A 115,343-nucleotide genomic window follows, 5' to 3' on the forward strand; every position below is an offset into this window, starting at 1 on the left:
CCTTGAAAAACAGGTACGCCGACCTGACCAAAGTAACAACGCAAAACTAAGTTGTCAGACCACTAGACCACCTCACTCACCCTACTTGCTGCGTAACATCAGTGATGTAAGACGATTGAATACAAAACCTTGAACGCAATTATCCCAACGCATTACCTCCCATTCAGCTTCCGGATAAGGTCCGTTTCATCGCGGCGGTAGGGGGTGCCGTCCGCGCGGAATACCTCGTGGAACCACTCAATGGGCTCGCTGCCATCGGCCAGCGGGGTATCCCAGGCGTACTTGGTGTTAGTCTTGCCTTCCACCAGGCCCCAGTTGATGGCCCCCACGTTTTCCCGCTTGAGCAGGGGCATGATGTTGGCGAAGCGGCTGTTGCGGGACCGGGCCATGTACTCGGTGCAAATCAGGGGGCGGCCGGTGGTTTTCAGCAGGTGTATCACGCGCAAGTGCCAGTTCTCGTCTTCGTAGTCGTGGTAGGTGATGATGTCGGAATTGCGAATCTGCAGGGCGTTGAGCTCGGCAAAGTCCCAGGCCCAGATGCCGGAGCTCAGTGGTTGCTCGGGGTTGATTTCGCGGGCCCAGGCGAAGACGTTGCGCACCAGCGGCAGGGAGGCGGTGCGCTTGCCGGAGTTGCCGGGCTCGTTGTACAGGTCCCAGAACAGAATGCGCTTGTCGCTGCGGAAGGCCGACAGCACGTCCTGCACATAAGGCTTTAGCTTGCTGAAGGTGGCCGAGTCGCGCGAGGCCGGGTCGCCCGGGTCCTGCATCCAGCCCGAGTTGTGGATGCCCGTTTTCGGCGCGGGCTGCAGGCCCGCTTTGGGCTCCTTGTTCCAGCAGTCGTCGAAAAACACAAAAATGGTCTGGATGTGGTGCTTATCGGAGATAGCCAGGTACTCATTCACCCTTTTTTTGAAGCCCGCCGGGTCCTGCTGCCACGCCAGGCTGTGCAAAAACACCCGCATGGTATTGAACCCGATGCCTTCGGCCCACCCCAGCTCCCGGTCGATGGTGGTGGGGTCGAAGGTGGCGGCCTGCCACATCTCCAGCTGGTTGATGGCCGTGCTGGGCGCGAAGTTGGCGCCGCTCATCCAGGGGTGCGCCCGGTACCAGGCCTGGGCTTTGGCTGCGGGCCAAACCGGTCCCGCCGCGGCAACGCCCGTGGACTTGGTTTTGATTTTCTGGGCAAAGCCACCCGTGGCCGCCAGCAGCAGCCAGCCGAGGAGAAGGAGTTTTTTCATGCGGGGATTTTGGGGAAAATGTTGAAGTGCTTATTAATTCGTCAAACGGTCATGCTTTTACTTCATCGGATAGGCAGAAAGCCCTTACAAGGACTTGGTAAAGTTGACCTTGATTTTGAGCTGAAAGTCGCCGATTACCTTAAATATCTCCTTGAGCGTCACCTGCTCCACTTGGGTCAGCGTGGTGGGGTCGAGGTAGTTAGTGGGGGCGGTGCGGTCGTTGATAATCTGGCGGGCCTGCTGCTGCAGGCGCATGCCCATGAGGTAATAATAGGCCTGCAGCAGCTCCTGGCATTCTTTTTCCTTGAACACGCCGTGCGCGCCCAATTGGGCCAGGCGCTCGCCGGTGTTGGTGGGCAGCAACTGGTGCTGCAGCGCGTACACCCGCACCAGGTCCACGATGGGCGTCATGGCCTTTTTCAAGTCAAACACCTGGTGGTCGCCCTGCGTGAAGGTGCGGATATTGCGCAGAATAGACGTCAGGGGCGGCTCGTACTGCAGCGCGTTCTTGGCCATGTAAAACAGGAAGCGGTCGAGGGGCTGGGCCAGCTCGCCGTGCAGGAACGTCTGCAGCTCGTCCATCAGGCTTTTCTCGCCGTAGAGGTAGCGGCAATCGAAAAACGTGGCAAACTGCATCACCGTTTCCGGGTTCGATTCGCTCATCCACTGCCGGTAGTAGCTTTTCCAGTACGAGAGCGAGTGCGTCCACTTAGGGTTTTTGGCCATGAAGCCGCCCGTGCAGAAGTGCAGCCCGATGTGGTCGAGCTGGTCGGACACGGCCGTGGCGAAGCGCAGGAAGTAGGCGCGCACCAGCTCCCGCTGCTCGTTGGCCTTGTCTTCGTAGATAATGGCGTTGTCCTGGTCCGTGAGCAGGGTTTGTTCCTTGCGGCCCTCGCTGCCGAGCACCATGAACACGAACCGGGCCGGGGCCGGCCCCAGCTCCGCCAGCACGTTCTCAATCACCTTCAGCGCCATGGTATCGGCCACGGTGGAGATGACCTGGTTCACGATGTCGGCCTTCACGCCGCGGCTCAGCAGCTGGTTCACGATGTCGGGCACCATTTCCCAGCGCCGCTTCAGCTCCTTGCTGCTCTGGGCCTGCTTCACGGCCTGAATGAACATGAACGGCGACTGGGCCAAATCGCTCAGCAGCTTGTTGCGGCTCAGAAACCCCACGTACTGCCCGCCGCGCTCCACCAGCAGGTAGCGCGTTTTGGTTTGAAACATGAGCAGGATGGCCTCGTGCACGTAGGCTTCGTCCGAAATCGACACCAGGGGCGTGGCCGCCACGTCCGCCACCGGGCGGGCGGCGTCCAGCCGTTGGGCAATCACCGAGTCGCGCAGGGTGATGTCGGTGCAGTAGCCCACGATGGCCCCCGTGGCGGCATCCGTCACAAACAGGCAACTCACCTTGGCTTCGGCCATGCGCCGGGCCGCCTCGTAAATGGGCTCCTCGCCGGAGCAGGTCACCAGCGCCCGCACTTCCAGGGTCAGGATGCGGCGCGAAAACAGCTGGTCGGCCACCAGAAAATTCTGTTCCGGCGGGCTGATGGGCTTCACAAAGTGCGCGTATTCCTCGTCCAGCATCCGCTCGCCGTAGCGGGCGGTGAAGTAGTGAAAGAAGGGCTCGTAGGCCTGGCACAGGGCCCGAAAATCGCGGCGGGGCAATTGCAGTACCCGCGTCCCGGCGCGGACGATGACGGTGCGCAGCGAACGTTTTTTGTTGAGCAGGATGGACATGCCTCCGTAGCAGGTGCCGGGGCCGTACACTTCCGGCAGGCGCTTGTGCTGCTCACTGTCGAAGAAAAACGTTTCGTAGCTGCCCGCGGCCACAATGTCCAGGCTGCGCAGCTTGGAGGTGTCCTGTTGGTAGAGCAGCACTTCCCGCCCGTGGTGTACTTCCTGCAACAGCCCCACCACGCCCTGGAGCACGTCCTCGGGCAGCAGGTCGAACGGTGCGACGGTACGGAGAAAATCGAGGCGGTTATCCATTGGTGAGCCGGTATAGGAGGTAGCAAAAAAGTACCGCGGCGGTGGCCAGCAGCGCCACCCGGCGCCAGGGCCGGGGCTGCGGCCGGGTCCCTGGCAGCGTCAAATGCGCTTGCCCGGCCAGCACGCTGCCGGGGAGGAGGCCGCGGCGTTGGAGCTCGAAAAAGCAGCGCGCCGTTGCCACCGCGTCGATGTGCGCGTCGTGCTCCCGCTCCAGGGGTTGCCCAAACAGCCGCTCGTGCAGCTGGTGCAGGCGCAGGGGGCGGCGCGGGGGGGCCGTCACGCCCTGCAGCGGCAAGCGCGTGAGTTGCATGGTGCAGAACTGCGGCAGGGCGGGCAGCGCATTGGCAAGTCCGGCTCGGGCAAAGGCGGCGCCCAACACGTGAAAGTCGAGCGGGAGAAAATGGCCCACCACGCGGGGCCGGTACGTGGCCAGGTCCTGGAGCAGGCGGCGCAGCACGGCCGCGGGCTCCTGCCCGTGCGCTTGCAGGAACTCCGGCGTGAGGCCGTGAACGGCGACGGCTGCGGCGGGCATGCGGCCGGCCGGAATTTGCAGGTAGTCCTGGTCGGCTTTCACCAGCTCCCCGGCGGCGGTGAAGACCACCCAGGCCACTTGCGCGATGCAGGGCCATTCCCATTCTTCGGCGTATGGGCGGTCCCAGCGGGCGGGGAGCCCAGTCGTTTCGGTGTCCACAAAGAGCAGGTATTCTGGCATGGTGCGCCGGCCTTACGCGTCCGCTGGGTCAGCGGATTCCACCGTTGGCGCCGCAACCGGACCAGCTCCCGCGTCAAGAAACCGGGTAGAGGAGCCGCGTACCACCAGTTCGGGCCGCAGCACCACTTGCCGGGGCGTGTAGGCAGAACCGTTCGTCTCAATTACCTCCAGCAGCAAGCGCACGGCCGCCTGGCCCATCTCCTCGCAGCGCTGGTCGATGGTGGTGATGGTAGGCTCGGTCACCACGGTGAAGGTTTCGTTGCTGAAGCCGCAGATGGCCACGTCTTCTGGCACCCGCAGGCCCTGGCGGCGCGCTTCCTGCATGGCCCCCAGGGCGCAGTAGTCGCCGGCGCCAAACACGCCGTCCGGCGGGTTGGCCGCAGCCAGCAGCTGGCGCATGCCCTCGGCGCCGCTTTGCTGGGCCATGTCGGTATAAACAATCAGGCTTTCGTCCTCCGGCAGGCCGGCCTCGCGCAGGGCGTCGAAGTAGCCCTGCCGCCGGTTTTTGTAGATGTTCAGGTGCTGCGGCCCGGCCAAGTGGGCAATGCGGCGGCAGCCCTGGCTCAGCAGGTGGCGCGTGGAAATGTAGCCGCCCTCCTGGTCGTCCAGCACCACGGCATTTACCTTGTCGCCCTCCAAAATCCGGTCAAAAAACACGAGGGGTAGGCCGCGGCTGCGCACTTTTTCGAAGTGCTGAAAGTCGTGGGTGGTGCGCGACAACGACACCAGAATGCCGGCCACCTGCGCGCTGAGCAGCGTGTCGAGGTTGCGCCGCTCCTGGGCCACGTCCTCATTCGACTGACAAATAATGACGTTGTAGCCGGCCTTGCGGGCGGCCGTTTCGATGCCGTGCACCACGGACGGAAAAAATCGGCCCTCGATGTACGGCACCACAATGCCGAGCAGCTGGCTCTTGCCCTTGCGCAGCGCCGAGGCCAGGCGGTTGGGTTGATAGTTGTATTTTTTGCTTAGCTTGAGCACTTTCTGCTTCATCGCCGGCCCGATGCTGTGGTGGTCGCTCAGGGCCCGCGAGATAGTCGTGAGGGACACCCCCAGTTCCCGGGCCAGGTCGGCCATGGAAACCGGGCTCGTGCCCTTGGGGTCTGGTTCGGGTTTTTTTCGAGGGGCCATACGGAAATACGCTACACAATGCTTTGCGTAAAGATAGGTTTATCTGGCATTGCAATCGTTCTGCTCCGGTACGCCTGGGTACGCCGCCAGCAAATCGGGAGTCCGGTAAGCTCGTAACGGAACGTATTTTTAGTTAGTTTAGGAAAAACAACCGACATACTGTGTTTTTCCTGTTACTTTACACAATCGATTGTGTCAAATTGGTAAAAGCACCTTAATTCGAACGGCCTCTTTTTGCCTAGTTCAGGTAGCTGAGCCGCTTTCGTTTACCCGTTGGCCGCCCCAATTAAGTGGCCTCGCCCTTTATTCTTCCCCTTCGCCTATGTCCACCTCAACCCCCACCCGATTTGCCCAGCTCGCGGCTGGTCTGGCGCTGCACAGTGCCCTCGGGCTGGCCCCCGCTTCGGCCCAAACCAAACCCTTAGCCGCCAATACCCTCACCGTGCGGGTAGATAAGCCGGGGGCTCCCATTGCCAAAACGATGTACGGCCTGTTTTTCGAGGACATCAACTTTGCCGCCGACGGCGGCCTATACCCGGAGCTGGTCAAGAACAAGTCGTTCGAAACCGCCGACCACCTCATCGGCTGGAAAGCCATTCGGGGGGGCGCTGCTCTATCTACGTATATCGTGTCCGGCCAGCAGCCCATCAGCGTCACCAATAACCACTTTCTGCGCCTCACCGCCGCCACGGCCAGCCCCGATGCGGGCTTCCTGAACGAAGGCTTCCGGGGCATGGGCGTGAAACAGGGCGCCGAGTACACGTTTTCGGTGTACCTGCGGCGCGGGCCGGGGGCCGTGGCGGGGCTGAACGTGACCCTGGAAGAAGCGGGCCGGGGCGGCCCGGGCCCCGAGATGCCGGCTTCAGGCCAAATGCTGGCCCAAGCCCGCATCAGCGGCCTCGGCAGCGAATGGAAAAAATACACCGTGGTGCTGAAGCCCACCGCCACGGCGGCCAAGGCCCGCCTGAAGCTGACCCTAGACGGTGCGGGCACGCTCGACCTCGACGTAGTGTCGCTGTTTCCGAAGGATACTTTTAATGGCCGCGAAAACGGCCTGCGGCCCGACCTGGTGCAGCTGCTCAAGGACATGCAGCCCGGTTTTCTGCGCTTTCCCGGCGGCTGCATTGTGGAGGGCCGTACCCTGGCCGAGCGCTACCAGTGGAAAGAAACCATCGGGGACGTGGCAACTCGCGTGCCGCTGATAAACCGCTGGAACACCGAATTCACGCATAAATTCACGCCCGACTACTACCAGTCGTTCGGACTGGGCTTCTTTGAATATTTCCAGCTCTCGGAAGACATCGGTGCCGAGCCCGTGCCGATTCTGAACGTGGGCATGGCCTGCCAGTTCAACTCGGCCGAGCTGGCCCCGGTGAGCAGCTCGCAAGGTCCCAACGCCGGCGAGGCCCATTCCCACGCCGACGACGACCCCACGCTGGAAGTGTTTATTCAGGACGCGCTGGATTTGATTGAGTTTGCCAACGGCCCCGCCAGCAGCCCCTGGGGTGCTAAGCGCGCCGCCATGGGCCACGCCGCGCCTTTCAACCTGAAGTTTATCGGCATCGGCAACGAGCAGTGGGGCCCGCAGTACCTGGAGCGCTACGAGCCGTTTGCCAAGGCGGTGAAGGCCAAGTACCCCGGCATCAACATCGTGTCGAGCACCGGCCCCGCGCCCGAGGGTGACCTGTTCGATAAAGCCACCAAGCGGCTGCGTGAATTGAAAGCCGAAGTCATCGACGAGCATTACTACGCCAAGCCGGAGTGGTTCCGCCAGAACGTGGGACGCTACGATAACTACCCCACCACCGGCACCAAGATTTTCGCCGGCGAATATGCCGCCCAGAGCGTGGCCATCGGTAGCCCCGACAACAAGAACAGCTGGGACTGCGCCATCTCGGAGGCGGCCTTCATGACGGGCTTGGAGCGCAATGCCGACAAGGTGGTGATGGCGTCCTACGCTCCGCTCTTCGCCCACGTCGATGCCTGGCAGTGGACGCCGGACTTGATTTGGTTCGACAACCTGCGCTCTTACGGCACGCCCAACTACTACGTGCAGAAGCTGTACGCCGCCAACCGCGGCACCACCATGCTGCCCATGCAGCGCGGCGACAACGCTAAAAACGGCCAGGACAACCTGTTCAGCAGCGCCGTGGCCGACGATGCGGCCGGCGAAATCGTGGTGAAGCTGGTAAACTACTCCGCCGAAGCGCGCCCCGTGACCATCAACCTACAGGGAGCGAAGAAGCTGGGCAAAGCCGGCAAGGCCCTGGTACTGGCCAGCAACGATTTGAACGCCGTGAACAGCCTCGACCAACCCCAGAACCTGGCGCCCAAGGAAGCGTCGTTCAAGGTGTCGTCGGCGAACGTGGCCTACACGCTGGCGCCGCACTCGTTCACGGTGCTGCGCATTCCAGGCAAGCGTTAAGCAATGGCAATCATGACGATACCCATCTTTCGGCCTGCTGCCCAGGCCTTGTTTGCGGGCCTGCTGCTCGCAGCGGTGGCTCCAGCTTTGCCCGGTCTGGCGCAGGCCCTGCCCGCGGCCGGCAACCCCATCATTCGGAACAAGTACACGGCCGACCCAGCGGCGCTGGTTCACAACGGCACGGTGTACCTGTACGCCGGCCACGACGAGGCCCCGGCCCCCGAGCAGCGCTACGTGATGCACGAGTGGCTGTGCTATTCCTCGCCGGATATGGTGACCTGGACCGAGCACCCGTCGCCGCTCAATGTGAAGGCCTTCGCCTGGGCCAAGGACGATGCCTGGGCCTCGCAGGTGATAGCGCGCAACGGCAAGTTTTACTGGTACGCGGCGGTGGAGCACGGCGCGGTACCGGGCAAAGCCATTGGCGTGGCCGTGTCCGACAGCCCCACCGGCCCGTTCAAGGATGCGCGGGGCACGGCATTGGTTACCAATGATATGACCACGGTCGCCAAAATATTCTGGGACGATATCGACCCCACGGTGATTATTGACAAAACCGGGCAGGCCTACCTGTTCTGGGGCAACTCGGCCTGCTACTACGCCAAGCTGAAACCGAACATGACCGAGCTGGACGGCCCCATCCAGACCATTAAGCTGCCGGCCTTTACGGAAGCGCCCTGGGTGCATCAGCACAACGGCTGGTACTACCTGAGCTACGCCACGGGCTTCCCGGAGAAAATCGCCTACGCCATGAGCCGCAGCCTGGAGGGGCCGTGGGTGTATAAAGGCATTTTGAACGAGCTGGCCGGTAACTCCAACACCAACCACCAGGCCATTATTGACTTCAAAGGCAAGTCGTATTTCGTTTACCACAACGGCGGCGTGAACACCGACGGCGGCAGCTTCCGTCGTTCGGTGTGCGTCGATAACCTGTTCTATAATAAGGACGGCACAATGAAGCGCGTGGTGATGACGAGTGAGGGCGTGCAGCCAGCCAAGTAAAAGAGTGCCCCTCGCAACCGCAGGCCAGAAATGCAAAACGTCAGGCTGCGCGCAGCCTGACGTTTTGCATTTCTGGCCTGCATTCATTGATTAACAAAATTTTACCTGCTCAACCCGTGCGCACACCCGTACTTAGCTGCTTGCTGTTTTTTAGTTTTCTGGCGGTGGCCGTGGCCCAGCCGGCGGCGCTGCCGGCCCCCATCATCGTTGAAACGCAGCACGTGAGCGTGGTGCTGACCGTGGGCGAAAACCAGAAGCTCTACCAAACTTATCTGGGCACCAAGCTGACTGATGCGGCCGACTACCTCCGGCTACCCAACCGGCACGAGGCCTACGTGACGGCCGGGACCGACAACCTGTTTGAGCCCGCCATCCGCCTACTGCACCCCGATGGCAACCCCTCGCTGGCCCTGGTTTTCGTGGATAAGCAAGTCAGCAAGAAAGACGATAACGTGACGGAAACCACCATCCGTCTGCGCGACCCGCAGTACCCGGTGGAGGTAGTGCTGCACTTCGCCGCCTTCTTTCGCGAGGACGTTATCAAGACCTGGACGGAAATCCGGCACCGCGAAAAAAAGCCGGTGGTGCTCACGAGCTACGCTTCGGCCATGCTGCACTTCGACGCGCGGGAGTACTGGCTGACCCAATTTCACGGCGACTGGGCCGAGGAAGCGCAGCAGCAGGAAAGCCGGCTCACCAGCGGCATCAAAGTCATTGACACCAAGCTGGGTACCCGCGCCAACTGGTACCAGACCCCTGCGTTCTTCCTGGGGCTCGACCAGGCCGCCACCGAAACCACCGGCGAGGTGCTAGCCGGCACCCTGGCCTGGACCGGCAACTTCCGCCTGGCCTTCGAGCTGGACAATCAGAACGCGCTGCGCGTGTCAGCCGGCATCAATCCGTATGCTTCGGAATACCACCTGCCGGCGAACCAGACTTTCACCACGCCCGAGTTCATTTTTACCTACAGCGGGCAGGGCAAGGGGCAGGCTTCGCGCAACCTGCACCGCTGGGCCCGCCGCTACGGCGTGCTCGACGGCACCCAGCCGCGCCTGACGCTGCTCAACAACTGGGAGTCGACGTTCTTCAACTTTAACGAGCAGAAGCTGGATACGATTATCGGCGACGCGGCCAAGCTGGGCGTGGACTTGTTCTTGCTCGACGACGGCTGGTTCAGCAATAAGTATCCGCGCAACAGCGACCAAGTAGGCCTCGGCGACTGGCAGGCCAGCAAGCTGAAGCTGCCCAACGGCATCGGCCACCTGGTGCAGACGGCCAGTAAAGAGGGCGTGAAGTTCGGCATCTGGGTGGAGCCCGAAATGGTGAACCCCAAAAGTGAGCTGTATGAAAAGCACCCCGACTGGGTGCTGAAGTTACCTAACCGCCCGGAGGATTACTACCGGGGCCAGCTGGTGCTGGATATGACGAATCCCAGGGTGCAGGACTTTGTGTTCAAGACCATCGATGAGCAGTTCAGCCAGGGCGTGGCTTACATCAAGTGGGACTGTAACCGCATGATGACCAATGCCTATTCGCCCCATCTTCGGAAAGACCAGACCCACCTCTACGTTGACTATGTGCGCGGCCTTTACCAGGTGCTAGACCGCGTGCGGCAGAAATACCCGCATGTGCCCATGATGCTGTGCTCCGGAGGGGGCAGCCGCACCGACTACGGCGGGCTGAAGTACTTCACCGAGTTCTGGCCCTCCGACAACACGGATGCGCTGGAGCGCATCTACATTCAGTGGGGCTACTCTAACTTCTTCCCGTCGAACACGCTGGCCAGCCACGTCACCAACTGGAACCGCCAGCACAGCCTCAAGTTCCGAACCGACGTGGCCATGATGGGCAAGCTGGGCTACGACCTGGAAGTAGCCCAGCTGACGCCCCCGGAGCTGCAGTTCAGCCAGCAGGCCGTGCGCGACTACAAGCGGCTGAGCCCCGTTATCTGGCAGGGCAACCTGTTCCGGCTGCGCTCGCCCTACGAAGGCAACCAGGCCGCGCTGGTGTACGTGGCCGAAAATCAGCGCCAGGCCGTGCTGTTCGGCTATAACCTGCATACCCGTTTCCTCGAAACCGTGTTGCCAGTGAAGCTCCAGGGCCTTGACCCGACCAAGCGCTACAAGCTCACCGAAATCAACCTCATGCCCGGCCAAAAATCCGAGCTGGCGGCCAATGGCCAGGTCTACTCCGGCGACTACCTGATGAAAGTGGGCGTGGTGCTGACGGACCGCGAAGCGAAGCCGCTCACTAGCCATGTGTTGGAGCTGACGGCGGAATAGCCCGGTCACGCCATTTGCCAGCGCCACCAGCTTCACGAATAAATGACCAGGCTACTGGCTAAAGCACCCATCGGTGCCTGACGACCCTTTAAGCAAAGCGCCCCTGCCCGATTGGGCAGGGGCGCTTTGCCTTTGCAGAAAAGAGAGGAGGGCTAGCCGGCGGGCTATTGCTGCACCACCTGGGTTTGCTGAACGAAGGCGCCCTGGTGCACACGCACCAGGTAGAGGCCGGGGGCCAGCGGAGCATTGGTCAGCGCCAGGGGGTTGCCACCCACCAGCAGCTCGGCGGTTTGGCTGTGCACCCGGCGGCCCGTCACGTCAAGTACTTCTACCTCGGCGGTGCCTTTGCGCTGAGCTTCCACCCGCAGGCTCAGGCCCTGGCCCGGCGCCAGCGGATTGGGGAAAGCCTGCAGCCAGAGCTGGGCATCGGCGGCGTTTTTGGTGGCGAGGACTACGCGGAGCATCTGCCAGCGCTGGGCGGGCTCGAAGCCGTTGTCGTCGTACAAGTTGACGCGGGCACCGGGAGCTGCGCTGGCGAAACCTACTTCCAGCACCTGGGAGATGTTCTGGGCGTTGGCCGAGTTTTTCAGCGTGAATTTGTAACGACCGTTGTTGTTCGGGTCGGTGATGAGCCAGCGCTGGGCGTCATCGTTGACTGTGACCAGTACGTTCTGCTCGATTCTCGTGCCTTGCGCCTTGTTCAGGGCCACGGGCTGCACGTACATCACCGTGCCTTTGTGCCGAAACTTGTACGAGCCATCGGCCTGCAGCTCGAAAATGAAGCGCTGGGCATCATTGCCGTTGTCGCCCCACTGGCCGATGCTGGTGCCCGCCGTCGCCAGGTTGTTGTCCACGTCCATGCACAGCGCCGTTCCAACGGGAACCCCGAACTGCACGGCTGAGCCGTCGGCTACTACCTCGTAATGGGTCAGCTTGTAGGTAGCGCCATTCACGATGGCACCCTGGGCCTGGGCCGAATGGGCAGCACCCAGCAGGCACACAGCTGCTAACGATGCGAAGAGTACATTTTTTTTCATGGGAATTCGAAAAATTTGAAGAATAAAGAAGAAAGAGGCAACGGAGACGGAACACTGCTGCTGCTGGGTGTTCGCCAGCGGCAGTGTGTAAAAAGATAACCAGACAAATATAACGTAAATGTTTACATTTGCACAAACGATTGTGTTAACTCTAAAATATTTTCTTCCTGTTTCCCGAATTAGTTCGTCCAGTGCTCTGGTCGCGCTCACGGTAAGCCATGCCACCCCGTTAGTTATACAATTGGTAAATAGCGTATTGATATTTTAAAATTACCTATTTAACAATGCCAAACGCTCCTGACCACATTGAAAATCAGGTCGCCTTAGCCAGGGTAATCTTTTTATCCAACGATAAGCAGGTGCGTCCAAATCGTTGCCAAAACCGCTCAATTCCATGCATATTTGCACAATCGTTCATGTTCCTTTAACAGCAATGAAGCGCTTACTCATCCTTTTCCTTTGGCTGCCTTCGCTGGCCTGTGCCCAAGCCCCCGCGCCCCCGCTGATACCAGCCCACGACCCCGTGATGATGCAGCAGGACGGCACCTACTACCTGTTCTGCACCGGCCCGGGCATCGCCGTGTGGTCATCGGCCGACCGCAAGCACTGGAAGCCAGAAAAGCCGGTGTTTGACAAAGCGCCGGCCTGGGCGACCCAAGCCGTGCCGGGTTTCCGAGGCAACCACATCTGGGCCCCCGATATTTCCCAGCACAACGGGGTTTATTACTTGTTCTACTCCGTTTCGGCTTTCGGTAAAAATACCTCCTGCATTGGATTGGCCACGAATAAAACGCTGAATACCAACGCGGCCAATTACAAGTGGGAAGACCAGGGCCGGGTCCTCCAGTCGGTGCCGGGCCGTGATTTGTGGAACGCCATCGACCCGAACCTGGTCCGCGACGAAGCCGGCACGCCCTGGCTGACGTTTGGCTCTTTCTGGGAAGGCATCAAGCTCGTTAAACTCCGCCCCGACCTGAGAGCCCCCGCGCAACCCGAGCAGTGGCGCACCCTGGCCCGGCGCCCACGCGACCCGCGGCTCAACGATTCATTGCCCGGAGACGGGGCCATTGAAGCACCCTTCATTTTTAGAAAAGGGGAGTATTACTACCTTTTTACATCGTTCGACTTCTGCTGCCGCGGCCCCCAGAGCACCTACAAGATTATGGTGGGCCGCGCGAAAGCCGTGACCGGGCCTTACCTGGACCGGGCCGGCGTGGCACTAGACCAAGGCGGGGGCACCCAGGTACTGGCCGGCGATAAAAACTGGTTTGGCCTGGGCCACAACGCCGTTTGCACGTTTGACCAGGTGGACTACCTCGTCTTTCACGGCTACGACGCCGCGGACAAAGGACACTCCAAGCTCCGCATTGAGCAACTGGGTTGGGACGCTGCCGGCTGGCCGGTAGTACAGCCCTGAACAGCGGCCCATCGGCACGGGTACGCCCCCGATGAGGTCACACCACCAGTGCCCAGAACCGCTCGCGGTCGGGCAAGGTCGTGATGGAATCCCAGCGCCCCGGAACTCCCCGCGCCCTGCCCTGCCCTGCCCTGCGCGCGAGCCAGCGGGCCGGAGCAATTAGCCGAACTTTACGGTCAGTATCCTGCCTTTTCTCAACTGAATGAAAGCTTTTATTTTCGACCTCAACGGCACCATGATTCACGACATGGACTACCACACCAGTGCCTGGCGCGACTTGCTAAACGAGGGATTGGGCGGCAGCTTCACCTGGAACGACGTGAAGCAGCAGATGTACGGCAAAAATCAGGAGGTGCTGGTGCGGATGTTCGGGGCGGAGCGGTTTACCGAAGCGGAAATGGTGCGCTTATCCGTCGAAAAGGAAAAACGCTACCAAACGGCCTTTTTCCCCCACCTGCGGCTACTGCCCGGCCTGGCGGAATTCCTCGAACAGGCCCACCAACGGGGTATTCCCATGGCCATTGGGTCGGCTGCCATCCCATTCAACATCGATTTCGTGTTGGACAACCTTAATATTCGGTCGTATTTCTCGGCCATTGTCAGCGCCGATGACGTGACGCTGAGCAAGCCCCACCCCGAAACCTTCCTCAAAGCCGCGGCGCTATTGCACGCGTCCCCCGCCGATTGCCTCGTGTTCGAAGATGTGCCCAAGGGCGCCGAAGCGGCCCGCAATGCGGGCATGGCGGCCGTGGTGCTCACCACCACGCACGCGGAGGCGGAGTTCGCTCACCTGCCCAACGTCCTGCACTTCGCGGCGGACTTTGAGGATAAATTCCTGCAAAATATTCTGTGAGTCACTTGCTTACGGTTGATTCCGGGGCTTTGCGCGAAATCAGGTCCACGTCGGTGAGCTGCTGCGGGAACCACACCGTCATTTCGCCCTTGCCCCGGTTGGCCCAGGCGTAATAAGGAATCGCCGTCATGGTCTGGCGGGTGGTGCTGACGGTGCTGTTGGCGGCATCCACCTGCACCACCGGCACCGTGGCGGTGAGCTGCATAATGCCGTTGAGCACGTTGGGCTGGTAGGCCGTGGCAAAGCGGGTGGCCGCGGGCACGATGATGTTGCTGGCCCGGCCGCCGTTGTCCTTCCATTCGGCGCAGTACATCACCGGGCCGCGCTGGAGGGCTACTTTGCCCAGGTTGTCCTGCACGTTGGCGTGGGCCACTACCTGGCGCACTTCCAGGGGCAAGGCCACTTCCACCACGTCGTTTTTGCGCCACTTGCGGGCCAGCACGGCGTAGCCGTTGCGGGTGGCGTAGGCCACGGACTGGCCGTTCACCCGAATGCTAATTTTCTGATTGGAGGGCGTGGCGAACTGGTACAAGCCCAGCGGCAGGGCCTCGTTGCGGGCCCAGCCGGGCAGGCGCACCAGCAGGTTGAAGTTGGTGGCCACTGCGGGGCTGACGGTGAATTTTAACTCGCCCTGCCAGGGGTAATTATGCTGCTGGGTGATGCGCACGGCTTTTTGGGCAACGGTCAGGTCGGTGGTGCCGCTAATGAACAGGTTGGCGTACACGTCGCGGTCCTTCTGGGCGTATACGTAGCCGGGCAACGCCGGCATCAGCCGCGCCAGGTTGGTGGGGCAGCAGGAGCAGTCGAACCAGCCGGCGCGCGCCGGCTCGGTCTGCGGAAAGCCGGCGCTGCTTTTGATTTGCATGGCGTTGCTGTAGAAGAAGGACTTGCCATCCAGTCCCACGCCCGAAATCAGGCCATTGTACAGTATTTTTTCGAGCACGTCCACGTACTTCGAATCGCCGTGCAGCAGGAACATGCGCTGGTTCCAGTACACGTTGGCCACCGAGGCGCAGGTTTCGTTGTAGGCCGTGGTGTTGGGCAGCTCGTAGTTGGCCCCAAACCGCTCGCCGCCCGGCACGGCCCCGGTGCCACCCTGCACGTACATTTTCTTGCCCACCATGTTGTGCCAGATGGTGTCCACGGCCGCCAGCATCCGCTGGTCGCCGGTCAGGGCCGCCACGTCGGCCATGGCCGAGTAGAGGTATTCGGCGCGTACGGCGTGGCCTTTGGCTTCGGTTTGGGCATACACGGGCTGGTCGTCCTGCCAATACGCGCCGTTTTTGAACACGTCGGGGCTCTTGGGGTCGTAGCCTTTGTACTGGCCGCGCTCCTCGATAAAGAACTTGGCGGTGCTGAGGTATTCCGGCTTGCCGGTCACGCGGTACAGCTTCACCAGGCCCATTTCCACAATTTCGTGGCCGGGCGCCACGTGCCGCTTGCCGGGGCCGAAGACCGCGCACACCAAATCGGCGTTTTTCAGGGCAATGGTGAGCAGGCTTTTCTGGCCGGTGGCCTCGTAGTGGGCCACGGCCGCTTCGTAGAGGTGGCCCGCGTTGTAGAGCTCGTGGCTCATCTCGCGCTCGTTCACCCAGCGCTCCGGTCCTGCCCACGGGTGCGGGTGGGCCGGGTCGATGGTGCGGGCCGTGTAGAGGTAGCCGTCGGGCTCCTGGGCCTTGCCCACCTTGGCTATCAGCGCGTCGATGTAGGCTGCGAGCTTCTCGTCGGGGTACAGCTGCAGTGAGTACGACGCGCCTTCGATGGTCTTGTAGATGTCGGTGTCGTCGAAAGGAAAGATGGTGGCAAACTTGCCGGTGCGGGCTGCGGCCATCTCGAAGTTCTTGACCCGCTGGGTGGCCTCGCAGCGCTGAAACGACGCCGGAATGGTCACGTCGTGGTTGGTTTTGAGCCGGGGCAGCCAGAAATTATCCGCCAGCTGCACCTTGGTAAACGATACGGCCTGAATGGGATAATCGTGGCGCATGACGGACTGCGCCCGGGCTGGAGCCACCAATGCCGCAGTGGCCAGCAACGTACAAATCAACGTTTTCATAAAGAATTGGTTAGAAGCGCGCCGTGGCGCAGGTGGTGGTCAAGCTATTGCCGGAAGCCCCGCGGCGCAATTGCCCGGTTGGGTCAGCGCGGCTACAGGGCGGGGTCAACGCCGAGGTTGGTCATCACCACTTTTTGCATGGTGCTGTCGGCGTTGTAGCGCAGGTAATCAATGCAGACCGACCGGCGAAAATCGCCCCCGGTGGGAATCAAGCCGTTGTGGTAAATGAAGTAGGACTTGCCCTTGAAGTCGATGATGGCCTGGTGGTTGGTGTTAGAATTGGCGGCCAGCTCATTCAAAATGCCCTTGTACGCCCACGGGCCTTCCGGGCTGCGGCTCATGGCGTAGGCAATTTTCTCCGGGAAGCCAGTGGCGTAGCTCAGGTAGTACCACGCGCCGCGCTGGTGCACCCAGGGTGCCTCTGTGAAGGCGGGCAGTGGAATGGTCTGGATGGGGCCGTCGAACTCGGTCATGTTGGGTTTCAGCTTGGCGTAGTAGCAGGCCGAGTTGCCCCAGTAGAGGAAGGCCTGCCCGGTTCTGTCGATGAACACCGTGGGGTCGATATCGTCGAAAAAGCTGTTGACAGCTGTGGTCATATTATTGGTAACCAATGCCGTGCCCCGGGCATCCACAAACGGGCCGGTGGGGCTGTTGGCGACGGCCACGCCAATGGATTTGCCCGGCACCGTGCGGTGGTCCACGGTGGCGTACCAGTAAAACTTGCCGTTGCGCTCAATCACCTGCGAGGCCCAGGCATCGGCCCGCGCCCAGGCGAAAGTGCTCACGCGCAGGGGCACGGGGTGCTCGGTCCAGTTCACCATGTCGGACGAGGAGTAGCACAGCCACTCGTTCATCACGTATTGGTTCTGGCCCGCGGCGGCCTCGTCGTGCCCCGCGTACACGTACACCCGGCCGTTGGACACCAGCGCCGCCGGGTCGGCCGTGAACTTGGCGCTCACAATCGGATTGCGGAACGTGGGGGCCACGTCTCCCGGCACAAAGGGCGCGGGCTTATCCTTCTGGCAAGCCGTGGCGAGCCCGAGAACTGTTACCAGGGCCGGAAAATACATTTTCATAGTAGTGAGGAGTTAAATTTATCTGAATTTGGAACAGATTGGAAAGGCGTCTTAAATACATCGGAACATCATGCTGAGCGAAGTCGAAGCATGACCATCTGACGAAGCTATAAATAGCGTCATTACTTAAGCACTGCGCTTTTTTCAGCTTTCGAAATACGATATAGTCGCGCGCCGTGCCGCCGCACATAAGGGGCAAATTCGCCCGATACGGTGGTGGCCTGGCCGGTCCATAAGTCGCGCACGGTGCAGGTGCCTGATACGCCCAGCTGTGCCAGCGCCACCGGAACCCGCACTGAGTCGGCCGGAGCCGGGCGTAGCGGGCTTTTGGTGAACACCAGGAACTGCAGCGTGCCGCCGGTATTCTGGGCCGCACCGGCGGCATCGAGGCCCGCCGTGGCCCGGAAGCGGGTGTAGCCGGCCGGCAGCTGGTATTCAATTAACGAGTTGGCGTGCGTGCCAATTCCTTGTTCGTAGGATTTGCCATTCACCATCAGCGGTGCGCCGGATACGCTTTTGTTCACCGTGGCCTGGCCCCAGCCGGCGGTGGCTTTTTGCCAAGGCAAGTCGGTCAGGCTGCGGGTTTCGGTGCCGTTGCTGAGCGTGGGGTTCAGCCAGTCGGCGTGGTCCCAGGCAATGCCGTCGCCACCATCGCGCACGTTGAGGTAAAGGGTGGTGGCGCTGGTGATGTCCACGTCTACGGCCTGGCTGTGGCCGGGCGTTTGGCGGGTGAGCAGCGGCCCGGCCCAGGCGGCTTCGGCGGCGGGGGCCAGCTCCTGGTCCTGGGCGTTGAAGAGGGCCAGGAATTTGTCGCCGGTGGCGGGGTCGTCGGCGGTCCAGGCCACCAGGTCGCCGCGGCGAAACAGCTGGCGGTTGCGGGTGCTGCGCCGGTGCATGGCCAGCACGTTTTTATTGGTGAGCAGGCCCAGCGTGAAGGCATCGGCGCTGGGCAGGTCGCCGCCGAACATCAGCGGCGAGCGGAAGATGCTCCACAGGGTCATCAGCGTGTACTGTTCGTCGCGGGTGAAGCGGCTTTGGCGGTCGTCGCCCCGCTCGGCCCGAATGCCCAGCCGGCCGAGTGGCAGCATGTCGGCATCGGGAAAAGCGCCGGGCCGAATGTGGGGCGCCCAGCGACTGCACACGGCAAAATGTTCCTTCAGTTGCTCCCAGCTGTCCCAGAAGTCGCCCACGGTACGCCACATGTTGGCGTGGGCCGCCACGTGCTGCGCTTCGGCAATTGGGGTTTCACCGGGCGAGGTGCTGAGCACGATTTTGCGCCCCGAGCGGTCGATGGCCCGCCGAATCATCTCCACTTCGGGCTTGTGGTAGGGCTCGGAGAGGTCGTCGACTTTCACGAAATCCACGCCCCAACCGGCGTATAGCTCGAACAGCGAGTCGTAATACTCCTGCGCGCCGGGCCCCGCTTTCACGGTGTACATATCGTGTAGCCAGCCCGCTTGGCCCTCTTTCGAGTAGATATCGGCCGCCGTCAGCTTGGTGCCGAGGATGGGTAAGCGGCGCTGCACGGCCACCACCGGCACCCCGCGCATGATGTGAATGCCGAATTTCAGCCCCTTGCCGTGCAGGTAATCGGCCAGCGGCCGAAAGCCCTGGCCCCCGGCCGCCGACGGAAACCGGTTGACGGCCGGCACAAAGCGGCCGTAGGCATCCAGGTTCCAGTCGGGGTCTTTCTCGTTGTAGCCGTGGGCCGTGTCGTTGCCCACGTACCAACGAATATCCACTACCACGTACTCCCAGCCGCTGCTGCGCAGGTTCTGGGCCATGTAGTCGGCGTTGGCGCGCACCTCGGCCTCGGTCACGGTGGGGCCGTAGCAGTCCCAGCTGTTCCAGCCCATGGGGGGCCTGGCAGCCCAGGTGTGAAAGTCGGCTTTAGGCGCGGCTTTTTGGGCCGCTGCCGGGCAGGCCAGCGCGCCGCCTAGCAGTGTTGTCCCGGCAAGCAGATGGGTGAGAAAGCGGATGGACATGGTTTATTGGTGACGGCTGGATTTAATTAAAAATTAAAAAAGAAGAATTAAAGATTTGATGTTCTGATTTTTAATTCTTCTTTTTTAATTCTGCTTTACCGGACCCGAAACCGCTCCAGGCTCTTCGTTTTTATTGCACAACGACCTTTTCGGTGTGACTGCGCCGTGCCCCGCTCACCCGCAATAGGTAGAGCCCGGCGCGCACGTCGGCCGCTACCGTTACCGCCGCCTGGCCCGCACTGCTCCGCGCGTACACCAGCCGGCCCTGCATGTCCGAAAGCGTAATGGTGACCGATTCGGCGGTCAGCTCTTCTCCCAGCGCCACCACGAAACGGCCCTGCGCTGCCGGGTTGGGTGCCACGCTGAAGGGTTTGGCCTGCGGGGCCTGGGTGGCCAGGGGCCGGGCGCTGGCACTAGCGCTCACGGTCCATTTCTGGCAGTTGTTGGCCAGGTAGTCGTACAGGGCCAGCTGAACGCCCGCGGTGGTGGAGCAACCGGGCACTTCCACCACCCGGTTGCCATTCGCCGAGGAAAAGACGTAGGCACCGGTGCTGGCGCGCTCGATTTTGAAGCGCTGCCCGGCAATGCCGCTGTAGGGGTACAGCTGGAGCTGGGCGCCGTTGGCGGGGCTGTTGTTCACCACGTCCACGGCCAGGCCCGCTCCCACGGCCGCGGTGATTTTGTACTCGCCGTTGCCCACAGGTGCGAAGTTCCACTGCTGGCACAGCGCGCCGGACCGGGTGCCCTGCGCCACGGCCTGGCCCTGCGCGCCGGTGCAACCCCAGGCGTCCCAGACCTTGCCACTGTTGGCGTTGGCCACTTCGTAGCGGCCTGCGGCCAGCCAGTCGCGGGTGATGAAGGGCCAGCTGGCGCCGTCCCAGCCCAGGTTGCCCACGCTCAACCGGGCGCGGCCGTTGTCGTTGGCGTCGTAGTAGTGGTGGGTGAAGTAGTTGGCCCCGTTTTCCACGAACAGGCCCGCGTGGCCCGGCCCCACGTAGCTGCCGTTGGTGGCAATGAGCGTGGTGCCGCCGTCCTTGTTCAGGTCGACGCCGTTCTTGTCCAGGTACGGGCCGGTGATGCTGGTGGCGCGGCCCACCTGAATGTAGTAGGTGCTGCTGGCACCCTTGCAGCATGCACCCTTGTTGAGGAACAAGTAGTAGTAGGAGCCGTTGCGCACAATGTAAGGGGCCTCGCTGCCGCTATTGTTGCGGGTGCCCGTGGCCGACACGTTGCCGGCCAGCCAGTAGAAGCTGGTGCCCGAGCGTTTGCCGGTGGTGCCGTCCAGCTTTATCAGGGCCAGGCCTTTGAAGAAGGAGCCGTACGTCATCCAAAGGCCGCCGCTGGCATCGGTCACCACGGCGGGGTCGATGGCGTTGCTGGCGCTGCTGCTGCTGGTCGACACCACTTCGCCCTGGTCCACCCAGTTGTAGTCGGGGCTGGCCGGGTCCAGCGTTACGTTGGTGGCCAGCCCGATGGCCGACACGTTGGAGCCGAACGTGGAGCAGGAGTAGTACAGGTAGTACTTGCCGTTGCGGAAAATGCACTCCGGGGCCCAAAAAGTGCCGGCAAAGCCCGGTACGCGGCCGTTAATCCAGGCCGGCCAGGTGCCGTTGGCGAACACCGGCCGCGGCCCCGATTCCCACTTTACCAAATCTGTCGAAAACATGGCGTAAATGCCGTCCCCGGTGGTAAACACCCAGTACTTGCTGCCGTCCTTCACGATGGAAGACGGGTCGTGGCTGTTGTCGTTGCCTTGCAGGGCCTGCGCGGGCCGGCTGCCAGCGCCCAGCAAAACAAGCAGCAGCATCGCCACCCGGCAAGCCCGAACCAGGTAGCCGGGCAGCGGCGACCAGCCAAGCAGCCAGCCGGTGGCAAAAGAAGAACGAGCATCAGCCAAGGGCTGATTGACGAAGGTAAAAATGCTTTTCATGGGAGTGGGAATTGGTGGTGAAAAGACAAATAGGAACCGGGCGAAAAGGCCCTTTTGTAGCGGGGGCACCGGGCAAGCTGTTGGGCAGATGCAGTAGCGGGTTTAAAGTGGTTGGCGATGGCTTGGCCATGGCATTTCAGTTTTGCCCCGCAGGAAGGGCAAAACCAGTACCATCGTGCCGTGGGAATCCGGGAAGATGAAGCGGGTATTTTGAACTGAGAAACATCGCGAATCAGATTCACAAACGATTGTGTAAATGAAGCAGAGAAAGCCCTGCATAGCAGGGCTTTCTTGTATTGAAGCATTCCGGACGCTACCAGAATTTGGCGTACAGTGCCGTGAGTATCAGCAGGGTGATAACGATGAGCGTCAGCGTCTGCCGGCCCACGCGGAACATGCCGGCATCGAGCTGAATGGCGCGGGGATTTACTGCCGGGCCGGCCAGGCTCACGGCCACCATCAGCAGCATGGTGATGACGAAGGACAGGCCCATGCAAATCAGGAAGGGGATTTCGTACACCCCGGCGCTGTTGCGGAAAGCCGTGTAGAGTAGCGTTTCCGGGCCCAGCACGGCCGGGGCGTAGTTGTTGAAAAACACCGACAAGGCAAAGCCCGCCAGAATGCCCACAATGCCGGCCGTGGCCGTGGTGCGCTTCCAGAACATGCCCAGCAGGAACACCGCCAGAATGCCGGGCGAGATGAAGCCCGTGTACTTCTGAATGAACTGGAAGCCGCCCTCGCCGCCAATGCCCAGCAGGTCTTTCCAGGTGAAGGCCACGCTCAGCACCACGGCCGCCAGAATGGTGAAGCGGCCCACCAGCACCTGCTTCCGCTCGGAAGCGTCCGGGTTGAGGTAGCGCTTGTAAATGTCGAGGGTGAAGATGGTCGAAATCGAATTCACCTTGCCTGCCAGCGAGGCCACGATAGCTGCCGTGAGCGCCGCCATGCTCAGGCCCTTCAACCCATTCGGCAGGAAGGTGAGGATGGCCGAATAAGCGTTGTCGGAGTTAAAAGCGCCCGTAGATGACATCTCGGCCTGTAGGCTGCCGTTGCGGTAGAGCACGTAGGCCGCGATGCCGGGCAGCATCACAATCACGGGCATCATCAGCTTGAGAATGCCGGCGAACAGGATGCCGGTGCGGGCCGTGTGCAAATCAGCGCCCAGCGCCCGCTGCGTGATGTACTGGTTGCAGCCCCAATAATTGAGGTTCACAATCCACTGGCCGGCCAGGTACATGGCAATGCCGGGCAGGGCCAGGTACTTGTCGACTTCCACCTGCGGCGTGGCCCCGGTGGGCTTGGCAAATATCATGTGGAAGTGGTCGGGGGCCTTCTCCATCAAGGCGTTGAAGCCCGAGATAGCGCCGCCGCCCAGGCCGAATTTGGTGCTCACCAGGGTGAGGGCGATGTAGGTGGTGACGAGCCCGCCCACCACCAGCACCACCACCTGCACCACGTCGGTGTAGCCCACCACCTTCATGCCGCCGATGGAAATGAGCAGCGCGAATAGCGCCAGCAGCACGATGATGACGTGAAAGGAGTCGCCGCCCACCAGGTTGCTGAGGGCCAGCGCCCCGAGGTAGAGGATGGACGTGAGGTTGACCAGCACGTACAGAAACAGCCAGAAAATGCTCATAATCAGGCTCAGCGTCGAGTTGTAGCGCTGCTCCAGAAACTGCGGCATGGTGAAGATTTTATTCTTCAGGTACACCGGCATGAAGAACACGGCCACGATGATGAGTACGATGGCCGCCACCCACTCGTAAGCCGCCACCGCCACGCCCACCTTAAAGCCCGAGCCCGACATGCCAATGAACTGCTCGGCCGAGATGTTGGAGGCAATCATCGATGCCCCAATGGCCCACCACGTGAGCGAGCCTTCGGCCAGAAAATAGTCTTTGGTGGTTTGCTCGGCCTTCTTTTTGCTCTGGTAGATGTAAAAGCCGTAGCCCGACACTCCGATTAGGTAGAAGAAAAAGACCAGCAGGTCCAGCGTGGTAAGGTTGTTCCGCATAGGGAATTTTGGAGGTGGGAAATTTTGAAAAAGAACTGGCGCGGGTTTAGCGCAGCGTAACTCGTGCCGGCCATATGGGGAGGCTGCGCCTCCCCTGCCGCGCCAGCGACGGCGTGGGATTATTTTTTGGGAGAGGCGCTATCTCATTTAGGTCGTCATGCTGAGCGTAGCCGAAGCATCTCGCGTGTGGTAGTAATTAATGCCGTTGAACGACTGGATTACTGCTTCGAGCGAGATGCTTCGACTACGCTCAGCATGACGGCCTCATTTTCATTGTTTCGTCGTCAACCGCTCTAGCGGCCGCCGAAAGCTACGTCGTTGTAGCGCAGCTCATTTTTGAATGTCCGCAGCTTGGTGTCGGCGTCAATAATTACGAACTCGATGCCGGCCATTTCGGCGAAGTCTTCCAGGTACTCGGCCGTCAGATTCTGGCTGTAGCCGGTGTGGTGGGCGCCGCCGGCCAGAATCCAGGCGGCCGCGCCGGTGCTCAGGTCGGGCAGTACCTTCCAGAGCACGCGGGCCACGGGCAGCTTGGGCAGGTCCTGGGCGGGCAGCACGGCCTCTACCTCGTTCACTATCATGCGGAAGCGGTGGCCCAGGTCCACGATGGTCGCGTTCAGGGCCGGGCCAGCCGGGCAGTTGAACACCAGGCGCGCCGGGTCGGCCTTGCCGCCGATGCCCAGCGGGTGCACTTCCACCTTCACCTTGCCTTCGGCAATGGTCGGGCAGATTTCGAGCATGTGCGAGCCCAGTACCTGCTCGTTGCCGGGCTCGAAGTGATAGGTGTAATCTTCCATGAAGGAATTACCGCCGGGCAGGCCAGCACCCATCACTTTCATGGCGCGCACCAGGGCCGACGTTTTCCAGTCGCCCTCGCCGCCGAAGCCGTAGCCCTCGGCCATGAGGCGCTGGGTGGCGATGCCGGGCAGTTGCGCCATGCCGTGCAGGTCCTCGAAGGTATCGGTGAAGCCGATGGCCTTGTTGTCCTGCAAGAACTTCCGCATCCCGACCTCGATTTTAGCGGCCTCACGCAGGCTTTCGCGCTGGGCGCCGCCGGTTTTCAGGTCGTCGGCCAGCTCATATTCCTGCTCGTAGGTGGCCAGCAGCGCGTCCACGTCGGCATCAGCCGAGGCGTTGATGACGGCCACCAAATCGCCGACGCTGTGGGTATTTACCGAGTAGCCAAACTTGAACTCGGCCTCCACTTTGTCACCTTCGGTCACGGCCACGTAGCGCATGTTGTCGCCGAAGCGCACGATGCGCGCACCCTGCCAGTCGGCCCAGGCGCAGGCCGCCCGCGCCCAGATGCTGAGGCGCTCGTGCACCGCCGCGCTCTGCCAGTGGCCCACCACCACCTTGCGCTTCAGCCGCATCCGGGCCCCAATGAAGCCAAACTCCCGGTCGCCGTGCGCCGACTGGTTGGTGTTCATGAAGTCCATGTCGATGTCGGCCCACGGGATATCGCGGTTGAATTGGGTGTGCAAATGGGCCAGTGGCTTCTGCAAAATCTTCAGGCCATTAATCCACATTTTGGCCGGCGAGAAGGTGTGCATCCAGGCAATCAGGCCCACGCAGTTGTCGGTGGTATTCGCCTCCTGCATCAGTTTGGTGATGCCTTCGGGCCCGGTCAGCACCGGCTTATACACAATCTTGATGGGCAGCACGCTACCTAGCGCCTGCGCAATTTGCTGCGAGTGCTGGGCTACCTGCTCCAGGGTTTCGGGGCCGTAGAGGTGTTGGCTGCCGGTGATGAACCAGGCTTCGTAGTGGGTGATATCAATCATGGAAAATTAAATTAAGAGGACGTCATGTCGAGCGCAGCCGAGACATCTCGCATGCGCAAGTAATTTTGAATACTGCTCCGAGCGAGATGTCTCGGCTGCGCTCGACATGACGTTCAGTAAGGAACAGTGCTACGACTGCCCGTAGTAGGAATTGGCGCCGTGCTTGCGCTCGTAGTGCTTTTTAATCAGGGCGTCTTTCAGTCGTTCCACGCCGGGGCGCAGCGTGCAGCTGAGGTAGGCCAGGCGCGCCAGCTCCTCGAGCACGGCGCTGTGGTACACGGCCTTCTCCACGGTTTTGCCCCAGGTAAAAGGCGCGTGGTTGCCCACGAGTATCATCTCGACTTCGCTGGGCGAGAGGCCACGCTTTGCGAATTCGTTGATGATTTGCCAGCCGGTCTGGTACTCGTAGTCGCCGGCAATGAGGTCGTCGCTCATGGGCGGGGCGCAGGGCACGTCCACCGTCAAATGGTCGGCGTGGGTGGTACCCAGAATGGGGATGTCGAGCTGCGCCTGGGCCCAGGCCGTGGCGTAGGTGCTATGCGTGTGTACAATGCCCCCGATTTCGGGCCACTGCTTGAAGAGCAGCGCGTGGGTTTTGGTATCCGACGACGGACGCTTGCTGCCCTCCACCGCATTGCCCTCGAAATCGACAATAACAATATCCTCGGGCGTGAGCGTGGCGTAGGGCACGCCGCTAGGCTTAATGGCAAACACGCTGCGCTCGCGGTCAACTACGCTGGCGTTGCCGAAGGTGAATAGCACCAGGCCCAGCTTGGGCAGCTGCATATTGGCCTCGTAGCAGACCTGTTTCAGGGCTTGATAATCACTCATTAGGCGTGCAGTAGGGAGGGTTCTGCTTCGTTCATGCGCGGACTCGCCGAGTCCACGCTACTCGTTTCCACGAACCGGCCGAAGGCCTGGTACTGGGCGTAGCGGGCTTGGTAGTCGGCTACGCGGGCGGGGTTGGGCGTGTAGGTTTCGGCGAAGCCGCTGCCCATTTTCTTCTGGGCCGTGAGCACGTCGGAGTACACCCCCGCGGCCACGGCCGCATACATGGCCGAGCCCAGCGCGGGCGCTTGTTCCGATACCGCAATTTTGATGGGCCGGTCGAGCACGTCGGCCAGGGTCTGCATCACGAATTGCGACTTCTTGGCCACGCCGCCGATGCCGATGACTTGCTTAATGGGAATGCCTTCGGCCTCAAATCGCTCCACAATCTGCTTCGAGCCGTAGCAAATGGCTTCGACCAGGGCGCGGAAAATCTGGGGGGCGTTGGTGCCCATGGTCAGGTTCATCAGTGCGCCTTTCAGGGCTTGGTTGGCGTCGGGCGTGCGGCGGCCGTTCACCCAGTCCAGCGCCAGCACCGCCGATTCCTCGGGGGCTACGGCGGCGGCGGCCTGGCTGAGCTGCACCAGCAGCGCGTCGCTCATTTCCTCGCGTAGCGCGGCTTGCAGCTCGGGCGTCAGCACCTTGGAATGGGGCAGCACATTATGCAGCGGCCATTCCACGATGTTGCGGAACCAGGCCAGCAAATCGCCGAAGGCCGACTGCCCGGCTTCGAGCCCCAGCATGCCGGGAATCACGGAGCCATCCACCTGCCCGCAGATGCCGGCCACGAGGTGACTGCCGACTTCGGCCGTGGGCGCCACCACGATGTCGCAGGTGCTGGTGCCCATCACCTTCACCATCGAATAGGCTTCGATTTCGCCCGCCACCGCGCCGGCGTGGGCATCAAACGAGCCCACCGCGACCACGGTGTTGGTGGTCAGCCCCAGGCGCTGGGCCCATTCCGGAGAAAGGTGGCCGGCTACTTCATCGGCGGTGTAGGTTTCGTTGAATAATCGATTGCGTAAACCGGCCAGCTTCGGTTCCAGGTAAGTCAGAAACTCCTCGGAAGGCAGCCCGCCCCAGCTCGCGTGCCACATGGCCTTGTGGCCGGCGGCGCAGCGGCTGCGCCGGAAGGTGGCCAGGTCGCCGCCGGTGAGCAGCAAGGTCATCCAGTCGCAGTGCTCCATCCAGGAGTGGGCGGCGTGGGCCACGGCCTCGTCCTCGCGCACCACGTGCGCAATCTTCGCCCAGAACCACTCCGAAGAGTAGATGCCGCCTTCGTACTTGGTGAAGTCCTCGCCGCCCCAGGTGCGGGCTTTGTGGTTGATTTCGGCCGCCTCGGCCAGGGCCGTGTGGTCTTTCCAGAGCACAAACAGGGCGTTGGGGTTGTCGGCAAACTCGGGCAGCAGGCCCAGGGCCACGCCCTGCGCGTTCACGGGGCCAGGCGTCGAGCCGGTGGTATCCACGGCCAGGCCCACGATTTGGGCAGCCGGCACCTGCTGGGCCACGCGGCGCACCACGGCTTCCAGGCCCTCGATGTAGTCGAGCGGGTGCTGGCGAAACTGGTTGTGGGCCGGGCGGCAGTATTGCAGGGTTTTCCAGCGGGCGTAATGGTGCACGGCCTGGGCGACTTCGGTGCCGGTGTGGGCATCCACGAGCAGGGCGCGTACCGAGTCGGTGCCGTAGTCGATGCCGATGACGTAGGCGGGAGTAGTGGCTATCTGTTCCACGGTTGATAAGGGATTCAGGAAGGGTGATTGGGTAAATGAAGAAATAGGGATGAAAAGCAAGGACAGAGTCCCACCGCTGGTTTCTTGCCTTTCATTCCCCATTCTTCGTTGTTCTTATTTCCGCACGCCAAACGTGTAGGTACTCGCCGAGTGCAGCGTTTCGCCGGGCTTCAGCACGGTGCTGGGAAACTTGGGCTGGTTGGGCGAATCGGGAAAGTGCTGGGTTTCGAGGCAGAAGCCGGCATTTTTGCCGTACACCGTGCCCCCTTTGCCCTTGAGCGTGCCGTCAAGGAAGTTGCCGGTGTAGAACTGAATACCGGGCTGGTCGGTCGTCACCGTCAGGGTGCGGCCCGAGGCGGGGTCGTACACGGTGGCGGCGGGGTGCTGGCCGGTGGCTGTGTTCAGCACCCAATTGTGGTCGTAGCCGCCGGGCACCTGCGCAATGCGCTCGCCGATGGCGTGGGGCGTGGTGAAGTCGAAGGGCGTACCCGCCACCGGGCGCAACTCGCCGGTCGGAATCAGGCCCGCGTCCACCACGTTGTAGCGGTCGGCGGGCAGGGTTACTTCGTGGGCCAGAATGTCCTTGCTCGTGCCGTGGCTGAGGTTGAAGTAGGCGTGGTTGGTGAGGTTGACCACCGTGGCCTTGTCGGTGGTGGCGGTGTAGTCAATCTTGAGCGCGTTGTCGTTGGTGAGGGTGTACACCACGGCCACGTTCAGGTTGCCGGGGTAGCCTTCCTCGCCGTCCTTGCTCAGGTAGGTCAGCTTTAGGCTCTGGCCCTCAGCCGAAGCGCCGGGCTCCGCAGTCCAGACAACCTGGTCGAAGCCCACTTTGCCGCCGTGCAGCGTGTTGGCGCCGTTGTTAGTGGCCAGGGTATAAGTCTTGCCATCGAGCGTGAATTTGCCCTTGGCAATGCGGTTGCCGTAGCGCCCAATCAGCGCGCCAAAGTAGGGGTTCGACTTGCGAAACTCGGGGCTCTGGTAGCCGCTCACGTTGTCGAAGCCCAGAATGACGTCGCCCAGCTTGCCGTCCTTGTCGGGCACTAGCAGGCTGGTGAGCGTGCCGCCGAAATTGGAGATGGTGGCCTTGGCACCGCTGGCATTGGTGAGCGTGAAAAGCTGCACCTCAGTGCCAGCAGTGGTTTTACCAAAGGCGGCGGAAGTGGGCATAGCGGCTGTTGTTTGGGTAGAATCGGCGGTGGCGGTGGCCGCCGCGTCAGTCGTGGTTTTGTCGGTAGCCGTATTGTTGGCCCCGCAGGCAGCCAGCGCGAGCAGGCCGGAGCAGGACAAGGCCAGACGCCCTAAACGGAAAGATGTAGTCATCATAAAAGCAGAATATCGTGTGGGGATTTGAAGTAAAACCGAGGAAAGTAAAACCGGGCAAGATGCGCTTACAGCACCGTCAGCTTCTGGGTGAGCTGACCCGCGCCGATGCGCACGCGCACCAGAAATAGGCCCGTGGGCAAGCCTGCATCCACCGACAGTTGCGCTGAGGGGTGCGCCACCGTCTGGCGGTACACCACGCGTCCCTGCAAGTCCAGCACTTCCACCGTCACGGCTTCCGAGGACTTTTGCCCGCCCATGTCCACCGTGAAATTGCCCATGGGCGCGGGGATGGGGAAAATGCTCACGCCCGGCAGGCCCTGGCCTGCGGCCGTGGCCGTGGGCCCGGCCGTGGGGGTCAGAAACCAGCGCTGGCAGGCGCAGCCGTTGTAATCGAACAGCGCCAGCTGCGTGCCGGGGCTGGCCGAGGCCGCGGGCACCTCCACCACGCGGTTGCCGTTCAGCGAGGCGAACACCAGGCTGCCGTCGTTGGCCCGGTCCAGGTGGTACTGCTGGCAGTCCTGGTCGGTGTAAGCGCCCAGCTGCAGCACCGCGCCGTTGGCGTCGGAACAGTTGGCCACGCTGGCGGCCAGGCCGCCGAGCGCGCTCGTGATTTTGTAGTCGCCGTTGCCCAGGGCCGTAAAGTCCCACTGCTGGCAGGTGCCGCCCGTGCGGGCGGCCTGGGTGATGGCTTGCCCACTGCCGCCGGTGCAGCCCTGCGACTGCCACACCAGGCTGGTGGTGGCCGGGCCGGTGGCCACGGTGTAGCGCACGGGGGCGCCGGCCACGGCGGGGGCGTTCAGCCAGTCGCGGCTCACCACAGGCCAGTCGGCAGCGTCCCAGGTCAGCTTGGCCAAGCCGAGCTTGGGGGCGCCGCCTTCGTACGAATCGTAGTAATGGTGCGAGAAATAGGCAGTGCCGTTTTCCTCAAAAATGCCGACGTGGCCCGGCCCACGGTAGCGGCCCAGGGCGCTGAGCAGCAGGGTGCCGCCGCCGTTGTTCAGGTTGGCTCCGGTTTTGTCGAGAAAAGGGCCGTTGGGCGAAGCCGAGCGGCCCACCAAAATGCGGTAGGTGCTGCTGGAGCCTTGGCAGCAGGTGCCCCGGTTGATGAACAGGTAATAAAAAGCGCCGCGTTGCTTCACGTAGGCCGCTTCCACGTCGCCGTTGGCCACGGCCGCCTGGGCGGCGCCGGCCAGCAGCTTGCCCGTGGCGGGGTCCATCTGCACAATGCGGATGCCGCCGAAAAACGAGCCGTACGTCATCCACAAATTGTTGCTGGCGTCGCGGTAAATGGCCGGGTCGATGGCGTTGACGGCGCTGCCGTTGTTGGTCGAAATCACCTCGCCTTCGTCCACCCAGTTGTAATTAGGGTTGGCCGGGTCCAGGGTCACGTTGGTGGCCAAGCCAATGGCCGACACCCTCGAGCCGAACGTGGAGCAGGAGTAGTAGAGGTAGTACTTGCCGTTTTGAAACACGCACTCCGGGGCCCAGAAAATGCCAGTGAAGCCGGGCACTTTGGTGTTTATCCAGGCCGGATAGGTATTGTTCTGGAATACGGCCCGGGGGCTCGGTGTCCACTTCACCAGGTCGGTGGAGTAGAGGCTGTAGATGCCCTGGCCGGTGGCAAAGGTCCAGTACGTGTTGCCGCTTTTGATGATGGTGGACGGGTCATGAATACCCGTCAGGCCTTGCAGGGCGCGCGCGGGAGCGGCCCAGCCCACGGCCACCAACACGAACAGGCTCGTCAGGCAGCGGCGCAGCAGTTGCTGCCACCGGAGAGTTTCAGGGGCAAAAAGACAGGTATTAGGCATAGCGGGTGGGCTTGGAAAGCGTACCGATGTAAGGCAGGCAACTATTCGCCCGAAGGCTTGATAATGTCGGTGTTGATGGGCACCGGCACGCCGAAGTTGGGCGAGCCGTCGGTGTTCCAGGTGAACTTCTGCATGCGCGGGTTGCGCCGGTCCACGCAGCCTTCGCCGGGGTTGGAGTTGGCGTGGTAGATAATCCAGTCTTCCTGTCCGTCTTTCGACTTGAAGAAGCCGTTGTGGCCCGTGGCGTAGGCCCGGCTGGCCGGGCGCTGCGAAAACACGGGCGTGGTCGATTTGGTCCAGGAGCTTGGCAGCATGGGGTCAGCCGTGCTGCTGGCCGTGAGCATGCCCAGAGCGTAGTCGTCGGTGCCGCAAAAGCTGGCCGAGTACACCATGAACGTTTTGTTGTTGTGCTTAAGAATTTCGGGGCCTTCGTTCACGTAGGGCGGGCCCACGTTTTCCCAGACGTACTGCGGGCGCGTCAGCTCCACGCGCGGCCCGGTCAGGGTCCAGGGGTTGCTCATCCGCGAGATGTAGATGCGCTGCACGCCGTCGATGCCGTTGTGGCCCGACCAGAGAAAATAGCGGTTACCGTTCTGCTCCAGCACCGTGCCGTCGATGGCCCAGTGGTCCTCGGTGGGGTTGAAGATGCGGCCTTTATCCGTCCACGTCCCAACGGTGGGGTTGGGGTTGTCGTTTTCGAGCACCCAGGTGCGCTGCAAGCCCAGGTTGGAGCCGTTGGGGCCGGCCGTGTAGTAGATGTACCACTTGCCGTCGAAGAAGAACATTTCCGGGGCCCAGAGGTTGCCCGAGGCGGCGCCGTTAGCCGGCGGCGTCCACACCACGGTGCTGGGCGCGGTGCCCAGACCCGACATGGCCGTGGTCCGCCAGATGGCCAAGCGGTTGCTCAGCGTGTGCAGGTAGTAGTAGTATCCGTCTTTTTGAGCCACGAACGGGTCGGGGCCGCTGGGCAGCAGCGGGTTTTGAAAGGTGGTGCTGGTAACCACGGTGGGCGGCGAGGCCACCGGCGGAACTGCCATCTTGGTTTGGCTGCACGCCAGGTTTCCCAGCAGCAACACGGTCAGCAGCAGCAAGTGGCTGGTAATAAGGCGGAGGTTGCGCATGCTTACATTCATAATGGCGGTACCTAAGTGCGGGCGCTAAAGCAGAAGAGCCGCCCCGGGTTGCAGCCCGGGACGGACATCTACTCACCACTCACCTCTTTTTAATAGCCAGGGTTCTGCTTGATGCCTGGGTCGATGTCAATATCGCGCTGCGGAATGGGAAGCAGCTTCGAGATGCCGAGGCGGAAGTTGGTAAAGTCCCCGTCGCGGGCCTTCAACTCGTCGATGCCGGCTTGGTTGTCCATCAGGCCCCAGCGCAGGATGTCGTACCAGCGGGTGCCTTCGCCGGCCAGTTCCTTGGCCCGCTCGCTGCGAATGAGCTGGCGCAGGGTGGCTTGGGTGAAGGTACCCGTGAGGGGCGCCAGATTCACGGACGGGCGTTGGCGCACCAGGTTCACGAGCGGCACGGCCGCGCTCATTTGGTTCATTTCCGTGAGGGCTTCGGCCTGCATAAGCAGCACGTCGGCGTAGCGGATTACGCGGTGGTTGATGCCCGAGGTGAAGTTTTCGTTCGTGCGGGTGCGGTCGTTCTGGTACTTGCGCCAGTACTGCTGGCTGGGGTTCCAGCCCCAGTCCGCAAACGTTTTGCCGTAGAACACCTCGGGGTTGCGGTTGCTGATGATGCACACGTCGCGGCGCGGGTCGATGCGGTGCTTGGTGGTGCTGCCGGGGGCAAAGGCCACCGTCGAGTCGCGGTACTCGTCCAGCAGCCAGCGGCGGGGCTGTACGTCGGCAAACGTGGGGCCGGGAGGGCCGAAGAAGTTGGGCCGGTCGTGGCTTTCCGACGACGCCGCGTTGTCCTGCCCCTGGGAGGGCTGCTGCTCCAGCACCAAATCCGTGAACTGTACCTCAAACACTGACTCCGAGTTGTTCTCGTTTGTGTCGGTGAAGTTGTCGAGGTAGCTGGGCACCAGCGCGTACTTGCCGGTGCTGATGATTTCGGCGAACAAGGCCGACGCTTGGGCGTATTTGCCCTGGTGCATGTATACCCGGGCCAGCAGGGCCTGGGCGGCACCTTTAGTTACCCGGCCTTTGTCGACGCCGCTGTACTCCAGGTCCAGGTTGGGAATGGCGGCCTGCAGGTCGGCGATAATCAGGGCCTCGGCTTCGGCCTGTGTGCTTTGCGGCACGCGGGTATTCACCTTCGATTCTACCGTAATCAACGGGAGGTTACCAAAAAAGTAGGCCAAGTCGAAGTACGACAGCGCCCGGATAAACCGGGTTTCGCTTAGCAGCCGATTTTTCAGCGTGGCGTTCATATCGATGCCGGGCACGTTGGCCAGCACCTGGTTGCAGCGGAAAATGGTGCGATAGTAGTCGTTCCAGGCAAACGACGAGATAAAGAAGTTGTTATCGGGCGTGAGGAAGCGCGTGAAGTTGGCCAGCTCCACAAAAGGGCTCTGGCTGAACGACTCGTCCGAACGGTGCGCCATGAAGTGCCAGCTGCGGTAGTACACCGCAAACTGCTGCAGGCCGGAGTAGCAGGCGAACACACCCTTCACGGCGTCGTCCGACGTTTTCCAGAAATCGGCCGTGGTAGGCGCGTTGGGGTTGGATTTATCGAGCAAATCCTTTTCGCAGCCGGTGGCGGTTAGGAAAAGGCCCCCGGCGCAGAGCAGCGTGAGGAACTTGTTAACTTTTTTCATAAGTCGAAAAAGTAAAATCGGGGTGGGAAGGCGCGGCCCGACCAGCGGGCCGCGGCCAAACGAGACTAGAAGTTGACTTGCACGCCGCCGATGACGGTGCGCACGTTGGGGTAAGAACCGTCGTCGACGCCGCGGCTGTAGAAGCCCGTGCCCGTCGTTTCTGGGTCGAAACCGGTGTACTTGGTGAAGGTCACCAGGTTGGTGCCCGTCACGTAGAACCGAACCGAACCCAGGCTCGGCACCTTGCTGCTCAGGCTCTTGGGGATAGTGTAGCCCAGCTGAATGTTCTTCATACGCAGGTAGTTACCGTTCTCAAGCCAGCGCGTGGTGTTGGCCAGCGAGTTTTGCCCGGCCGCGATGCCCAGGTTGCCAGCACCCCCGCCCTGCAGCAGGCGCGGCGTGGTGGTCGAAGGATTGTTCGGCGACCACGGCGTTACGTCGGCGTCGTAGTTGTTGGGGCCGTTATAGCTCTCCAACGCCCGCTTGGCCACGTTGAACACCTTATTGCCCGAGGCGGACTGCCAGAACAGCGACAAGTCGAAGTTCTTGTAGCCAGCGTTCATATTCAAACCCAGCTGCAGCGTGGGAATGGCGCTGCCTGAGAAAGCCCGGTCGGCGTTGTCAATCTTGCCATCGCCGTTGAGGTCCTTGTAGCGCACGTCGCCGGGCGAGGCATAGGGCTGAATAATGGTGCCGTTCGACGATTTGTGGTTTTTAACCTCCTCCTGCGTCTGAAAGATGCCGTCGAACTGAATGAGGTAAAACTCACCTACCGAATGGCCTAGCTGCGTGCGGGTAGGCCCGTCGCCGCCACCAATGACCCCTCCGATGACGGGTACCTGCGTCACTTCGTTTTTCACCGTGGTCAGCGCAAAGTCGGCACCGTAGGTGAAGGCCGCCTTGTTCTGATGGTAGCCCAGGGCTATTTCAACCCCTTTGTTCCGCAGGTTGCCGCCGTTCTGCACCGGGTCGCCGTCGAAATTGCCGAGGTAAGTAGGCACTTGTACATAGACCAGTGCTTTGCGGGTATCAGCCACGTAGTAGTCGGCCGATAAGTTCAGGCGGTTGTCCAGCATGGCCAGGTCGAAGCCTATGTTTTTGGTGGCGCGTTCCTCCCACTGCACATCAGGACTGTTGAGGCGAATCTGGGCCTGGCCGTTCACAATCTGTTGCGTCGTGCCAATCACGTAATTGACGTTCGTTCCCACTGCCGCGTAGGGCAGATAATTGTTGTTTACAGACTCGTTGCCAATCACGCCGTAGCTGGCCCGCAGCTTTAGGTTGTTAATCTGAGGTACCGCGCCCTTGAAGAAGTCTTCTTCGCTGATGCGCCAGCCCAGCGAAGCCGCGCCAAAGTCGGCTTTCTGGTTCTGCTTGGCAAAGCGCGACGAGGCATCGCGGCGGCCGCTCAACGAGAGCAGGTAGCGGTTCTTGAAATCGTAAGTGGCCTGGGTGAAATACGAGCGAATGCCGTACTGCGTTGAATTTCCCCGAATGGCACCTGGTTTGGAACCAGCATCGAGCTGAAAGTAGTATTGAGGCGATGCGCCAAAGCCCGTTGCCCCCGCCTGCACGTTGTGCTGGTTGTAGCTCTGCACCCCGTAGCCCACTAGGGCGTTGATGTGGTTTTCGCCCAGGGCCTTGGTGAAGTTCAGCGTGTTCTCGGCCATCAGGTAGGTGTCGTAGCCCAAAAACTCGTTCAGCAATGCCGAGGTGATTTCCGTGTTCTGCCGGATGATGCCGGTTTTCTGCGCGTCCACGTTGGCGTAGGTGTGCAGGTTGAGGCCCACGTTCAGGCGGTAGGTCAGGAAGTCGAAAATCGATACGTCGGCGCTCATGTTACCCGCCAAGCGGTTTTCTGCCTGTTTGCGGCTCAGCAGCGTCTGTGCGCCCACCGGGTTGGTGGCGAAGGTGTTGAGCCGGGAGGTGCCCACGCCAAACCCGCCCTTCAGGTTGGTGGGGTCATACACCGGAATGCTCGGAATCATCAGTAGCACGTCGATGAATGGGAAGCCGTTGAGCAGCGTCGCGTTGGCGCGGCTCAGCTGCAGGTTTTCCTGAAACCGGAAGCGGCCCCGGCTGATGCCCGAATTCAGGCGCAGGCTGAACCGTTCGAAGTCCGGGCCTTTCACGATGCCCTGCTGGTGGAAGTAATCGCCCGAAATCAGGAAGTTGCTGGAGCTTTTCTCGCCGGTGCTGCCGCCGCCAAAGGTCACGTTGTAGTTTTCGCGCCGGCCCACTCGCAGGAACGCATCCTGCCAGTCGGTGTTCACGCTGGGGTCTAAGGTGCCGCCCTGCGACACCGGCACCGCGCCCGACAAGCTGCTCTGCCCGTTGTTGAGCGGGTCGAGGCCCGCGTTGCGGTACGCCACTACGGCGCGCTGGGCCCATTCGCTGGCGTTGGTCAGGTTGTACTTCTTCCGCACCTGGTCGAAGCCCACGTAGCCGTTGGCGCTGATAGTAGGCGTGCCGGCCCGGCCTTTTTTGGTGGTAATTTGAATAACCCCGTTGGCGCCGCGGGAACCGTACACCGCCGTTGAGGAAGCGTCTTTGAGCACGGTCAGCGTTTCAATGTCGCTGGGGTTGAGGTTGCGCGCGTCGGTCGTCCACAGGCCATCAATCACATAAAGAGGGCTGGTGTCGGCCAGGCCCAGCGTGCCAATGCCCCGGATGGTCACCACCGGCGCGTCGCCGGGGCCGCCGCTACCGGCCACGCTCACGCCAGGCGTCCGGCCTTGCAGCTGCTGCCCTACCGTGGGCACGGGCGTTTTGTTGGCTTCTTTCACGTCCAGACTGCTCGTGGCGCTGCTCAGGTTCTGGCGGTCCTGGGTGAGGTAGCCTACCACCACCACGTTGCTCAGGGCGGTGTTGTCCAGCACCAGGGCCATGTCGATGGTGCCGCGACTACCAACTGCCACTTCCTGTGCGGCATAGCCTACAAAGGAAAATACCAACGTAGCGCCATCGGGAGCCTCGATGCGGTAGCGGCCGTCGGCATCGGTTTGGGTGCCGGTGCTGGTGCCCTTCACGATAACGTTGACGCCGGGTAGGCCCGCGCCCTTTTCGTCGGTGATGCGCCCGGTTACCGGGCCCGCAACGGCGGCGCTGGCAAGCAGCGTCCTGTTTTCAGCAGGAGCGCCGGCCAAAAGCGGCTGGATTGGGAGGCAGCAGATGACGGCGGGAAGCAACAGCCGTCGCAGATTCTTAGGTACTGGCTTTTTCATAAGCTAGGTGGGGATTTTGGTGGGACCAACACAATCGTTTGTGTAAAGATGCAAAAAAAAAGTTCAGTGGTTACCTATTACGGAAATTTAGTTAAAAATTTGCTTTGTGTGGGCTTTATTAAAACACAAACGATTGTGCTTACAAGCAAAAGAATGGGGTAAATGGCCTTCAACTAGGTTGACAACCCTTTTTGTAATGGTGACCAGAATGCTGGCTTGGCGATTTTAAGAACCGGCGGGTAAAGCTAATGAATGCATCACACACCATTAACTTTCTGTTCGGCCTTCTTATAGCCGTGGAGAATAAAATTAAGCAGAGCCCTGCGGCCAGCTATACTAGAGACCCAACGCGACCTGCAGGTACTTAGTAGCGCGTGATGCTGAAGCGGCTGATACCCCGGTTTTGGCCATAGATAAGCCTTTTTCGAGCGCTTTCCGGACTTTGGCGAGGTTCTCGACGTCCAAACCTTTGGGCCAACCGATGTGCTTTTGCGCAATGCGGGTTTCCGTGAGGCGTATTGGGCTCACCAAACTACTAATACCTTTCTGGCTAATCAAGCAAACAGGCACACTAACGGGCACACCAAAAAAAATCCCCTTGTAAACGCTTAGTTTACAAGGGGATTTTAATTTTTAGCGCTCCCTCCTGGGCTCGAACCAGGGACCCTCTGATTAACAGTCAGATGCTCTAACCGGCTGAGCTAAGGAAGCAATTGCTTACCCGAAACCCGGTTGTTGTTGTTTCGGACTGCAAACTTACGACCTTCTCTAAAAAGGTACAAGCCGAAACGAGTTTATTTTCCTAAAAAGTTACCTGATGGGTTAATTTGTGATGTTGAGCAACGTCCCCTGCAGGCTGGTGCTGTACTGCTTCAACGGGCGAGGACTGGGGCCACCGGTGATTTGCCCCCGCAAATCGAACTGCGAATTGCAGCAGGAATCGCGCAGAAACAGCCGCGAGTTGCGGTCCAGGCTCACCAAGGCGCACGCATCGTATGGGCGGTAGGGGCAATTGCGCTCAAAGGCCAAATAGACCCCCGCACGCTCTCGTACCACAACTACGCCCTTTACACCGCCATCGCCGGCGGGCCCTTGCACCGGCAGGGTTACGGCCCCGTTATCGGCGCGCAGGGCAGCGTACTGCTGGTTGGTGATGTTGATGCTAAGATTTACCGACGCGTAGGGTATCAGCGGCTGGTCATCGTTTTTCGACCCGCAGGCCGCGGTAATCAGGAGTGAGCAAATAGCGAGCAGGAAGGATAGGCGGCGCATAGTTGATGAATAGGCGATAGAGAGCAGCAGGCAGATGGTCCGTGGCACTTCGAGCGGCACCTGAGGCCGCAGCATTTCGTGGCTTAAGAATAATCGTAAAACCCGCGGCCGGTTTTGCGGCCGTGGTGGCCGGCGTCCACCTTTTGCTGCTGAATGCGGCTGGGCCGGAACTTGGCGTCTTGGTGGAAAGAGGCGAACATGGCGCTGGTCACCGCGAAATTGGTGTCGACCCCAATCAAATCCATCAACCGAAACGGGCCCATTTTGAATCCACTGGCCTGAAGCAGCTCATCAACGAGCTCAAACGACGCCACCTGCTCTTCCACAATTTTTAGGCTTTCCACGTAATAGTGCCGAGCCACGCGGTTCACGATGAATCCGGGCGCATCGGCGGCCCGCACCGGCGTTTTGCCCAGCCGGCGGGCCAGGGCTTCCACGGCATCGGTAACGGCGGGGGCAGTGGCCACGCCGCTGATTACCTCCACCAGGGCCATCAGGGGCGCGGGATTGAAGAAATGCAGGCCCACCACGCGCTCCGGGTGTGGCACTGGCGCCGCTAGCTGCGTAATGGGCAACGACGACGTGTTGGAGGCCAGAATAGTAGTGGGCCCGTTGAGCGCCGCCAGCTCCCGAAACAGCTGGTGCTTCACGTCGAGGCGCTCCACCACGGCTTCAATAATGAGGTCGGCCTGCACCACGGCCATATCCGTGGTGAGGGTGAGGCGGCTCAGCGCCGCGCTGCGGGCTTCGGCCGTGAGCTTGTTTTTCTCCACCAACTTACCCAAACCAGCGGTAATGGCCGCGTGGGCTTTCTCGAGTGCCGCGGGATTGAGGTCGAACAGAATCGTGGGCAGGCCGTGCTGAATGCCCAATTGGGCAATGCCCAAGCCCATGGTGCCCGCTCCGACGACGGCTAAAGTCTGGATTTCATTCATGGCACGAAGGTAAACGGCCCGTCCCGGCAAGCGTGGCTTGCTGGGACGGGCCGTCCTGTTTTTTGGCTTGATTTACGAAAACGCCTACTTTTTAAACAGCGAATTCACGAACGTGTGCCGGTCAAACAGCTGCAAATCGGTCATCTTCTCCCCCACCCCAATGTAGCGCACGGGAATGCTGAATTGGTCGGAAATGCCGATTACCACGCCGCCCCGGGCCGTGCCGTCGAGCTTAGTGATGGCCAGGGCCGTGACTTCGGTGGCTTTGGTGAACTCCTTGGCCTGCAGGAAGGCATTCTGGCCGGTGCTGCCGTCCAGCACCAACAGCACCTCGTGCGGGGCGTCGGGCAGCACCTTCTGCATCACGCGCTTGATTTTACTCAACTCGTTCATCAGGTTCACCTTGTTGTGCAGGCGGCCGGCCGTGTCGATGATGACCACGTCGGCTCCCATCTCCACGCCTTTCTGCACGGCATCGTAGGCCACAGAGGCGGGGTCGGTGTTCATGCCGTGGCTTACCACGGGCACGCCCACGCGCTGCCCCCAGATGATGAGTTGGTCAACCGCGGCGGCCCGGAATGTATCGGCCGCGCCCAGCACCACCTTCTTGCCCGCCGAGTGGAAGCGGTGGGCCAGCTTGCCGATGGTCGTGGTTTTGCCCACGCCATTCACGCCCACCACCATAATTACGTAGGGCTGCCCGGTAGTACCGGCGCGGTCCAGCACGGCGGTAGAGCCGGAATTGTTGTCTTCCAGCAAGGCCACAATTTCCTCGCGCAGGATGCGGTCCAGCTCGGAGGTGCTCACGTATTTGTCGCGGGCCACGCGGGCCTCAATGCGGTCAATGACCTTCACCGTGGTGTCGATGCCCACGTCGGCGTGCACCAGCAGCGTCTCCAAATCGTCGAGCATGGCCTCGTCCACGGTGCTTTTGCCCACCACGGCCTTACTCAGCTGCTCGAAGAAGTTGGTTTTGGTCTTTTCCAGGCCCGCGTCCAGCGAGGCTTGCTGCGCGGTACTTTCCTTGTCCTTTTTAAAAAAATCGAAGAGGCCCATGGGGGTTCTGTCATACTGAGCTTGCGAAGCACCTTGTCACGTCCGCAGGACTCTAATTGATAACTCTGTAAGAAGCAGCTTCAATGAAATGCTTCCTTGACTAATGCCGGCTTTCAGTTCGTCAGCATGACAAAAGTCAGCATGACAGACGGTATTACACGCAAAAAGTCCCACGAAGGTGGGACTTTTTAAACTTTTACGAAGCCGAAGCCGGCAGGCAACTTATTTGTTGCCGGTGGCCAGGTACTCCTGCACTTTGTCGAGGAGCACCATCTCCTCGCGGAAGGTGTAGGCACCGGTTTTCTCCGATTTAACGGCCCGAATTACCTTTGCCCAGTTCTTGGCGTTCTCTGTGGTTTTCAGAGTTGCAACTACTTTCTTAGCCATTGTTCAGGTTATTTAATTTCCTTGTGAACGGTCATTTTCCGCATAATCGGGTTGAATTTCTTCAGCTCGATGCGCTCAGGGGTGTTCTTGCGGTTCTTGGTGGTGATGTAGCGCGAGGTGCCGGGCAGCCCCGAGGTTTTATGCTCGGTGCATTCCATGATAACCTGCACCCGGTTTCCTTTCTTGGCCATCTCGACGGGGGTGTGTGTTTTTAAATTTAGGACTGCAAAGGTACATGTCTTTTTGGAAACGACAAAAGAATGTTGCGCAACTTTCAGTCGGATAAGCAGAAGTGAGGCAACGTGGCATCCCTTAGGTGAACAAGAAAGGTCCTGCTGAGCGCTGCCGAAGCATCTCCACTGTGGAAGTAACTAATTATTCACGAGGCAGCGAGGCTTCGGCGGCGCTCAACAGGACGTGCGGATTGGAATAGACCTCAAAGTCCCACGCTGCTACTTCAGTACCGGTAGCGTAAAGCCTTCCAGCGCACTGGGCTCGGTCATCAGCTTTTCAATATCGGCCACAGTGCGCGGGGCTTCGGCCGAGATATTCTCGTAGCCGGTGGCCGTAATCAGTGCGTCGTCTTCGATGCGCACGCCGATATTCCACCATTTGGGGTCGCAGGGCGAGCCGGCGGGAATGTAGATGCCGGGCTCAACGGTGATGACGTTGCCGGCCTGCAGCGGGCCGTAGGGGCCACGGTCATGCACGTCGAGGCCGAGGTAGTGACTGGCGCCATGCGGGTAGTAGCGCCGCATCTCTTCCTTTTTTTTGATGATGCCCAGCTTTTGCAGGCCCGCCGTTATCACATCCTGAGTGGCTTTGTTGGGGGCATCAAAGGCCACGCCGGGGAGGCAAGCGGCAAAACCGGCCTCCTGAGCGGCCAGCACCAGCTCGTAAATCTGCCGCTGCTCGGGGCTGAATTTGCCGGAGGGCGGCACGGTGCGCGTCACATCGGCGGAATAGCCGTGGTACTCGGCCCCGCAGTCCATCAGCACAAGGTCGTTGTCGAGGTGCAGGCGGTCGTCGGTTTCATAATGCAGAATGCAGGCGTTGGCCCCGCCGCCCACGATGCTGGGATAGCCCTGAAACTCGGCCCCGTAGCGGCGGTACACGTATTCGTGGAGGCCCTGCACTTCCATTTCGCCCATTTCGGGGCGTAGCAGCTTCATCACCTCGCGCTGGCCCTGGGCGCTGATGCGGGCGGCGCGGCGCAGCAAAGCCAGTTCCTCGGGAGCCTTCACGGCGCGTAGCTCATCCAGCCTTTCGCCCAGCGTGCTGTCGTCGAAACGGCCGGGCGGGTGGGCGGCAATGGCGGCCTCGCGGGCGGCGGCAGTAGTAGCCGCCAGGTAGTCTTTCACCAAGGGCACGCTGCCCAGCGCCGGATTTTCCTTCAGCTGGGTGGCGAGGTATTTGGATACAGCTTTATCGTTTCGGACACCGTAGCGGCGGATAACGCTCTCATGCTCGGTGAGCGCCGGATTATAGTCGGCCGGTAGACCGGCCTGCTGCCGAAAAGTGGCTACCAGGCCGTGTAGGTCAGCTGCGTTGGTCTGGTCATCGCGAATGTCGGTGGGGAGGCCGATGAACAGCAGGTGGTCGAAATCGGCCCACTTGATACCGGCAGTGGCAAACTCCCGGTTATCGGCGGTGAACTGCAGGGCCAGTTGGGTTTTGGCATCGGCGGCCCCGCGGCGGCGGCCGGTCCATTGCTCGCGGGCGGGGTCGCGGGGCTGCGTAAACAGGGCTTCCGTCACGCCGGCCTGCCCGGCCACGGTGCGCGGCTCCTTGAACAGCAGCAGCACGGCATCGGGCTCGTCGTAGCCGGTGAGGTAGTAGAAGTCGGGGTTTTGGTGGTAGACGTAGTTGACGTCATTAGCCCGGTTGCGGACCGGCGCGGCAAATACCACGGCCACTCCGTGCAGCGGCAGCCTGGCCCGCAACAATTCCCGCCGCTGCCGATGGAAGGCTGGCGTCAGAAAATCGGTGGGCCGGGCGGGCGGCGCGGCCGATGGCAGCGGCTCGGGTACGGAGGTGGGGGCCTGCGCGGCGGCGCTGAGCCCAGCCAGCAATAGCCAGCCGCCCGCTACGGCTGATGAAACGCGCGTCCAGCGACGCGACAAATACAGGTGGGAAAACGAGAACCGCATTGGGCGCAGGAATAGAAGTGTTGGCGAAAGGAACAAGCCGCTGGGCAAGATACCCGCCAACAGACAAAGCCAGCGCCGGTACGGTTGCCTGTGAGGCAGCTGTACCGGCGCTGGCTTTGTCTGATTGCAATACGTATCCAGTATCGGGTAATCAGCAGACGAATCTGGCTAATAACTTGATATACCGGCTACTTAGCACTCAAATCTAGTAAACAATGAAGCCCTGCTCCTTAGCCTTCTTCAATACCGACATGATGCCGTTCTTGTTGATGGTGCGGATGGTGGAGGTAGCTACTTTCAGCGTCACCCAAGCGTCCTGCTCGGGGATGTAGAAGCGCTTTTTCTGCAGGTTCGGATAGAACTTGCGCTTAGTCTTGTTGTTAGCGTGCGAAACGTTGTTACCAACGCGGGTACGCTTGCCGGTCAAATCACAAACACGGGCCATGATATCGGAGGATTAAAAAATTACAAAGCAGGGAAACGGGCCGCAAATATCGGCAAAAGTCTGGCATTCACCAAACACCCTGCCCTATTTCTGGTCAGATTGCCCCTCAGGGGCTGGTTTGGCCCGAAATTTCCAGGGACAGTGGCGGCAACCGCTCTGGCAGCAGCTGCCCCGCCGCCGGTGGTACTGCTCGGTGAAGACGAGGTAGCCTTCGGGCGTGTGGTAAAAATCACCGGGCTGAAGGGGCTGGGGAACGGGAGCGGGCATGGTGACTACAAAGCTACGGTCTCCGGCGGCTGGAACCATTCGCGGTAGTATCTTGCTATCGTTAATCTACAATCCTTTCCTATGAAAACACCTTTTGCACTCGGGCTGTTACTGGCGGCATCTTTCCTAGGACCGGTCGACTCAGCCTGGGGCCAGGCTCCGGTGGTGCTGACGACAGCCACGGCCCCGGCGGGCGTGCGGCCGGCGCTGGCCCGTGACGAGTCGGCGCTGGCCGACCCGGTGCGCGAGGCGCTGCGGACGCTGCCCCAGGCCAAGAAAAAGTTTCTGGCCGGACTGCCCAGCGGCGACCAATTCCTGCTCTCGGTGCGCGTAGTAGCCACCGATACCAGCTTCCGGCAGGTATCGGCACGGGTGCTGGGCTGGCAAGGCACCACGGTGCAGGCCCTGCTGCTGCCCGAGGTAGCCGACTCCGCCGAACCCCTACCCGTGAGCTTCCCCGAAACCGCCGTGGTGGACTGGACGCTGCTGCGAGCCAGCGGCCGCGAGGAGGGCAACTACGTGGGCCGCTACACCGATACGGCCCGCCAAATGGAAAGCCTGCCGCTGCGCTAACGAGCGGCGGCCGGCTGGGCGGCGGGTGGCAGGGCGGCCACGCACTCTATTTCCACCAACGCATCGAGCGGCAGCCGTGACACCTCGACGGTGGTGCGGGCCGGCCGGTGCAGGCCGAACACGGCGGCATACACAGCGTTCATGCGGCCAAAGTCGGCGAAATTCTTGAGGAAAACAGTAGTTTTCACCACATCGGCCAGGCTCAGGCCCCGGCTCGAAAGCACGGTGTTCAGGTTGGCCAGTACCTGGCGGGTCTGGTCCTCAATATTATCGGCCTCGATGCGCATGGAGGCCGGCACGAGCGGCGTTTGGCCCGAGCAGAAAACGAGGCCGGCCGCCACAATGGCTTGGGCGTAGGGCCCCACGGCCTGGGGGGCGTCGGGATGGTGCAGAATTTCCATTTTTTGAAAGTGATGGGGTGACAACGTTCGGGCAAGAACGACAGGAATGGCTCATTGCATATTTTCTGTAATCGGCAGCCCTGGCGCTTTGTTCGTAATTTTGGACACCTCATCGTGCTCATTACCCCGCCCAATCATGCAAATCGCCTCCCCGACCACCGCCACCAGCCGCGCCGAACAGCTGATGCAACTCGAAGACCAGTACGGTGCCCACAACTACCACCCCCTGCCCGTGGTGCTGAATCGGGGCGAGGGCGTAAACCTCTGGGACGTAGACGGCAAGCATTATTTCGACTTTCTCTCGGCTTACTCGGCCGTGAACCAGGGGCATTGCCACCCGCACATCATCGGGGCGCTCACCAAGCAGGCGCAGCAGCTCACGCTCACGTCGCGGGCGTTTTTTAATGACCAGCTGGGGGCCGCCGAGCAGCAGCTCTGCGAATTATTCGGCTACGACAAAGCCCTGATGATGAATTCCGGGGCCGAAGCCGTGGAAACCGCCCTGAAGCTGGCCCGCAAGTGGGGCTACCAGGAAAAAGGCATTGCCCCGAACATGGCCCAAATCATCGTGGCCGAGCACAACTTCCACGGCCGCACCACGGGCATCATTTCCTTCAGCACCGACGGCGACAGCACGGGCGGCTTCGGGCCGTTTGCGCCGGGCTACCAGGTGGTGCCCTACAACGATATTGCGGCGCTGGAAGTGGCTTTGCAGGACCCGCACGTGTGCGCCTTCATGGTCGAGCCCATTCAGGGCGAAGCGGGCGTGATGGTGCCATCGGTGGGCTATCTGGCCCAGGCGGCGGCACTTTGCAAGACGCATAATGTGCTGTTCATCGCCGATGAAATCCAGACCGGTTTGGGCCGCACCGGCCGCCTGCTCGCCTGCGACCACGAGGCGGTGCACGCCGATGTACTCATTCTGGGCAAGGCCCTGAGCGGGGGCGTGCTGCCGGTGTCGGCCGTGCTGGCCAATGACACCATTATGCTCACGATTCAGCCCGGCCAGCACGGCTCCACGTTTGGCGGCAATCCGCTGGCCTGCGCCGTGATGCGCGCCGCCCTGGATGTGCTGGTAGACGAAAAGCTGGCCGACAACGCCGCCCGGATGGGCGAAGTTTTCCGCGAGCGCATGCGCCAGGTGCAAGCCAAGCGCCCCGAAGTGGTGGACCTGGTGCGCGGCAAAGGCCTGCTCAACGCTGTCATCATCGTGCCCGCCGAGGACGGCCGCACGGCCTGGGACGTGTGCGTGACCCTGATGGAGCACGGCGTATTGGCCAAGCCCACGCACGGCGACATCATCCGTTTCGCCCCGCCGCTGGTGATTACGGAGGAGGAATTGCACAAAGCCTGCGACGTGATTGAGGAGGTTATTCTGGCCTTTTAATCTCCGCGCTGTTAGCCTCGTCTGTCATCCTGAGCATTCTGCTTTAATCGCAGAATGCTCAGGATGACATTTTTTCTTTAGTCATGCCAACCGCCAACCTTTCCTACTGGGAGCACCAGTCCTTTTTCGGCCCGGCCGACGTGGCCATTATCGGCGCGGGACTGGTGGGGCTTACGGCGGCGCTGTACCTGAAGCAGCGCCGGCCCACTTGGCGCGTGGTGGTGCTGGAGCGCGGGGCGTTGCCCAGCGGCGCATCGACAAAGAATGCGGGATTTGCCTGCTTCGGGTCGATATCGGAATTGATTGAGCAGGAAAAGCGCGGCGACCTGCAAGCCGTGGTAACGGCCCGTTGCGAAGGCCTGGCCCGGCTACGCGAACTGGTGGGCGATGCCGCGCTCGACTACCAGCCGGTGGGCGGCTATGAGCTGTTTCGGGACGAAGAAGCCGCATTGGCGGCGGAGTGCCGGGACAAAATCGACTACTTCAACCAGCTGCTGGCCCCGGTGGTGGGCCACGCCCGCACCTTCCGCGATGCCAGTGCCGAGACCAAGCGCTTCGGTTTCGGGGGCGTGAGCACGCTGCTGAAGAATGAGCACGAAGGCAGCCTCGATGCCGGGCGCATGATGCGCGCCCTGCTGGCCCGTACCTGGGCCGCCGACGTGCCGGTCCTCACCAATTGCGCGGTGGAAGCGGTAGAAACGGCGGCCACGAGCCAGCGGCTGCGGCTGGCCAACGGGGCCACTATCGAAGCCAGCCGGGTGCTGCTAGCCACCAACGCCTTCGCCACCGAGCTGCTGCCCGAACTGGCCGTGACGCCCGGCCGGGGCCAGATTTTGGTGACCGAGCCGCTACCTGATGTATCATTGTCGGGCACTTTTCACTACGACCACGGCTACGCCTACTTCCGCCAGCTTCCCGACCACCGGATACTGCTGGGCGGCGGCCGCAACCTGGATTTCGCGGCTGAGGCAACCGCTGCGCCGGGCCTCACTCCGTCCGTACAGACCTACTTGGAAAACCTGCTCCACACGGTAGTTTTGCCGGGCCGGCAGCCACGCATTGATTTCCGGTGGAGCGGGGTGATGGGCTTTGGGCCGGCGCTGGCTCCCATCATCGACTGGGTGCGGCCGGACGTGCTGGCCGCCGTGCGCTGCAACGGCATGGGCGTGGCCATGGGCGCGGGCACGGGTTGGCAGGCCGCCGGGATGCTTGCTCCCGCGTAGCGGAAACCGACGGATATTCGTACAGCACAGCTCAGACTTTATTTTCGGCTTCACTTATGCTTTTCGCTACGCTTCCCCGCTTTTCTCACACCTGCCTATTCGCGCTGTTCGTGGTTTTTGCGAGCCTGACCAGTGGCTGCCAGAGCAGCCGACCCAGCTTTTCGTTTCAGCCGGCTCCGGGACGAGTGCGGCCGGTGCCGTTGGCAGTAGCGCCCTCCAATTCGTTGGTGGCAATTACGACTCTGGCTCCGACGACATCAGTTCTTCCGGCCAGAAACCGGGCACCACGTCAGGCACGGACCCAAGTGCGGGAAGTGTCGATGGTGGCAGTGCCAACGGCAATAGCTAGCACTGACAAGCGCACGGTAGTACGTCCAATGCCAACGCGGCGGCGGGCGCTACTAGCCCGGCCGCACGCCACGGCGGAGGTGGGGCTCGGCACCACGGTGCTGGGCGTTTTGGGCTTAGTGGTGCTACCCATTGCTTTGATTGGGCTGCTGCTGAGCGGTGGCGGGCTGGTGTGGGGCATTGTGGCTGGGGCAGCGGCGCTGGCCGTGCTGGTGGCGTATCTGGACCCGTTTGGACGGTAGTCGAAGGTTCGGGGCGAACTTTGTGGCTTCGTCCTGCTTTTTAGTCCGCGCTGCCTTCCTACTTTTTTATACAGACCTCTCTCCTGCACCCAATGCTCCCCACCCACCGCCCCCGCCGCAACCGCAAGTCCGAAGTTATTCGTGACATGGTGCAGGAAACGCGCCTCACTACCCACGATTTCATTTTCCCGCTCTTCCTGATTGAGGGCCAGAACCAAGCCCTGGAAGTGAAATCCATGCCCGGCATCTACCGCTACTCGGCCGATAAAATCATTGAGGAGGTGGGCCAATGCGTGGAGTTGGGCATTAAAACCTTCGCGCCGTTTCCCAGCATCAACGACTCGCTGAAGGACCGGCTGGCCAAGGAATCAGCCAACCCCGAAGGCCTGTACCTGAAAACGGTGGCCGACATCAAGCGCCAGTTCCCCGAGGTGGTGCTGATGACCGACGTGGCCATGGACCCCTACAGCAGCGACGGCCACGACGGCGTGGTGGACGCCGACTCCGGCGAAATTCTCAACGATGCCACCCTGGAAGTGCTGGGCCAGATGGCCCTGGCCCAGGCCCGCGCCGGGGCCGACATCATCGGCCCGAGCGACATGATGGACGGCCGCGTGGCCTGGATTCGGCGGGTGCTGGACGAGAATGCGTTCAGCCACGTGAGCATCATGAGCTACACGGCTAAGTACGCCTCGGCTTTCTACGGTCCGTTCCGCGATGCCCTGGATTCGGCCCCCAAGAAAGGAGACAAAAAGAGCTATCAGATGAACCCCGCCAACAAGCGCGAGGCCCTGCGCGAGCTGGCCCTCGACGAGGCCGAAGGGGCCGACATGGTGATGATAAAGCCCGCCCTGAGCTACCTCGACGTGATTCATGCCGTGAAGGAGCGCACCCACCTGCCCGTGACGGCCTACAACGTATCGGGGGAGTACGCCATGGTGAAAGCCGCCGCCCAAAACGGCTGGCTCGACGGCGAAAAGACGATGATGGAAGTCCTGACCAGCATCAAGCGCGCCGGGGCCGACGCCATTCTGACCTACTTCGCGAAGGAAGCGGCCGCCGTGCTGCGGCGCGGGTAGAGTAGACGTCCGCGGTTGGCGAGTTGTCAGCATTGGGCAAGTCCGGTGGGTAATGCCGCTGGATTTGCCCAATTTTGTTGGCGGGCTTTCCGTTGTTGACTTGTTTGCCGCCGTGCGTATGCTTTTCTGCCGTTTTGTGGTGCTAGTGTTGGGGACGGGGCTGGCCTATCCGGCGACAGCCCAGCGCGCCAAGCCCCGTCCCGTCCCCCCGCCAGCACCTTATCAAGCCGTAGATGCCCGGATGCGGGCCGTGCCCGATTCGTCGGCGCGCACCATAAGCAGCTTGGCTCGCTTCATCACGGCTACATTTTCGGCGGAAAGTGACCGGGCCCGCGCGGCCTTTGTGTGGGTGGCCCGCAACATTCGCTACGACGTGGAGGACATGTATGTGCCGGACCTGCAGGGCGAACACCCCATTTCTGCGCAGCAAACGCTGGACCAGCGACGCGGGACGTGCGAGCACTACGCCGAATTGTTTAGTACGCTGGCCAACCAAGTGGGCGTACTGACTTACGTGGTAACCGGCTACACCAGCCTGCGCGCCCCGGTGGGTCATGCCTGGTGCGCCAGCCGCATAGCCAGCCAGTGGTGGCTGATGGACCCCACCTGGGCAGCAGGCTACCTGGAAAAGGAGAAGTTCACGTTTCGCTTGAATAACGATTTTTTCCGGGTGGCACCGGCCACGTTCATCGCTACCCACATGCCCTTCGACCCGCTGTGGCAGTTGCTACCAGCGCCGCGCACGCCCCAACAGTTTCAGCAAGGCACGCGCCCCACCCCGCCCAGCCTCCCCTTCGCCTTTGCCGACTCAGTAGCCGCCTACGCCTTGCAAAGCCCGGAGCAACGACTACGAGCCACGGCGCGCGGGGTGGAGCAGAACGGCGTGAAAAACGACTTGACGTATAGCTTTCTGCTCCACATTCGCCAGCAGAAGTCCAACCAATTTGTCGATGCGTACAACAGTGCCATCGATGCCTTCAACGTGGGCACCAAGGAGTTTAACGCGTTTATCGTTTTTTTCAATCATCAATTTCTGCCCCGCCGGACCGACCAAGAGCTGCAGCAGGTGCTGGTGCCTTTGGCCGCGCAGCTGGCCGAGGTGCGTCGCTTACTATCTACAGCCCAGCCGGTTGCCCCAGTCCAACAGGCTTCGCTGACGGAATTTCTTGTTTCGGTGCAGCTACTCGAAACCAAGCTCCACGATGGCCAGGCCTTCGTGGCGCGTTACCAACGCACCAACAAACTTTTGCGGCTCATGCTCTTTGCTAATCCGGCCGCTACGGGGTCACTGTCGCACTGAGCGGACCAAGCAGCAAGCAGCACTATTCTAGCAACCGCATCCCCGTTTCACTCATGCCCACTATCCGCCGCGCCACCGCTGCCGACCTACCCGCCATCCTCGCCCTCATCCAGCGGGCGGTGCCGCTTATGCACGCCAGCGGCAACTTCCAATGGTCAGCCGACTACCCCAACGAAGCCGTGTTCATCGCCGACATCGCGCAAAGTCACCTCTGGGTGGCCGAGCTGGCTGGCGCGGTGGCCGGCGTGGCCGCCCTCACCCAAGACCAGGATGCCGAATACGCCCAGGCCGATTGGGACGTGACCGAGCCCGCCCTGGTAACGCACCGCCTGGCCGTAGACCCCGCCGCCCAGGGCCGAGGCGTGGCGCTGGCCCTGATGGAACAAGCCGAAAGGCAGGCAGTGGCGCAGGGTTTGAAGTTTTTGCGCGTGGACACCAACTCGGAGAATGCCGCCACGCAACGGCTGTTTCCGAAGCTGGGCTACCGGTTTGCGGGCGAGATTACGCTGGGGTTTCGGCCGGGGCTGCGGTTTTTCTGCTACGAGAAGCGGCTGGACTAATTTGGAACAGCAAACGCCGCAAGCTCCGCTAACTCCTTGGCCAACTGATTTTGCCAATCTTCCTGCTTGTCGACGAAATGGCCGTACTTCGTTTCGTCGGCGTATTGGATTTGACGTTTGTTAGCCGCTTCGTAAGCGAGCCTGATTAGGTCATCCATACTGGGCTTGCCTACCCAAAGCATGCGTTTGGCACTGGCCCGTAGCTCCTGCCGGAGGCGACGAGCGGCGACTTCGTTGATGTCCCACAAGGTTTGCATGTAGCGAAGCTGCAATTCCGTGCCCAGGCGGTCGGTCGAATCGAGGTAGGAACCGGAGGTATCAAAGACGTTTTGCACAACCTGGTTGGCCCGCTTGCCGAACAAATCATAGACATTCCCGTCCACTTGCATCCCCAGGTTGCCCACGCTCTGGTTGAGATTGTTCCGTGGACGTATGCGAAGCTGGAAATCGCTGGCTTGTAAGTAGCGGGTAGGGCTCCATTGTAAGTAGCCAGCCGGCAATGGTTTTCCGGGCTGAGCACGGCTGGAATACCCAAGCAAAAGCATGCAGCAAACCAGTAGATAGCGGGTATTCATGCGATTATTCCTCGTAGGGCTGAACCGATTTGCTTTGATATGGCCAGCGGCCCAAGCTCCGGCTCCAGAGCAGAAACGCGCCCGTGCCCAGGGCCATCATGCCCAGCGCGGCCAGCTGGAAATACACCTTGAAGTGCATGCCAGCCCACGTCACTTCGACTGGCGCAATGCCCACGAACACGAACAGCCACACGATGATGGCCAGCACAACGGGCAGCGGGTAGAGCGGCATTTTGAACGGCAGTGAGGCCGTGCCGCGCCGGCGGCGCAGCAGCATCAGCCCCACGGCCTGGCCCACGAACTGCACCAGAATGCGCATGGCCAGAATGGCCGAAATCACCTCGCCCAGCCGGAACAGCAGGCTGAACACGAAGCCCACGCCGCCCAGCAGCAGCAGCGACACGTAGGGGAAGTTTTTGGTGGGGTGCAGCTTGCCGAAGATGGGCAGAAACTCGCCATCGGCCGCCGCCGCGTAGGGGATGCGCGAGTAGCCCAGCAGCACCGCAAACAACGACGCGAACGCCACCAGCAGCACCAGCGCCGTGGCGGCCTGCGCGGCGGCTGGCCCATACAGCCGCTCCATAAATACGCTGATGATGAACTGCGATTTGTCGCCGGCACTGGCCTGCCAGCCCTGCACCTCCTGCCACGGGATAACGGTGCCCACGCTCCAGTTCAGCAGTAGGTACAGCGCCGCGATGCCCAGAATGCTCAGGAAAATGCTGCGCGGAATCACCCGCTGCGGATTCACGATTTCGGCCCCCAGGTGGCACACGTTGTAGTAGCCGAGGTAGGAATAGATGGTTTTGACCGCCGCCTGGCCCATGGCCGCCGATATCAGCAGGCCCGGCAGCGCCGAGAAGCCGCCCACTGGGAAAATATCGACGTGGTGGTTGGGGTGCGTGAGGCCGCCAAAAATCAGCCAGCCCATCAACCCCAGCACGCCCACCCACAGCGCCACGCCCAGCTTGCCAATGTCCTCGATGCGGCGGTAGAGCAGCACCACCAGCAGCAGCACCACCGTGCCGGCCACGGCCTTGGGCTGCCACCATTCGGTCATCGGCACGAGGTAGCCGAAGTACTGAGCGAAGCCAATGGCTCCCGAGGCCAGTACCAGCGGCGACTGAATAAGCGTCTGCCACACGTAGAGAAACGACATGTAGCGGCCCCACTTGTGCTCGCCATACGCCAGCTTGAGAAAACGGTAGCTGCCACCGGCTTCGGGGTAGGCCGCGCCCAGCTCGCTCCAAATCAGGCCATCGACGGCGGCCAGCGCCGCGCCCACCAGCCAGGCCAGCAGGAAATTCGGCCCCATAAAGCCCATCACGAGCGGCAGGGTGACAAAGGGGCCAATGCCCACCATGTCAATCATATTGAGAGCAGTAGCTTGAACCAGGCCGAGACGGCGCTGCAGAGTGGGTGCGGACATGGGACGAAAGTAGCGCCCAAGTGCCATAGCATGGACTAAAAGCTGCTGCCAGGGCTTTCCAAACCCGCTGGCGGCAGTTGCGTAAGTCCGTCCGTTGCTTCTTACGTTTCTTCGCTTTTTTCTATGGCTGGCAGTTCTTCAAAAATAGTGGTGTACGGAGCCATCGGGGCCAATCTGGCCATTGCCGTTTCCAAGTTTGTGGCTGCCTTTTTCACCGGCAGCGCGGCCATGATGTCGGAAGGCATCCACTCGCTGGTCGACAGCGGCAACGGCGGGCTCATTTTGCTGGGCATGAGCCGCAGCGCCCGGCCCGCCGATGAGCGCCACCCGTTCGGCTACAGCAAGGAAATCTACTTCTGGACGGTTATCGTGGCGGTGCTGATTTTCGCCGTGGGTGGCGGCATGTCGCTCTACAAGGGCTACCAGTACCTGCGCCACCCCGCTCCCCTCACCGACCCCACCTGGAACTACTGGGTGCTGGGCCTGGCCATGGTATTTGAGGGTGTGGCCTGCACGTTGGCCTACCGCGAGTTCCGCAAGACCCAGGGCGAGCAAGGCTTCTGGCAGGCCCTGCGCACGAGCAAAGACCCGGCGGTGTTCGCCATTCTGCTCGAAGACCTGGCGGCGCTCGTGGGCCTGGTCATCGCGCTGGCCGGTATTTACCTTGGCCACCTGCTGAATAACCTGTACTTCGACGGAGGCGCTTCCATGGCCATCGGGGCGCTACTGGTGGGCATGGCGATGTTTATGCTGCGCGAAGCCAAGGGCCTGCTGTTGGGCGAAGGGGCCAGCCCGAACGTGCTGCGCGGCATTGAGGCCCTGGCCCGCCAAGATGCCGGCGTGGTGCGCCTGCGCCCCCCGCTCACTATGTACCTCGGCCCGGCCGATGCCATCCTGGCCCTCGACGTTGCCTTTCACGACCACCTCACGGCCGTGGAAGTAGAAGAAGCCGTGCAGCGCCTGCAAACCGCCATCAAAGCCCAGCACCCCGAGTTTCGGCAGATTTTTATTGAGGCCTCATCGCTCACCGGGCACCCGGCCACGGCCCGGCCCGCCCAGCCCACCGCCTAAGCGCAGCCCCAGGGCCTTACCCCACCGGGCGCGGCCAACGCCAGGCCCCGCTCTCACGTATGGCACGGCATGAGTTCAGCCGCTACCTCTTCCAAACTTGCCATCTACGGGGCCATTGGGGCCAACATTGCCATTGCCGCCAGTAAGTTTGTGGCGGCGGCGTTCACCGGGTCATCGGCCATGCTCTCGGAGGGCATTCACTCCCTCGTCGACAGCGGCAACGGCATTCTCATCCTCCACGGCGTGCGGCAGGCCGAGAAGCCCGCCGATGCCCGTCATCCCTTCGGCCGCAGCAAAGAGCTGTATTTCTGGGCCCTGATTGTGGCCATTCTGGTGTTTTCGGTGGGCGGCGGCATGTCGTTTTACGAGGGCGTGGAGCACATCAAGCACCCCGCCCCCATCACCGACCCCACCTGGAACTACTGGGTGCTGGGCTTTTCGCTGGTATTCGAAGGCGTTTCCTGCTTCCTCGCTTTTCGGGCTTTCAATGCCGACCGGGGCGATTTCGGCTTCTGGGCCGCGCTGCGCCGCAGCAAAGACCCGTCGGTATTTGCCATTCTGCTCGAAGACCTGGCCGCCCTGCTGGGCCTGATGATTGCACTGGCCGGGGTGTACTTCGGGCACCTGCTGAATAACCCGTACCTCGACGGGGCCGCCTCCATCGGCATCGGCGCGCTGCTGGTAGGCGTGGCCATTTTCCTCATTTATAAAACCAAGGGCTTGCTGGTGGGCATGGGCGTCGACGACGAAACCCTGGACAACATCGGAAAAATCGTGCGCGCTCAGCCCAACATCGACCAGGTGGGCCCGCCGCTCACCTCCTACCTCGGCCCCACCGACGTGGTGCTGGCCCTCGACGTAGAATTTGCCCACCACCTCACGGCCGAAGAGATAGAATTCGCCATCGACGACCTGCAAGATGCCATCCGGGTCCCTTACCCCGAGATGAAGCGCATTTTTGTGGAGGCCAAGTCCCTGTCGGCCCGCGCCTCGTCTCAGGCCCAGCCAACCAGCTAGACCGACCGGAACCCCGGCGGCCCTATTGGGGTAAAACAAGCGGCGGCCCGCCCCGGCATTGAGCTGGTGCGGGCCGCCGCTTGTTTCACGCAGCCCCTGGCCAATGGCTTTTCCCACTCCCGTAACCCCTCCGTTTCGCTCCTTTTGGTGGGGCGGCTACGAGTGCACCGACCAACTCAACGCCTTCGGCCACCGCGTCGATTTCCTGCCCCTCACCGGCCATTTGCAGTTGATTAATGAGGATTATGCGGCGCTAGCCCCGTTCAGTGTCCGCACCGTGCGCGAGGGCATTCGCTGGGCCCAGATTGAAAAGACGCCGTACCAATACGATTTCAGCACGGTGCAGCTCATGTTGGAAGCCGGCCAGCGTCACGGCATTCAGCAGGTGTGGGATTTGTGTCATTTCGGCTATCCCGACGACCTCACGCCGCTGCACCCGCTGTTTGCCCAGCGCTTCGCCGCGCTCTGCCGGGCCTTCGTGGCGTTCTACCGTTCGCAGCGGCCCGACGATGTGCTCGTCGTCACGCCCATCAACGAAGTCAGCTTTATTTCCTGGCTGGGTGGCGACGCCCGGGGCACCGCGCCCTACTGCAACCATCAGGGCTGGGAAGTGAAATACGGCCTGATGCGCGCCTATATCGAAGGGGCCCACGCCCTGCGCGAGGCTGACCCCAGTATTCGCATGCTCACCACTGAGCCGCTGGTGAACATTGTGCCACCGCTCAATGCCTCGGCCCGCGAGCGCAGCTGGGCCCGCGAAGCCCACCGCAACCAGTTTCAGGCCACCGACATGCTCAGCGGCCGAATGTGCCCCGAGCTGGGCGGCCACGAAGGCCTGCTCGACATTGTGGGCTTCAACTATTACTACGACAATCAGTGGCAGAACGGCACCCCCAACAAACTGGGCTGGCGCGACGATGTACCCGACCCGCGCTGGGTGCCGCTGCGCACGCTGCTGCGCGCCGCCCACCGCCGCTACAATCGCCCCTTTGCCCTCACCGAAACCAGCCATCCGGGCGTAGACCGCCCCGCCTGGCTGCGCATGATTGCCGAAGAATGTACCGCCGTGCTGCGCATGGGCCTACCACTGCAGGGCATCTGCCTGTACCCCATCATCGACCGGCCCGACTGGGACCACCTCGATCAGTGGCACCAGTCCGGCCTCTGGGATGCCGACCTGAGCCGGCCCGGCCCGGCCCGCGTGCTGCACCAGCCCAGCGCCGAGGCCCTGCGGCAGGCGCAGGCCCTGACAACCGCCGCCATGCCCGACGGGCGTGGGCAGCCAGCAGCCGGCAGCCTGGCGCTGGGCCGCGTGTCGTAAGCGGTTCCTATTTTTAGGCCATGATAACCACGGCTTACCTCGATTCGCCCTTGGGCTTGGTAGCTCTCACCGGCTCCGATGCGGGGCTAAGCGCGATAAGTTTTCACGGCACTGAGGGGCAGACGGCCATGGCTTTGTCCGCCGTGCCTGCCTGTTTGCAGGAAGTGCACCGCCAGCTGCAAGCATACTTCGGGCACGAGTTGCGCGAGTTCAGCCTGACCTATGCACCCGAAGCGGGCACCGAATTTCAGCGCCAAGTGTGGCAGGCGCTGAGCGGCATCGGCTACGGCCGCACGGCTTCGTACCTCGAGGTGGCCAAGCGGCTGAACAACCCCAAATCGGTACGGGCCGTGGGCGCGGCCAATGGCCAAAACCCGCTGGCTATTGTGTGGCCCTGCCACCGCGTCATCGGGGCCGATGGCAGCCTGACGGGCTACGCCGGCGGCCTGCACCGCAAAAAGTGGCTGCTGGAATTTGAGCAGCCCACGCGGCAGGGCGGGCTGTTTGGGTAATTGCAAAGGCCACTCGTGAACACGTGAACCCGTCATGTCGAGCGCAGCCGAGACATCTCGCGTGCAGCAGTAATCCAATCGTTCAACGATTCGAGCGAGATGTCTCGGCTGCGCTCGACATGACGAGCTTTCTAACCTACGCGCCCACCATCTTCAGCAGACCCTGATAGATAATATTATCCTTCCAATAAAGCTGCAACACCATGGGAATGTGGTGCCGGCCGGGAATAATGGTATAAGGCGCCGGCTGCCCAATGGCCTTGAGCCGGTCGCGGAATCGCCCCGAACTGCCGCTGATGCTGGGGTAGGTTTCGCCGCCGATGTAGAACAGAAACGGTGGGATGCCGGGCCGTATTTTGTAAATGGGCGACTGCTGCTTCCACACGGCGGGGTCGTTGCCGAAGGGCACGAGGTACTGCTGGTCGCCCTCGTACTTCATTTCTTTGAGGTAGCTGTACATATCCAGGCCGGCCGGGTCGTCCATGATGGCCCCGCGCACCGGATTTTGGGGCAGGCCGTGGGCGGCCAATAGGGCATCATCGATAGCGAGCAGGGCGGCCAACCCGCCGCCGGCCGAGTGGCCCATTACGAATACCCGGGCCGGGTCGCCGCCGTATTGCTTGATGTTTTGCACGGTCCAGGCCAGGGCGCGGGCGCAGTCGGCGGCCTGCTCGGGCACGTGCACGGGCGGCGCGAGGCGGTAGTTGATGAGCACGGCCACCACGCCCTGCTTGGCCAGCCGCCGGCCAATGAAGGTGTAGATGTTCTTACTGCCGCTGGTCCAGCTGCCGCCGTGAATGAACAGCACCACCGGGCAGCCCGCCGCCGTGGCGGCTTTCTTCTTGGGCGAATACACGTCCAGAATGTGCCGCTCTCGGTCAAAATCAGGAGCCGAAGCGGGCACGTAGGCCACGTCTTTGGCGCGGCGGCTGGGGCGGGCCACCACGTATTCGGTGGCCAATATGACTACGATAGCCGCTAGCAGCAGCGCTACGGGAGTCAGCAGAATAAAACGACGCATAAGACCAATAAACAGGAATAAAACCTCTGCCCATTGCCGGCAGAATGGCTCACCTACGCCCCCGGGCCGGCCACAGTTTGCGCGTTCGCGCAGAAGGAGAGCAGCGGTCCGTGCCGGGCTTGGCTTTATCTTTGTCAGCAACCGCGCCGAGCCCTTTTTTAGGTGGCTGGTGCTTTCTCATTATTTATTTATTCGTAGCCGTGCTCGTTTCCGTCACTTTCAAATCTGTTTCGCGGGCGCTGGCCGCCACGCTGCTACTGAGCCTGCTGGTAGCGCCGCGCGCCCAGGCCCAGCGCAAGGGCAAGCCCGTGAACGCCGACGGCAGCCTGGCGGCCCCAGCCCCAGCCCCAGCCCCAGCGCGCCCGGCCCGTCTGCAGCCGCTGTTTGGGGGTATCACACCCGCCCAAGCCACTCAGGTTATCGGCGAAGCCCGACTGAAAGCCATTGCCGCCAGCTTTGCTTCCGCTGCCGAGGCCAGCACGTTTTTCTCCACCAAGGGCTACGAATACCTCAGCGAGAACCAGCCCGATACGGCCGCTTACCGCTTCAATCTGGCCTGGTTGCTGAATCAGCAAAATGCCGATGCCTACCACGGGCTGGGCATTGTGGCCAGCGCCCAGCCCACGCCTGATGCGGCCATTGGCCTGCTCGCCAAGGGCTTGGCGCTGACACCAGCCAGTGCGCCCATGCTCAGCGACCTGGGCATCAGCTACCTCATTCGCTACGGCCTCACCAAGAAGAAAAAAGACCTGACCGCCGGCATGGACCTGCTGCAGCGCGCCACCACCCTCGACCCGGCCAACGCCGTGGCCTGGCAGCAGCAGGCCCGCGGCCTCTACTACCAGGAAAAGTACCCCGAAGCCTGGGCCGCCGTGCACAAAGGCCAGGCCCTGAACGTGAGCAGCCTCGATTTCAGCCTCATCAGCGACCTGCAAGCCAAGCTGCCCGACCCGCAGGGCATATTCAAATAAAACGGGTAGTATAAACGGATTTCGGCGGTTTGGGCGTTGAGAACCGTACAAGTAGTTTTTTATCTTATTTGGAAAGTATGCGGTTTCAAGCGTTGATTTTGGGAGTAATGGCCGCTGGCCTGTTTAGCAGCCAGGCCGCCCAGGCCCAGCACCAGCGCCAGGTGCGCCACTACAACAGCCAGGGACGAGCCTACTACCGTGGGCCGCTGCACGTCACGCTTGGCGGCGGCACGGCGCTTTACAATGGCGACCTGGGCAACAGCCCCGGCGATAATTTCCTGAGCCCGGCCCTGAGTGTGGGCGTGCGCTACCGTCTCACGCCCCACCTGCACTTGGGCAGCGAATTTTCTTACCTGAAGATGGGCGCGCGCGACAAGGCCAAGGAGCGGGGCCTGGCTTTCACCAGCACCAATGGGCTGGGCACGGTACTGCTCCGCTTCGACCTGCTGCCCGATGAGTCGGTGTTTGCCGCCTCCATGACCGAAGCGCCGATTTTCCAGCTCTACGTGCAGGGCGGCGCGGGACTTTTGCTTTATGACCCAAAGTCCTACGTAGGCACCGAGCGCGCCACCGGCGACACTTCTTTCCTGGCGCCGGAGCGCAACGACTACCCGGCCCTGGCCGGCGTGGCCCCGGTGGGGGCCGGCTTCACCGTCCGCGTCATCGATAAGCTCCGCGTCGGCCTCGAAGGAAACTACTACTTCACCACCACCGACCACCTCGACGACATCAACCTGCGCCTCGGCGGCGCATCGGCCAGCAACGACGGCTTTGGCACGGTGATGCTCAAGCTGGATTATTCGCTGGAATAAGTGCCGGCACTACCCAAAACCAGGCACAAAAAAGAGGCCCGTCAGCATTAGCTAACGGGCCTCTTTACTTAAGCTTAGCAGGAAGACTATTCCTTCACGAAGCGCTGGTGGAACACCTTCTGCCCGTCGCTCACGCTCAGGGTGTACATTCCTTTGGCCAGGCTGGATACGTTCAGCGTCCCGTTGCTGAACGTGGCACCAACCACGCGGGCACCGCGCACGTCCGTCAGCATTACGCTGGTGGCTTCGGCGTTGCCGGGCAGCACAATGCGCACGGCATCCGTGGCGGGGTTGGGGTATACTTCCAGCTGCTTGGCCAGTTCGTTGCCGATAGGAGTGACGGTGCCCGTGAGGCTGGTAAGACCCGCGACGCTGGCCGTGGCAGTTAGCAGGGCTGCGCCACCGGTGATAGTCACCGTGTAGTCTTCGGTTTCGCCGTAGCTGTAGCTATTGCAGCTGGTGGTGGCCGAGGCGTCGCTCATCACCAGGCGCATGCGGGTGTTGCCGGTTTTAGCCGTGCTAGGCACGGTAAAGGTAGCGCTGAGCGTGGCCGCGCTGGCGCTGCTGCCGCTTACAACCAGTTCGCCGGCGTCGGTGAATACGCCGTTCCCATTATAGTCGATGTAGACTTTCCAGTACTCGGTGTACGCCGTGCCCGCGTAGCCGGCCGAGAATTTCACGGTTTGCGACGTGCCAGCCCCGATGCTCGGCGCGGACAGGGCCGTGCCGTTGTAGTAGCCCGCGTCGGCGGCCGAGGTACGGGCCAACGTGCCCAGTTCCACGTAGTCAATCCACTCGTAGGCCACGCTGGTGCCCTTGCTGGCGCAGTAAGCCACGACAGAAGAGGCGGCGTATTTAGCACCCACGCCCACGGCAGACCAGGCGTTGGTCACTGCCTCCTCGGCGGCTGAGTTGGCTCCGTACAAGTCCTTAGCTGCTGCGATGGTAGCGGTGCGGGCGTTGGAGTAGGTCGAGGAAGACGTCAGGTACACGCTTTCGGCGCGGTAAGCAATTTTAGCGGCGTTGGTGATGCCCAGGCTGGCCACCGAGTAGGCCACGCCTTTCTCGTTGGTGCCGGTTTTGCCGGCCGAAATTAGGTAGAACCAGTAGTTAAGCACGCCCGAGTTGGTGTGCACGCCGCCGTTGTCGCCGGTACCGGTGTACCACTTCAGGCCCTTATAGTAAGCAGGCTGGTTCAGGGAGTTGGGGTCGCTCATGGAGCGCAACGCCACCTGCACCTTGTCGATTTCCTCGCCAATAAGCCAGGTCGACTTGGCTTTCACGCCGCTCGAAGCGGCACTCAGCGTATTCACAGCGTAAGACTCCACGGCGGCACCCCAGATGTCGGAGAAGCCTTCGTTCATGGCGCCCGACTCGTTCGAGTACACCAAACCGGCGGTTTTTTCGCACACGGCGTGGCCGATTTCGTGGGCCACCACGTCCATCGATGTCAACGGGCGGAAGCGGGTGTCGCCGTCGCCGTACGTCATCACGCTGCCGTTCCAGTAAGCGTTTTCGTAGCCCACGCCGTCGCCGGGGGTGTCGTCGAAGTGGATGTAGCTTTTGATTTTGGCACCGGCGTTGTCCCAGGAATTGCGGGCGTGTACGCCTTTCCAATAGTCGTAGGTGGCTTGGGCGCCGAAGTGGGCATCGCCGGCCACGTTGTCGAAGTTGGCGTTGTTGTACTCGGCGGACGTCCAGTTGTTGTCGGCGTCCACGAAATCAACGGCGGCGGTATAGCTGTTGCCCTTCTTGCAATTGTAGGTTTCGATGCCCAGGCCACGGGTCACTTCGCGCAGGTAGTAGCCGTTGGTGGTGGTGCCGTCGGCAACCGAGCGCGAGCCGCTGTAAGCGGTGGCGAAGGTGCCGGTGGCGGCGGCGTGCTTGATGATGTCGTCCCTGAGCACCACTTGGCCGCTACGGGCGTCAACGTAGATGTAGGCGCGGCTCACAGGCTGGGCGGCGTACACGTTAAATTTCCAGGCCAGCACGAGCGGGCCGGTTTCGCCATTGCGGGCGTCGCGCACAATTACCAGCTCGCCCTGGGGGCGGTACGAAGCCGCTTCGGCGTCGTTGGTTTGCCACATGTACTTGCGGGCTCCTACGCTAGCCAGTGCACGGTCCAGCGCGGCGCTTTCGTTCAGCGTGGGCGTGGTGTTCAGGCCCGTGATTTTCTCAAAGTCGCCGCTGATGCTTTCCGTCGTGCCGCCCTTGGCGTGCACCGAGTACGAGGCGTGCTCGACGCGCACACCCTGGTAGTACTGGGCAAATTTCTGGTGAGTGAAGCCCAACTGGTCGGTTTCAACGGTGCGTGAACGCAGCTGGTCGGCGGTGGTCAGGGCCAACAGCTGCCGCAGCACCTGCTCGGCTGGCATGCCGCGGTAGGCAGCTTTGCCTTCGGCATTAAACTGCACCAGCACGGGCTGATTGTCTTCGCCCAGTACCTTGGTTTGGATGCGCGAGGCATCCTGAGCTTGGGCCGAAGCCAAAGTGCCGAGCATGAGTAATGCAGCGACAGAGTATTGTTTCTTCATGAAAAGTTAAATACGATTGATGAAAATCGAAAACAAATTGTGTTGACGTTTTTTCATCTAACGGACCGCAATCTATGTATTTTCGTGATGAAACCTGCCAAACATTAACAATTTCATCACAATAACCGAAATTTTGTACGTTTGATGAGGGTTTGATGAAGACCTAATTGCATTAATACTAATTGAAATATTCCTTAATCAATAATGGCCGCTTAGTCAAAAATCTGCTAGCGTTTTGGCGCGTTCAGATAATCGGCCGCCAGGGTGGCCAGGGTTTTCACGCCTAGCGTCAAGCCGCTCTCATCAATGCGAAAGCCGGCCGTGTGGTGGTCGGCGGTGGTGGCCGGGTCTTGCCCCTTGGTCATGCCCCCCACGAAGAGAAACAGGCCCGGCACTTTTTCCTGGTAGAAGGAGAAATCCTCGGCCCCGGTCACGGCCTTGATTTCGCGCACGTGGGCCGCGCCGGCCGCCGCTTGCAGGGTGGGCAGCATCCGGGCCGTGAGGGCGGGGTCGTTGATGGTCACGGGCACGTAGGGGTCGATGGTGACCTCGGCAGTGGCCCCGGCGCTCTCGGCAATGTTGGTGGCAATGCGGCGGATGGAGGCCCAGATTTGCTTTTGCACCTCGGGGTTCAGCGCCCGGATGGTGCCCGTGAGCTCCACATCGGGCGGGATAACGTTGTAGCGCACGCCCCCGTTGATGGTGCCCACCGTGACCACGGCCGCGTCGTCAATCAGCTTCACCTGCCGGCTCACGATGGTTTGCAGGCCCATAATAATCTGGGCGGCCGTCACCACGGGGTCCACGCTGTTCCAGGGGTAGGCTCCGTGCGAGCCTTTGCCCTGCACCTTGATGGCGAACCGGTCGGAGGAAGCCATTTCGCCGCCGGAGCGGTAAGCCAGGTTGCCGACTTCGGTTTGGGCATTGATGTGCACGCCGAATATGGCATCGACCTTGGGCTTATCGAGCACGCCTTCCTTCACCATGAGCTTGGCCCCGCCTTCCACGCCGGGCAGCGAGCCTTCCTCGGCGGGTTGGAAAATGAACTTCACGGTGCCGGGCAGGTCGGCTTTCACCTGGGTCAATACCTCGGCCGCGCCCATGAGCATGGCCACGTGGGTGTCGTGGCCGCAGGCGTGCATCACGCCCACGGGCTGGCCCAGATAGGTCGTTTTTACTTTGGACGCGAAGGGTAGCTCGTTGGCTTCGGTGAGGGGCAGGCCGTCCATATCGGCGCGCAGGGCCACCACGGGGCCGGGCTTGCCACCGCGCAGCACGCCCACCACGCCGGTGCGGCCCACGCCGGTCTGCACTTCCAGGCCCAGCTTTTTGAGGTGCGCGGCGATGAGGGCGGCGGTGCGGGTTTCCTGGTTGCCCAGTTCGGGGTGTTCGTGCAGGTCGCGCCGCCAGGCAATTACCTTGGGCTCTTCCTGGGTGGCGAGTTGGGCGATGCGGGCGTTGAGGGCGGCATTTTGGGCGTGGGCGGCGGGGCCGGCCAGGGCCAGCAGCAAGCCCGCGGGCAAGGCAACAAGAAGAATGCGCATGAGGATAAGATGATTGGCGAGAGTAAGAAAGCCCGACAATAGGGCCGTTGGGCAGCAATGTTACGCCAAGGCTACCAACCAGCGCGCTACTGTTCAGTTGGTGGCGTATTTTTACACTTTGCTTTACCGCTCAAATATTGAAGCTGTTTAGAAAGTCAATTTTTTTGAGTGTTTGTCATCCTGAGCGCAGCGAAGGACCTTATCCCGGCTACAACACGCTTGAACGAGACCCTTCAGTTGTGATAAGGTCCTTCGCTGCGCTCAGGATGACAGACTTCTTGACTTTCTAAACAGCTTCATTACCCCCTATCGTTGTTGTGGCAACTTTGCTAAAATCCCTCGTCGCCCCCGCGTCCGCTGCGTCGCCACGCGCAGCATTCCCAAGAAAACCGTCGTGGCCCACGGCCTGGGCTCGGGCTGGCTTTCGGCTCCGACTGGGCTTGGTAACGATGTTGCTGCTGGGTTTGCTGCCGGTGGTTCCGGGCTTCTACCACTTTATTCAGGCGCGGCCCGGGTGGCTGCTGGCTGACCCGCTGCTAGACTTATTGCCGGTACGTGATGTATCGGTGCTCACCTTCACGCTGATTTACGGGGCCATCGTGGCTACGCTGGTTTACCTGCTGCCACGGCCTCAATTGCTACTACGGGCGCTGTGGGCCTACTATTTCCTGCAAGTGCTGCGCATGGCCACGCTGTGGCTGCTGCCGCTGGAGCCGCCCACCACCCTCCTTATGCTGCACGACCCGGTGATGGACCGCATCTTCGCGGTGACGACCCAGCCCATCGTGCGCGACCTGTTTTTCTCGGGCCACACCGCCACCATGGCGCTGCTGATGCTGGCCGGGCGGGGCCGCCGCTGGCGCTGGGCGCTGGGCCTGATGACCGTAGCCGTGGGCCTGCTGGTGCTGGTACAGCGCGTACATTATTCGTACGATGTGCTAGCCGCGCCGTTTTTCGCGTGGGGAGCCTACTGGCTGGCGGGACGGGTCACGAAGCAGTAACCGTCGTTGCGAGAAGGCAGTTGCCATTGCGAACGCAGCGAAGCAATGACGGGCTTTCCCTACAAATACTTCTCGTAAATCCCGGCCGCAATCTTCTCCACCAAGCCTTTGGGCACCAGGCTAGTGAGGCCCGCCGATACCTTATTGAGCACGCCGGGGATGATTTCGGCCTCGCCGGCCAGCAGACCCGTTACGGCGGCTTCGGCCACGGCCTCGGCGGTCATCGATACCTTATTGGCGGTGGCTTGCAGCTCGGCGCCCATGCCGGCGCGGTCGGCGAAACTGGTGGTGGTGGCGCCGGGGCTGATGCACGTGACTGACACGTTGCTAGTCTTCAACTCGTAGCGCAGGCCGCGGCTGAAACTCAGCAAAAACGCCTTGCTGGCCGCGTAGAGGGCCAGGGAGGGCACGGCCTGGTAGGCGGCGGTGCTGGCCACGTTCAGGATGTAGGCTTTGGGAACCTGATGCAAGGCGGGCAGCAGGGCGTGGGTGAGGGCCACGGGCAGGTGCATGTTCAGCTGCAGCATGTTCTGCTGCTCGGGCAGGCTGAGCTGCTCGAAGCGGCCCCAGAGGCCGTAGCCGGCGTTGTTGACGAGGATGGCCAACTGGTCAGTTTGTTGGGTCGTCCAGGCCGCTACGGCTTCGGCGGCGGCGGGGGCGGCCAGGTCGGTGGCCAGCACGTGCGCCTGACGCTTATACCGAGTGCCGATTTCCAGGGCCAGGGCCGCGAGCTGGTCCTCGGACCGCGCTACTAGGAGCAGGTCGTAGCCGCGCTGGGCCAGCTGGAGGGCGATGGCGCGGCCAATGCCGCGCGAAGCGCCGGTAACAAGAGCGTAGGCCATTGAGTGACTGAAAATGATAACAGATTTACTAACAGAATGTCATACTGAGCGGAGTCGAAGCGTCTTTACCGCGTGAGCAACTAAATACTTGCGCGATAAAGATGCTTCGACTCCGCTCAGCATGACGTTCTGGTTTTTTTCAGCTGAGCTACTTCACCAGGTGCAGAAAGCGCAGGTAGAACGGCGTGGGGCTGGCTTCGCTTTTGGGCTGGTACTTGCCCGCGATGATGGGCACGTACATCACGCGGCGGCGGCTGGCCTCGCCGGTGAGCGGCGACTGGGCCACGCGGTGCCACATGCGGCCGTCGTGCACGGTGAGGTCGCCGGGTTCGGTTTCAACGGCCATTTCGTTGGGGTCGTAGAACACGTCCTTGTAGTACTTCTTGCGAAACAGCATCTTGTGCAAGCCCTGGCGGTGGGTGCCGGGAATAATGCGCAGGCCGCCGTTGGTGGCCTTGGTGCCGTCGAGGTGCAGGCCCACGTTGAGCATCGGGCCGATGCGCTTGCCGTAGAACACGTCGCGCAGCGAGTCGGTGTGCCAGCCCATTTGCGAGAATTCGGAGCCTTCCACGTTCACGTAATGGTTCACCACGAGGCCGTCCTTTTCGTTTTCGCCTACGCGGCCGCCTTCGGCTTCGAGCAGGGGAAACAGGGATTTGAAACGGTCATCCTCCAGCAGGTTGTGCAGCACGGGGTGGTGCTGCGAGGCAAAAGCGAAGCGCTGCACGATGGGCGCGCCGTCCACGTCGTGGCCGTACTTAATGGGCACGCCATTTACTTTCTCAACACCCGCGGCCAGCCAGTTGGCTTGCACTTCCTGCGTGGCATTCAGGATTTGCTGCACGTACTCCGGCGAAGCGAAGGGACGAAAGTGGAGGAAACCGTATTTAGCAAAAAAAGCCCTTTGCTCGGGGGTGAGGGCACTGCCAAGCGTAAAGCGGGGGTAGTCAGAAGATAGGGCCATAACAAAAAAGTGGCGGCTGGCAGGTATTCCTGCCGGCACACAAAGGTAATACGTCTGACCTAGCCCCTGCCAGTTAGGTAGGGGGCTAAGACCAGCACGGCGGTTATAACCACGCTGTCACGTGGGGGTTTCGAAAACATTAAGTAAGCCTAGGGCGGGTGAACGAAGCATGAACGTTTGGGGGCCAACGGCCAGCACCCCAAAATACCTTAGAAGCTCCTGTTTGAGTTAATAAAACGGTCATGCTGAGCTTGTCGCAGCATCTCGCTCGCATTGTTGCACCGGCTCAAGCGAAGCGGTAGAGATGCTTTGATAGGCGGCGGACGCCAAATGAGCATGACCATTTCAGAATGATTTTAGCTAACTCAAACAGCTTCTTAGCTGGTGCGGGTAAAAAAGTCGCTTTCGCGGCTTGAGTCACCGCCAGTGGCCAAACTCCAGGGCAGCAAAATGGCGAGCTAGCGCGCCCGCAAAATCAAGCAGGCAGCTAAAACCGTGTATATTTTCAGTCCATTCTGCCTCTATCCCACCCGGCCATGCTCCTGTTGCCAACCTTCAACGCCTCCCTGACGCCCTGCCCGGTGGGCCCGTCCGCGTTTAGCGCGCACGAAAAAGGGCATTTTTGCGGCAGCTGCCAGCGCGTAGTGCAGGATTTCAGCCAGAGCACCAACCCCGTGGCCGACCTGGCTGCCGCCCACGCCGCCGCGCCCGATGGCCGGGTGTGCGGTATGTTCCGGCGGGCCCAGACAACGGCTCTACCGCCCCTGACGCGGCGGCTGCGGTGGTTTCTGATGGCGCTGGTGTTGGTGCTGGGCCAGGGCCTGACGGCGCGCGAAGCGCTGGCGCAGGTGCGGCAGCCGGCCCAGATGAGACCAGCATCTGTGCTCCGGGCAGATACAACGCTACTAACCCTGCCCGAGGACAAAGTGTACGGAGCTGTGATGGAAGTAATGCCCGTATTTCAGAACGGTGGCAGCAACCGCGAGGTAATTGACTACATCCAGAAGCGAATAGCGTGGCCCCGAGGAAAGAACGGCAAAATCGTGGCGGCGGAAGGCCGACTTTTCGTCGCCTTCACGGTGGGTGTTGATGGCCAGGTACGCGACGCTAAGGCTATTAAGACCTTCAGCCACCGGTTCGATGAAGCGGCGTTGGTGGTTGTACGATGCCTGCCACCGTTTATGCCCGGCTTACAAAACGGGCTTCCCGTGCCCGTAAGTTTGACTTTGCCAATTACCTTCAAATTGAAATAGGGCGGTCATTCTATACATTTTCCGCCCAAAACTCCCCACCTTCACTCTCCACACCTCATCACCTAACCCCCGCTCTCCCTACGATGGTCTTCACCCCCAGCCCCATGCTCCTCAAGCTGCTTTACACGCGTGGCAGCCTGCACAACCTGCCCCAAGACGCGGGCGTGGCTTTCAGCATCAAGAACCGGCTCGATACGGCGAAGGTGACCGGCTTCCGGCAGGTGCAGATTGGCGATGTGGTGATTCCGGCCGATAAAATCCAGATTGATTTGGGCAACGGCGAGCGGCGGGCCGCCGCCGACATCAACGCCGATGGGCAGGCCATTGAGCTGCCCGTGGGCCGCACCTTGGTGATTGTGCTCGACACGCCGGCTCTGACCGAGGGCATCCACTCGGTGCAGGCCTGGTTTTCGACCGATGCCTTCGGCGACCTGCACGTGGAAGTGGAAGACGCTATCGTGAGCGTGGCCAACACCAAGCCCCGCATTCCGCGCTCCGAGGAAGACGACTATTCCGAGGCCGCCATTGCGGCCCGGCAGCGCTTCGCCGAGCAGTTTTCGGGCAAGGAATTCAAACACCTCAAGCACTACTCTTTTGATGCTCACCAGCTGCAGGGCAACTGCGAGCACTTCATGGGCGTGGCCCAGATTCCGGTGGGCCTGGCCGGGCCGCTCACGGTGAACGGTGAGCACGCCCAGGGCGATTTTCTGATTCCGATGGCCACCACCGAAGGCACGCTGGTGGCGAGCTACAACCGCGGCATCCAGCTCCTGAACCTGTGCGGCGGCGTGAAGTGCACCGTCATCGGCGATGCGATGCAGCGCGCCCCGGTCTTTGTGTTCGACGATGCCCGGGGAGCCCGCGATTTCGGCCTGTGGGTGGAGGAAAACATCGGTCTGATTCGGCCGCAGGCCGAAAGCACGTCGAGTGTGGCCAAGCTGCAGTACATCGACACGTACCTGAGCAACAAGTTCGCCTACCTGCGCTTCAACTTCAGCACCGGCGACGCGGCCGGGCAGAACATGGTGGGCCGGGCCACCTTCGCGGCCTGCTCCTGGATTATAGAACACTACAAAGGCGCGAAAATCGAGCATTTCTACCTCGAATCGAACTTCGCCACCGACAAAAAAGCCTCCCAAATCAACGTGATGCGCACCCGCGGCAAACGCGTGGTGGCCGAAGCCGTGGTGAAGCGCGATGTGCTGATGCAGCGCATGCGCGTGACGCCCGAGCAGCTGGCCTACCACGGACAGGTGAGCAACGTGGGGGCCTTCATCTCGGGGGCCAATAACAACGGCGCGCACTCGGCCAACGGCATCACGGCTATGTTCATTGCCACCGGCCAGGACGTGGCCAACGTGAGCGAGTCGAGCGCCGGCATTCTGTATTCAGAAGTCAATAAGGACGGCGACTTGTACATCAGCATTACTATTCCGTCGCTGATTGTGGCCACGCACGGCGGCGGCACCAGCCTGTCAACCCAGAATGAATGTCTGCAAATGCTGGGCTGCGTGGGCCGGGGCACGGTGCGCAAGTTTGCCGAAATAGTGGCCGGCGTGGTGCTGGCCGGCGAGCTCAGCCTGGGCGCGGCCATCAGCAGCTCCGACTGGGTGAGCAGCCACGAGCAGTACGGCCGCAACCGCTAGCCGCCGCCGACCGCTCCGGTCCGGCCTTCTTCCTTTCCATTCAACCCAACCCTGCTGACCCGGTTTGTGCCTGCGCTGGGGCTGGGGCTGGCCCTACCAGCCGCCCCGGCCCCAGCGCAGACCATGCGCGACAACGTGGCCCTGAACCTGCTCGGAGCCCAGGATTTGACCGGCAGCCTAGTTCCCTTGGCATCCTGCCGTGGTCGGAAGGGCTCGGCTTGGCATGATGATTGGAAATACGTCGGCGATACCGGCTTATGCCGATGTTATTGTATTTTTGATGCCGCCATTTCTCACCCCTCCTCGCCCTGATTATTAGTGAAGCATTCCTACTACGTTATTACGTTGCTTGTTTTACTGGGAGGACGGCCCACGGCGGTGCTGGCTCAGGCCTCTCGCGACCAGGCCGAGGCCCGCACTATTTACCATCAAGCCAATACCAAGCTCCAGAGTGCGGCGACACACGCGGTGCTGGCCAAGCAGGCGACCGGCTTTTTTGGCGATGGCACTTTTCAGCCCGGGGCCCTGCGCACCTTCGATGGCCGCTACCGTCCCGTGCCCGGCCTGCGCTTCCACGCCGGCCTGCACCTGATTGAAGCCCAGGACTCGATTGATACCGACTCGACGCACTTGTGGCCCGTGGGCAGCCTGCGCGGCTTCGACCTCGGGACTGCCGATGGCCCCGGCACGCCGCCGGTGCGCCGCTTCCGCCCCCGCCTGGTGAAAGAAGGCAGCGCGGGTACCCGTCGCGATTTTGTGGAAGTGCTCACAGCCGTTGATGCCGGGCCCCTGCTACTGGCCTGGCTCTACGCCTCGGGGGCCGATGCCACGGCGGGCCGGCTCTCCTTTGCTCCCCTGCTGCTGGCCGGTGTCGGCAATGCCCCCGAAGAGCCCCTGCATCCGCTCGACCTGAATCAAGCCGCCGTGCTGCGCCTGTTCGGCAAGCGCGCCGACGACATGCGCGCCTTCGCCAACGCCCAGCGCCTGCACTTCGACCAGCCCACCGAAGTGGCGCGCATCATCGACCACTACAACCGGATAGCGGTGGTAAAATAGGCAAGATTAAATCAAAAGGCCGATGGCCGTCCGTCCTGCTAATCATAAAGCAGGACGGACGGCCATCGGCCTTTTGATTTAATTCCCTTACTGCGGGTTCGCCTTCACGCTGAAGCGCGAATCGACGCGCAGCGTGGTGGTTTGGGGCAGCACCTTGGCCAGCTCGGCCGTGACGAATAGCGCGTAAGAATCGCCGCGCAGAAACATATCGAGCTTGTTGCCGGCCGGTTTCAGGGCCAGCGAGGTTTGGCCGGTGGGCACGGGGTCGAGCGAAGCGAGCAGCGTCTTATTGGCCCCCGTGGCGTCGGTGGCAATGTAGATTTCGATGCGCTTCAGGAAGTCGAAGTTTTGCGTGGCCGGGTTGGTCACCGTCAGGTTGAGGCGGTCGAGCATCACGTCCTGCACGTAATTGGCGGCCGTTTTATTATTAGCGTAAGTGGCGTTGGCCGTAGAGTTGACCGTGACGCCCGGTAACGTGAGCAGCACGCCCGTGAGCGGCCCCGAGGGCGGCAGCTGCACCGTGCTGGAATCCTCCACGTTAAAAGTGAGCAGGCCGAGCACTTTCTTGCAGTTGCCGAGCAGCAACAGGCCCAACAGTGGCAGGAGGTAAAAAAGGTTTTTTTTCATACGAATGAAGACTGGTTAATTCAATAAAGGCGTGCTAACGCACCGACGGGCTGATTTAGTCCATCATGTCGGCCGCCCGGGGCGGGTCGGGCACAAAGCCGGGGTTCCAGCTCATGGGGTAGCGGCCGTCCACGTAGGGCAGCGCGGCTTCGGTGAGGTAGAGCGGGCGGAACGTGTCGACCATCACGGCCAGCTCGTGGGTTTCCTTTTTGCCAATGCTGGCCTCCACGGTGCCGGGGTGCGGGCCGTGCGGCAGCCCGGTGGGGTGCCAGGTGAACGAGGCCAAATCGACACCTTTGCGCGACATGAAATTACCGGCCACGTAGTACAGCACCTCGTCCGAATCGACGTTGGCGTGGTTGTAGGGCGCGGGAATGGCCAGCGGGTGGTAGTCGAACAGCCGTGGCACAAACGAGCAGATGACGTAGTTGTGCCCCTCAAACGTCTGGTGCACGGGCGGGGGCTGGTGCAGGCGGCCGGTTATCGGCTCAAAATCATGAATACTGAAGGCGTAAGGGTAGAAATAGCCGTCCCAACCCACCACGTCGAAGGGCGAGTGCGCGTAGGTCAGCTCGTGCAGCAGGCCCTCTTTCTTGATGTGCACCACGTAGTCGCCTTCGGGAAATTCCTCGGTAATCAACTCCGATGGCGGGCGCATGTCGCGCTCGCAGTAAGGCGAGTGTTCCAGCAGCTGGCCGAAGTGGTTGCGGTAGCGCCGGCAGGTTTCCACGGGGCTGAACGACTCCACAATCATGAGCCGCACCGGACCGTCCTCAAAGTGCAGCTGGTGAATGACCGTGCGCGGCACCACCACATAGTCGCCGGGCTCGAAGGCTACTTTGCCCATCTGGCTCCACAGCTCGCCGCGGCCTTCGTGCACGAAAATCACTTCGTCGGCCTGGGCGTTTTTGTAGTAGTACTGCATCCTCTTTTCCGTGGGGTTGCAGATGCTCATGGTCACGTCGGCGTTGCCGATGAGCGTTTGGCGGGCGGCCAGGTAGTCGCCGCCGGTGCTGGTTTGGGCCAGCGTGCGCAGGTGCTCGGGCTGCAGCGGCCGGTCCTTGAGCAGCTTGGGCGCGTACGGCTTCGGCTCGCCCACGTGCTTGATTTGGGTGGGCGGATGCACGTGGTAGAGCAGCGACGACACGCCATGAAACCCCAGCGTACCCACCAGCTGCTCCGAATACAGCGTGCCGTCGGGCTGGCGAAACTGGGTGTGGCGCTTGCGCGGAATCTGGCCGAGGCGGTGGTAATGAGCCATAAGAAGTAGGGGGCGGGATTAGCTTCGCTAACCTGGCGGTTGGCGGCGTGAAAATACGCAGAAGTAACGCCCCACCCCCGCCCCGGCTCAGTTGGTGCCGGTGCGCGGCGGCGCGGCGGCAGCGGTCCCGGGCTTGAGGTAAGTGTCCATCCAGTCCAGCCAGAAGCGGTTGCGCTCGCGCTGGCGCACGGGGTCGCTGGCATTGTGCGCGGCCACCGGCCAGGCAATGAATTTGGTGGTAACGCCGTTGTCTTTCAGAGCGTGAAACAACTTGTACGACTGCGTGATGGGCACGCGCGGGTCGCCGGTATTGGCCAGAATGAGCGTGGGCGTCCGAATCTTGCCGGCCGCGGTGATGGGCGACTGGTCGCGGTAGTTCTGGGCGTTGGCCTCGCTCAGCCAGGGCGACTCGCCCAGCGCGGCCGCCCGCTGAATGTTGGAGTCGCCCAGGTTGTACTGGTCGAGCCAGTCGGTGACCGACGCGCCGGCTACGGCCGCCTTCCACTGCGCGGGGTAGTGCCCCAGCAGCCACACCGTCATGTAGCCGCCGTAGCTCCAGCCGCTCACCCCGATGCGGTTGGTGTCAATCAGCCCGCCACGCTTGAGCTGGGTTAAGCCAGCCATCACGTCGCGGCCGGGTCCGGCGCCCGCGTCCTTGTAAATGGCGGCTTTGTAAGCATTGCCCAGGTTGTCGCTGCCCCGGTAATTGGGCTCGAACACAAAGTAGCCCCGGCCCGCAAACAGCTGGGCCTGCGCCGAGAACGTGGCAATGGACGCGGCCGTGGGCCCGCCGTGAATGACGAGCACCAGCGGGTAGGTTTTGCCGGGCGTGTAGTTGGCCGGATAAGTCAGCTCGCCGTCGTGCTGCAGGCCGTCCGACTGCCAGGTCAGGGTTTGGCCCTTGCCCAGTTGCAGGGCTTTCACGTCGTGGTTGAAATCAGTAAGCCGCTTCGGTCCTGCCGAAGCCGAAGCCATGTAAAACAGCTCAGAGGGTTGGTTGGGGCTGGAACCGATGAAGGCGATACCGCCCTGCCGGCTCACGCCCACTTCTACCCAGAACGACCACGTCGGGCTCACTTCGCCCAGGGCCAGCTTACGGGCCGCGCCGCCTTTCACCGGCTGCAGCCACAGCGAGGTCCGGTTACCATCGAGGCCTCCGAGCAGCAAATTCTTGCCACCAGGCATCCAGATTGTGCGGAATACGTCGCGGTCCAGGTTGGGCGTGAGGTTTTTGCCTTCGCCGCCCGCCACAGGCGTCGTCCATGTTTCGTTGATGTTCATCGTATTGCCCTGGCGCGGATACCAGTAGGAAACCTGGCTGCCATCGGGGGAAAACGTTGGGTAGCCTTCCAGCATCGTGCGCCCGGTGAGGGGGCGCGTGGTGCCGTCGGCCACGTTCAGCAGTTGCACTGCGCGCTGGTTGCCGTTGCCGGAGTGCGGCGTGGGCACTTGCACGAAGGCCAGCAGCTTGCCGTCTGGGCTCCAGGACAGCGGCGAAGAGGGCGCCCCGGGCGGGATGGTCACCGGCAGGCTCCACGCGCCGGAGGTCAGTCGCCGGGCGTCGCCGCCGGCTGCTGGCACTAGCCAGATGTGCGACGACGTGGGTGCCGCGGTTAGGAACAAGTCGTTGTTGCCCACTTCGAAGGCGTCGTAGCCCTTTTCGGGCGGGCCGGCCTGGTTGGCGGGCTCGTCGGCCGTCACGTAGGCGAAGGCGCCGCCGTCGGGCCGCCAGGCGTAGTGCTGCACGCCTTTGCGGGCGTGGGTCACCTGCCGGGGCTCGCCGCCGGCCAGGGCCCGCACAAAGAGCTGCGGGGCTGCGTCTTTGCCCGTGCCGGTCTTTTCCAGGTACGCTAGCTCCTGCCCGTTGGGCGACCAGCGGGGCTGGGTAAGGCCTATGCGCTTCTGGGCCAGCAGGCGCTGCTGCCCGCCGGCGGCCGTCACCAGCAGCAGGCCGGTCTGGAACCGGTCCTCCTCGTAGTCAGGCGTGGAAACCACCACGGCAATGGTCTTGCCATCGGGCGAAAACTGCGGGTCCGACAGCCCGGTGAGCTTGGCTAGGTCGCCCAGCTCGAACGGGTGCTGGGCGTGCAGGCCGGTGAGGGGCGCCAGGGCCAAGGCCAGCAGGGCCAGGCCCCGGCAAACCTGTTTCGTTGTAAAATGAAGAAGCATGGCTTTGACAAAAAATTCAGATGAAGTCGAAAGGTAGTCAGCTGAATGAAAATATAGTATTGTCGTTGCCTTTGCAGTGCATTATGTTTCCAGTGCTTCGTCTCATTACTTTCATAAGCCAACCAAGGCAGGATTCCGGCGTTGCTTTGCTGCTTCAGGATACCGAGCTTGCTGCATCAAACTGCCCGGTAACTTAGAAAGCGTTGGCTCGCGAAAGGCAACCGTGTATTAGTTTCGCCTACAGCAGACAGGGTTCTTACGCCTCTCTCCTTACTCAACCATGAATTCAAAAATTTACGCTTCGCTCGCCCTGCTCAGTATCGGAATGATGGCGGCCCAGCCAGTCGAGCCGGTGGCGGCCATCAAAACCCAGGCCTTGCAGGATTTGCAGGGCCGCTACGCCGATTACCGCCAGGTGGCTCAGAGCATCTGGGGCTTTGCCGAAGTGGGCTACAAAGAAGCCAAAAGCTCGGCCTTGCTCCAGAAGACTCTGAAGGATAACGGCTTCACCGTGCAGGCCGGTGTGGCAGACATTCCCACCGCTTTTGTGGCCACCTATGGCAGTGGCAAACCCGTGATTGGTATTCTGGCTGAGTTTGATGCCCTGCCAGGGCTGGCGCAACAGGCGACGACGGCCAAAACCCCCATTGCCGGGCAGGACGCGGGGCACGGCTGCGGCCACAACCTGTTTGGCACCGCCAGCGTGGCAACCGGCATCGAATTGAAAAAGCTGCTTAAAGAAGGCAAGCTGAAGGGCACGATAAAGGTGTATGGCTGCCCGGCCGAGGAAGGCGGCAGCGGCAAAGTATACATGGTGCGGGCCGGCTTGTTCGACGGCGTGGACGCCGTAGTGCACTGGCACCCCAGCAACCAGAACCGGTCCATGATGGCCAGCTATATTGCCAACACTTCGGCCAAATTTCGCTTTCACGGAGTTGCATCGCACGCGGCGGCTTCGCCGGAGCGCGGCCGCAGCGCCCTAGACGGCGTGGAAGCCATGGACCACATGGTGAACATGATGCGCGAGCACGTGCCCCAGGAAACCCGCATTCACTACGTCATCACCGGCGGGGGCAGGGCGCCCAACGTAGTGCCCGATTATGCCGAGGTGTACTACTATGTGCGCCACCCCAACCGCGACCAGGTGAAGGACGTGTTTGCCCGCGTGGTGAAAGCAGCCGAGGGGGCTGCCCTGGGCACCGGCACCACCATGGACTACGAAATCATTGGCGGCACCCACGAGCTGCTGCTCAACGAAACCCTGGCCCGCGCCCTGCAAGTCAACCTGGACCAGGTAGGCGGCGTCGCCTACACGCCGCAGGAAATGGCCATCGGCAAGCAGCTGCAGGCCTCGTTTGGCTACCCCGCGCCGCCAGTGGAAAATGCGGCCACCATCCAGCCGTTTGGCCTGAGCGACGGGGGCGGCAGCTCCGATGTGGGCGACGTAAGCTACGTAGTGCCCACCGTGGGCCTCACGGCCGCCACCTGGATTCCGGGCACGCCCGCCCACAGCTGGCAGGCCGTGGCGTGCAGCGGCCAGGAAATTGGCACCAAAGGCATGATGGTGGCCGCCAAAACCATGACGCTCACCGCCATCGATTTGTTCAGCGACGAAGCCCTGCTTATCAAGGCCAAAGCCGAGTTCAAGCAAGACGTGGGTACCTACGTGTACAAGCCGCTGCTCGGTGACCGCAAGCCTGCCCTCAACTACCGGGATTAGCGCAAGCGGAACGGCGGTGGGCCGGCCGTGGGGCCCCGCCCTGGTCTACTTGCCCAGCAGCGCCAGCTGAGCGGTGCTGTCGTTCACGGCGTGCAGGGCGCGCTGCAGCTCCGGGTCCTGCTCACGCAGCACCGTATAATAAGCTACCTGGCCATAAGCGCTGCGGGCAATAAATGCCTTGAGCAGGTTGCGCAGCAGCGGCGCGCAGCGGCGCACAGCGGCCACATCGGTGCTCACGCCCGCTTGGGCAGCCTGGGCAGCGAGGCCCACCAGCTGCGCATCCGTGATGCGGAAGGTGGCGTTGAACTGCTCGAAGCGCAATCCCTCCAGCTCGGCTTTATGCGCTTGGTAGAAGTTCAGGGCAAAGGCCCGAGCCACGCCGCGGCTCAGCAACCTGGTGTAGTAAGCCGAGTGGGCGAGGGTATCGCGGGCCACAAAAACATCGGGCATGATGCCGCCGCCGCCGTACACCGTGCGGCCATGGTCGGTACGGAAGCGCAGGGCCTTGGCAAAATGCACGCTATCGGCCGATTGCAGCTCGCCACGGGCCGAACGGCCGGTGAGCTCGGCGCTGTATTCAGCGTAGTTGGCCCCGTAGGGCTTTTGGATGGAGCGGCCGGCCGGCGTGTAGTAGCGGGCAATAGTGAGGCGCAGCTCGCCGCCATCGCTCAGGGCAATGGGCTGCTGCACCAAGCCTTTACCGAAGGTGCGGCGGCCCACCAGAATGGCGCGGTCGTGGTCCTGCAATGCGCCAGCCACTACTTCGGCGGCGGAGGCGCTGCCTTCGTCCACCAGCACCACTAGGGCCCCTTCCTCAAACTCGCCGGCCACGCGGGCGTAGGTCTGGGAGTCGTACTGCTCGCCCTTGCCGTCGGTGTACACGATTTTGCGCGAGCCCCCAATAAACTCATCGGCCAGGCGAGTGGCGCGGTCGAGGTAGCCGCCGGGGTTGCCGCGCAGGTCCAGCACGAGGCGCGTCAGGCCCTGGCGGCGCAGGTCAGCCAGGGCCGCCTTAAACTCCTCGTAGGTATTCGAAGCAAAGCGGCTCACCTTGATGTAGCCGGTCTGCTCATCGACCAGGTAGGCGGCATCAACGGAAGTATTGGGAAGACGGCTGCGAGCAATGCTGAGGCTAAGCGGGCGCGGCTGGTGGCGGCGGCGCAGCTCCAGCACCACGCTGCTGCCGCGGGGGCCGCGCAGCAGCTCGCTGAGGCGGGCGGTAGTGAGGCGCGCGCCCGATACGCGCTTGCCGCCCAGGCTCAGAATCTGGTCGCCGGGCTGCACACCGGCCTGCTCGGCCGGGCCGCCGCTGAGCGGGGCCACCACGGTCATGGTATCGCGAAAGAGGTTGAACTCGATGCCCACGCCATCATAGTCGCTTTGCAGGAAAGAGTCAGTTTTTTCGCGGTCGCGGGCCGGGATGTACACCGAGTGCGGGTCGAGCTTTTCCAGCATCTGCACCACGGCGTAGTCGGCCAGGCCCTCAGTGTCGACGGAGTCGGCGTAGTCGCGGTCCACGTAGCTCAGGATTTCCTTGAAGCGGAGGTAGCCGCGGGCCGTGGCATCGGGGTTTTCGGACGAGGGCCGAAACGGGTTGTTGGCCACCAGCGCCCCACAGCCCACGGCCAGCAGCAACAAAGCCGTTTGCCGCAGCCAGCCGCGCCGCCACCAAGCGGTAGCAGGCCGACCAGTTTTGGGGGCAGCGGGCGAAGAAAAGGGCATAAATAGGGTAGAAGTATTAACGAATAGAAGAAAGCTTATTTAACCTCAAATTTATTGAAACTTTCCCGGCTAACTAGCTAAAAGAACGACCATTACACTATTTCTTATAGCAATGCAATAATTTATCTTCAAAAGGCTATAATACGACTTTGCTGCCGGCATATTACAATTAAAACGCTGACCGTAGGTTTATCTGTAATTGAACGCAATTTATAATTTTATCCGGACAACACCCGATTCTTTTCGCTGAACGAAATGACTTACGCGGTGAGCCAAACGATTTATGGCACTAAGCTTTGCTGCACTTGACCGGAGCACAACTACGCAGGCACTTTGGCTTCGGATTGACCAATAGCTCCCGGGTTTCGGCAGGCTTAGAATTGGTCAGCTTGCCGGGGCGTGGCAAGGCCTGCTGCCACTACCGGTGGCGTGGCGGTCCTGCTGAAAAAGCTTGCCCGGCCCCGGCCGTATCTTTGCGCCCCGTCGGGCAAGGTGCCCGGCCCCTTGCCCCTCCCCCGCCCATGCCCCGCATCCTCGCCATCGACTACGGAAACAAGCGCGTGGGCCTGGCCGTGACCGACCCGCTGTGCATGATTGCCACGCCGCTGGAAACCATTCACAGCAAGGATTTGGTGACTTATGTGCAAGCCTACCACCAGCGCGAGCCGCTGCGGGCCATCGTGGTGGGCATGCCGCGCACGCTCCTCAACGAGCCCACCGATGTGACCAGCGCCGTGGTGGGCCTGCTGCGCACGCTGCGCCGCGCCCTGCCCGAGTTGCCCATTCACGAGCTCGACGAGCGGTTTACCTCGCGCATGGCCCATGCTACTATGCTGGCCGGGGGCCTGGGCCAGAAAGCCCGCCGCGACAAGGCCACCGTGGACCGCATCAGCGCCACCATTATTCTGCAATCTTTTCTCGAATCGCCGCTCATGCGGGAAGTTTAGTTGTTTCGTTAAACCGTCATGCTGAGTGCAGCCGAAGCATCTCTACCGCAGAAGTAAATGGATTACTTGAGCAGTAGAGATGCTTCGGCAAGCTCAGCATGACGTTCTGTTCCAAAACCGACCATTACCATGATTTATTCCATTGTCGCCATTGGCGACCCCGTGCTGAAAACCAAAGCCAAAAACCTGCCCGCCGACCTGCCCGCCACCGACATGCAGCAGCTAGTGGCCGATATGTTTGAAACCATGTATTATGCCCACGGCGTGGGTCTGGCCGCGCCCCAGATTGGCAAGAGTGTGCGCCTGTTCGTGATGGATTCGGGGCCGATGGTGGAGCTGGATGAAGAGGACCTGGCCGAGCTGGAAGAGGGCGAAACGCCCGAGGCAGGTATCAAGCGGGCCTTCATCAACCCCGTGATGGTTAGTGAAACCGGCGAGGAATGGGGCTTCGAGGAAGGCTGCCTGAGCATCCCCGGCGTGCGCGAGCTCGTGAACCGCCACGCCGACATCGTGCTGCGCTACGAAGATGAAAACCGCCAGGTCCACGAAGAGGCTTTCTCCGGCATGGCGGCCCGCGTGATTCAGCACGAGTACGACCACCTCGAAGGCGTACTGTTTACGGACAAGCTTTCCACCTTTAAAAAGCAGCTGCTGAAGGGCAAGCTGGCCCGTATCAGCAAGGGCGACGTGAAGCACGACTACCGCATGAAGTTCGCGGGCGAAGGCCGGCGGCGCTAACGCGCGGACTGACCAACAGATACCCCGCCGGCTGGGCCGGCGCTGGCAAGAGCAGACAGGGCACTGAGCCGCATTTGGCCGGGAGCCAAAAGAATGGTTTGAGCATGACCCATTCCAAAAAGATATAATGGCTGATAATTATTAGGGAGCGTGTACAATAACATGTTTTGTGTCAGACGATTGTTCAGATTTTTTCCAGCGAATTTTAGCTAGTTTTTTGGGTGCAATCATAGTCCCTATTCTGTAATGGAATTAAGAGGCTTCTTTATACGGAGTGGTTGTCTGTTATTTGCTGGTGATAATTCACCGACAAAAATCACGCAAGCATGAAAAGACTATTACTTATGGGGCTGCTGCTAGTGCTGGGGGCATTGCAGTACGCGTCGGCGCAGGACCGGAAGGTATCCGGGCGGGTGACCGATAAGCAAACATCGGAGGGATTGCCTGGGGTAACGGTGCTACTGAAAGGCACTTCCGTGGGCATGTCGACCAATATGGACGGGGCGTTTTCGATGAGTGTGCCGGCCTCCGGGGGCACGCTGGTGTTTAGCTCGGTAGGCTTTGCCACCGTGGAGCAGCCCCTGGGGGCGGGCTCGGAGTACAACGTGGCGCTGGCCGGCGACTCCAAGCAGCTCAACGAGGTAGTGGTGACGGCCCTGGGCATCGAAAAAGACACCCGCTCTTTGGGCTATTCCACCCAGCAAATCAAGGCGGAGCAGATTTCACAGAAATCGGAGCCCAACGTCTTGAACTCGTTGCAGGGCAAAGTGTCGGGCGTGAACATCAGCTCGTCCAGCGGCTTGCCCGGCTCGTCCACCAACATCAACATCCGGGGCATTACGTCGCTGCAGGGCAGCAACCAGCCGCTGTTTGTGGTCGACGGTATTCCGATTAGCAACGACCTGGAGCGCGGCTTCGGCGGCGGCGGCCAGGGCAGCCTGGGCGCTGCGCAGGTCTCGAACCGGGCGCTGGACATCGACCCCGAGTCGATTGCCAGCATCAACATCCTGAAAGGCCCGGCGGCCGCGGCCCTCTACGGCTCGCGGGCATCCTCGGGTGCTATCATCATCACCACTAAAAACGGCAGCAGCGCCAACAAAAAGCTGGAAGTAACCGCTACTTCAAGCTTCAACGTGCAGGACGTGTACGGTACCGCTCGCCTGCAAACCGAATATGGCCAGGGCGCCAACGGCGTTATCAACACGGGAGGCACGGGCAACGTTTTTAACCCCAGTGCCAGCTCCGCGTCATTCGGCCCACGCTTCGGCACCACTCCTACGCTGGTCAACGGCTTGTTGCTGACCGACGGCAGCCAGCTCCCCTACCAGAACTACCCGAACAACATCCGGGACTTCTACCGCCAGGGCACCATCCTTACCAACGGCGCGAACATCGCGGGCGGCAACCCCGACCAGAACGTGTCGCTGAACGTGAGCAACACCACCCAGAAAGGCATTGTGCAGAGTTCGGAGCTCAACCGTACCAACGTGCTGCTGGGGGGCAACGTTAAATTGCAGAACAAGCTGAGAGTCGGCGGTTCGGTGAGCTTCATTCAAACCAACCAAAGCGGGGTAAGCCAAGGCAACAACAACTCGGCCTTCTCGAACCTCTCTTTCGCGGTACCCCGGAGCCTTAACCTGCAAGGCATGCCGTTTGTGGACCCGGTGACGGGGGCCAATCAGTTTTTCCCAAATACTGAAAACCCCTATTTTAGCGCTAACAAAAACACCACCACCTCGGCCGTAACCCGTTTTATTAACGTGGCCAACCTCGGATACGACATTACTCCCTGGCTGAACGTGCTGTATCGGGTAGGTCTGGACACCTACACCGACCGCCGCAAGACGGTATTCGTGGCCGGCTCCGCCCGCAACCCGTTGGGCTTGATTCAGGACCAAGCGCTGACTCGCACCGAGTTCAACAGCGACATCATTGCAACGGCCAAAAAGGATAACATCTTCATGGAAGGGCTCAACGCCAGCTTGCTGGTAGGCCAGAACATTAACCAGCGGCGTACGCAGACCATCACGTCCCAGTCGGAAAACCTGGCGGTCCCGGGCTTTTTTAACGCGCAAAACGGCACCGTGTTTTCGAATGGCACGGGCGAAAACAACAGCCTACGCCGCCTTCTGGGCGCCTACAGCCAGCTGTCGTTGGGCTATAAAGACTACCTGTTTTTGGAATTGACGGGTCGGGTCGACCAGTCTTCGACCCTTCCGGTAGCCAACAACACCTTCTTTTACCCGTCGGCCACTGCCAGCTTCGTATTCACCGACGCGTTTAAGATTTCGAATAGCCTCTTCTCTTACGGCAAGCTGCGGGCGAACATCTCGAAAGTGGGCAAAGACGCTGACCCATACGCCCTGGAAACCCTTTACCGCTCAGGCAGCGTGGGCAACAACGTGGCGAGCATCAACTTTCCGTTCTCAAACGTCAACGGCACGTTTCCCGGTTTTGTCATCGCCAACACCATTGGCGGCGGCAACACCCTCAAGCCCGAATCCACGAAGTCGTACGAAGTGGGCACCAACCTCGGCTTTTTCAACAACCGGCTGAGCTTCGAATTGACGGGCTTTTACACCCGCAGCGAAGACCAGATTATCCCTGTTACCATCGCCAGCTCCTCGGGCTTTGGTACTCTTTTCGCCAACGTGGGTCGTTTGGACAACAAAGGGTTTGAGGGCATCATGCTCGTCAACCCCGTCAAAACGTCTGCCTTCCGCTGGGACATCAGCGCGAACTTCACCCGGATTAAGAACGAAGTCATCAGCATTGCTCCGGGCATCACCACCTCTACCATCGCGGGCGGGGGCTTCATCGGCTCGCAGCCCAGCTTCCGGGTGGGCGAGGCCTACGGCGTTATCATTGGCAACGCCCTGCCGCGGGTGCCCGCGAAGGACCCGGTGACGGGCCGGGAGAACGACCCCTCGATTGTGGGCAAGTACATTATCAACCAGACCACTGGCACGTTTGCTCCTGGTATTCCCAACTCGGTGATTGCCGACCCGAACCCGCTGTGGCAGGGCGGCGTCACGAACACCTTCAATTACCGGGGCGTGGAGGCCTCCTTCCTGGTTGATGCCAAGTACGGCGGCGAAGTACTTTCCTTCACCAACGCTTCGCTGAAAGGCAGCGGCAACCTGTACGAAACGGGCATCAACCGCGAGGCCCCGCGCATCATCCCCGGCGTTATCCGCAACGCCGACGGCAGCTACCGTCCCAACAACATCGAAATTGATGCCCAGACTTACTGGGGCGCTTCCGGTGGCCTGCAGAGCCCGCTAAACGTGTACGATGCCACAGTGTACCGCCTGCGGGAAGTTTCGCTGGGCTATTCGATACCAAAAGATTTGCTTGGGCGAACGCCTTTTGGCCAAGTGCGCTTGTCGGTGTCGGGCCGCAACCTGTTCTACTACGCACCCAACGCCAACTTCGACCCGGAGCTGAACACGCAGGGAGCGGGCAACATCCGGGGCCTCGACCTGCAAGGTGCACCCAACACGCGCAACTACGGTGTAAACCTGCGCTTTACCCTCTAATCCAGCCATTCAATTTCTCATGAAAAATCAGAAACTAGCAGGCATTACGCTTGCAGCGGCAGTGGCATTGTCTACCTTCAGCTGCAACCGGGACAAGTTCCTGGACGTGAACACGACCCCCAACAGCCCGACAGTGGTAACCATGCCGTTGCTATTCACCAGCACGGTTGTCTATTCCGGGTTTGCGGCCACCAACGACCTGGGCCGAGCCGCCTCTCTCTTTATCCAGCACCAAGCGGGTACTGCCAACCAGATGGCGGACTACGACCGCTACAACATCCGCGGCTCGTTCGACAACCAGTGGAACGGGGAACTCTACGGCGGTGCGCTGATTAACGCCCAAACGCTGATTGACCTGGCAGCCACCAAGGAAAGCCCAGCGTATGGGGGCATCGCCAAATTGCTGAAAGCGTACAATTTCTCCATCGTCACGGACATGTATGGCGACGTCCCGTATTCACAGGCGCTCAAAGGCAAAGACAACACCAGACCGCGCTACGACAAGCAGGAAGACATCTACAAAGGCAATTCTGCGCTGGGCATCCAGAGCTTAATTGACCTGGTAAAGGAAGGACTGGCGGATTTGGATAAGCCCAGCACCCTGAAGCCCGGTACCACCGATGACCCGGTGTATGGCAAAACGGCCAACAACATTACACAGTGGAAAAAGATGGGCAACACCCTGTTGCTCAAATTTGCCAATACCATCAGCAAGCGGGAGCCGGCCCTGGCCGCTTCCCTCATCAACCAGGCAGCAGCGGGGGCTTTCACCTCGAATGCTGACGATTTCGAAGTTCCGTTTGGCTCCAGTAACGGCAACCAGAATCCGCTGTACTCCTTCAACTTCGTGAACCGCACCGGCGACCAGATGCTGAGCCAGCGCCTGCTCGACAGCATGAGGGTGTTGAATGACCCACGTCTGCCAATCTATTTCACGCCAACCCCCACGCCGACCGCAACGGTGAACGCCACTGGCACGGTGACGACGTTGCCCGGGCCTGTGGTAAACGGAGTGCCAACGCCGACCTTTCTGACATTCACCGGCTATCAGAACGGTGGCACGGCGAGCGGCCTTACGATTCCCGCTTTAGCTAACCGCTCACGCTACAACATTTACATTCGGGGCAACTCCGGAGAAGCTCCGGCTCGCTTGTTGACCAACGTGCAGCGGCTATTCATCCTGGCGGAGTCGGCGTTAACGTTGCCCGGCATTACGGTAGCAGGCACGGCCCAGTCGCTCTACCAGGATGCCATCCGTGCATCGATGATTAAAGCCGGCATCGCCAATACGGACGTTACAGCTTACTTCGCTGCCAACCCCAGAGTTGCCATTCTCAGCGGCACTACCGAGCAGAGGCGTAACAAGATTATCACTCAAAAGTGGGTTTCCTGGGTAGGCAACGGTTTGGAGGCGTACAATGACTACCGGCGCACGGGCTACCCCAGCCTGAACCCGGCCCTGAACCCGGCCGGTGATGACGCCACGCTGCCTAAGCGTTTTGCTCTTCCCCTGTCGGAACTTACGGCCAACGCAGGAGCTCAAAACCAGGATGTAAACATCCTCACGAGTGTGTCGGTGTGGTGGGCTAGATAGCCCGGCCTAACTTCCAACAGCAAAATTCACTTCTCCATGAAAAAGCAACTTTTTACCTTATGCATCCTTGCAGTGCTGGCAGTGGTTTCCTCCTCCTGTAAGAAGCAGTACGATGACAACAGCCTGGCCCCGCTGGACCTGGCTTACGCTCCCATTCCGGTTACCGTAACCAATTCCAACTTTTTTGAACGCTACTACATCGTGGTTGCCACGGCTCCATCCGGTGCGTTCAGCATCAATTTCTCGATTCCGTCCGATAAAGGCAAAATCAAGGAAATTACCCGGGTAGCCACCGGTGGCAGCGGTTTGAGAGACGTGCAGGTTGGCGCTCCTACGGTGCTCTACAACTACAACGGATTGACGGGTACCAACGCGGGGTTCACTCCCATCCCTGGCACCGGCAGCAATACCATTATGTTCTCCTCCACTCTGGCCGCTTATAGTACCTACCGGACGCGAGTGGGCACGGGTGTGGCTCCTACGGCGCCTACAGTATCTGTTACCCCCCAGTCGCCCAATCAAATCGAATTCTTCTTTTTGATTACGCTGGAAGATGGCACCACTATCATTCCCCCTCGGGTGCTGGTTCGTGTGATTTAACTTTTTTTGCGTTTTGAAAGAGAGCCCTGGTCGCACTGACCGGGGCTTTTTTTGTGTGCTCTGCTTAGAGTAGGTCACGAGATATATTGGCTCGATGCCCAGCTCCTTGCCCGTCGTCATGCAGGGTCCTGAGTGCTCTGTTGTGCCAGCAGTGCTCGTACCTTTTACCCATGAAAAAACCTGTTCTACTCCTTCTGCTTTGTTTAACGCTGCTTTTCTTCCACCACCCGGGGCGGGCGTGGGGCTTTTTTGGCCACCGGCTGCTGAACCGGCTGGCCGTATACACGCTGCCACCGGGCATGTTTGGCTTTTACAAATCCAACATCGACTACCTGACCGTGAACGCCACCCGGCCCGACTCACGGCGCACGTTGGTGCCTGGCGAGGCCCCCAAGCACTTCCTCGACGTGGACCGCTACGGCGACAGCGCCGAGTACAAGCTCCCGCGCAAGTACGCCGACGCCGTGGCCCGCTACGGCGAGGATTCGCTGCTGCGCCACGGCATTGTGCCCTGGAACGTAGTGACCATGAAAAACCAGCTCACCGCCGCCTTCCAGGCCAAGGACACCGACCGGATTCTGCGCCTCTCGGCCGATATGGGCCACTACATTGCCGATGCCTGCGTGCCGCTGCACACCACCAAAAACTACAACGGCCAGCTCACCGGCCAGCGCGGCATCCACGGGCTGTGGGAGTCGCGGCTGCCGGAACTGCTGAGTTCCGACTACGACCTGTTCAGCGGCAAGGCCCAATACCTGCCCAACGCCACCGATGCCATTTGGGCGGCCGTCATCCGTTCGCACGCGGCCGTGGACTCGGTTTTACTATTCGAAAAGCAGCTGACGGCCCAGTTTGCCGAGGACCAGAAATTCGGTTACGAGCAGCGCGGCAGCCAGACGGTACGGGCCTACTCCCGCGATTTCAGCAAGGCCTACCACGCCAAGCTCAACGGGCAGGTGGAGCGCCAGATGCGCTACGCAGCGGGCCTTATCGGTAACTTCTGGTTTACCTGCTGGGTAGACGGCGGCTCGCCCGATTTGCGCCAAATTCAACGTATCCCCTCCGAAACCGAGCAGCAGCGGCTGGACCGCGAGGCCAAGGAAACAGCCGTGGCCCCGGTGGTAGCCGTGCCCGGGCACGACGAATGAGAGAACCGTCATGCCGCGCGCAGCCGAGGTATCTCGCCCGCACCGTTGAACGTGATGCCGAGCGCAACCAACGATTGGATTACTACCCCACGCAAGATGCCTCGGCTGCGCTCGGCATGACGTGCTAATTACCCAATGCTTCGGTCAGGTGCACCTGGTCCAAATCGAGCACGGCAATGCCGTCGTCGTCCACTTCGTAGGCCCGGACGTAACGGCGGTGCCACTCTATTTCGTCGTGGGTGTAGGAGTTGCGGGCGTGCACATCCTGGGCGAAAGTGTCGTCGTAGCCCTTCAGCTGAATGATGATTTCCGCATCAAGACGAGCGTAGTCTTCGGCCGTGAGGCCATGCAGTGGGCTTTCGGGGGTGATGTCGTGCACCACGGTCCAGCTGAGCGGAAAGAAGCTCACTTCGTTCCGCTCCAGGGGCAGCAAAGCGTAGATTTGGTCGCTGGTGCTGGGGTCAACGGTTTTGAGCAGCACCCTGGCCTGCAGGTTAATAAGGGTGTTGTTGCGCTGGTTGGCGATGCGAAACTGCAGGCAGGGCGTGCCATCGGGCCGGCGGCTGATAATGGCCGTGCGGCTGAAATGAATGCGCGCCGTGGGCCGCGAAAACCGCCCGTAGAGCAGGCCCGTGGCCAGCGCGAAGGTGAGCACGCCCACCAGCGCCTCTACGCTGCTGATGAAACCGCTGCCGTTGCTGCCGGGGTACACGTGCCCGTAGCCGACGGACGTGAAGGTTTGAATCGAGAAAAACAGCGCGCTCAGAAAGTCCTGCCACCAGCCGTGCGGGGCGGCCACGCCGGGCAGGTCGTCGAGCCCCAAGGCCAGGTAAGCCCCGGCAAAGACCATATTGAGCACCATAAAAAACACCACCACCACGCCAATAAACGACCACCATTCCATCTGAATGAGCCACTGGTAGGGGTCTTGGCGGTGGGGGCCGCCGCGCCGCCGCACATTAAATGTACCGTCGTGGTTGATGGCGCGCTTGGTGCGGCGCGAGAACTTTTCGCCAATACCGGGGTCCATAGTAGCCATTTGTCAGTTACTTAAATAAAGAATCAGCAATGAGCCGGTTGCGCAGCCCATTGGGTTGTGCAGTTGCCAAAAGTATCGGCCATCATCGGAACCGGGCGGCGCTCCGGCAGTTCGGCACCGCCCTTTGTGCGGCAACGGGCATGCGCGCTCTTACGCTCATTTCTTTTGAAAGGCGCATAGGCGGCAGCTGGTTGCCATCTTCAATCCATTCTTGATGTGTTGCCTACACGCTGGCTTAAGCAAATGGTTTAGCCCCCTGAAAACAAGTCTGTTGGCGGCTTGCTGGTTAGTTCTCTTCAGGCCCGGTTCAAATTCCGCTCCTCCTGAGCGGCGAACAGCCTACAGGACAGTAGCTGCGTATCTTTAAGCATTCGTGGCTACCGCTTGGATACGGCTGATTTCGCACCACATCAAAATTGGCGTGCGCGGTGTGCCCCGCCCCTTTCGACTGGCAAAAACCCCACGGCCCGGCGCGGCGTACCTGCCGCAACACGGCCGCGCTTGAGGCCAGCTATTTCTTCCCCGTATATGACCCAATTCTGCTCTCGAATACTGCTGGCTGTGGTGCTGGCCGGCACATTTTTCCTTCCTACTCAGGCCCAGAAAGTGGGTTTGGTACTCAGCGGTGGCGGGGCTAAAGGCTTGGCGCACATTGGGGTACTCAAGCAGCTGGAAAAAAACCATATTCCCATCGACTACATCGTGGGTACGAGCATGGGGGCCGTGGTGGGCGGCATGTACGCGGCAGGCTACTCGCCGGAGGAAATCGAGCAGATAGTACTCAGCCCCGAATTTCAGAGCTGGACATCGGGCAAGCAACTGGAAAGCAAGACGTTCAACTTCCTCACGGCCGAGCCTTCGCCCTCGGCCCTGCGCCTGGGCATTGCCATCGATTCCACGTTTCAGGCCCGCATCAGCACCAGCCTGGTGAACGACCTGAACCTGAACCTGGCCCTGGCCCGACTGCTGGCCCCGGCCTCGGCCAGCGCGCAGTATGACTTCGACAAGCTGTTTGTGCCCTTCCGGTGCATGGCCTCCGAGGTGTTTACGCGCCAGGTGGTGGAGCAGAAAAAGGGGGCCCTTTCCGATGCCATTCGCAACTCGATGTCGTTTCCGCTGGCGTTCCGGCCCATCCGCAACCTCGACGGTAAGTACTATTACGACGGCGCGGTATACGACAACTTCCCCACCGGCACCATGAAAAAAACCTTCTCCCCGGACATCATCATCGGGGTGAACGTGGGCGACGTGGCCATGAAGAAGTACCCCAAAAACGACGACGCCCTGCTGGGCAGCACCGTGGCCTTCCTGGGCACCAGCGTGGCCGATACCCTGAGCGTGGGCAAAGACGGCATCTACATTCAACCCGATTTGGAAGGCATGGGCGTGGGCGACTTCGACCGGGTGAAAGAATTTATTGCCGAAGGCGACACGGCCGGCAGCCGCGCCATGGCACTGATTAAGCAGCGCATAGGCCGCCGCGTCGATTCGACGGATTTGCAGAAGCGCCGGCTGGCCTTCCAGGCGCTGGCCCCCAAGCCCCGCTTTATTGAGGTGAAAGTGAATGGCTTGCGCCCCGACCAGAACGAGTACGCGGCGCGGTTCTTCCGGCGTTCCGGGCGCGAATACTCGCTCGATGACATCGAGGAAGGTTATTACCGTCTGGCGTCCGACGACTACTTCAAGAACATCTATCCGCGCATTCGCTACGATACCGAGCGCAAAGGCTACGTGTTTAGCTTGGATGCCCGGCGCAACAACAACGTGAGCACCGAAGCGGGCTTTGTGCTCAGCAACCGCCCCATCGATAACCTGTATTTCGGTCTGGAGTACCGCTACCTGCGCCGTCTGCTCTACACCGCTTCGGCCGATGTGAGCCTGGGCCGCTTCTACAACGGGGCGCACGGCTCGTTCCGCATCAATGTGCCGGCCAAGCTGCCCTACTTCATCGAGCCCGAGGTGACCTACAACCAGTGGGATTTTCAGAAGACGGGCGGCGTACTCGGCCGCAACGCGCTCAACACGCAGGTGCGGCAGCAGGACACGAAGCTCGGGGTGCAGCTCGGCGTTAGCCCCAACTACCGCAGCCGGCTGCTGCTCGATGCGGCCACCTTCGTAACCAAAGACGAATACACCAATTCCAAGGAAATAACTTCGGGCGATGTGCTCGATGCCACCGTTTTCCGGGGCGCCACGGCTGCGCTACGCCTGGCCCGCAACACCCTCAACCGCAAGCAGTACGCCACCAGCGGACACCGTTTTGTTTACACCCTGCGTGGCGTCACGGGCACTTCTACGTACACGCCGGGCTCCACGGCGCAGCAGGAAGCCAGCTCCCGGCATCACGAGTGGCTGCAGTTTCGGGCCACCGTGGAACGCTACTTTGGCTTCAATAAAGAGCGCTACGCCTGGGGCTATTTCGCGGAGCTGATGGTGAGCGCGCAGGGCACGTTCTCAAACTACCGCTCCTCGCAAACCACCGCGCCCGTGTTTGCTCCCCTGCCCGACTCCCGCACGCTGTTTATGGACGCCTACCGCTCCGCCCGCTACGCGGCCGTGGGCCTGCGCTACACCCAGCCCTTCCTCAAAAAGCTGGAGTGGCGCACCGAGGTGTACATGCACGTGAACGCGCAGCCCCTGCGCCAGGGCGACCTGCAAGTAGCCGTGCGCCAGTCGGGCTTCGAGCGGCCCCGCTTCACGGCCACCACCGGCCTGGTTTTTCAGTCGCCGGTGGGCCCGTTGGCCCTGCACGCCCGCTTCTACGACGACTCGTCCGAACGCTTCGGCATCTACGGGCACCTGGGCTTCCTGCTGTTCCGCAGCCGGGCGCTGGAATAAGCCGGCCGCCAGCGCGGCGGCTGCCCGTCGTTTAACTCACCAGTTCGGCAACAAGAGCGGGCACCTCCAGCGGGAGCAGGTGGCCCGCGGGCACTACTTGGCAGGTAGTACCCGCGGGCAGGTACGGCAGGGTTTGCGTGCGCTGCATAGCGGGCGTAACAGCCTGGTCGTGCTCGCCCACCAGCAAGCGGCAGGGCACTGTCAGCCCGAGCAGCTGAGCCGAAATATCTTCCCGCCTGCCGGCGATGAGCCACGCGTTCCAGGCGGAGTGGGAGCAGCACAGGTTGTCGGCAACAACGGCCTGCCGGATGGCAGTGGACAGCGGCAGCCAAGTGATTGTATCGAACGTTTTTTCGGCGTCGGCTGCCTTGCCGAAGCACGCCAGCGCCGCCGTGCGTTCGTCGTCGCTCATGGGCTCGCCGGCCGGTGGCGAGGGCGACAGCAGCACCAGCCGCCGCAGACCGGCTGGCCGCCGGGCCGCCAGGGCCAACGCAATTTTGCCGCCCATGCTGTGCCCCAGCAGCGTAAAATCGGTGAGGGCGTGGCGGGCTACGTAGGCGGCCACCCAATCAGTATAGGCCTGCACCGAATAATCGAACCCCGCCGGCGCGGGCTGCCCGCCGAACCCGGGCAGGTTGGGGGCCAGCAAGGCGGTATCCGGCGAAAGCAAGGGCCGTAAGGAATCAAACTCGCGGCCAGCGCCGGCCCAGTAATGCAGGGCGAGTACGGTGTGGGGCATAAACTAAAATGATAAGTGGGAATATATCTAAAAAAAACTCTTCGGAACGGCTAACCACCCCGTGTAAGGCGTGCGCTCAACCCCTCCGACCCTCGCCTGACACTAACTCATTTGACCCCGTTCTGGATTTAGGTTTTCTTTCAAAGAACTGCGGGGCACCCTGGCAGCAATCCGGTCGTGTTTCCTTTCCGTGGGCTTTCGGGCTACCGTCGCTGATAACCTAACCCTAACCAATCCGCGTATCATAACTTTTACTATTCTTTTTTTTAATTCTTTATCCGGATAACCATGCCCGTGGTCTTTACCCAACCACCAATGGCCCGTTATTACTTCCTCCCCTTATATGAATTCAGCGCCGACGTTGCTTACAGCCACGGATGAAGAAGTGCTTGTACAGCGCCTGTTGGCCCGCGACGAGCACGCTTTACGCCTGTTGCACGACCGGTACGCCAAGAGTATTTTGGTTGTAATAATGCGACTAGTGCGCGACGAAGCCCTCGCGCAGGACGTGCTGCAGGAAGGGTTGCTCAAGGTATGGCTAAGTATTGGCAGCTACGCTCCCGAGCGGGGCCGCTTGTTTACCTGGATGGTGCGCGTGTGCTGCAATCAGGCAATTGATGCGCTGCGAAGTCCGCGGCACCGCTTCCACAACCGCAACAAATCGTTGGAGACGGGCGGCGTCAGCCAAACCCTGGCCCCTTCCACCTTCAACCCCGACCATATCGGCCTGCGTGAGCTGACCCTGAAACTCAAGCCCCGCCAACGCGAGGTCATCGACCTGCTGTATTTCGGGGGCTACACCCAGGTGGAAACCGCCGAGCAGCTGGGCATTCCGCTGGCAACGGTGAAAACCCGGGCGCGGGCAGCGCTAAACGTACTCGCCCAATTAACCAAAGAGCAATAAGACGCAGTAAATCGCAAGTAAACAGTAGCCCCAGGCAGGGACTTGCAGCTGCCTTATCATGCCCATCGCGAAGTAGAATGCGAGAAGTTGTAGAGACACAATAGCTGCCTGATTTTCGCAAACCATTCCGGGACGGGTATAACCACTTAGCGCGAGTACTCCTCGCGGCTCAGGTTTTCATTGATGACAATGGCCGCCCGGGTGCCATCGGCGGCAGCCAACAGGGCCTGCTGGTTACCGGGTTTAGTGTCGCCGGCAGCATACAGCCTGGGTATGGAGGTGCGCAACCCCGAGTCGACCCAGACGGCTCCTTTGCTGGTGAGGCGAGCGCCCAAATCGGCGGCCAGGGAACTGCGCTGATGCTGAGGAGCATGCAGAAACAAGGCGGCCCGCTCCAGCAACTCGCCGTTGGCGAATTCAATGTAGCGCAGGTCACGGTTATCGGAGCCAATGAGCCGCACCACGGCTTCCTCGCAAATGCTGATTTTTTCGCGGCGCAGGCGGCGGCGGGCATTGGCCGTGAGGTGGCCCGGGCCATCGGTCACCACCACTATGTCGCGGCTCCAGCGGCTCACGAGTAGCGCCAGCCCTGTCACGGTGCTGCCCTGCCCATACACGGCCAGGGGCTGGTTGCGCACTTCCCAGGCGTGGCAGTACGGACAGTGCAGCACGCCCCGCCCCCACAATTCCCGGAACCCCGGCAAGGCCGGCAAAACATCGGACACGCCAGTGGCCAACAGCACCCGCCGGGCCGTTACGGCAAGGGGCGTATCATCGGCGCTGCCGTGGCCAGTGGCCCGGAAGCCGTTGCCCTCCAAAACGAGGGTGTCGACCTGAAAGCACTGCACCTCCACGCTGGTGTAGGGGCGCAGCTGCTCGTGGCCCAGCCGCAGCAGCTCGGCCGGCCGAATGCCGTCGCGGGTGAGAAACCCGTGCACGCCCGGCGAGGCTTCGTTGCGCGGAGGACCGCCGTCGGCCACGAGCACGCGGCGCAGGCATCGGCCCAGGGTGAGGGCCGCCGACAGTCCGGCGCTGCCCGCCCCAATAATGAGAACGTCGTATTGCATCGAAACAGTAGAAACCACGTGGAGTGACTTAACTCAAACCCCGGGCCCTAGGTTGCACCAGTCAATTCCGTCGGCGACCAAAAAAAACCCTTCCCGCAGGGGAAGGGTTTTTTTTGGTCGCCGACGGAATTGTCAGCTTAATTCGCAAACCGGCTTAGTTGCGGATGAGTGGCAGAGCCTGGCTGATGCCCACGCCTCGCACGAGTACGACGTAGGCACCCTGGGGCAGGCCTTTCAAATCCAGTGGTGAAGCCAGAGCACCTAGATGCTGGGTGCGCAACACGCGGCCGGCCAAGTCGAGCACTGTCACCGTGTAGGTGCCATCGGCTAAGCCGCTCAGGTCAATGGTTGCTTCGTTTTGGCTAGGGTTGGGGTACAGGGCAGCCGTGGCTTTGGTGGACGCGGCAAACTCAACGGCACGCACCGGGCCATAAGTAAGCGTGCCGTCGGCATCGACCTGCTGCAGGCGGTAATACACCTTGCCAGAAACCAGACGCCCGGCACCGGCATCGGTGAAGCGGTAGTCAGTCGGTCGTGTGCTATTGCCTTGGCCGCGCACGGTGCCAATCGCCGTGAAATTACGCCCGCTTACGGAGCGCTCAACCACGAAATAGTCATTGTTCTTTTCCGAAGCCGTAGACCAGGTCAGCACCGCGTCCTGCCGCTGGGCAACTGCCTCGAAACGGGTCAGCTCAACCGGCAGCGGGGCCACAATGGTGACATTTTCGAGGGTGCTGCTGGCCGCCGCGTAGTTAGTGCCCGGCACCGTGCCGCCGCCGCTGGCAAACGTGGCCCCTGGGGTGGTGGTGGTGGCGCTGGTGGCCGTGCGGGTGGGGTCCGTGAACGTCACGTTGCCGCTGGCTTGGTAGACGGTGCCGTTCACAGCGGTGGCCGCAATGGCGGCGCTGAAGTCGATTCTCAGCGTGGAGCCGCTGGGGATGGTGATACCACTAAAGACCGGCGTGGACGTGCCAGCGCCAGTAAGCGTGGAGTTTGGCTTGGTGACGGTGCCATCAGCCGCCGTGAGTATCACAGTGGGTATCTGAGCAGTGACGTAAGTAAAGAGCGGGTCCAGCGTCAGCGTGGTGCTGGAGGCCTGGGCCGAGCCGCCGGTGTTGGAGACGATGGCCGTGTAGGAGGCAGGCCGCGGCGTGCCGTTATCCCGCGTCACGTTGGGAGTGGCCGTGCTAAGTGCCACCGACAGCATTGGGAGGCAGGAACTGGCCCCGCCGATAGTAGTCGTATTCGTGGGCTGCGTCGTGGTGTTGGTACTCCCGGCCGCGCCAGCGGTTGCGCCGTAGGCGTCTGGCTTGGGTTGGTTTTTTCCATCAGTAGTAGTACCATTGGCACCACCGGTTAAAGTGACAGCACTGAATGCGCTACTGGCATAAATTACCCCGCCGCTACCTCCTCCACCTGGGCCATAAGACGCACCATTACTAACGCCACTGTTGACAGTGCCACCATCGCCACCTACGGCACTGGCCGTGAGAGCAGTTAGGGCACTAGTGCCCGTAACGGGAGTAGCCAATACGAGTATAGTGCCGCCGGCCCCGCCGCCGCCGCCGCCTTGAGTCAGAGCCGTTGCGGCAGTGCTGGGAGCATTCGCACCATTAGCTTGAATAGTGGCCGCACCGGAAATGACCCCCGTGCGCAGGATGATGATGCCGCCACCAACGCCGCCGCTGCTTGCCAGAGCGGTGCCATCGTCGCTTGAACCTGCGCCGCCGCCACCGCCCATTATTATTTTGGTGGCCGAAACAACAACGCCACGCCCACCGCTGGCTTTAGCGCCGGAGCCGTTTGAACCTGAACCAAAGCCACCGGTGCCGCCAGCCGAGATATTGCCGCCGCCGCCGCCGCCGGCATTGCCCGAGTTAGTGGCTGGATTAAAATCCTGCGCGCCGCCGCCGCCATTAGCAGGAGCGCCGATATTGTTACTGCCGGTGGCATAGCCCTCGGCGGTGTTATCCGTTACGACACTCCCGTTGTAGAAATAGCGCGGGGTACCGGCAATGCCTTCACCTTTGGAACCGTGGGCAACCGCAGCCATGCTGGCGTAAACCGCTGGGGTGTTGGAAGCACCGACAGTACCAACATAGCTCTTGCCGCCGCCGCCGCTGAAGCCTCTGGCCGTCATGTCCAAGCCGGGCGTAGTGCCAGAGAACGTGGTAGAGCCCGCCACGTCCAGGGCCAACACGCCGCCAATGCGTGTCTGACTGTTCCAGGCCGTGCCGGTCACTTTCCCGTTCACCACGAGCGATGAGTATTGCGGCACGCGCACCACCTGGAAGTTCTGGTTGGCGGTCGCGCTGGTGGTGTAAGCATTGCCCAGCGCCGTGGTCAGCGCAATGGTCGTAATCGGCGAGCCGCTCACGCTGGCCACCTTAGCGTATTCGTACTGCCCGGCGGTTGAACTTGCCACGGTGCCGTAGTTGACATTGTCCGCGGTGGTGTTGATGGTAGCACCCTGCATCTGCATCACCAGCACTAGGTCGCCGGCCTCCACCGGGGTTGTGCCTGAGGGCGTACCTACCGTAATGGTTGAAGCTCCGTTGGCGGTCGAAATCGAAACACCAGGGTAATAGGTGTTGGGCGACGATGCGGACGTGAGGCTGCCGGGGCCGTCTTTGCCGGGCGTAGCGCAGGCCGTAGCAATGGTAGCAGGGCCAGTTACGGTGGTCGTCAACGTACTGGTATTATTGTTCGCTACGGGGTCGGCCACCACAGCACCAACCGGATAAGTGTACCCAGAAGTGGCAACGATGGATGTCGTGCCGCTGACTGGCACGGTGAATGTTATCGAATTGATAACCGATGCGTTCTGCGCGAGCGTGGTCTGGCTGAAGGTGACCAGGCCCGAGGCAGAATTGTACGTGTAGTTGGCCGAGGCCGGAATGGTTAGGCCAGCGGGCAACTGCAGCGTGGGGCTGATGTTGGTAGCCGTCAGAGAGCCGATGTTGGTGGTGTTGACCGTATATGTTATCTGCGAGCCGGGGTTGGCCGAAGCTGGGCCGCTCACGTTGGTAGCCACGTCGGCCCCTTTCACCACCACGGTGATTTTCCCAGGGTTCGACATTTGCCCGAGCAGGTCATTGACCGTGTAGGGGATGGTGACCGTGCCGGCAAATCCGTTCACGGGAGTGAAGGTAACCACGCCGTTGGCGTCCACGGTGAAGGTGCCTTGGCCGGTCACCGTGAAAGAAGTTTCCTGCGCGGGCGTGGTGGGGTCTAAGTCCACCGTGCTATTATTCAGTGTGGTTCCAAAGGCCTTGTCATTGGCCACCACGCTGAACGTCACCGGCGTGTTGTAATTCGTACCCACCAAGTCGTTCACCGCCACCGGATTGCTGACGATGGCCAGGTTCCGGATTTCGTGGATGTTGGTGCTGCCGCCCGTCGAGCCCGCAAATCCGATGCGCAGGTTAGCCGGCGGGGTCGTGATGGGGTAGCTGTCGGTGGTAGTCCGAATGGTGTTACCGTGCTGAATCCGAACGGTGACATTGTAGGCCCCGTTGGCGGCTACCACGTACACGAAGGCTTTGCGATAGTCGGCACTGCCCGGCTGGGCCCGGACGGTGGCCACATCAACCGCAAAAGGTAGCGCACCGCTACTGGTAAGAAACTGGTAGTTAGCTAGCCCCGTGCCCGGCCCCCGGAGGGTGACATTTTGAGCCACCGGGCCGGGACCGCCGATGCGGCCTTCGGTGGGGTTGGGGTAGTTGCCGAACTCATCAATTCCGATGCCCAGGTAACCCTTCGACACCCCGGGGATGTCGGTGGCATTTCCTCCGGCCACTGTTTTCTGGGCATAGCCCAACGAGCCGCCCGATGCCCCGATGTTAAATTCCCCGGCCACGGCAGGGTTCGTCCCGGCAGCGTCAATCAGGAACACACTGAAGCCATCGGCACCAGGGTTAGTCCCTCCATACGAGAAAAATTCGAACGAAATACTGAAACCTTGCGGCGAGGCAAAGCTGTTATTGAAGATGGCGTAGCCAGCTTGGTTAGCAATGGCCTCGGTGAGGCGCAAATAGCCTGGCGTAGTGGAAGTACCCGTAAGGATGGCATTGCCGCCCAACGTGAAATTGGTGGCGGAACCCGGTGCACCAGTAAAGCTCTGGTTAACCGGAAACTGAGCTTTACCGGCAAAGCTACTCAATAGCAGCAGGCACAAGGTGCCTGCTTTTAAGAAGCCAGTCCAACGGCCCACCTTTGCTTTACGGCCGGGTTGATTTGCGGGCTGCGGCACTGAGCGGGTAAATGTTAAGGGTAAGGTGATTCTTCTCATATAAAAAAGAAAGGGTGAAAAGAGTAATTTACAAAAATTGAAAAATCAAAGGAGTGCGTCTAAGTCGCTACACAGGTATTTCGTGCAAATGCCCGTTTCATAGGAAGGCAAAATTACCCGCGGGGCCAAACCAATCTCCTTAATTTCGACCGATGGACTTGTTCGACCGATGAAGGTGCTCGTTTATAAGCGTCAAGGGATGTACACATTTAAATAATTTTTGTGATGATTCAAAAATTACCAAGTAAAGTACAAAACAAGAAGTTATTCGCTCACTTGCCTATAACTCTTAGTTTATAGCACAAAGTAAATACATTGGGTTAACTTATAATGTATTTATTATGTGTTACCATCATCAATAACTGTGTCTTTTTATTTTTACTTGCTTTGAATGCATTATAATAGTACAACTTTTTCCCGTGTACTTACGTGGCAAAATTCCAGTTAGATTTTAGCTTTTGACAAGGAAATACGTTTTTGCATTTATTGAAAACAACCACAGAATTCACTGGGCGTTCTTAAACAAGTACCAAAAAGTCTTTTCTGGTACGGTTTAATTATTCGCCAAAATAGCGACCGTCCAAGCATGGCCGGCCGCTATTTTCCTAGTCCGTTTAGATTGAACTTGGGGCTTCGGGGGCAACTCCCTTAAGCGCTACCTTCTCCCACTGGCCTGCACCAGTGCCCGGAGCGGCTCGTTGAAGCCCACAGCCTCCACCAGTTCTTCGAGCGGCAGGTGCAGGCGGTACTTCCAGAAGTGGGTGGGGTTGCTGGGCACATTGATTTGCTCCTCGTGCGGGTTGGCGCGGCGCAGGTTGCGGTCCATGGCCAGCAGGTCTTGCAAGGGCAGGATGGCCCACATGGCCGGCGCGTGCAGGTGCTGCACCAGCATTTCGCGTGCCACCCACGGCTCGCAGTAGAACGGGGCTACCTCGCGCCAATGGCCCAGCACGGTTTCGAAGAAGCGCTGGGTGCGCACCCGGTCCTCTTCCCACCAGCCGCGCAGCGTGCTCATGTCGTGGCTACTGGTCGTGACCACGCTCAGGTAGGGCGCGGCGTCGGGGTGGCCGAACTCGGTTTCGGGGTTCGACGGCATGCGCTGGATGTGCAGGCCCAAGATGCCCAATTCGTTCATCACGCCGGGCACCGAGGCGGGCACCATGCCCAAGTCTTCGCCGCAGATGAGCATGTCGGTGGCGTAGCGCACGGCCGGCAGCTTCACCAAGCCCTGCTCGCGCCAGAATTCCTCGTGGCGCCGGAAGAAGAAGTCCACGTAGATGTCGTCGTAGAGGCGGCGGCGGTCTTCATCCGTATCCAGCTCGCGGAAGGAGTAACTCTTGTTCAGGGTGATGCGCGGGTGGTAGCAGTCGTTGCCGGCGGGCACGAACAGCACCTCGTTCACCAAAGCAAACAGGCCCTTTTGCAGCCACCGAAAGTACTCGGCGTGCTCCGGGAAATCGACCAGCTTCTGGGCGATATGGGCCTCGATTTTGCGCTGATTGTCGACGGGCTCTTTGAGGTGGATGCGGCCGTAGCTGGCATCGTACAGGTACTCGTCGAACACGGCCTCAGCCTCGCCCTGGAAGATGTCCTGGAGCATGTGCCAGCGGATGTACGGCTCGCACAGACGGCTGTAGTCGAACCAACCCAGGCGGCGCTCAATCTCGTGGCGGTGCAGCGGCAGCGCGGGCGCAAAGTGCCCCAGCAGGCCCTCTACCGACTCAATTGGCATCTCCCAGATGCGGAAGAAGCCCAGGATGTGGTCGATGCGCAGGGCGTCGAAGTAGCGGGCGAGGTGGCCCATGCGCTGCTTCCACCAGGTGTAGCCGTCGGCGGCCATGCGCTCCCAGTTGTAGGTGGGGAAGCGCCAGTTCTGGCCGGTGGTGGAGAAGTCATCGGGCGGCGCGCCGGCCTGGCTGTCCATGTGGTAGAGCTCGGGCTGGGTCCAGGCGTCCACCGAGTGGCGGTAGATGCCGATGGGCAGGTCGCCCTTCAGCACCACGCCGCGGGCTCGGGCGTAGTTCACGGCGGCCAGCAGCTGCTTGTCGAGGTGGTACTGCACGAAGAAGAACAGGCCGTACTCGTCGTAGTCGGGCGCGGTTTCGGCGGTCAGTTCCTCCAGGGCTTTCGGGGTGCGAAACTGGGCGGGCCACTGCTGGAAGTCGGCGGTGCCGAATCGGTCGCGCAGGGCCGAAAAAGCGGCGTAGGGCACCAGCCAGCTGGCTTCGCTGGCCCGGAAAGCCTGGTAGTCGGCATCGGCCAGAAACGCCTTTTTCTCCTGCTGATACAGCAGCCGCAGAAATTTCCACTTCGCGACCATCACGGGCGCGTAGTCCACGAAATCCTTGGCGTTGAATTCCTGCTTGAGCCGGGCCAGCTCCTGGGCGGCCTTCTTGTCCTTGAGTGCCGCAATGCCTTCGAGGTGAATAAACTGCGGATGCAGCGCAAACACCGAAATGGCGGCGTACGGATACGAGTCGACCCAAGTGTGGGTAGCCGTGGTGTCGTTGATGGGCAGAATCTGCACCAGTTTGAGGCCGGTTTGCACGGCCCAATCGGTGAGCAGCGTCAAGTCGGAGAATTCGCCCACGCCGAAGCCGCTTTCGCTGCGCATGGCAAACACGGGCAGGGCCACGCCCGCGCCGCGCCAGGAGCTGGCGTAGCGGTAGCCTTCGTCGTTAAAGACGCGGGCGGCGGCGGGGTCGGCGGCGGCGGGAATCACCCGGTCTTCGCCGCCTTCCATGTCGAGGGCCTGCCCGGCTTGGGCATCCCACATGGCGTACTTATACAGGCAGTCCTTGGCGGGGTTCTGCAGCTTAACGGTGGCTGCCCAAGTGGGGTAATCAGCATCGGTTAGCACGAGGGCCTTGGTGTTGTCCCAGGCCCCCAACGCGGGGTCTGAGCCGAGCACGCACAGGCCCAGCGCCGGTGCTACCCGTGGGGCGAGGAGGCGAAATACGATTTCGCCGGCGGCGGGCGCAGCAGCGGGTTGCGCAGCAATTCCGGCGGGGGCGCTGGCAGTTTTAGCGGGAGCTTTGGTTTTTTTGGTTTTGGCGGCTTCGGTAGACGGGGCCGCAACAGGTGCGGGTCGCCGAAACAGCGCTTTGGTGAAGGCGGCGGTCAGCAGCTCATTCTCGGGCTGAGAGGGAGCGCGCCAATAATCAGCCAGATGCAGGCGCGGGATACTACCGGCGGCGTACTGCACCGTGCGATTCGGTCCGGATTCCCAGTGCTCGGCACCATCGTTGGCATCCAGCAGCGCATACTTGTACGACAGCTCACCCGAGGCATCGGCAACGGTCAGCTCGTAGCTCCAGCAGCCGGTGGCATTATCGTAGCTCATGGGAGCCGCCGCCGCCAATTGCCAGTTGCCCAAGTCGGGATGTGAACCACAAACGGCAAGCTGCTGACCAGGAATGGTACGGTAGGGAAGAGAAAAACGAAGAATCATGCGGTCGCAGCTGGAGTTTGGGGGTCGAAAGATAAGAAGGGTAGTTGGCTGTCGGTATAAAGCGGCCCCGCGACTTCGACCAAATAATGGGCTTCCAACCCCAGCCCGTAGTTTTGCGTTTGGTCAAACGCGCCTTTTTGTTTGCCGTTCATTCTGCCCTGCTTTGTCGATTTTTCTGCGTCGTGCCCTTTTCGGTTTGCTGGGGCTGTTAGCCTTGGTGCTGCTGCTCGTTGTTGCAGTAGTGGTATACCTGCAATTTCCTTCCGGCCAGGACTTTGTGGCACGCCGCGCCGAAAGCTACCTGCGCGATAAGCTGGGCACGGAAGTGCGTATTGGGAAGTTCCGGACTGATTTCCGCCACGCCATCAACTTCGATGGGGTGTACCTGGAAGACCAGAAGCAGGACACGCTGCTCTCCGTAGGCCACCTGGGCGTCGACCTCGATGTGTGGGCTCTGCTGAACAAGCAAATCAACGTTTCCAACATCGAGCTTAATGACGGGCGCGTGCGCCTCACGCGCACCGAGCCCGATTCGGTGAACAACTACGACTTCATCCTCACGGCCTTCACCGACCCCACGGCCCCGGTCGACACCACCGCTTCGGGCCTGAAGTACGACATCGGCAAGGCCCGGCTCACCAACATCTACTTCACGCAGAACGACCAGGTGACCGGCTCCGACGTGCGGGCCCGCATCGGCGAGTTCACGGCCAACATGGACGAGATAGATGTGGATAACTCCATCTATAAGGTGGATAACGCGGCGCTGCGGCGCTCGGCCATCAGCATCGTGCAAACCAAAACGGCTCCGCAGGTGGATAACCCCGCTCCCACCGAACCGCTCACGCTGCAATTTGGCCTGAACCGGGCCACGCTCGACAGCGTGCGATTTGTGTATAAGAATGGCCCGGCGGCGCAATTTATCAGCACCAACATTGGCCTGGCCGACATCACCGCCAAGAATATTGACCTTGGGCGCCAGCGCGTGAACCTTACTAAGCTCACGCTGAAAAACACCACTTTCGCTTACTCCCAAAACGAGCAGGTGCCCGTGGAGCAGCGCGTGGTGAACCCCGCCGAAGCCGTGCGCAAGCTGGACGAGGCCACCGATAAGATGAAGGCCGCCACTGGCCAGGCAGCCGCCGCGCCCGGCTGGCGGGTACGGCTGGCCGAATCCGACATCAGCGGCTTGGCGGTGAATTTCGACAACTTCAACCAGCCCAAACAACGCACCCGCCTGCCGGCGCTCGACTACAACCACCTGCACTTCACTGACCTCGTGCTGAATACGCACGACCTGAGCTACTCCGAAAACCGCACCACCGGCCGGGTCGATAACCTGGCGGGCAAAGAGCAAAGCGGCTTTCGCGTCGATTCGTGGCGGGCCAATGTGGTGTACGACTCCGTGCAGATTCGCCTCGACAGCCTCGATTTGATAACGCCGCACACCCGCATCCGGCGCACGCTGGCCATTGGCTACGAAAGCCTAACCGCGCTGGGCGACGTAAAAAAGCTGCCGAATCTGAAGATTGAGGGTGATTTGCGCAATGTGCGGCTGGGCTTTCGTGACATCCTGTACCTGGCCCCCGGCCTGGCCGACACGCCCCCGTTCAACACCGGCCCCAACCAGTCGGTGCTGCTGAACGGGCAGATTGCGGGCCGCGTGGGCGACTTTTCAGTCCGCAACCTGGAGTTTGTGGGCCTGCGCAATACCGTGCTGAAGGCCCGGCGCGGCCGTATTCAGGGCCTGCCCAATACCGATGCACGGCTGTATGCCGACCTCGACATTCAGCAGTTTAGCACCTCGCGGGCCGATATTATGAGTCTGGCCCCGAAGGGCAGCATTCCGAACAACATCAGCATCCCGCCTACATTGGCGCTGAGCGGCACGTTCCGGGGCCGGCCCACCACGCTGGCGTTTAACACCAATCTGAAGCTGCGCTCGACTTACGGCAACCTGGCGTTCAGCGGCAAGCTGGGCGCGAAGCAGGCCAACGGGCGGCAGCCAGTGGTGGGCACGTTTGCGGTGGGCGGGTTCGACTTTGGCAAGCTGCTGAAAGACCCGACCATTGGCCGCGTCACGGCTACGGGCCGCATCAACGCCACCGGCGACCTGCGGGACCCCGGCACCCTGGTAGGCCAGGTGAAGGCCAACGTGCAAAACGCCCGCTACAACAACTACACCTACCGCGGCGTGGCCGCCACCATCGACCTTGACCGCAACCGCTACGTCATCAACGCCAGCAGCAAAAACGACCCCAACCTCGACCTCGACCTGAGCGCCGTGGTGAACCTGCGCGACCCGCGCAACCCCACCTACGAAGTGACCAAACTGAACCTGCGCGGGGCCAACCTGACGGCGCTGGGCTTCTATACCGGCGGCGATTTGCGCGTGCAGGGCGACCTGGTGGCCAACCTGCGCGGCTCCGATTTGAACTCGCTCAACGGCACGTTCAGCGGGCGGCGCATTGTGATTGTGCGCGACAATCAATCCTTCCCGCTCGACTCGCTCAACGGCCGCATCGTGCAGAACGCCAACCGCACGCTGGCCGTCATCACCTCGGATATTGCCAATGTGAAGCTCGATGGCAACGTGCACCTCGGCGACCTGGCTCCCGAGCTGCAGCAGCACCTCGACCGCTACTTCGACGTGCCGGGCGTACGCTACGTGGCCAGCAACGCCGACCGCCGCTTCAGCTATTCCCTGCAGCTGAAAGACCCCAAGCTGGCCACCAAGCTGGTGAAGGACTTGAAGCAGATTTCGCCCTTCACGCTGGCCGGCGACTACTCGCGCCGCGCCGCCCGCCTCACGGCCATCACCAGCATTCCCGTCATTCGCTACGCCAACTACCGGCTCGATTCGCTGCGCCTGGATGTGGACTCGGACCCCGGCAAGCTCGACTACGCCCTGCGCCTGGCCCAGGCCGCTCAGGATACTACCCTGAAGCTGCGCCGCCCCAGCGTGGTAGGCAATGTGGCCAACAACAAGCTTTTTACCCGCGTGGCCATCCTCGGCGACTCGGCCAACCGCGAGCGGCTGGCGGTGGCCGGCACCCTGCAGGCCCTGGCCCAGGGCGGCGGCCGCAACAGCAGCATGATGTATGAATTTCAGGCCGCGCCCGAGCAGGTTATCAACTACCAGAACTGGACGGCCGGGGCCAACAACTTCGTGCGCTACTACCCCAGCGGCGCGGTGGTGGCCGATGGCCTCAACCTCACCAATGGCCGCAGCACGCTGGCCCTGCAAAGCCAGAACCCCCGGGTGCAGACCTCGCCGCTGGGCGTCACGTTCACCAATTTCGAGCTGGCCGAGCTGGCCCACATCGTGCAGCAGCAGGACTCGTTGGTGGCCGGCTCACTCAACGGCACGGCCCGCATCGACAACCTGGGCAAGCCCAACCAAGCCTTCACGGCCGATGCCACGGTGAAAAACCTGGTGTTTCAGAAAGCCCTCATCGGCGACATCGCCTTCAAAGCCACCAACCCCAGTGCCGGCCGCTACGACGTGGACGGCCGCCTGACCGGCGGGGCGGCCGGTACGCTGGGCGGAGACGGCAACGATGTGCGGGTACGCGGCACCTACCTCGCCAGCAGCCCCGCCCCACTCAACCTCACCGTGGATGCTACCCGCCTCAACCTGGCGTTGGTCGAGCCCTTTTCGGTGGGGCAGGTGCGGAGCGCCAGCGGCTACGTGAGCGGCCAGCTGACCGTGACCGGAGCACCCGCCGCGCCCGTGGTGCGCGGCACGCTCAATACCTCGGCCAATGCCGGCTTTGTGGTGCCGCAGCTGGGTTCGCCCTTCCGCCTGCCCAACCAGTCTCTCACGTTTGATGACCGGGGCATTGCCTTCAACAACTTCACAGTGCTGGATTCGGCCTCGAACAAGGCCGTAATTAACGGGTACCTGCTCACACAGGACTTCGTGAACTACACGTTCGACATGCGCGCCACGACCGACAATTTCCTGGCCGTGCGCAACACCCGCGCCAACAACGAGCTATTCTACGGCCGCCTGGTGCTCGATTCGGACACCCGCCTCACGGGCCCGCTCACGCTCATCAAGGTGGATACCCGCGTGACGGTGGTCGAGGGTTCGAACCTGACGGTGGAGTCGCCGAGCGCCACGCCGACGACGGTGGAGCGCGAAGGCATCATTGAATTTGTGGACAAGAGCGCCCCGCTCGATACCATGCTGGCCCGCAAGCTGGCCCTTGATACCACCAAAGTGGGCGCGACCGGATACGACGTCACGGCCGTGGTCACGCTCACCGACCGCACGCCGTTTACCATCGTCATCGACCCGGTGAGCGGTGACAATCTGCGCGTGCGGGCCGACGGCACGCTCAACACCAACATTGCGCCCGATGGCACCATCACGCTGAGCGGCCGGCTCGACGTGGCCCGGGGCCAGTACCATATGTCGCTCTACGACCTGGTTTCGCGTGATTTTATTATCCGGCCGGGCTCGTCCATCGCCTGGGATGGCGACCCGTACGACGCCGCGCTCAATATAACGGCCGTGTACCGGGTGCAGGCCGCCCCTGCCGAGCTGCTGGCCGGTCAGGGCAGCGACGACTTGACCAGCGCCACCATCTCACGCAATCGCCTGCCCTTCGACGTGCTGCTGAATGTGAGAGACCAGCTCAGCAAGCCGACTATTGACTTCGATATTACACTGCCCGAAAATCAGCGCAGCACCCTGAACGGGCAGGTGGAAGCCAAGCTGGCTCAGCTGCGCCAACCCAATCAGACCTCCGAGCTTAGTAAGCAGGTGTTTTCGCTGCTGGTGCTGGGCCGGTTTGTGGCCCAGAACCCCTTCCAGACCAGCAGCGGCGAAGGACTGGTGGCTACCCAGCTACGGGGCAGCGCCAGCGCCGTACTCACCGACCAGCTCACCAACCTGACCGGTAAGTACCTTTCCGGCCTGGGCCTGGACCTGGGCGTATCTAACCAGGCCAACTACAGCGCCGACGGCAGCCAGGGCAGCCGCACCGACCTGAACGTGGCCGTGCGCCGCCAGCTGCTCAACAACCGCCTGACCGTGCGCGTGGGCACCGACATTGCCCTGAGCGGCAACTCCGGCAACCAGGTGACCCAGGGCCGAAGCAGCCCCAGCAACTTCGCCGGCGACGTGAGCCTGGAGTACCAGCTGCTGGCCGACGGCCGCCTGCGGGTGCGCGTGTTCCGCCAAAACGCTTTCGAGGACATCGACGGGGCCATCGTGCGTACGGGCGCGGCGCTGGTGTTCCAGCGCGACTATCAGGACCTGAAGGAGCTGTTCTCGAAAGTCCCGAAGGATGTTAAAGCCGAGCGGAAAACCAACCGTAAAGAGGAAAAAGAGGAAAAGAAGGCAGCGCAGGATTCGGTGCAGGCCGTAACCCCGGCACAGGACTCGGCACGGAATAATAAGTAGTGATGATGGATATGATTAAATGGCGTGCCCGGCTTACCTCACCCCCCGGCCCCCTCTCCCGCGGAGAGGGGGAGCCTAACGCAAGCATCGTAGAACTCTCCCCCTCTCCTGCGGAGAGGGGGCCGGGGGGTGAGGTTACGCCGCGCCGCCTGGCAACCCTAGTTGCCCTGCTCCTGCTCTCCTCCTGCTCGGGCCTCAAGTATGTCCCCGAAGGCCAGCGGCTCTACACGGGCAGCAAGGTGATTATCAAGTCGCCGGAAAAGAATAAGAACCAGTCGGCGCTGCAAGCGGAGCTGGAATCAGTGCTGCGGCCTAAGCCTAATGGGGCCATACTGGGGCAGCGGCCCAAGCTGTATTTCTGGCACCTGGGCCAGGGCAAAACCAAGGGCCTGGGCAAGTTTATGGCCGACAAGTTTGGGGAAGCGCCGGTGCTGCTGAAGAACGTGAAAATCAGCGCCACCAGCGGGCTCATCACCAATCGGCTCTACAACAACGGCTTTTTTAAGGCGGTGGTGACCAACGAGGTGGTTACGCAGGAAAGAACGGCCCAGGTGAATTACACCGCCAATACGGGCAAGGTGTACACCATTAAGGAAATCAATTTTCCCGTGGGCGACACGCTGATAAACGCGGCCGTGCGCGCCACCCAGGCCGGCACGCTGCTCCAGGTAGGCGAGCCGTACAATCTGAACACCTTCACGGCTGAGCGGGTGCGGATTGACAACGTGCTGAAAAACGAGGGCTACTTCTACTTCTCGCCGCAGTACCTGCTTTTTCAGGTTGACAGCACGCTGAATCACCAGGCCAACGTGTATGTGCGGGTGAAGCCTACCACGCCCGCCAAGGCCAGCCGCCCCTACTGGCTCAACCAGGTGAGCCTGAACACCAGCTACATCCTGACCGATACCGTTACGCGGCAGCCGGTGCTGTATAAGAAATACCGCTATTTCCCCGACGAGAAGGTCTTCAAGGCCAAGGCCATCACCAACGCCACGTTCCTGTATCCGGACAGCCTGTTTCGGCGGCGGCGGCGCGACCAGACCATCAGCCGCCTGATGAGTTTGAACACGTTCAAGTTCGTGGAAATCCGGCTGAAGCCGTCGGCGGCCGGCGACTCGGCCGGCCGCGCCCGCCTCGATGTCGACGTGCTGATGACCCAGCTCAAAAAGAAAAGCCTGCGGGCCGACTTGCAGCTCGTGCAGAAGAGCAACGGCTTCACCGGACCGGGCCTCACGGTGTCGTTTCGCAACCGCTCGGCCCTGCGCGGCGGCGAGCAGCTGCTGCTCAACGCCGTGGCCTCGACCGAAACCCAGACCGGCAGCGGCAGCGGGGCCCTGGGCCTCACCAGCTACGAGCTGGGCCTGAACGGGCAGCTGCTGTTTCCGCGCCTAGTGGTGCCCAAGCTGCCCCTGCTCAACCCGCGCCTGCCCAACTCCGACTTCCAGCCGCGCACCACGCTTGGGGCCGGTGTGCGGGCCGTGACCCGCGCCAGCTACTTCACGCAGTACTTCTTCAACCTGAACTACGGCTACACCTTCAAAACCAAGATTACCAACGAGCAGGAAGTTCGCCCCATCGATATCACCTACGTCAGCTTCACGCCCACGCCGGTGTTCGATGCGTTGCTGCGCGAGCGGCCGTTTTTGCGCAGCGCGTTTCAGCAGCAGTTCATTCTGGCCAGCGCCTACCGCTACACCTACAACCAGCAGGTGCTGGAGCAGCGCCGCCAGCAGATTTATTTCAGCGGGCAGGTGGAGGGCAGCGGCAATCTGGCCCAGGGCCTGGTGAGCAGCAGCGGCGGCACCAAAAACGCCAATGGCCGCTACACCATCGCCGGCCAGGAATACAGCCAGTACCTGAAGCTCGATTTGGAGCTGCGCGAGTACTACCGCCTCAGCCAGAACCCCGCCAAGGGCAACCGCATTGTGGCCCGCCTGCAGGCCGGCGTGGGCCTGCCCTACGGCAATTCCAACGTGCTACCCTACCCCAAGCAGTACGGCATTGGCGGGCCCAACAGCATCCGGGCCTTCGCCGCCCGCGGTATTGGCCCCGGCACCTATCGCCCCGTCTCGAACCAGGAAAATATCAACAGCTTCTACGACCAGGTGGGCGATATCCGCCTCGAAGGCAACCTCGAATACCGTCAGGACCTGGTGCCCTACCTCAAAGGAGCCGTATTCGTGGATGCCGGCAACATTTGGCTGGCCAACGACGACCCTTCCCGCCCCGGCGGTAAGTTCAGCGCCGGCACCTTTCTCAGCCAGCTGGCCGTGGGGGCCGGCGTGGGTCTGCGCGTCGACGTGCAGTTCTTCGTTATTCGCTTCGACTACGCCTTCCCGCTCCAGGCCCCGTATGGCACGCCCGAAAGCAGCGCTGGTCGGTTCAACCTGGCCATCGGGTATCCGTTCTAAAGAGTCGGTTGAGGTTAAATGAAAAACGGTCATTTAAGTCTGTAATCATCGTATTATCGGCATCCGCTCGAACGGCCGCTCCCGGTCGAACTGGTACCGGTACGTGGCGTGGGTTTTCACGATGCTGGCCCCGATGGAGCGGATGGTAACCAACATGCGGGGGTTAAAATCACCAATCCAGTTCATTTCCAGGTCGGCGTAGCCGGCGTCGAGGAACGTCCGGCGGGCGTAGACCAGCATGGCCGCGTCCACGCCCTTACCCTGGTACTCGGGCACCACGCCGTAGATGATGCCGAACATGCGCTTGTCGCGCCGCTGCATGTAGCGCCACTGCTCCCACAGAAACCGGATTTTACCGACCAAATTGAGCCGCCGGCCAATGTGCCGGAAAATCTGATTCAATTCGGGCAGGCTCATGAAGAAGGCCACCGGCTCAGCGCCGCGGTAGGCAAACCAGAGCAGGCGCTCGTCCACTACGGGCTTCATCTCGCGCGCCATGTTGCGGGCCTGGTCCATCGTCATGGGCTTCACGCCGGAGTGCTTGGCCCAGGCCAGGTTATATACGTGGTGAAAATCGGCGGCCAGCTTCTCTCCATCCTGCTTGCGGGCATGGGCAAAGCGGAATTCGCCCGCGTGCTGCTCGGTGCGCTTCGCGAAGCTGGCGTGTAGCGGCGCCGTGATGGTGCGGTAGCAGGTGTATTGCTTGAAGTAAAGTTGAAACCCGTACTCCTCAAACAGCCGCTGGTAGTAGGGCGGGTGCCAGAACATGCCGTAGTTGGGCGGGCGGTCGAACCCATCGATGAGCAGGCCCCAGAATTTCTCGCGCCCGCCGAAGTTGACGGGGCCATCCATGGCCTGCATGCCGCGCAGGGCCAGCCACTTCCGCCCCGCGTCGAATAGCTGGTTGGCCGCCGACTGGTCCTCCGTGCACTCAAAAAAGCCCAGGCCGCCGGTGGGCAGGTCGGGGTTCTGCACGTCCACCGCGTCGCGGTCGAGAAACGCCGCCACCCGGCCAATGACCACGCCCGCTGCGTCGGTGAACACCCAGCGCACGACTTCGCCATTGGTTAGCAGGGGGTTTTTGGCAGGGTCGAACACGGCTTCCACCTCGTTTTCGAGCGGGCCAATGTAGTTGGGCTCTGCCCGGTGCAGGCGGGCCGGCAACTCAATAAACTGGCGCGCCAGGCGGGCATCGGCTACTTCAAGCAAGGGCATGGGCAGGGGGGCAATAAGGACAGCTTCGCAACCGGCTTAACGATGGAAAGGCTCGGCGGAACCACAAAGAAAAACCCGGGCCGCCATTCGGGGCTCCGGCTCAGCATCGTGAAGCACGAAACAAGGCGCGGAAACGCCTCGCCAAAACCCCAAAACGCAGGAGCGCAGCCCCGCAAAGAGGCGCTGCGCCACTGGCAAATTGCCGGATGCATCGCCGCAGCCTTCTTTATATTAGATAATATTATTACTTTGGCAACAATATATTTAGTCACTCACCCAGCCTTTTACCATTTTTTACCCGAAGCCACTGCCAAACCTATAAGCAGGAGAACAGTCTGGCCGGCCGGGCGCACCAGCGGCCGCGCTATTATCCCGGCTGCCCGCCGCCCCTGCGTCATCCGCTATTTATATTACACACATACAGCGCTTTCCATTTCCTTGTATGAGAATGATTTGTGAGCTGCTAACGTGGTGGTTGAGCTTGGTGCCCGCAACCGGGCCACCTCAGTCTACGGCCCGAATAGATAGCCTGCAGCAACAGCTGGCCACCTCCGCCCCCGATACGGGCCGTGTGCTGCTACTGACCCAGCTGGCCTACGAGTACACCCAAATCACTCCCCTGGCCGCCATTGCCTATGGCAAGCAGGCCCTGCAGCTGGCGCAACGACTGCACTACCGGCGGGGCGAAAGTCTGGCCCTTATTCGGCTGGGGTCTGGGTTTCGGGAAGCCGGCAACTACCCGGCGGCCCTGCAAGTGGGCCTGCACGGCTTACGGCTGGCCGAAGAGCTGCGTGAGCCGGAGCTCATTGGGCGCGGGCTGAATGCGCTGGGCTACCTCAACTGGGAGCAGGGCAACAGCCGCACCGCGCTGGCCTATTTTTTCCGAGCCAAAGCAGTAGCCGAAAAAAGCAAGAATACCAAGCTCCTGACCCGCGTGATGGGCAACATTGGCAATGCCTACCAACAGTTGCACCGCCTCGATTCGGCGGTGCTGTTCTCCCGGCGAGGCTACGAGCTTGACCTGGCCAACAACGACCTGGTGAGCGAAGTGGGCGACGCGGCCATGCTGGGCAATATTTACTCCGGCATGGGCCGCCCCGACCTGGCCCGGCAGTTTTACCGCGGCAGCATCCGCCGGGCGCAGGGCCAGCGCATCACCTTTGCGCTGTGCCGCGCCTACCTGGGCCAGGCCCGCCTCTGGCAGCAGGAAGCCGGGGCCCGCGCCGACTCCACCATATACTTCGGGCGGCAGGCACTACGGGTCGGGCAGCAAAGCAACTACCCCAAAGGCGTGCTCGAAGCCAGCCAGTTTCTGGCGGCGGCATTTGCCGCCCGGCAAGACAGCGCCGCGGCCTTCCGCTATCTGGCGCTGGCCAGCGCCACCCGCGACAGCCTGTTTAGCCAGACCAAGATGACCCAGCTGCAGGCCCTGGATGTGAACGAGCGGCTGCGCCAACGCGAGCTGGCCGAGCAGCAAGCCCAAGCCACCCACGAGCGCCGCCAGCTTTGGCTGCTGGCCGCCTTGGCCAGCGCCGTGCCGGCCCTGCTGCTGCTGTGGCGCAACAACCGCCACAAGCAGCTTGCCAACCAACAGCTTAATGCCCAAAACGCCCAGATTGCCCGGCAGCGCGACGACCTGAGCAACGCCCTCACCCACAGCTCAAAGACACGCAGACCCAGCTGGTGCAGAGCGAAAAGACGGCCTTTCTGGGCGAGCTCACGGCGGGTATTGCCCACGAGCTGCAAAATCCGCTGGCCTTCATGAAAAACTTTGCCGAGGTGAGCACCTTGCTGGTCGACGATATTGCCGGCGATGCCCCCCGCCCGTCCCGCGACGCCGACCAGGAGTTTTTACTGGCCGGCCTCAAGCAAAACCTGCAGGAAATCAGCCAGCACGGCCAGCGGGCTACCACCATTATTGCCGGCATGCTGGCCCGCTCCCGCAACAGCAGCACGCCCCAGGCCCTGACCAATCTCAACGCCTTGGTGGAGGAATACTTCCGGCTGGCCTATCAGGGCCTGCGCGCCAAGGACCCCACATTCCACGCCCTGCGCACGGCCCGGCTGGCCCCCGAGCTGGGGCTGGTGCCCGCCGTAGCCCCCGAGCTGGGACGGGTGCTGCTCAACCTGTTCACCAATGCGTTTTACGCCGTGCAGCAGCGGGCCAAAACGGACGCGGCTGGTTACCGGCCCGAAGTGCGGGCCTCAACGCAACGGCTGACGGCCAACTCCGTCGAAATCAAAATTTACGACAACGGCACTGGCGTTCCGGAGTCTGTGCGGCAAGACATTTTCAAACCCTTCTTCACCACCAAGCCCACCACCGAAGGCACCGGGCTGGGCCTGTCGCTCTCGTACGATATTGTAACCCAGTGCCACCACGGCACTCTCACGGTCGATTCCCAGGAAGGAGTATTTACTGAATTTACGATTTGCCTGCCGGGCTAAGTTTGCCGCCGGCCAACCCCGGAACTGCTCTATTGGTAAAATTATTCTTATCTGATTCCCAATAAGCCTTCTTCCTGCCGCGCCGCGCCGCCCGCCAGAGCGGTTGAGTAGCCGTACCCACGCAATGCGCGGTTGGCCTGAAACTGCCCCAACACAAAGCAAAACGGACACTCCTGGCGGCCCTCTCCGGTGCCCGCAACCCGGCTGGCCCCCTCAATCCCCTGCCCTATCCGACATCGTGGGTGCGTATGAAAAACGCCCGCTTCGGCCGTGTCCAGTAGTTCAGAATGGAAAGGAAAGGAGGAAGCCATGGCATGATTAACATTTTTTATAAATATAGTAATAAAGTATTAACTTTCACTATTCCGAGTAATTTATTTCCCATCATAATGAATACCCGCATCCAAGGACATGGTTCCAGGGCTTTTATCCGGCGCATCAGTTGTGCTGCAGCTGGCAATGGCACAGCCAGCTGCCGCTACGGCAACTCCCGAAACTGCTGTAGCGGCGGCCCTTAGGGCTTGCTGGTGAAATCCATGTGCTGAATGCGCACGGCGTTGAGAATGGCCAGCAGCGCCACGCCCACGTCGGCAAACACGGCTTCCCACATGGTGGCCAGGCCCCCGGCCCCGAGGGCCAGCACGATGGCCTTCACCAGGAAAGCCAGCCAGATATTTTGCCACACCACGCGGTGGGTGGCGCGGGCAATGCGGCGGGCAGTAGCAATTTTGCTGGGATGGTCGGTTTGGATGACCACATCCGCCGTTTCGATGGTAGCGTCGGAGCCCAGGCCGCCCATGGCAATGCCCACATCGGCCAGGGCCACCACGGGCGCGTCGTTCACGCCATCGCCCACGAAGGCCAGCTTGCGGCCTTCAGCCAGGTATTGCTGCACGTAGCGGGCCTTGTCTTCGGGCAGCAGGCCGCCGTGGGCTTCGCTGATGCCCAACTCCTTGGCCACGCGCTGGGTGATGCTGTCCTTGTCGCCGGAAAGCATGACCAGCCTGGTGATGCCGTCGGCCCGGAGCTCCTGGATGGCGCGGGCGGCATCCTCCTTGGGCGCGTCGGCCACGGTGAGGTAGCCGGCGTAGCGGCCGTCGATGGCCGCTACCACGATGCTGTCCAGTACCTGGTCGACTTCGGGCGGGTAGGCCACGTCGAACCTGGCGAGGAGCTTGGCGTTGCCGACCAGCACGTCGCGGCCTTCCACCTTGCCGCGCAGGCCGTGGCCGGCTATTTCCTCCACGCTTTCGACGGGCACCCCCGCCGTGGCCGCGCCCACGTGGGCCACCACCGCTTTGGCGATGGGGTGCGTGGACTTGGCTTCGAGCGCCCCGACCAGGCGGAGCAGCTGCGCGGCCTCGGTGCCGGGGGCGGGCTGCACCTGCCGCACGGCAAACACGCCCTGGGTGAGTGTGCCGGTTTTGTCCATCACCACCGTATCAATTTCGCGCAGCACGTCAAGAAAGTTGGAGCCTTTGAACAGGATACCCGCCTTGGAAGCGGCCCCAATGCCCCCGAAGTAGCCCAGGGGAATGCTGATAACCAACGCGCACGGGCAGGAAATCACCAAAAACACCAGCGCCCGGTAGAGCCAGGTGCGAAACACGTAGTCATCGACCACGAAGTAGGGCACCAGCACGAGCAGTACCGCCAGCGCCACCACGATGGGCGTGTAGACCCGGGCAAACTTGGTGATGAACTGCTGGGTTTTGGCCTTGCGGCCCACGGCGTTCTGCACCATGGCCAGGATTTTTGAGAGCTTGGTGTCCTGAAAAGCCGCCGTGACGGTGACTTGTACCAGACTTTCCTGGTTAATCATGCCGGCCAGCACCACCTCGCCGGGCTGCTTGGTTTGGGGGACCGACTCGCCGGTGAGCGCGGCTGTGTTGAAGCTGGCCGGGGCGGTGTTCAGGGTGCCGTCGAGGGCGACTTTTTCGCCGGGCCGGATTTCGAGCACGTCGCCGACCTGCACCACTTTGGGGTCGAGCACCAGGCTCTGGCCGCCGCGCAGCACCGTGACTTCGGTGGCCTGAATTTCGAGCAGGGCGCGGATGCTGCGCTTGGCCCGGTTCACGGCGGCGTCCTGAAACAGCTCGCCCACGGTGTAGAACAGCATCACGGCCACGCCCTCCGGGTATTCGCCAATGGCAAAAGCCCCAATCGTGGCAATGCTCATCAGCAAAAATTCGTTGAAGATATTGCCGCTGGGAATGCTCAGCACGGCGGCTTTGATGACTTTCCAGCCCACCAGCGCAAAAGCCAGCCCGTACCAGGCCAGCCGCACGTAGGCAGTGAAAAAGTCGGCTTTGTAATAATCCAGCGCGAGGCCCGCCAATAGCAGTGCCAAGCTGATGCCCGGCACCAGGTAGGGATTGTCGCCGGCGGGGCCGTGGTCATGGTCATGGTCATGGTCGTGCGAGTGGCCGGCGTGGTCATGGCCGGGCACATCGTGGCCCTGGGGAGCGGCGGCGGCCGCGGGCGTGAGCTGGGCGCGGGTGAGGGCTCCCACGTTTTCGGGCTGCACCTGCTTGGCCGTGTTCAGCGCTTCGTTGGTATCGTCGGATGAAGGGTTCGGCATGACTACGGAAGGCAAAGCACAAACAAAAAAAGGACGCAAATTGCTCAGGCGCGGGGCCAAAACAGGATAATGCCGATGCCCAAGAAGCAGACCACCCCACCAATAATATCAAAACGGTCGGGACGAAACCCATCAAAGTACCAGGCCCACGCGATAGACATGACGATAAACACGCCCCCGTATACGGCGTAGGTCTTGCCAAAAGAGGTGGGTTGCCAGGTAGCCACCCACCCGTAGAGCATCAGCAGTACGGCCCCGGCCGCGCCCATCCAGCCGGGTCGGTCGGCCTTTAGCCACTGCCACATCAGGTAACCACCGCCTATTTCGCAAAGGCCCGCCAGAAAAAAGACCAGCAAAGGTTTCAGAATTGGGAACATGGCGGCAAAAAAATATGGTGGCAAACCCGGGCACTAATGCGGTTACTCTTCCTCAGCGTTTTTGAGCTTGCCCAGCAACGAATAGGCGCCCTCCGTTACCACGCGCAGCGCCGGGCCCTGCTCGGCGGCGGGCAGGTGCACTTCGGTGTAGCCGTCCTCGTTCACGCCCCGCGTCACGGGCACCATGCGGTAGGTAGCGGCACCAGCCTTGGTGACTGAGTCGGCAGTTACGAAAATGTAGGCCTGCGCGCCGAACTGCACCACCGCCTTTTCGGGCAGCGTGGGCACGGTCACGCGGTTGGTTTCGATAACGGCCCGCACGAAGGTGCCGGGTAGCAGCTGCTCGTCTTCGCGGTCGAGGTGGGCGTGCACGCGCACGGTGCGCTCGTCGCTGATGGTTTTGCTGATGAGGTAGACGTGGGCGGTGCGCTCCTGGCCCACCGAGTCGTTGCCGAGCGAAAAGCGAATGAGCTGGTTTTTCCTGACCTGCGGAATATCCCGCTCAAACACCGTCAGCTCGACGTGCAGGTGCTCGGGGTTCACAATTTCAAACAGCACATCGGTGGGTGTCACGCTCTGCCCGATACTCACGTTCACCGCCTTCACAAAGCCGCTTTTGGGCGCGCGCAACGTGGCCGTGCTCACCATAGCGCCCCCGATGGGCAGGCCGGCCAGGCGCAAGCGGGCGGCCTGGGCATT

General features: G+C 61.4%; 83 protein-coding genes and 1 tRNA gene (1 of these 84 running past the window's edge). 36 read left to right on the forward strand and 48 right to left on the reverse strand.

The features are described from left to right. Positions 1-152: 152 nt before the first annotated feature. From IEW17_RS06680 to IEW17_RS06695, 4 genes are all read right to left on the reverse strand, one after another. Positions 153-1,238, reverse strand: coding sequence for a cellulase family glycosylhydrolase (locus IEW17_RS06680; RefSeq protein WP_188561267.1), 1,086 nt, complete (start codon positions 1,236-1,238; stop codon positions 153-155). An 84-nt stretch (positions 1,239-1,322) separates the two neighbouring features. Further along, on the reverse strand, positions 1,323-3,230 hold the full coding sequence (locus IEW17_RS06685) for a DUF294 nucleotidyltransferase-like domain-containing protein (RefSeq protein WP_188561268.1): 1,908 nt from the start codon (positions 3,228-3,230) through the stop codon (positions 1,323-1,325). Next, entirely contained in the window at positions 3,223-3,942 is a 720-nt protein-coding gene (locus IEW17_RS06690) for a 3'-5' exonuclease (RefSeq protein ID WP_188561269.1), read from the reverse strand. Before IEW17_RS06690 ends, IEW17_RS06685 begins: the two co-directional genes overlap by 8 nt. A 12-nt stretch (positions 3,943-3,954) precedes the next feature. Further along, entirely contained in the window at positions 3,955-5,073 is a 1,119-nt protein-coding gene (locus IEW17_RS06695) for a LacI family DNA-binding transcriptional regulator (RefSeq protein WP_188561270.1), read from the reverse strand. Positions 5,074-5,395: 322 nt separating this feature from the next. Between IEW17_RS06695 and IEW17_RS06700 the strand changes: the two genes are divergently transcribed. The 3 genes from IEW17_RS06700 to IEW17_RS06710 all read left to right on the forward strand — a co-directional run bounded on the left by IEW17_RS06700 (position 5,396) and on the right by IEW17_RS06710 (position 10,782). After that, on the forward strand, positions 5,396-7,498 hold the full coding sequence (locus IEW17_RS06700; RefSeq protein ID WP_188561271.1) for an alpha-L-arabinofuranosidase family protein: 2,103 nt from the start codon (positions 5,396-5,398) through the stop codon (positions 7,496-7,498). A 12-nt stretch (positions 7,499-7,510) separates the two neighbouring features. After that, positions 7,511-8,500: a glycoside hydrolase family 43 protein gene (locus IEW17_RS06705; RefSeq protein WP_188561272.1), complete on the forward strand. Its 990-nt coding sequence runs from the start codon at positions 7,511-7,513 to the stop codon at positions 8,498-8,500. Between the two features lie 116 nt (positions 8,501-8,616). Then, positions 8,617-10,782 (forward strand): alpha-galactosidase, encoded by a 2,166-nt coding sequence (locus tag IEW17_RS06710; protein WP_229748848.1) that lies wholly within the window; start codon positions 8,617-8,619, stop codon positions 10,780-10,782. A gap of 164 nt (positions 10,783-10,946) precedes the next feature. Here IEW17_RS06710 and IEW17_RS06715 read toward each other — a convergent pair whose 3' ends face one another. After that, positions 10,947-11,819, reverse strand: a complete 873-nt coding sequence (locus tag IEW17_RS06715; RefSeq protein ID WP_188561273.1) for an RICIN domain-containing protein — start codon at positions 11,817-11,819, stop codon at positions 10,947-10,949. A 433-nt stretch (positions 11,820-12,252) separates the two neighbouring features. Here IEW17_RS06715 and IEW17_RS06720 point away from each other — a divergent pair, with 433 nt between their 5' ends. After that, positions 12,253-13,236, forward strand: coding sequence for an arabinan endo-1,5-alpha-L-arabinosidase (locus tag IEW17_RS06720; protein WP_188561274.1), 984 nt, complete (start codon positions 12,253-12,255; stop codon positions 13,234-13,236). A gap of 202 nt (positions 13,237-13,438) precedes the next feature. Continuing rightward, positions 13,439-14,089, forward strand: a complete 651-nt coding sequence (locus tag IEW17_RS06725; protein ID WP_188561275.1) for an HAD family hydrolase — start codon at positions 13,439-13,441, stop codon at positions 14,087-14,089. Between the two features lies 1 nt (position 14,090). Here the strand turns inward: IEW17_RS06725 and IEW17_RS06730 are convergent, their stop codons facing one another. The 22 genes from IEW17_RS06730 to IEW17_RS06835 all read right to left on the reverse strand — a co-directional run bounded on the left by IEW17_RS06730 (position 14,091) and on the right by IEW17_RS06835 (position 43,123). Continuing rightward, on the reverse strand, positions 14,091-16,142 hold the full coding sequence (locus IEW17_RS06730) for a glycoside hydrolase family 127 protein (protein ID WP_188561276.1): 2,052 nt from the start codon (positions 16,140-16,142) through the stop codon (positions 14,091-14,093). A 92-nt stretch (positions 16,143-16,234) separates the two neighbouring features. Continuing rightward, positions 16,235-17,218: a glycoside hydrolase family 43 protein gene (locus IEW17_RS06735; protein WP_229748849.1), complete on the reverse strand. Its 984-nt coding sequence runs from the start codon at positions 17,216-17,218 to the stop codon at positions 16,235-16,237. Between the two features lie 122 nt (positions 17,219-17,340). Then, a complete protein-coding gene (locus tag IEW17_RS06740; RefSeq protein WP_188561277.1) occupies positions 17,341-19,203 on the reverse strand; it encodes an NPCBM/NEW2 domain-containing protein in 1,863 nt (620 codons plus the stop codon). Positions 19,204-19,333: 130 nt separating this feature from the next. Beyond that, positions 19,334-21,133 carry a family 43 glycosylhydrolase gene (locus IEW17_RS06745; RefSeq protein WP_188561278.1) on the reverse strand — a complete coding sequence of 600 codons (1,800 nt, stop codon included), beginning with the start codon at positions 21,131-21,133 and terminating at the stop codon, positions 19,334-19,336. 313 nt (positions 21,134-21,446) lie between these two features. After that, positions 21,447-23,147: a sodium:solute symporter family transporter gene (locus IEW17_RS06750; protein ID WP_188561279.1), complete on the reverse strand. Its 1,701-nt coding sequence runs from the start codon at positions 23,145-23,147 to the stop codon at positions 21,447-21,449. Between the two features lie 293 nt (positions 23,148-23,440). After that, the gene (gene araA / locus IEW17_RS06755) at positions 23,441-24,931 is read right to left on the reverse strand and encodes an L-arabinose isomerase (RefSeq protein ID WP_188561280.1); all 1,491 of its coding nucleotides are present in this window, start codon (positions 24,929-24,931) and stop codon (positions 23,441-23,443) included. A 129-nt stretch (positions 24,932-25,060) separates the two neighbouring features. Next, entirely contained in the window at positions 25,061-25,762 is a 702-nt protein-coding gene (locus tag IEW17_RS06760) for an L-ribulose-5-phosphate 4-epimerase (protein WP_188561281.1), read from the reverse strand. After that, a complete protein-coding gene (locus IEW17_RS06765) occupies positions 25,762-27,489 on the reverse strand; it encodes a ribulokinase (protein ID WP_229748850.1) in 1,728 nt (575 codons plus the stop codon). Before IEW17_RS06765 ends, IEW17_RS06760 begins: the two co-directional genes overlap by 1 nt. A 114-nt stretch (positions 27,490-27,603) precedes the next feature. Continuing rightward, complete coding sequence (locus IEW17_RS06770; RefSeq protein ID WP_188561356.1) at positions 27,604-28,809, reverse strand: aldose epimerase family protein; 1,206 nt, start codon at positions 28,807-28,809, stop codon at positions 27,604-27,606. Positions 28,810-28,877: 68 nt separating this feature from the next. Further along, positions 28,878-30,620 (reverse strand): family 43 glycosylhydrolase, encoded by a 1,743-nt coding sequence (locus IEW17_RS06775; RefSeq protein ID WP_188561283.1) that lies wholly within the window; start codon positions 30,618-30,620, stop codon positions 28,878-28,880. Positions 30,621-30,661: 41 nt separating this feature from the next. Then, positions 30,662-31,741 carry a glycoside hydrolase family 43 protein gene (locus IEW17_RS06780; protein ID WP_229748851.1) on the reverse strand — a complete coding sequence of 360 codons (1,080 nt, stop codon included), beginning with the start codon at positions 31,739-31,741 and terminating at the stop codon, positions 30,662-30,664. A gap of 101 nt (positions 31,742-31,842) precedes the next feature. Further along, the gene (locus tag IEW17_RS06785) at positions 31,843-33,387 is read right to left on the reverse strand and encodes a RagB/SusD family nutrient uptake outer membrane protein (RefSeq protein WP_188561285.1); all 1,545 of its coding nucleotides are present in this window, start codon (positions 33,385-33,387) and stop codon (positions 31,843-31,845) included. Between the two features lie 65 nt (positions 33,388-33,452). Beyond that, a complete protein-coding gene (locus IEW17_RS06790; protein WP_188561286.1) occupies positions 33,453-36,611 on the reverse strand; it encodes a SusC/RagA family TonB-linked outer membrane protein in 3,159 nt (1,052 codons plus the stop codon). A 637-nt stretch (positions 36,612-37,248) separates the two neighbouring features. Further along, a tRNA-Asn gene (locus IEW17_RS06795) sits at positions 37,249-37,322 on the reverse strand. A 111-nt stretch (positions 37,323-37,433) separates the two neighbouring features. Next, complete coding sequence (locus IEW17_RS06800) at positions 37,434-37,883, reverse strand: Rieske (2Fe-2S) protein (RefSeq protein WP_188561287.1); 450 nt, start codon at positions 37,881-37,883, stop codon at positions 37,434-37,436. An 83-nt stretch (positions 37,884-37,966) separates the two neighbouring features. Continuing rightward, positions 37,967-38,818 carry a 3-hydroxyacyl-CoA dehydrogenase NAD-binding domain-containing protein gene (locus tag IEW17_RS06805; RefSeq protein WP_188561288.1) on the reverse strand — a complete coding sequence of 284 codons (852 nt, stop codon included), beginning with the start codon at positions 38,816-38,818 and terminating at the stop codon, positions 37,967-37,969. A gap of 84 nt (positions 38,819-38,902) precedes the next feature. After that, a complete protein-coding gene (gene ftsY / locus IEW17_RS06810; protein ID WP_188561289.1) occupies positions 38,903-39,874 on the reverse strand; it encodes a signal recognition particle-docking protein FtsY in 972 nt (323 codons plus the stop codon). Between the two features lie 222 nt (positions 39,875-40,096). Beyond that, the gene (locus IEW17_RS06815) at positions 40,097-40,261 is read right to left on the reverse strand and encodes a DUF4295 domain-containing protein (RefSeq protein ID WP_083322258.1); all 165 of its coding nucleotides are present in this window, start codon (positions 40,259-40,261) and stop codon (positions 40,097-40,099) included. Between the two features lie 8 nt (positions 40,262-40,269). After that, positions 40,270-40,452, reverse strand: coding sequence for a 50S ribosomal protein L33 (gene rpmG, locus IEW17_RS06820; RefSeq protein ID WP_168674975.1), 183 nt, complete (start codon positions 40,450-40,452; stop codon positions 40,270-40,272). A 261-nt stretch (positions 40,453-40,713) separates the two neighbouring features. Further along, positions 40,714-42,411, reverse strand: a complete 1,698-nt coding sequence (locus tag IEW17_RS06825) for an aminopeptidase P family protein (RefSeq protein WP_188561290.1) — start codon at positions 42,409-42,411, stop codon at positions 40,714-40,716. Positions 42,412-42,616: 205 nt separating this feature from the next. After that, entirely contained in the window at positions 42,617-42,856 is a 240-nt protein-coding gene (gene rpmB / locus IEW17_RS06830; protein ID WP_044003635.1) for a 50S ribosomal protein L28, read from the reverse strand. Between the two features lie 84 nt (positions 42,857-42,940). Then, entirely contained in the window at positions 42,941-43,123 is a 183-nt protein-coding gene (locus IEW17_RS06835) for a C1orf53 family protein (RefSeq protein ID WP_188561291.1), read from the reverse strand. An 81-nt stretch (positions 43,124-43,204) separates the two neighbouring features. On the opposite strand from IEW17_RS06835, the gene IEW17_RS06840 reads away from it, so the two are divergent. Then, on the forward strand, positions 43,205-43,696 hold the full coding sequence (locus tag IEW17_RS06840) for a hypothetical protein (RefSeq protein WP_188561292.1): 492 nt from the start codon (positions 43,205-43,207) through the stop codon (positions 43,694-43,696). On the opposite strand, the gene IEW17_RS06845 is transcribed toward IEW17_RS06840, so the two are convergent. Continuing rightward, a complete protein-coding gene (locus IEW17_RS06845) occupies positions 43,693-44,097 on the reverse strand; it encodes a RidA family protein (protein WP_188561293.1) in 405 nt (134 codons plus the stop codon). The genes IEW17_RS06840 and IEW17_RS06845 overlap by 4 nt on opposite strands. Positions 44,098-44,233: 136 nt before the next feature. Here IEW17_RS06845 and rocD point away from each other — a divergent pair, with 136 nt between their 5' ends. The 6 genes from rocD (at position 44,234) to IEW17_RS06875 (ending at position 50,236) form a co-directional block, all read left to right on the forward strand. Continuing rightward, entirely contained in the window at positions 44,234-45,484 is a 1,251-nt protein-coding gene (rocD, locus tag IEW17_RS06850; protein WP_188561294.1) for an ornithine--oxo-acid transaminase, read from the forward strand. Between the two features lie 83 nt (positions 45,485-45,567). Beyond that, positions 45,568-46,707, forward strand: a complete 1,140-nt coding sequence (locus IEW17_RS06855) for an NAD(P)/FAD-dependent oxidoreductase (RefSeq protein WP_188561295.1) — start codon at positions 45,568-45,570, stop codon at positions 46,705-46,707. Between the two features lie 377 nt (positions 46,708-47,084). After that, positions 47,085-47,297, forward strand: coding sequence for a hypothetical protein (locus IEW17_RS06860; protein WP_188561296.1), 213 nt, complete (start codon positions 47,085-47,087; stop codon positions 47,295-47,297). A 92-nt stretch (positions 47,298-47,389) separates the two neighbouring features. Continuing rightward, positions 47,390-48,376 (forward strand): porphobilinogen synthase, encoded by a 987-nt coding sequence (hemB, locus tag IEW17_RS06865; RefSeq protein WP_188561297.1) that lies wholly within the window; start codon positions 47,390-47,392, stop codon positions 48,374-48,376. Between the two features lie 118 nt (positions 48,377-48,494). Then, positions 48,495-49,676, forward strand: coding sequence for a transglutaminase domain-containing protein (locus IEW17_RS06870; protein ID WP_188561298.1), 1,182 nt, complete (start codon positions 48,495-48,497; stop codon positions 49,674-49,676). A 53-nt stretch (positions 49,677-49,729) separates the two neighbouring features. Continuing rightward, on the forward strand, positions 49,730-50,236 hold the full coding sequence (locus IEW17_RS06875; RefSeq protein ID WP_188561299.1) for a GNAT family N-acetyltransferase: 507 nt from the start codon (positions 49,730-49,732) through the stop codon (positions 50,234-50,236). Here the strand turns inward: IEW17_RS06875 and IEW17_RS06880 are convergent. After that, positions 50,233-50,811 (reverse strand): hypothetical protein, encoded by a 579-nt coding sequence (locus IEW17_RS06880; RefSeq protein WP_188561300.1) that lies wholly within the window; start codon positions 50,809-50,811, stop codon positions 50,233-50,235. The two genes, IEW17_RS06875 and IEW17_RS06880, sit on opposite strands and share 4 nt — an antisense overlap. A 4-nt stretch (positions 50,812-50,815) precedes the next feature. After that, complete coding sequence (locus IEW17_RS06885; RefSeq protein WP_188561301.1) at positions 50,816-52,240, reverse strand: APC family permease; 1,425 nt, start codon at positions 52,238-52,240, stop codon at positions 50,816-50,818. A gap of 123 nt (positions 52,241-52,363) precedes the next feature. Between IEW17_RS06885 and IEW17_RS06890 the strand changes: the two genes are divergently transcribed. The 4 genes from IEW17_RS06890 to IEW17_RS06905 all read left to right on the forward strand — a co-directional run bounded on the left by IEW17_RS06890 (position 52,364) and on the right by IEW17_RS06905 (position 56,161). Further along, positions 52,364-53,311: a cation diffusion facilitator family transporter gene (locus tag IEW17_RS06890; protein ID WP_188561302.1), complete on the forward strand. Its 948-nt coding sequence runs from the start codon at positions 52,364-52,366 to the stop codon at positions 53,309-53,311. A gap of 69 nt (positions 53,312-53,380) precedes the next feature. Beyond that, the gene (locus tag IEW17_RS06895; protein WP_188561303.1) at positions 53,381-54,328 is read left to right on the forward strand and encodes a cation diffusion facilitator family transporter; all 948 of its coding nucleotides are present in this window, start codon (positions 53,381-53,383) and stop codon (positions 54,326-54,328) included. 103 nt (positions 54,329-54,431) lie between these two features. After that, positions 54,432-55,649, forward strand: a complete 1,218-nt coding sequence (locus IEW17_RS06900) for an amine oxidase (protein WP_188561304.1) — start codon at positions 54,432-54,434, stop codon at positions 55,647-55,649. A gap of 20 nt (positions 55,650-55,669) precedes the next feature. Then, a complete protein-coding gene (locus IEW17_RS06905) occupies positions 55,670-56,161 on the forward strand; it encodes a methylated-DNA--[protein]-cysteine S-methyltransferase (protein WP_188561305.1) in 492 nt (163 codons plus the stop codon). Between the two features lie 136 nt (positions 56,162-56,297). Here IEW17_RS06905 and IEW17_RS06910 read toward each other — a convergent pair whose 3' ends face one another. Then, positions 56,298-57,182 (reverse strand): alpha/beta hydrolase, encoded by an 885-nt coding sequence (locus IEW17_RS06910; RefSeq protein WP_188561306.1) that lies wholly within the window; start codon positions 57,180-57,182, stop codon positions 56,298-56,300. Between the two features lie 200 nt (positions 57,183-57,382). Between IEW17_RS06910 and IEW17_RS06915 the strand changes: the two genes are divergently transcribed. Both IEW17_RS06915 and IEW17_RS06920 read left to right on the forward strand, forming a co-directional pair. After that, positions 57,383-58,153, forward strand: a complete 771-nt coding sequence (locus IEW17_RS06915) for a hypothetical protein (protein WP_188561307.1) — start codon at positions 57,383-57,385, stop codon at positions 58,151-58,153. Positions 58,154-58,230: 77 nt separating this feature from the next. After that, complete coding sequence (locus IEW17_RS06920) at positions 58,231-58,965, forward strand: hypothetical protein (RefSeq protein WP_188561308.1); 735 nt, start codon at positions 58,231-58,233, stop codon at positions 58,963-58,965. A gap of 86 nt (positions 58,966-59,051) precedes the next feature. Here IEW17_RS06920 and IEW17_RS06925 read toward each other — a convergent pair whose 3' ends face one another. Together IEW17_RS06925 and IEW17_RS06930 are read right to left on the reverse strand one after the other, a co-directional pair. Beyond that, entirely contained in the window at positions 59,052-61,466 is a 2,415-nt protein-coding gene (locus IEW17_RS06925; protein ID WP_229748852.1) for a M4 family metallopeptidase, read from the reverse strand. Between the two features lie 260 nt (positions 61,467-61,726). Next, a complete protein-coding gene (locus tag IEW17_RS06930) occupies positions 61,727-63,043 on the reverse strand; it encodes an amidohydrolase (protein WP_188561310.1) in 1,317 nt (438 codons plus the stop codon). Between the two features lie 449 nt (positions 63,044-63,492). Here IEW17_RS06930 and IEW17_RS06935 point away from each other — a divergent pair, with 449 nt between their 5' ends. Then, on the forward strand, positions 63,493-64,044 hold the full coding sequence (locus IEW17_RS06935; protein ID WP_188561311.1) for a phosphatase PAP2-related protein: 552 nt from the start codon (positions 63,493-63,495) through the stop codon (positions 64,042-64,044). 59 nt (positions 64,045-64,103) lie between these two features. Here IEW17_RS06935 and IEW17_RS06940 read toward each other — a convergent pair whose 3' ends face one another. Together IEW17_RS06940 and IEW17_RS06945 are read right to left on the reverse strand one after the other, a co-directional pair. Continuing rightward, positions 64,104-64,886: an SDR family NAD(P)-dependent oxidoreductase gene (locus IEW17_RS06940; RefSeq protein WP_188561312.1), complete on the reverse strand. Its 783-nt coding sequence runs from the start codon at positions 64,884-64,886 to the stop codon at positions 64,104-64,106. A 148-nt stretch (positions 64,887-65,034) separates the two neighbouring features. Then, positions 65,035-65,850 carry a phytanoyl-CoA dioxygenase family protein gene (locus tag IEW17_RS06945; protein WP_188561313.1) on the reverse strand — a complete coding sequence of 272 codons (816 nt, stop codon included), beginning with the start codon at positions 65,848-65,850 and terminating at the stop codon, positions 65,035-65,037. A 536-nt stretch (positions 65,851-66,386) separates the two neighbouring features. Here IEW17_RS06945 and IEW17_RS06950 point away from each other — a divergent pair. From IEW17_RS06950 to IEW17_RS06960, 4 genes are all read left to right on the forward strand, one after another. Beyond that, positions 66,387-67,103 carry an energy transducer TonB gene (locus tag IEW17_RS06950; protein WP_188561314.1) on the forward strand — a complete coding sequence of 239 codons (717 nt, stop codon included), beginning with the start codon at positions 66,387-66,389 and terminating at the stop codon, positions 67,101-67,103. Between the two features lie 83 nt (positions 67,104-67,186). Continuing rightward, positions 67,187-68,749 carry a hydroxymethylglutaryl-CoA reductase gene (locus tag IEW17_RS06955; protein WP_188561315.1) on the forward strand — a complete coding sequence of 521 codons (1,563 nt, stop codon included), beginning with the start codon at positions 67,187-67,189 and terminating at the stop codon, positions 68,747-68,749. A gap of 66 nt (positions 68,750-68,815) precedes the next feature. After that, complete coding sequence (locus tag IEW17_RS20835; RefSeq protein ID WP_229748853.1) at positions 68,816-69,061, forward strand: hypothetical protein; 246 nt, start codon at positions 68,816-68,818, stop codon at positions 69,059-69,061. A 6-nt stretch (positions 69,062-69,067) separates the two neighbouring features. Further along, entirely contained in the window at positions 69,068-69,805 is a 738-nt protein-coding gene (locus tag IEW17_RS06960; RefSeq protein ID WP_188561316.1) for a hypothetical protein, read from the forward strand. 87 nt (positions 69,806-69,892) lie between these two features. Here IEW17_RS06960 and IEW17_RS06965 read toward each other — a convergent pair whose 3' ends face one another. The 3 genes from IEW17_RS06965 to IEW17_RS06975 all read right to left on the reverse strand — a co-directional run bounded on the left by IEW17_RS06965 (position 69,893) and on the right by IEW17_RS06975 (position 73,862). Next, on the reverse strand, positions 69,893-70,432 hold the full coding sequence (locus IEW17_RS06965) for a hypothetical protein (RefSeq protein WP_188561317.1): 540 nt from the start codon (positions 70,430-70,432) through the stop codon (positions 69,893-69,895). A 55-nt stretch (positions 70,433-70,487) separates the two neighbouring features. Next, positions 70,488-71,693: a homogentisate 1,2-dioxygenase gene (locus tag IEW17_RS06970; protein ID WP_188561318.1), complete on the reverse strand. Its 1,206-nt coding sequence runs from the start codon at positions 71,691-71,693 to the stop codon at positions 70,488-70,490. Positions 71,694-71,780: 87 nt separating this feature from the next. After that, complete coding sequence (locus IEW17_RS06975) at positions 71,781-73,862, reverse strand: S9 family peptidase (RefSeq protein ID WP_188561319.1); 2,082 nt, start codon at positions 73,860-73,862, stop codon at positions 71,781-71,783. A gap of 280 nt (positions 73,863-74,142) precedes the next feature. Here IEW17_RS06975 and IEW17_RS06980 point away from each other — a divergent pair, with 280 nt between their 5' ends. After that, positions 74,143-75,582 carry an amidohydrolase gene (locus IEW17_RS06980; protein ID WP_229748854.1) on the forward strand — a complete coding sequence of 480 codons (1,440 nt, stop codon included), beginning with the start codon at positions 74,143-74,145 and terminating at the stop codon, positions 75,580-75,582. A gap of 45 nt (positions 75,583-75,627) precedes the next feature. On the opposite strand, the gene IEW17_RS06985 is transcribed toward IEW17_RS06980, so the two are convergent. Then, on the reverse strand, positions 75,628-77,304 hold the full coding sequence (locus IEW17_RS06985; RefSeq protein WP_188561320.1) for a S41 family peptidase: 1,677 nt from the start codon (positions 77,302-77,304) through the stop codon (positions 75,628-75,630). A gap of 521 nt (positions 77,305-77,825) precedes the next feature. Between IEW17_RS06985 and ruvX the strand changes: the two genes are divergently transcribed. From ruvX to IEW17_RS07015, 6 genes are all read left to right on the forward strand, one after another. Beyond that, on the forward strand, positions 77,826-78,251 hold the full coding sequence (gene ruvX, locus IEW17_RS06990) for a Holliday junction resolvase RuvX (RefSeq protein WP_188561321.1): 426 nt from the start codon (positions 77,826-77,828) through the stop codon (positions 78,249-78,251). Positions 78,252-78,380: 129 nt separating this feature from the next. Continuing rightward, positions 78,381-78,989: a peptide deformylase gene (gene def / locus IEW17_RS06995; protein ID WP_188561322.1), complete on the forward strand. Its 609-nt coding sequence runs from the start codon at positions 78,381-78,383 to the stop codon at positions 78,987-78,989. A 326-nt stretch (positions 78,990-79,315) separates the two neighbouring features. Beyond that, positions 79,316-82,528, forward strand: a complete 3,213-nt coding sequence (locus IEW17_RS07000) for a SusC/RagA family TonB-linked outer membrane protein (RefSeq protein WP_188561323.1) — start codon at positions 79,316-79,318, stop codon at positions 82,526-82,528. A gap of 19 nt (positions 82,529-82,547) precedes the next feature. Then, positions 82,548-84,122, forward strand: a complete 1,575-nt coding sequence (locus IEW17_RS07005) for a SusD/RagB family nutrient-binding outer membrane lipoprotein (RefSeq protein ID WP_188561324.1) — start codon at positions 82,548-82,550, stop codon at positions 84,120-84,122. A 36-nt stretch (positions 84,123-84,158) separates the two neighbouring features. Next, positions 84,159-84,722 carry a hypothetical protein gene (locus tag IEW17_RS07010; RefSeq protein ID WP_188561325.1) on the forward strand — a complete coding sequence of 188 codons (564 nt, stop codon included), beginning with the start codon at positions 84,159-84,161 and terminating at the stop codon, positions 84,720-84,722. A gap of 170 nt (positions 84,723-84,892) precedes the next feature. Continuing rightward, positions 84,893-85,870, forward strand: coding sequence for a zinc dependent phospholipase C family protein (locus IEW17_RS07015; protein WP_188561326.1), 978 nt, complete (start codon positions 84,893-84,895; stop codon positions 85,868-85,870). Positions 85,871-85,994: 124 nt separating this feature from the next. Here IEW17_RS07015 and IEW17_RS07020 read toward each other — a convergent pair whose 3' ends face one another. Continuing rightward, positions 85,995-86,909, reverse strand: a complete 915-nt coding sequence (locus tag IEW17_RS07020) for an ion channel (protein WP_188561327.1) — start codon at positions 86,907-86,909, stop codon at positions 85,995-85,997. A 528-nt stretch (positions 86,910-87,437) separates the two neighbouring features. Here IEW17_RS07020 and IEW17_RS07025 point away from each other — a divergent pair. Next, positions 87,438-89,747 (forward strand): patatin-like phospholipase family protein, encoded by a 2,310-nt coding sequence (locus IEW17_RS07025; protein WP_188561328.1) that lies wholly within the window; start codon positions 87,438-87,440, stop codon positions 89,745-89,747. Between the two features lie 31 nt (positions 89,748-89,778). Here IEW17_RS07025 and IEW17_RS07030 read toward each other — a convergent pair whose 3' ends face one another. After that, a complete protein-coding gene (locus IEW17_RS07030; RefSeq protein WP_188561329.1) occupies positions 89,779-90,486 on the reverse strand; it encodes an alpha/beta fold hydrolase in 708 nt (235 codons plus the stop codon). Positions 90,487-90,829: 343 nt separating this feature from the next. Here IEW17_RS07030 and IEW17_RS07035 point away from each other — a divergent pair, with 343 nt between their 5' ends. Next, on the forward strand, positions 90,830-91,390 hold the full coding sequence (locus IEW17_RS07035; protein WP_188561330.1) for an RNA polymerase sigma factor: 561 nt from the start codon (positions 90,830-90,832) through the stop codon (positions 91,388-91,390). Positions 91,391-91,536: 146 nt separating this feature from the next. On the opposite strand, the gene IEW17_RS07040 is transcribed toward IEW17_RS07035, so the two are convergent. From IEW17_RS07040 to IEW17_RS07050, 3 genes are all read right to left on the reverse strand, one after another. After that, positions 91,537-92,457, reverse strand: a complete 921-nt coding sequence (locus IEW17_RS07040) for an NAD(P)/FAD-dependent oxidoreductase (RefSeq protein WP_188561331.1) — start codon at positions 92,455-92,457, stop codon at positions 91,537-91,539. A 154-nt stretch (positions 92,458-92,611) separates the two neighbouring features. After that, positions 92,612-96,619, reverse strand: a complete 4,008-nt coding sequence (locus tag IEW17_RS07045; RefSeq protein ID WP_229748855.1) for a cadherin-like domain-containing protein — start codon at positions 96,617-96,619, stop codon at positions 92,612-92,614. Between the two features lie 784 nt (positions 96,620-97,403). Beyond that, positions 97,404-100,199 (reverse strand): 4-alpha-glucanotransferase, encoded by a 2,796-nt coding sequence (locus tag IEW17_RS07050; protein WP_188561333.1) that lies wholly within the window; start codon positions 100,197-100,199, stop codon positions 97,404-97,406. Between the two features lie 163 nt (positions 100,200-100,362). On the opposite strand from IEW17_RS07050, the gene IEW17_RS07055 reads away from it, so the two are divergent. Further along, on the forward strand, positions 100,363-105,612 hold the full coding sequence (locus IEW17_RS07055; RefSeq protein ID WP_188561334.1) for a translocation/assembly module TamB domain-containing protein: 5,250 nt from the start codon (positions 100,363-100,365) through the stop codon (positions 105,610-105,612). Positions 105,613-105,623: 11 nt separating this feature from the next. Further along, positions 105,624-108,023, forward strand: coding sequence for a translocation and assembly module lipoprotein TamL (tamL, locus tag IEW17_RS07060; RefSeq protein WP_188561335.1), 2,400 nt, complete (start codon positions 105,624-105,626; stop codon positions 108,021-108,023). A 45-nt stretch (positions 108,024-108,068) separates the two neighbouring features. Here the strand turns inward: tamL and IEW17_RS07065 are convergent, their stop codons facing one another. After that, a complete protein-coding gene (locus IEW17_RS07065) occupies positions 108,069-109,238 on the reverse strand; it encodes a hypothetical protein (protein ID WP_188561336.1) in 1,170 nt (389 codons plus the stop codon). A gap of 442 nt (positions 109,239-109,680) precedes the next feature. Between IEW17_RS07065 and IEW17_RS07070 the strand changes: the two genes are divergently transcribed. Both IEW17_RS07070 and IEW17_RS07075 read left to right on the forward strand, forming a co-directional pair. Beyond that, positions 109,681-111,003 carry a tetratricopeptide repeat protein gene (locus tag IEW17_RS07070; protein WP_188561337.1) on the forward strand — a complete coding sequence of 441 codons (1,323 nt, stop codon included), beginning with the start codon at positions 109,681-109,683 and terminating at the stop codon, positions 111,001-111,003. Further along, positions 111,000-111,686 carry a sensor histidine kinase gene (locus IEW17_RS07075; protein WP_229748856.1) on the forward strand — a complete coding sequence of 229 codons (687 nt, stop codon included), beginning with the start codon at positions 111,000-111,002 and terminating at the stop codon, positions 111,684-111,686. Before IEW17_RS07070 ends, IEW17_RS07075 begins: the two co-directional genes overlap by 4 nt. A gap of 514 nt (positions 111,687-112,200) precedes the next feature. On the opposite strand, the gene IEW17_RS07080 is transcribed toward IEW17_RS07075, so the two are convergent. The 3 genes in view from IEW17_RS07080 to IEW17_RS07090 are tightly spaced (at most 44 nt apart) and all read right to left on the reverse strand, a layout consistent with a single transcriptional unit that may run on beyond the window. Continuing rightward, entirely contained in the window at positions 112,201-114,267 is a 2,067-nt protein-coding gene (locus IEW17_RS07080) for a heavy metal translocating P-type ATPase (RefSeq protein ID WP_188561339.1), read from the reverse strand. A 44-nt stretch (positions 114,268-114,311) separates the two neighbouring features. Further along, the gene (locus IEW17_RS07085) at positions 114,312-114,644 is read right to left on the reverse strand and encodes a YnfA family protein (RefSeq protein ID WP_188561340.1); all 333 of its coding nucleotides are present in this window, start codon (positions 114,642-114,644) and stop codon (positions 114,312-114,314) included. Positions 114,645-114,686: 42 nt separating this feature from the next. After that, on the reverse strand, positions 114,687-115,343 hold the 3' portion of the coding sequence (locus IEW17_RS07090; RefSeq protein ID WP_188561341.1) for an efflux RND transporter periplasmic adaptor subunit. The gene runs 522 nt beyond the window's last position; only the last 657 of its 1,179 coding nucleotides appear in the window; the start codon falls outside the window, past its right edge — the gene reads right to left on this strand; its stop codon occupies positions 114,687-114,689.

The sequence above is a fragment of the Hymenobacter frigidus genome (assembly GCF_014640435.1).
Lineage (GTDB): Bacteria > Bacteroidota > Bacteroidia > Cytophagales > Hymenobacteraceae > Hymenobacter > Hymenobacter frigidus.

Excerpts from the sequence above, each read along its gene's own strand:
- IEW17_RS06680 (WP_188561267.1), bottom strand. The coding sequence starts at position 1,238 with ATGAAAAAACTCCTTCTCCTCGGCTGGCTGCTGCTGGCGGCCACGGGT.
- IEW17_RS06685 (WP_188561268.1), bottom strand. The coding sequence starts at position 3,230 with ATGGATAACCGCCTCGATTTTCTCCGTACCGTCGCACCGTTCGACCTG.
- IEW17_RS06690 (WP_188561269.1), bottom strand. The coding sequence starts at position 3,942 with ATGCCAGAATACCTGCTCTTTGTGGACACCGAAACGACTGGGCTCCCC.
- IEW17_RS06695 (WP_188561270.1), bottom strand. The coding sequence starts at position 5,073 with ATGGCCCCTCGAAAAAAACCCGAACCAGACCCCAAGGGCACGAGCCCG.
- IEW17_RS06700 (WP_188561271.1), top strand. The coding sequence starts at position 5,396 with ATGTCCACCTCAACCCCCACCCGATTTGCCCAGCTCGCGGCTGGTCTG.
- IEW17_RS06705 (WP_188561272.1), top strand. The coding sequence starts at position 7,511 with ATGACGATACCCATCTTTCGGCCTGCTGCCCAGGCCTTGTTTGCGGGC.
- IEW17_RS06715 (WP_188561273.1), bottom strand. The coding sequence starts at position 11,819 with ATGAAAAAAAATGTACTCTTCGCATCGTTAGCAGCTGTGTGCCTGCTG.
- IEW17_RS06720 (WP_188561274.1), top strand. The coding sequence starts at position 12,253 with ATGAAGCGCTTACTCATCCTTTTCCTTTGGCTGCCTTCGCTGGCCTGT.
- IEW17_RS06725 (WP_188561275.1), top strand. The coding sequence starts at position 13,439 with ATGAAAGCTTTTATTTTCGACCTCAACGGCACCATGATTCACGACATG.
- IEW17_RS06730 (WP_188561276.1), bottom strand. The coding sequence starts at position 16,142 with ATGAAAACGTTGATTTGTACGTTGCTGGCCACTGCGGCATTGGTGGCT.
- IEW17_RS06735 (WP_229748849.1), bottom strand. The coding sequence starts at position 17,218 with ATGAAAATGTATTTTCCGGCCCTGGTAACAGTTCTCGGGCTCGCCACG.
- IEW17_RS06740 (WP_188561277.1), bottom strand. The coding sequence starts at position 19,203 with ATGTCCATCCGCTTTCTCACCCATCTGCTTGCCGGGACAACACTGCTA.
- IEW17_RS06745 (WP_188561278.1), bottom strand. The coding sequence starts at position 21,133 with ATGAAAAGCATTTTTACCTTCGTCAATCAGCCCTTGGCTGATGCTCGT.
- IEW17_RS06750 (WP_188561279.1), bottom strand. The coding sequence starts at position 23,147 with ATGCGGAACAACCTTACCACGCTGGACCTGCTGGTCTTTTTCTTCTAC.
- araA (WP_188561280.1), bottom strand. The coding sequence starts at position 24,931 with ATGATTGATATCACCCACTACGAAGCCTGGTTCATCACCGGCAGCCAA.
- IEW17_RS06760 (WP_188561281.1), bottom strand. The coding sequence starts at position 25,762 with ATGAGTGATTATCAAGCCCTGAAACAGGTCTGCTACGAGGCCAATATG.
- IEW17_RS06770 (WP_188561356.1), bottom strand. The coding sequence starts at position 28,809 with ATGACTACATCTTTCCGTTTAGGGCGTCTGGCCTTGTCCTGCTCCGGC.
- IEW17_RS06775 (WP_188561283.1), bottom strand. The coding sequence starts at position 30,620 with ATGCCTAATACCTGTCTTTTTGCCCCTGAAACTCTCCGGTGGCAGCAA.
- IEW17_RS06780 (WP_229748851.1), bottom strand. The coding sequence starts at position 31,741 with ATGCGCAACCTCCGCCTTATTACCAGCCACTTGCTGCTGCTGACCGTG.
- IEW17_RS06785 (WP_188561285.1), bottom strand. The coding sequence starts at position 33,387 with ATGAAAAAAGTTAACAAGTTCCTCACGCTGCTCTGCGCCGGGGGCCTT.
- IEW17_RS06790 (WP_188561286.1), bottom strand. The coding sequence starts at position 36,611 with ATGAAAAAGCCAGTACCTAAGAATCTGCGACGGCTGTTGCTTCCCGCC.
- IEW17_RS06800 (WP_188561287.1), bottom strand. The coding sequence starts at position 37,883 with ATGCGCCGCCTATCCTTCCTGCTCGCTATTTGCTCACTCCTGATTACC.
- IEW17_RS06805 (WP_188561288.1), bottom strand. The coding sequence starts at position 38,818 with ATGAATGAAATCCAGACTTTAGCCGTCGTCGGAGCGGGCACCATGGGC.
- ftsY (WP_188561289.1), bottom strand. The coding sequence starts at position 39,874 with ATGGGCCTCTTCGATTTTTTTAAAAAGGACAAGGAAAGTACCGCGCAG.
- IEW17_RS06815 (WP_083322258.1), bottom strand. The coding sequence starts at position 40,261 with ATGGCTAAGAAAGTAGTTGCAACTCTGAAAACCACAGAGAACGCCAAG.
- rpmG (WP_168674975.1), bottom strand. The coding sequence starts at position 40,452 with ATGGCCAAGAAAGGAAACCGGGTGCAGGTTATCATGGAATGCACCGAG.
- IEW17_RS06825 (WP_188561290.1), bottom strand. The coding sequence starts at position 42,411 with ATGCGGTTCTCGTTTTCCCACCTGTATTTGTCGCGTCGCTGGACGCGC.
- rpmB (WP_044003635.1), bottom strand. The coding sequence starts at position 42,856 with ATGGCCCGTGTTTGTGATTTGACCGGCAAGCGTACCCGCGTTGGTAAC.
- IEW17_RS06835 (WP_188561291.1), bottom strand. The coding sequence starts at position 43,123 with ATGCCCGCTCCCGTTCCCCAGCCCCTTCAGCCCGGTGATTTTTACCAC.
- IEW17_RS06840 (WP_188561292.1), top strand. The coding sequence starts at position 43,205 with ATGAAAACACCTTTTGCACTCGGGCTGTTACTGGCGGCATCTTTCCTA.
- IEW17_RS06845 (WP_188561293.1), bottom strand. The coding sequence starts at position 44,097 with ATGGAAATTCTGCACCATCCCGACGCCCCCCAGGCCGTGGGGCCCTAC.
- rocD (WP_188561294.1), top strand. The coding sequence starts at position 44,234 with ATGCAAATCGCCTCCCCGACCACCGCCACCAGCCGCGCCGAACAGCTG.
- IEW17_RS06855 (WP_188561295.1), top strand. The coding sequence starts at position 45,568 with ATGCCAACCGCCAACCTTTCCTACTGGGAGCACCAGTCCTTTTTCGGC.
- IEW17_RS06860 (WP_188561296.1), top strand. The coding sequence starts at position 47,085 with ATGCCAACGCGGCGGCGGGCGCTACTAGCCCGGCCGCACGCCACGGCG.
- hemB (WP_188561297.1), top strand. The coding sequence starts at position 47,390 with ATGCTCCCCACCCACCGCCCCCGCCGCAACCGCAAGTCCGAAGTTATT.
- IEW17_RS06870 (WP_188561298.1), top strand. The coding sequence starts at position 48,495 with ATGCTTTTCTGCCGTTTTGTGGTGCTAGTGTTGGGGACGGGGCTGGCC.
- IEW17_RS06875 (WP_188561299.1), top strand. The coding sequence starts at position 49,730 with ATGCCCACTATCCGCCGCGCCACCGCTGCCGACCTACCCGCCATCCTC.
- IEW17_RS06880 (WP_188561300.1), bottom strand. The coding sequence starts at position 50,811 with ATGAATACCCGCTATCTACTGGTTTGCTGCATGCTTTTGCTTGGGTAT.
- IEW17_RS06885 (WP_188561301.1), bottom strand. The coding sequence starts at position 52,240 with ATGTCCGCACCCACTCTGCAGCGCCGTCTCGGCCTGGTTCAAGCTACT.
- IEW17_RS06890 (WP_188561302.1), top strand. The coding sequence starts at position 52,364 with ATGGCTGGCAGTTCTTCAAAAATAGTGGTGTACGGAGCCATCGGGGCC.
- IEW17_RS06895 (WP_188561303.1), top strand. The coding sequence starts at position 53,381 with ATGAGTTCAGCCGCTACCTCTTCCAAACTTGCCATCTACGGGGCCATT.
- IEW17_RS06900 (WP_188561304.1), top strand. The coding sequence starts at position 54,432 with ATGGCTTTTCCCACTCCCGTAACCCCTCCGTTTCGCTCCTTTTGGTGG.
- IEW17_RS06905 (WP_188561305.1), top strand. The coding sequence starts at position 55,670 with ATGATAACCACGGCTTACCTCGATTCGCCCTTGGGCTTGGTAGCTCTC.
- IEW17_RS06910 (WP_188561306.1), bottom strand. The coding sequence starts at position 57,182 with ATGCGTCGTTTTATTCTGCTGACTCCCGTAGCGCTGCTGCTAGCGGCT.
- IEW17_RS06920 (WP_188561308.1), top strand. The coding sequence starts at position 58,231 with ATGCGGTTTCAAGCGTTGATTTTGGGAGTAATGGCCGCTGGCCTGTTT.
- IEW17_RS06925 (WP_229748852.1), bottom strand. The coding sequence starts at position 61,466 with ATGCTCGGCACTTTGGCTTCGGCCCAAGCTCAGGATGCCTCGCGCATC.
- IEW17_RS06930 (WP_188561310.1), bottom strand. The coding sequence starts at position 63,043 with ATGCGCATTCTTCTTGTTGCCTTGCCCGCGGGCTTGCTGCTGGCCCTG.
- IEW17_RS06935 (WP_188561311.1), top strand. The coding sequence starts at position 63,493 with ATGTTGCTGCTGGGTTTGCTGCCGGTGGTTCCGGGCTTCTACCACTTT.
- IEW17_RS06940 (WP_188561312.1), bottom strand. The coding sequence starts at position 64,886 with ATGGCCTACGCTCTTGTTACCGGCGCTTCGCGCGGCATTGGCCGCGCC.
- IEW17_RS06945 (WP_188561313.1), bottom strand. The coding sequence starts at position 65,850 with ATGGCCCTATCTTCTGACTACCCCCGCTTTACGCTTGGCAGTGCCCTC.
- IEW17_RS06950 (WP_188561314.1), top strand. The coding sequence starts at position 66,387 with ATGCTCCTGTTGCCAACCTTCAACGCCTCCCTGACGCCCTGCCCGGTG.
- IEW17_RS06955 (WP_188561315.1), top strand. The coding sequence starts at position 67,187 with ATGGTCTTCACCCCCAGCCCCATGCTCCTCAAGCTGCTTTACACGCGT.
- IEW17_RS06965 (WP_188561317.1), bottom strand. The coding sequence starts at position 70,432 with ATGAAAAAAAACCTTTTTTACCTCCTGCCACTGTTGGGCCTGTTGCTG.
- IEW17_RS06970 (WP_188561318.1), bottom strand. The coding sequence starts at position 71,693 with ATGGCTCATTACCACCGCCTCGGCCAGATTCCGCGCAAGCGCCACACC.
- IEW17_RS06975 (WP_188561319.1), bottom strand. The coding sequence starts at position 73,862 with ATGCTTCTTCATTTTACAACGAAACAGGTTTGCCGGGGCCTGGCCCTG.
- IEW17_RS06980 (WP_229748854.1), top strand. The coding sequence starts at position 74,143 with ATGAATTCAAAAATTTACGCTTCGCTCGCCCTGCTCAGTATCGGAATG.
- IEW17_RS06985 (WP_188561320.1), bottom strand. The coding sequence starts at position 77,304 with ATGCCCTTTTCTTCGCCCGCTGCCCCCAAAACTGGTCGGCCTGCTACC.
- ruvX (WP_188561321.1), top strand. The coding sequence starts at position 77,826 with ATGCCCCGCATCCTCGCCATCGACTACGGAAACAAGCGCGTGGGCCTG.
- def (WP_188561322.1), top strand. The coding sequence starts at position 78,381 with ATGATTTATTCCATTGTCGCCATTGGCGACCCCGTGCTGAAAACCAAA.
- IEW17_RS07000 (WP_188561323.1), top strand. The coding sequence starts at position 79,316 with ATGAAAAGACTATTACTTATGGGGCTGCTGCTAGTGCTGGGGGCATTG.
- IEW17_RS07005 (WP_188561324.1), top strand. The coding sequence starts at position 82,548 with ATGAAAAATCAGAAACTAGCAGGCATTACGCTTGCAGCGGCAGTGGCA.
- IEW17_RS07010 (WP_188561325.1), top strand. The coding sequence starts at position 84,159 with ATGAAAAAGCAACTTTTTACCTTATGCATCCTTGCAGTGCTGGCAGTG.
- IEW17_RS07015 (WP_188561326.1), top strand. The coding sequence starts at position 84,893 with ATGAAAAAACCTGTTCTACTCCTTCTGCTTTGTTTAACGCTGCTTTTC.
- IEW17_RS07020 (WP_188561327.1), bottom strand. The coding sequence starts at position 86,909 with ATGGCTACTATGGACCCCGGTATTGGCGAAAAGTTCTCGCGCCGCACC.
- IEW17_RS07025 (WP_188561328.1), top strand. The coding sequence starts at position 87,438 with ATGACCCAATTCTGCTCTCGAATACTGCTGGCTGTGGTGCTGGCCGGC.
- IEW17_RS07030 (WP_188561329.1), bottom strand. The coding sequence starts at position 90,486 with ATGCCCCACACCGTACTCGCCCTGCATTACTGGGCCGGCGCTGGCCGC.
- IEW17_RS07035 (WP_188561330.1), top strand. The coding sequence starts at position 90,830 with ATGAATTCAGCGCCGACGTTGCTTACAGCCACGGATGAAGAAGTGCTT.
- IEW17_RS07040 (WP_188561331.1), bottom strand. The coding sequence starts at position 92,457 with ATGCAATACGACGTTCTCATTATTGGGGCGGGCAGCGCCGGACTGTCG.
- IEW17_RS07050 (WP_188561333.1), bottom strand. The coding sequence starts at position 100,199 with ATGATTCTTCGTTTTTCTCTTCCCTACCGTACCATTCCTGGTCAGCAG.
- tamL (WP_188561335.1), top strand. The coding sequence starts at position 105,624 with ATGATTAAATGGCGTGCCCGGCTTACCTCACCCCCCGGCCCCCTCTCC.
- IEW17_RS07065 (WP_188561336.1), bottom strand. The coding sequence starts at position 109,238 with ATGCCCTTGCTTGAAGTAGCCGATGCCCGCCTGGCGCGCCAGTTTATT.
- IEW17_RS07070 (WP_188561337.1), top strand. The coding sequence starts at position 109,681 with ATGAGAATGATTTGTGAGCTGCTAACGTGGTGGTTGAGCTTGGTGCCC.
- IEW17_RS07075 (WP_229748856.1), top strand. The coding sequence starts at position 111,000 with ATGAAAAACTTTGCCGAGGTGAGCACCTTGCTGGTCGACGATATTGCC.
- IEW17_RS07080 (WP_188561339.1), bottom strand. The coding sequence starts at position 114,267 with ATGCCGAACCCTTCATCCGACGATACCAACGAAGCGCTGAACACGGCC.
- IEW17_RS07085 (WP_188561340.1), bottom strand. The coding sequence starts at position 114,644 with ATGTTCCCAATTCTGAAACCTTTGCTGGTCTTTTTTCTGGCGGGCCTT.